Origin of the sequence: Serratia sp. YC16 (assembly GCF_009707615.1) — a bacterium.
In the GTDB taxonomy this organism is placed as follows: domain Bacteria; phylum Pseudomonadota; class Gammaproteobacteria; order Enterobacterales; family Enterobacteriaceae; genus Serratia; species Serratia surfactantfaciens.
The window spans coordinates 223,838-337,506 of sequence record NZ_WLYN01000002.1 but is presented as its reverse complement, the minus strand read 5'-3'; the positions used below and the strand labels follow the sequence as shown (position 1 = coordinate 337,506).

The following is a 113,669-nucleotide window of genomic DNA, read 5'->3' as shown; positions in this document are numbered from 1 at the left end:
CTCGATATACTGTGCGAGACGGCCAGCAATATCACTGCGCACCTGACTGACTGTCTTTCCTGCAACTTTCACTTTGCCAATATACGGATAGAAAATAGTCCCGTCCGAGTTGACCCAGTTACCGGTATCACTGGCACTGCGGTATTGCCCCGCTGGCGTTGTCAATTCTGGGTGATCCCATACGGTCACCATCAGCACATCGCCGACGCCAATACGGTATTCGTAATTTTGCAATTCACGTTCTAACGAAGAATTAGGCTGTGCAACCACTGGTTTCGACCGTAACTTCTCGATAAGGCCAGGCGTCAATGGGTAAATATTGACCAGCTTATCGAGATCAAAATCGCTATCTTGCTGTTTTACGACATCTTTACCACTAGTTGAAAGATGAGAGCCCGGCACGATAGTACAGCCGCTAACCACACTGATAGATACCAGAAGCGGTATCAGTTTCCATTGTTTTTTTGCCATCGAGTTATCATCACTTTCAAAGTAAAAAATGCATGTAATGCCAAGCCCCAGGCCAACCATGGCGCCTACCGCGGCACTTAGCGAAATGAGTTATCAATGCTCCCATGAGTACATCCTAAAATGCACGGTCATTGAGCAAGCGTTGAATTCAGATTTGTTAGACTTAAAGCCTAGGAGCATTATTGCATAGTTCTTAAATAAAAAGAGCAGCATAAGCACCGTCGTTTTTGCCTAAACATAGCAGAGGCTGGTCGGATATCGCTCCAGACCAACCATCATAAAGAAAATTGATAAACGCTACAGAGAGAGCTGCTCAGCCCACTCTCGGAAGGCCTTACCCTGCGTAGGATGGCGCAACCCGTAAGTCACGAATGCCCGCAAGTAGCCCATCTTCTCACCGCAGTTGAACGACTCGCCAACCAACTCAGTAGCCTCTACCATCTGATGCTTCAGCAATTCGGCAATCGCGTCCGTCAACTGAATGCGTCCCCAGGCACCCGGCTCGGTTTTTTCCAAAATGGGCCAGATAGCGGCTGACAGCACGTAGCGCCCAACGGCTGAATAGTTGGACTTCAGTTGAACACCGCTGTCCGGTTTTTCAATAATCGCGGTAATGGGTGAGGATTCACCTTGTCGCAATGCATTGTTCTGGCACTCCACAACGGAATAGTCGCGCAAAACATGCTCATCCACGGGTTGGATCAATATCTGACTCAAACCCGTCTCTTCGAAGCGGGAAATGAGGTGAGCCAGGTTATCTTTTTTCAGATCGGCTTTAGCATCGTCAAGCAACACATCCGGCAACAGCACCACGAAAGGAGAGTCTCCGATCAATGGTTTGGCACAAAGTACCGCATGACCCAGCCCTTTAGGTTGCCCTTGCCTAATATGCATCAACGTTACGCCTTTCGGCGTTATCGATTGGACTTCATCCAACAACTGGCGCTTAACGCGAGCCTCGAGCATCGCTTCCAATTCAAAGGACGTATCGAAATGGTTTTCTATTGCATTTTTAGATGAATGCGTAACCAGAATGATCTCTTTGATACCTGCCGCTACGCACTCATTAACAATGTATTGAATCAAAGGCTTATCGACGATCGGCAACATCTCTTTAGGAATCGCTTTGGTGGCCGGTAACATATGCATGCCAAGGCCAGCGACAGGAATGACAGCTTTCAACTTCGTCATGCTCGTCCTCTTCAATCTTGTGAACGTACTCAGCCACATGTTAGTCGTTATTTAAGGCCAGCTTCAACCATCGCGAGAAATCTTCACCTTCTGTGGCATGGCGTAGACCGTATTGCACAAAGGCCTTCATATAACCCAGTTTATCGCCGCAGTCGTGTGATTTGCCGCTCATATGGAAGGCTTCCACTATTTGCTCATCCATCAGCATGGCGATAGCGTCGGTCAACTGGATCTCATCGCCCGCGCCTGGAGGCGTCTTCTCGAGCAACGGCCAAATAGCGGCGGAAAGCACGTAGCGCCCCACAACCGCCAGGTTAGATGGCGCTTCCTCGCGTGCGGGTTTTTCCACCACTGCCGACATCGGCGCACTTTCGCCTGCAACCAGTGCTGCTCCCGCACAATCCACTACGCCATATTTTGACACATCCTGCTCTGGCACCGGTTCAACCATGATTTGGCTGCACCCTGTAGCCTCAAAGCGTTGGATCATTTTAGCCAGGTTTTCTTTACGAAGATCCGCGGTTGCATCATCCAACAACACATCTGGCAGCAAGACGACAAAAGGGGAATCCCCTACCATGGGTTTCGCGCACAATACCGCATGCCCGAGCCCTTTCGCTTGCCCCTGACGCACCTGCATCACGGTCACATCCGGCGGGCAAATGTTTTGCACTTCAGCCAGTAACTGACGTTTTACACGAGCTTCCAGCACAGCTTCCAACTCGAAAGAAGTGTCAAAATGGTTTTCAATCGCATTTTTCGAAGAGTGGGTGACCAGCACGATATCCTTAATGCCGGCGGCGACACACTCACCGACAATGTATTGGATAAGTGGCTTATCGACCACCGGCAACATTTCTTTAGGGATCGCCTTGGTGGCCGGCAACATACGAGTTCCTAAACCCGCCACTGGGATCACAGCTTTCAGTCTTTTCTGCATTTCCACTTCCACAAGCAATTAACTGATTTATATAGTATAAACAACGAATTTTAGGCAAAGTATGGCAGCGCAAACCATTCGGTCAGACACGCTACCGCCCTTGGCTTATAGCTGCCAAAACGCTGTTATGAAAATTCCTGTACGCAATCCAATGAACGCTAAGCACGCTTCTGTACATGACAAAGAGCGCGCATCACACGTTGGTATTTCGCAGCTTGAAGAACAACGAGAATCTATGCCCTTATAACCAAAAAACGCGAGTTATCTTCGCTTATATGGCTAAGATTCTTATACTATTGACTTGCTGATACAAGCCTTAGATACCCGTGGCTAGGTGTTTTCAGAATAAGACTACTAACGCGCTGGAGCCATGCAAATAATAGCATAAGAAACCTATTTCAATACGTTGATATTATTGATGTTTAAAGCGTGTGTTTTTTATGAACAGCCCAGTTAGCATTCTCATACAGCGTTTCCCCGTGATGCCAGATACACCTGAATGTGCTTTAAATTATTGGATGCTTTTTCTGCCGAAATAACCTGTTTTCATTCACTTCCTCGGATTAAAGTTGAATTTTGCCGCCTCAGCGCCCATCATTCCCCTGCGGCATAAGCCGTAGAACTTACAGGTGAAATTGGGCGTATGGAATGGATCGCTGATCCAACAATTTGGGCCGGCCTGGCCACCTTGGTCGTGCTGGAAATCGTTCTGGGTATAGACAACCTTGTCTTCATCGCCATTCTGGCGGATAAACTACCAAAACAACAAAGAGATAAGGCTCGAGTCGTCGGCCTGCTGCTGGCGTTGGTGATGCGTCTGGCGCTGCTCGCCTCCATCTCGTGGCTGGCGACGCTGACCAAACCGATGTTCATCGTTGCGGAGCACCCCTTCAGCGGCCGCGATCTGATCATGCTGGTCGGCGGGATATTCCTGCTGTTCAAAGCCACCATGGAGCTGAACGAGCGGCTGGAAGGCAAGGATGAAGAGCAGCACGGCACACGCAAAGGCGCGCGTTTCTGGCCGGTAGTGGCGCAGATCGTGGTGCTGGACGCCGTCTTCTCACTCGACTCGGTGATCACCGCGGTCGGCATGGTAGACCACCTGGCGGTGATGATGATCGCGGTCTGTATCGCCATCGGCCTGATGCTGCTGGCCAGCAAACCGTTGACGCGCTTCGTCAACGCTCACCCGACTATCGTCATCCTGTGCCTGAGCTTCCTGCTGATGATCGGCTTCAGCCTGGTGGCGGAGGGCTTCGGCTATCACATTCCGAAAGGCTACCTCTACGCGGCGATCGGCTTCTCGGTGATGATCGAAGCCTTGAACCAACTGGCGCAGTTCAACCGCCGCCGCTTCCTGTCAAAGGTGCGGCCGCTGCGCGAACGTACCGCCGAGGCGGTGTTGCGCATGCTGAGCGGTAAACATGAAGAAGCAGAAGTCGACAGCCATTCGGCCAACCTGCTGGCGGACAGCGATAGTGAAAACGGCGAGATCTTTAACCAGCAGGAGCGGCGCATGATCGAACGCGTGCTGGGCATGGCGCAGCGCACGGTCAGCAGCATCATGACCTCGCGTCATGACGTCGAATATCTTGAGCTGAACGATCCGCAGGAAAAGCTGACACAATTGCTGGAACGTAATCAACACACGCGTATCGTGGTGGTGGAAAGCAGCGCTAGCGACGAACCGCTGGGTGTGATCCACACCATCGACGTCCTCAAACAGCAGTTGGCGCAGGCACCGCTGGATCTGCGTGCGCTGATACGCCAACCGCTGATCTTCCCGGAACAGCTCACGCTGTTAAGCGCCCTGGAGCAATTCCGTCAGGCGCAGACGCACTTCGCTTTTGTGGTCGATGAGTTTGGCTCGGTCGAAGGTATCGTCACCCTGACGGACGTGATGGAAACCATTGCCGGAAACCTGCCGGAGGCCGGCGAAGAGGTGGACGCACGCCACGACATTCAGCAAAACGAAGACGGCAGCTGGATTGCCAACGGCTATATGCCGCTGGAGGATCTGGTGTTGTATCTGCCGATGCCGCTGGAAGAAAAGCGCGAATACCACACGCTGGCGGGGCTGCTGATGGAGCACAGCCAACGCGTGCCGCAAGAAGGCGAGCAAATCAAGATCGGTGACTACCAGTTCGAACCTTTGGAGGTCAACAGCCACCGCATCCTGAAAGTGAAGATCACCCCGCCTCCCCCACCGGAGGACTACGAGGTTTAACATTGAGGCCGGGCATTGCCCGGCCTTTCTTTACTGGGGAACCAGCAGCTCCGTCGCCACGATCACCACCACCAATCCGATAATCACCGGCACCGACGTGCGTTTTACCACATCGAACGGCGAGATTTTCGCCATGCCGGAAACCGCCACCACCACGCCGGAGACCGGCGACAGCGTGCGGCCGAGGTTAGACGCCTGCAGCATCGGGATCACCAGATAGGCCGGATTCACGCCCATCTGCGCCGCCAGTTTCGGAATCAGTTCGACAAACGCGTAAAACGGCGCATTGCCGGAGCCGGTGGTCATCGCCGCCAGCATGGTGATTACCACCAAGACCAGCATCATGATCAAACCACCGGTGCCGAACGACTGCGCCAGCCCGATCAATCCGCTGATAAAGCCAACGGTGCTCAACCCTTGCGCGAAGACGCCCGCAGCCACCAGCAGCATCACCACGCTGGCGAAAGCGTCCGCCATGCCGCGATAGGCCACTTCCAGGCCGCTGAATACCTGTTTGGCGCTGAAGCTGCGCAGAAACTCGATCGCTGCCGCCAACAGTATGCACCCTACCAGTACGGTTATGATGTGCAGCTCCGGACCCCACTTGCCGTCAAAGATCAACACACCGAGGATAGGCGTAAACGGCAATAGCGCGTAGAACCCCGGTGCATGGGTTTTGATCTCGCTGACGTCCATGATGTGATGCTGTTCATTGCCCTTTCTGTCGAGATAACGCTGCCAGAAAAAGTGCGCCACGGCCATGCAGACGATAGCGGCGATCGAGATCGGCAGCGTGGTTTTGAACGCGAAGTCCACCAGCGGCATCTCCGCCGCCTTGGCCGCCAACACCACGTCGCCGGAGGTTGGCGCCAGAATAATCGCCGCCGGCGAAGCGCAAATGGCTGCCGCCGCGCCACGGCTGATGCCGACGTTCACCATCAACGGGAACAGCGTCGCCATCAGCAATACGCCAAGGCCGGTGGCGGAAGAAACCGCCAGCGACATCAGGCAAGCGACAAAGTACGCCGCCACCATCAGCAGATAAGGCGAGTTGATCATCTGCAAAGGGCGCGAGGCCAGCTTGACGACCACGTCGTTGGCACCGATATGCGTCATGTAGGCGGCAAAGCCGCATAGCATCATGATCATCATGCCCAGATCGCCGCCGCGGCTCATCAGCAAGATCTTGACGTACTCGATCATGTCGGTCGCGCGCCAGCCGGTAGACGCAGCGCCGGACGGCAGCAGCGTTTTCCCCATCAGGGCGCTGATGCCGAGCAGCAGCAGCCCTCCCACCATCAAGACGCCGGTGGCGGAATACCCCTTGATGATGTAACGGCCCACGCCCGCCGCTACTAAGGCGCCAATAAGAAGCTCTATCATGTTTCCTCAACTCGTCATGTTTTCGCGCTCAGGCGCATAGTCATAGCAGAACAGGCCCTTACTTTGCACAAACTGAGCGCGGGTCTTCATGACCTTCATCAAGGTAACGGAGGGAAATATTCACGGGAAATGTCGATATTGATGCGGGCCACAAGACGGCCCGCATCAGGGATGATTAGAGTTTGTCGAGCAGCTTTTTCAGATCCTGGCCTTCGCGCGAATCCTTGTTCTTTTCAGCCCACTTGTTCAGCGCATCCTTGGCCCGATCCTGCAGCGTTTTACGCAGCACCTGATCGACCTGCAATTGATAATTCAGCTGTTGCCACGGCCCGTAGACCCGCAGCGGGATCGGCGTTTTTTGCAGCTGTTCGATCAGCTCGCCGCGCCCTTGCCAACCGCCGGTGACGCGCACGTTAAGCGCCATATCACACTGTTTGCCCGGCATATCGATGCTGCCGGTGCCGGTCAGCGCCAGCAAAGGCGAATCCGCCGTCAGGCCGCTGAGTTTGACCGTGCCCTGGTTCAGGGTAGCCTGCGCCGAAACGCTTTTGACTTCGGTATAGCGCTGATAGCTGTCTTGACCGCGCACGCTGTTGTCATTGCGCGCCACGGCCTGTTGGATCAGCTGCTGGATGTTCAAACCGTGCAGTTGCGCATCCTGCATCGCCAGCTGCGCCGTACCACGCCAGCGGTGCTCAAATGACTGTGAAGAGAGGCGATCGCCGATCAGATCCCCTTTCATGCTGAACTTGCCGGTCAGCATCTGCGGCATGTCGAAAGCTTTGAGCACCGTGCCCAGCTCAATCTGGTTCAGCGTCGGCTGCACGCTGATGACCGGTTTATTGCCGCGCGCATCCAGCGTTCCCGGCAAGGAGAAATCTCCGCCGGCCAATTGCCCGGCCAGCTTATGCAGCGTCAACAGACCGCGTTGGTTGTCCGCGGTAACGGCCAATTGGGTGACGTTCATGCCGCGATAGGTCAACTGCGCCGCTTGCAGGTTCAACTGCGCATTGAAATCGCGCAGCGCCTCTAAATTCTGCTGCCGATCGTCAACCTGGCTCGCGATCACCGGGGCGGCAGTCACGGCCGGTTGCTCGGCAGTATTGCTGCTGGATTGCCAGCCGGAAAGCGCGTCGAGATCGAGGTTAGCCGAATTGAGATTCACCACATAGCCCGGCACCGCCCCCAGCGTGGCGCTGATATCGCCGGCCAACTGGCTGTTGTTGGCGCTGACGTTCAGTTGGCTGACGGCAATCTGCGCCGGCGTCTGTTGATAGACTACCTGGGCATTGCCCTCGCCCTGAATGCCGCCGTTAAGAATGTCCGCCCCGGCCAGTTGATAATTGAACTGGGTCACTTTGGCGCCGATCTGGTGTGGGAACTGCTGCAGGTCGACATCGGCCGCCATGCTGAAGGTCAGGTCACGCTGGTCGCGGTTGACCCGGCTGGACAGTTCAAGCTGCGCCTGCCGTTTCGCCGTTTGCTGCAGGGTGAGATTGATGTCCCGAACATTGATTTGATCGTTGTCGGCGCGCTGCCAAATCAGCAGGCTGTCCACGACCCGCAAGTCATCGATATCAAACTTCCAGGCCGCATCTGCCGCGTCAGTGCCGCTGCCGGCCGGAGCTATCGGCGCATCCACCTGCGAATGTTCTTCACTGTCGGGCGTGAGGCGAATGACGGCGTTTTTCAGCATCACCTGTTTCACAAACAGCTGATGCGACAACAGAGGCAACAGTTTGACATCGAGGCGCATGTTTTCCGCACTGACCACCGGCGCCTTGGCGCCCGGCGCAGTCAGCGTCATGCGCCCGGCCAAAATGCTGAGCTGCGGCCAGATATGCCAACGCAGATCGCCTTCGAGCGTCAGCTGATAACCGCTTTTCTGCTCGACCTTCTTGACCATGTAACCGCGAAAATCATTCGGATTCACCAGCAGCACCAGTGCGGACATCCCCGCCACCACTACCACCAGTAAAATCGCCAATGTCGTCAGTAATCTTCTCATGCCACCCTCTTGTCAGCGCCACACCGACGGTGCATCCCGCGCCGTTAGTCCTTGTCGATTCGACTGGCTACTGCGCCCTGCTGATCGCGATATTTTGCGTCCTGGCGGCTGTTGTACGGCCGGGCCGCCGGGCCGGACAACGGCTCAAAACTCAAGGCGCCGATCAGCATCCCCGGCCGCAGCGCCAGCGGCAGCTTGCCGGAGTTGTAAAACTCCAGCACGATGCGCCCATGCCAGCCCGGGTCGATGCGGTGCGCGGTGACGTGCACCATCAATCCCAGACGCGCCAGGGAAGAACGACCGTCGAGCCAACCCACCAGATCGTCCGGCAGCGTCACGGATTCGAACGTCACCGCCAGGGCCAGCTCGCCGGGATGGAGGAAAAACGCCTCGCCTTCCGGCAGGACAATTTCGTCGCTCATCACGCGATCCAACGCAGCGCTGACTTCATCTTTCGGCCCGCTGAGATCGATAAAAGGCGCGGTATGGCCACTGAACACGCGGAACTGATTGCCCAAACGGACATCTACTGTGGCCCCGTTGATGCGTTCGAGCGGCGGACGCGGGGAAATCACCAGTTTCTCGCTATCCAGCCAGGCTTCTATATCGCGGTCGCACAGTCTCATGTGTTTCTTCTCCATCAAAACGCGTAACTAAACAAAAATTGCCACACAACGGGCGAAAGGTCTACGCCGGGCTGCAAATAGTTGGCCGTCGGCCGGAAATGCACATTTCCGGCCATTAAGCGGCATTATTCAAAGAATTGGCTGATTTTGGCTTTCAGAATATCGATCGCGATGCGGTTTTTGCCACCGCGCGGGACGATGATATCGGCGTATTGTTTGGAAGGTTCGATAAACTGCAGGAACATTGGGCGCACGGTCTTCTGGTATTGCGCCATCACCGAATCCATCGAGCGGCCGCGCTCGTTGACGTCGCGCTTCATACGGCGCATCAGGCAGATATCGAGCGGCGTGTCGACAAAGATCGAGAAGTTCATCTCCTGGCGCAAACGAATATCCGTCAGCAGCAAGATCCCTTCCAGAATGATCACTTTTTTAGGTTCCAGATGAACGGTTTCTTTCTTGCGCGTGTGTTCGGTGTAGCTGTACAGCGGCAGTTCGATCGCTTTGCCGGCCTTCAGCATCTGCAGATGCTGGAACAGCAGATTGTGATCCATGGCGCTCGGGTGGTCATAGTTGGTTTTGACCCGTTCTTCCATGGTCAGGTGAGTCTGGTCTTTATAGTAACTGTCTTCTGGAATAACGCCGATGTGCTCATCGCCGACCTGTTCGCGGAGTTCGCGGTACAACGTGCTGGCAATAAGGCTTTTTCCGGAGGCAGATGCGCCAGCTATACCAATAATGACGCACTGATGCGGATTGTCAGTCATAAAATTAAAGACCTGATTTCGTAATGTGAAGGGGGGAACTAAAACGCGACAATTATAGGGAGTCGTCGGGGTTTGCGCCACTGTATATTGCGCGACGACCGGCGAATTCGGGCTATCGCGTCTTATCGACAAGGTGGCATTTTAAGAATCTCACGGCTAGGGCAATGCCCGGCAACAGGTTAAACTCCAGCGCTGACTTCTGGACCCCGTAGTCTTTCATCGGAGAGTGATGTGCTGGATTGGTATTTTCTGACTTTTTTCGGCGACAGCATGCTGCTGTTGCCCTGCGCGCTGATTCTGTTTCTATTGCTGCTTACGTCTTCCGCCACCCGTGCGGCAGGCTGGCAGTGGGCGCTGATCTTCGGCTTCACCGGCGGGGTGGTCTGTCTGTCCAAACTGGCCTTTATGGGCTGGGGTATTGGTAACGCAAATTATGATTTCACCGGATTCAGCGGCCATTCGGCTCTCGCCGCCAGCATCTGGCCACCGCTGCTCTGGGCGTTGAGCGGCCGGTTTTCCCATCCGGTGCGCAGCCTTGCGCTATTGACCGGATGGATATTGCCTTTCGCTATCGGCGTGTCGCGGCTGGAAATTCGCGTGCACTCAGTATCCGAGGTGATCAGCGGGCTGATTTTAGGCTACCTGGCCAGCGCCCTGTTCCTGTGGTTGCAACGCGGCCAGGCTCGCCCACGCCTCTCCTGGCCCCACCTTGTCATCGCACTGGCCTTGCCGCTGGCGCTGGTGGGGCACCGGCAACCGGCTCCCACCCAGGGATTGCTGGAGCATATCGCCAAAACGCTGGCGCAGATCGAACGCCCTTATACCCGTGCGGATCTGCACAAGCCTACCCATACCCCATAAAAAAACCCGGCGCTTAAGCCGGGTTCTTTCATCATTATTCCAGGCCAATTACAGCGCGCGGAATGCAATCTCTGTCGGGATCGCCTCGCCCTGCCAGTACATCTGCGCGGCTACGCGGCCGGCGAGCTGGCGATACATCTCGGCGAATTCGCTGTCCGGGCGGCTGATCACCGTCGGCGTACCGCGATCCAGGTCTTCACGCAGCGAGATATGCAGCGGCATCTGACCCAGCAGACGACTATGGTATTTCTGCACCAGCTTCTCGGCGCCGCCGGTGCCGAAGATCGGCTCATGGTGGCCGCAGTTGCTGCAGATATGCACGCTCATGTTCTCGACAATGCCTAGCACCGGCACGTGCACTTTTTCGAACATCACTATGCCCTTGGCGGCATCCAGCAAGGCGATATCCTGCGGCGTGGTGACCACCAGCGCGCCGGTCACCGGAATGTTCTGCGACAGCGTCAGCTGGATGTCGCCGGTGCCCGGCGGCATGTCCAGCACCAGGTAATCCAGATCCGGCCACAGCGTATCCTGCAGCAGCTGCATCAGCGCCTTGCTGGCCATCGGACCGCGCCACACCATGGCGTTGTCGTCGGTCACCAGGTAACCGATGGAGTTGGTCGCCAGGCCGTGCGCCATGATTGGCGCCATGTGCTGACCGTCCGGTGAGGTCGGTCGCTCATGTTCGGTGCCCAGCATGTTCGGGATTGACGGGCCGTAAATGTCGGCGTCAAGGATACCGACCTTGGCGCCTTCGGCGGCCAGCGCCAGCGCCAGGTTGACGGCGGTGCTGGATTTCCCCACCCCGCCTTTGCCGGAGCTGACGGCGATGATGTTGCGCACGCCTTTGATCCCAGCCTGGCCGTTGGCGCGTTTCAGCGTCGTGATGTCGTGTTTCAACTTCCAGTCGATGGCGGCGGCGCCGGTCACGCGCAGCAGCTCAGGGCCGACGCTCGCCTGCAGCGCTTCAAAGCCGCTCTGCCAGGCAAACGGCATCGTCAGTTCGATATGCAGTACATCGTCCAATAATGCGCAGTGATGAATAGCCTTCAGCGCAGTCAGGTTGTTTTTCAACGTCGGGTGTTCAAAGGCGGCCAGTACACCGGTCACCAGGGCGCGCAGAACTTCGGGGTTGGTCTGCTCAGGGGATTTTGCGTTCATCCCGGCTCCTTGATTTTGAATGAGTCGCTTCCGGCTAAGCATATCAGAACTGCCCGGTAGCTGGCGCGTATAACCTGTAAGAAACCGCCCTAGCAGCGAAGGGCGCGATCGGTTAACATCGAAGGCCCTTTTATTCATTACAGAAAGCAAGTTCTCACTATGGCTCAAGTCGCGAAAAAATTATTGGTGACGTGCGCGCTACCGTACGCAAATGGTTCCATCCATCTCGGCCACATGCTCGAGCACATCCAGGCGGATATCTGGGTGCGTTACCAACGAATGCGCGGCCACGAAGTGCATTTCATCTGCGCGGACGACGCGCACGGCACGCCGATCATGCTGAAAGCGCAGCAACTGGGCGTCAAACCGGAAGAAATGATCGCGGAGATGAGCCAGGAGCACCAACAGGATTTCGCCGGCTTTGGCATCAGCTATGACAACTACCATTCGACCCATAGCGATGAAAACCGTGAGCTGTCCACCCTGATTTACAGCCGCCTGAAAGAAAACGGTTTTATCAAGAACCGCACCATTTCTCAGCTTTACGATCCGGAGAAAGGCATGTTCCTGCCGGACCGTTTCGTGAAAGGCACCTGTCCGAAATGCAAATCGCCGGATCAGTACGGCGACAACTGCGAAGTGTGCGGCGCCACCTACAGCCCGACGGAACTGATCGATCCGAAGTCCGTGGTTTCCGGCGCGACGCCGGTGATGCGCGACTCCGAACACTTCTTCTTCGATCTGCCGGCCTTCAGCGAAATGCTGCAGGCGTGGACGCGCTCCGGCGCGCTGCAAGAGCAGGTGGCGAACAAAATGCAGGAGTGGTTCGAATCCGGCCTGCAGCAGTGGGACATCTCCCGCGATGCGCCTTACTTCGGCTTTGAAATCCCGGATGCGCCAGGCAAATACTTCTACGTCTGGCTGGACGCGCCGATCGGTTATATGGGTTCCTTCAAGAACCTGTGCGACAAGCGCGGCGATCTGGACTTCGACGAATTCTGGCGTAAAGAGTCCACCACCGAGCTGTATCACTTTATCGGCAAGGACATCGTCTACTTCCACAGCCTGTTCTGGCCGGCGATGCTGGAAGGCAGCAACTTCCGCAAACCGACCAACCTGTTCGTGCACGGCTACGTGACGGTGAACGGCGCCAAGATGTCCAAGTCGCGCGGCACCTTCATCAAGGCCGGCACCTACCTGCAGCATCTGGACGCCGACTGCCTGCGCTATTACTACGCCGCCAAGCTCTCTTCACGCATTGATGACATCGATCTCAATCTGGAAGACTTCGTGCAGCGCGTGAACGCCGATATCGTCAACAAGGTGGTGAACCTGGCTTCACGCAACGCTGGCTTTATCAACAAGCGCTTCGGCGGCAAGCTGGCCGACAGCCTGGCCGATCCGGCGCTGTACCAGACCTTCGTCGACGCGGCGCAGAGCATCGCCGAAGCCTACGCCGGCCGCGAGTTCAGCCGCGCGATCCGCGAGATCATGGCGCTGGCCGATCTGGCCAACCGTTATGTGGATGAGCAGGCACCGTGGGTGGTGGCGAAGGAAGAAGGCCGCGACGCCGATCTGCAGGCCATCTGCTCGATGGGCATCAACCTGTTCCGCGTGTTGATGACTTACCTGAAGCCGGTGCTGCCTTCACTGACCGAACGCGCCGAAGCGTTCCTCAACGCCGAGCTGAGCTGGGACGCGATCCCGCAGCCGCTGCTGGGTCACCAGGTAAACGCATTCAAAGCGCTGTTCAACCGCATCGATCTGGACAAGGTCAGCGAGATGGTCAACGCCTCGAAGGAAGACATGGCCGCCGCCAAACCGGTGACCGGTCCATTGGCCGATGATCCGATACAGGAAACCATCACCTTCGACGATTTCGCCAAGGTCGACATGCGCATCGCGCTGATCAAGAGCGCCGACTTCGTCGAGGGCTCCGACAAGCTGCTGAAGCTGCAGCTGGATCTGGGCGGCGAATCGCGCCAGATCTTCTCCGGCATTCGCTCCGCTTACCCGGATCCGAAGGCGCTGGAAGGCCGTCTGACCATCATGGTCGCCAACCTGGCGCCGCGCAAAATGCGCTTCGGCGTGTCAGAAGGCATGGTGATGGCGGCGGGCCCTGGCGGGAAAGAGATCTTCCTGCTGAGCCCGGACAGCGGCGCGCAGCCTGGCATGCAGGTCAAGTAATCGCACTAACGCGCGGTTTCAAGGGTCGAGCTTGCTCGGCCCTTTTTTATTGCCCCAAACTCAGGGTTATAAGCATTAAGAAAAAGTCATAACCGCCCCGGTTCCCTCACCCGCCACATCTGGCTATGATGCTCCGACACAACAAATAGACGTCCAGACAGAAAGACTGCTATAACAGACCTTCACCGGAATCGTTTCCCTGCTTTTTTGGAGCCTATAATAATGAAAAACCTCAAGACTTCGCTGCTCGCCCTCAGTCTGCTGGCTGCCCTGCCGCTGCAGGCGGCGGAAAACGCCGCCGTACCCGCCGCCATCGCTCAGCATCAGGGGCCGGTGCGCATCGCGGTGATCCGCAACCTCGGATCCGACGACAACACCACGCAATTTTTGGCGGGTGCCATTCAGGAAGGGCGCAAGCTGGGCTTCAAGGTGGATACCTTCCTCAGCAACGGCGACGACGCGCGCTTCCAGGACTTCGTCAATCAGGCTATCAGCCAGAAATATGACGGCATCATTCTCTCGCAGGGGCGAGCCCCCTATTCCACCGACCTGGTCAAGCGCATCGCGGCGGCCGGCATCGCCGTCGCGGCTTTCGATACCGACGTCAGCGGCAGCGTTCCCGGCGTCACCGTCTCGCAGCAGGACGACGCTTCACTGGCCAATGCCTCCTTCGGCCAACTGGTGAAGGATTTCAACGGCCAGGCCAATATAGTCAAGCTGTGGGTGGCCGGCTTCCCGCCGATGGAGCGCCGTCAGGCCGCTTATCAGCAGTTGCTGAAACAGCATCCGGGCATTCATGAGCTGGAATCGATCGGCGCGGTCTCATCCGACGTACAGGGCGATACCGCCAACAAGGTGGGCGCGGTGCTGGCGAAATACCCGAAAGGCAAGATCGACGCCATCTGGGGCACGTGGGACGCCTTTACCCAAGGGGCTTACAAGGCGCTGAAAGAGAACGGCCGCACCGAAATCAAGCTGTACAGCATCGATATCTCCAATCAGGATTTACAGCTGATGCGTGAGGCCGGCAGCCCGTGGCAGGTCAGCGTGGCGGTGGATCCGAAGCTGATCGGCGCGGTCAACCTGCGCCTGGTGGCCAACAAGATCGCCGGGGAAAGCACGCCGGACAACTACCAGTTCAAAGCGACGGTCATTCCGCAAGCGCTGTTACTGGCGCAGCCGGGGCCGGTCAACGTCGCCGGCCTGGCGAAGATTATCCCCGGCTGGGGCAGCAGCAGCGATTTCGTTCAGCCGTGGTTCGCCACGCTGCAGGCAGAACACGGTAAATAATGCTGTTTTTCACGGGGCTGCCGACGCAGCCTCTGTTTTTCAACTAATTATCGGCCTCCCCCTTCCGTCCCCGCCAAAATGCGCTATGTTATTTGCATCGCCTAATAACTGTATGCATAAACAGGTTTCGAATGAAGGGATTCCCCTCGCAGATTAACGTGCTGCTGGCCAGTTCGCTGGTGTTGACCATCGGTCGCGGCGTCACGCTGCCGTTCATCACCATCTACCTTACCGAGCATTTCCACCTGTTGCCGAAGAGCGTGGGCGTGATCCTGGGCATCAGCCTCACCCTCGGCATCATCGCCAGCCTGTACGGCGGCTATCTGGTGGACAAATTCAGCAAAAATCGCCTGATCCTGCTGTCGATTTTATTGTTTGCGCTCAGCTTCTTCGCCATTCCCTGGATCCCGCGCCCCGGCGGCGTGATCGTGGTGCTGGCGATCCTGCACACCTGTTATTCGGTGCTGAGCATCACCATCAAGGCCTGCTTCGCCGACTGGTTGCCGGTCGAGCAGCGCATCAAGGCTTTCTCAATCAACTACACGCTGGTCAACGTCGGCTGGGCGATCGGCTCGGCGCTCGGCGTACTGGTGGCCGGCCTCAACCCGCTGCTGCCGTTTTACCTGTCGGGTGGGTTGGCGCTGGCGACGGTGGCGGCGCTGAGCCTGCGCTTGCGCGGGCGGGAACAGCACGCAGCCCCTATCGCCGCATCAGCCTCACTACCCAACTTCCGCCAGACGCTGACCATCTTGCGCAGCGATCGCCGGCTGATCTACTTCACCCTCGGCAGCACCCTGGGCGCCGTGGTGTTCGGACAGTTCACCGGCTATCTGTCGCAGTACCTGATCACCGTTTCCAGCGCCGAGTTCGCCTACAAAATCATCGGGCTGGTGATGATCGTCAACGCCAGCATCGTCATCGCCCTGCAATACCTGCTCAGTCGCGGCATGCGCCAGGAAAACATGCTGCGCTGGCTGGCGCTGGGCACGCTGTTTTTCATCGTCGGGCTACTCGGCTTTATGGTCGCCGGCGAGGCGGTCTGGCTGTGGCTGGCGGCGATGGCGGTGTTTACCCTCGGCGAAATCATCGTTATCCCGGTGGAATACATGTTCATCGACTTTATCGCGCCGCCGCACCTGAAAGGCAGCTACTATGGGGTACAGAACCTCAGCGCGCTGGGCGGCGCCATCAACCCGGTGCTGTGCGGGGTGCTGCTCAGCTACGCCGCGCCGCCGTTGATGTTCGTGATGCTGATCGTTGCCGCCCTGCTCAGCCTGCTGTTTTTCTTCCTCGGCCATCGGCTGGCGGAACAGGCGACGGCGGCTGAAGATGCACCTTAATCCGGCGCGCTACACTTAATCCAGGCTGTCAACCCAACGATCGTGCATGGCGGCCATAGCGAGAATTCATGGTGCGATCTGTGGCATGGCTCACAGTTTAATTGTATGATGAATGCATCAGTTAAACGGGAAAAGACAATGGCCAACGTGCTCACACTGTGCTGGAAATACCTCAGGGCCCTGCTCCTCATCTACCTTTGTCTGTTCGTCGGCAACGCGCTGGCGGCGCTGCTGCCGTTCGCCATTCCCGGCAGCATCCTCGGCATGCTGCTGCTGTTCGCCCTGCTTTCCACCCAGATCCTGCCGGCCAAGTGGGTTAAACCCGGCTGCCATTTACTGATCCGCTATATGGTGCTGCTGTTCGTGCCGATCGGCGTCGGGGTCATGAAATACTACGACCAGATCGTGGCGCACCTGGGCCCGCTGGTTATCTCTTGCCTCATCAGCACACTGATGGTGCTGGTGGTGGTCGGCTATACCTCACACTATTTCCACCGCGAGCGCCGCATCGTCGGTAAGCCCGACGATACGGAGGGCAATCCATGAACCATGAAATCTGGTGGTCGCTGCCGCTGACGCTGGCGGTCTATTTCGCCGCGCGCTGGCTGGCGCGCAAACTGAACATGCCACTGCTCAACCCGCTGCTGGTGTCCATGGCGGTGATCATCCCGCTGCTGCTGCTCACCGGCATCCCCTATGAGCGCTATTTTCAGGGCAGCAGGATCCTCAACGATCTGCTGCAGCCGGCGGTCGTCGCGCTGGCCTTCCCGCTGTATGAGCAGCTGCACCAAATTCGCGCGCGCTGGAAGTCGATTATCGCGGTGTGCTTCATCGGCAGCCTGACCGCCATGATCAGCGGCGGCGCCATCGCCCTGTGGCTGGGCGCTACGCCGGAAATCGCCGCTTCTATTCTGCCGAAATCGGTCACTACGCCAATCGCCATGGCCGTCGCGGACTCGCTCGGCGGTATTCCGGCGATCAGCGCGGTCTGCGTCATTTTCGTCGGCATCCTCGGCGCCGTGTTCGGCCATACGCTGTTCAACCTGTTGAAAATCACCACCCACTCGGCGCGCGGCCTGGCGATGGGCACCGCATCTCACGCGCTGGGCACCGCGCGCTGCGCGGAGATGGACTACCAGGAAGGCGCCTTCGGCTCGCTGGCGCTGGTGATCTGCGGCATCATCACCTCACTACTGGCGCCATTTCTGTTCCCGGTGCTGCTGCACCTGTTCGGTTAAACAGGATTAAACTTGCGATACATCTCGCATTTATGTATTTCATTGCATTTATTTCATCAATTAAGAGATATTTGTCACACTTTAATGTTACCGCGCTGCCTAGAATGTTATCCCGTTAACCTGTAGAGAGACCTTCTATGCATCCGCGTTTTCACACCGCTTTCAGCGCACTGCCCGCGACACTGCAATCCGCCCTGCAGCCCTATCTGGACGCGTCCGACTTTCCGGCGATGTTCACGGCCGAGCAAGCGGCGGCGATCCGCTCAGGCTGCGGACTGGACGATGACGCGCTGGCATTCGCTCTGCTGCCGCTGGCGGCGGCCTGCTCGTTAACCCCGATATCGCATTTCCACGTCGGCGCCATCGCGCGCGGGCAGAGCGGCAATCTCTATTTCGGCGCCAATATGGAGTTCAGCGGCGCGCCACTGCAGCAATCCGTGCATGCGGAACAGAGTGCGGTGACGCACGCCTGGCTGCGCGGCGAAAAAGCGCTGGCCTCGGTCACCGTCAACTACACGCCGTGCGGCCACTGCCGCCAGTTTATGAATGAGCTGAACAGCGGCGGCGAGCTGCAAATCCGCCTGCCGGGTCGCGCGCCGGCCACGCTGGCGGACTATCTGCCGGACGCCTTCGGCCCGAAAGATCTGGATGTCGCCTCACTGCTGATGGACGAGGTCGATCACGGCCATCAGCTGGCGTTGAACGATGCGCTGGCGCAAGCGGCGCTGGCGGCGGCCAACCGAAGCCACGCGCCATACAGCCGCGCCCATAGCGGCGTGGCGCTGGAAACGGCAGACGGCAACATCTACGCCGGCCGCTATGCGGAAAACGCCGCCTTCAACCCGAGCCTGCCGCCGCTGCAGGCCGCGCTGATCCTGCTGAACCTCTCCGGCGGCGACTGCCAGAACATCCGCCGCGCCGTGCTGGCCGAACCGCAGGACGCGATCATCAGCCAATGGGACGCCACCCGCGCCACCCTGGCGGCGCTGGGCTGCCAGAACGTCAGCCGCACCGCGTTCTAAGCGCACCACGGCGGAGCCATCCGGTTCCGCCGCTAACAGCCCCGCCCGCCAAATACAATGCCCCGACGCCGCCGTAGACACTTTATTTAGTTAAAAAATCATTTGATTGTCGATAATTACGCCAACCTGGTTCATCATCTGGCAACAAATGCTGTACATCTGCTCTTTATCTTTTAGGATCGTCGGCAATAAAGTTATCTGATACGTGAAGAGTAAAACTGATGGAACTAGAATACGAAAGCAAACGCCCGCTCTACATCCCTTACGCCGGCCCAATTCTGCTGGAATTTCCGCTGCTGAACAAAGGCAGCGCTTTCACCGAGGAAGAACGTAGCCACTTCAACCTGCACGGCCTGCTGCCAGAAGCGGTGGAAACCATCGAAGAACAGGTGGAACGCGCCTACCGCCAGTATCAGGATTTCAAGAACGATAACGATAAGCACATCTATCTGCGCAACATCCAGGACACCAACGAAACCCTGTTCTACCGCCTGCTGGACTCGCACCTGAGCGAGATGATGCCGATCATCTACACCCCGACCGTCGGCGAGGCCTGCGAACACTTCTCCGATATTTACCGCCGCGCGCGCGGGCTGTTCATCTCCTACCCGAACCGCGATCGCATCGATGACATGCTGCAAAACGCCACCAAGCAGAACGTCAAGGTGATCGTGGTCACCGACGGCGAGCGCATCCTCGGCCTGGGCGATCAGGGCATCGGCGGCATGGGGATTCCGATCGGCAAGCTGTCGCTGTACACCGCCTGCGGCGGCATCAGCCCGGCCTACACCCTGCCGGTGGTGCTGGACGTCGGCACCAACAATCCGCAGCGCCTCAACGATCCGCTGTACATGGGCTGGCGCCATCCGCGCATCTCCGGCGAGGAGTACCACGCCTTTGTCGAAGAGTTTATTCAGGCGGTCAAACGCCGCTGGCCGAACGTGCTGCTGCAGTTCGAAGACTTCGCGCAGAACAACGCCACCCCGTTGCTGAACCGCTACCGCGACGAGATCTGCTGCTTCAACGATGACATTCAGGGCACCGCTGCGGTCACCCTCGGCAGCCTGATCGCCGCCAGCCGCGCCGCCGGCAGCCAGCTGCGCGATCAAACCGTCACCTTCCTCGGCGCCGGTTCCGCCGGCTGCGGCATCGCCGAGCAGATCATCGCGCAGATGAAGTCCGAAGGGTTGAGCGAAGACGAAGCGCGCGCCCGCGTGTTCATGGTCGACCGTTTCGGCCTGCTGACCGACAAGCTGCCGAACCTGCTCGATTTCCAGAGCAAGCTGGTGCAGAAGAGCGACAATCTCGCCGGCTGGGAAACCGCCAGCGACGCCATTTCGCTGCTGGACGTCGTGCGCAACGCCAAGCCGACCATTCTGATCGGCGTGTCCGGTCAGCCGGGGCTGTTTACCGAAGAGCTGATCCGCGAGATGCATAAGCACTGCGAACGCCCTATCGTGATGCCGCTGTCCAACCCGACCTCACGCGTGGAAGCCCGTCCGGAAGACATCATCAACTGGACCGACGGCGCCGCCCTGGTGGCAACCGGCAGTCCTTTCGCCCCGGTGAGCTATAAAGACCAGCTGTTCCCGATCGCCCAGTGCAACAACTCCTACATCTTCCCGGGCATCGGCCTCGGCGTGCTGGCCTCCGGCGCCACCCGCGTCACCGATTCCATGCTGATGGCCGCCAGCCGCGCGCTGGCGGACTGCTCGCCGCTGGCTACCGACGGCCACGGTGCGCTACTGCCGAATATCGACGATATTCAGGGCGTGTCGAAGTGCATCGCCATGGAAGTGGGCAAAGCCGCGCAGCTGCAGGGCGTGGCGATCGTCACCTCCGAAGACGCGCTGTCGAAAGCCATCGAGCACAACTTCTGGCGGCCGCAGTACCGCAGCTACAAGCGCACCTCGTTCTGATCGGCGCGCTGAAATGACCCAGCCCGGCTCCGCCGGGCTTTTTTGTGCGGTAAAACCGCCGAAAAATGCGGCGGAGCGCGTGCTTCAGGCGGTTCGCGTCTTGCGTCGCCCGGTCAGGTAAAGTAGCCTTGATCCATCTTTTTCAGCCCGGCGCGCGTAAGGCAACAACATGTGGAAACGCCTGATAATCAGCCTGTTCATCATCATTGCGGTGTTGATGGGCTCGGCTATTGCGCTCGATCGCTGGATCAGCTGGAAAACCGCGCCTTACGTCTACGACGAACTGCAGGAATTGCCGCACCGCCAGGTTGGCGTGGTGCTCGGCACCGCCAAGTATTACCGCACCGGGGTGATCAACCAGTATTACCGTTACCGCATTCAGGGGGCGATCAACGCCTATAACAGCGGCAAGGTGAAATACCTGCTGCTGAGCGGTGACAACGCCCAGCAAAGCTATAACGAACCGATGACCATGCGGCGCGATCTGATCGCCGCCGGCGTAGCGCCGAGCGATATCGTGCTGGACTATGCCGGCTTCCGCACCCTGGATTCCATCGTGCGCACCCGCAAGGTGTTCGACACCAACGACTTCATCATCATCACCCAACGCTTCCACTGCGAGCGGGCGCTGTTTATCGCCCTGCACATGGGGATTCAAGCGCAGTGCTACGCGGTGCCGTCGCCGAAAGACATGATGACGGTGCGCGCTCGCGAGATCTTCGCCCGCCTGGGCGCACTGACCGATCTGTACATCCTCAAGCGCGAGCCGCGCTTCCTCGGCCCGTTGATCCCGATCTCCGCCATGCATACAGTGCCGGAAGACGCCCAGGGGTATCCCGCCGTCTCACCGGAACAGTTGGTGGAGCTGGAACACAAGCTGAAAGAAGAGAAGCAGAAAGCTAAACAGCCCTGACGCGCAATGCCCAACAAGAAAGGCCGGCAATATGCCGGCCTTGTTGTCTGCGAAGCCAAACAGCTACTTCTTCTTGGCGTATTTCAACGAATCCAGCGCCACGGCGAAGATGATGATGCTGCCCTTGATGATGTACTGCCAGTACGGGTTGATGCCGATATAGGTCAAACCGTAGTTGATGACGGTGAAGATGATCACCCCGGTCACCACACCCCACACCGTACCCACACCGCCGGCGAACGAGACGCCGCCCACCACGCAGGCGGCGATGGCGTCCAGCTCGTACATAAAACCGAGGTTATTGGTGGCGCTACCGATGCGCCCCGCTTCCAGCAGGCCGCCAAAGGCGTAAAACACGCCGGACAGCGCATAGATCATGATCAGGTTCAACGGCACGTTGACGCCGGACACCTTGGCCGCTTCAGGGTTGCCGCCGATGGCGAAGATGTTCTTGCCAAAGCGGGTCTTGGTCCACAGGATCCAGACGAATATGATGGCTATTAGCGCATAGAAGGTAATGTACGACAGCTTGAAGTCACCGAAGCGCAAAAAGCCCTGGGCAAAGGTGGAGAACTTCGGATCGAAGCCGGCGACCGGCGAAGCGCCGACCGAGTCGTAATACAGCGAGTTGATGCCGTAGACGATGATCATGGTGCCCAAGGTGGTGATAAACGGCGTCACGTTGAGATAGGCGATAATCAAGCCGTTGACCAGGCCGATCACCGCGCCGACCGCACACACCAGCAGAATAACCAGGGGAATCGACCAGGTTTCCATGTGCGGAAACACTTTGTTGACGTTATCCATCGATTGCAGCAGCGTCGCAGCCACCACCGCTGCCAGCCCCACCTGGCGCCCGGCGGACAGGTCGGTGCCCTGAGTGACGATCAGCCCCGCCACGCCCAGCGCAATGATGATGCGCACCGAAGACTGCGTCAGGATGTTGCTCAGGTTCATCAGGCTGAGGAAGGTGGGGTCCTGAATGATGATGATGGCCAACAGCACCAGCAACACCACGTAAATGCCGCCTTCCTTGAAATAGGTAAATAAGGTTTTTTTATTTAGCGCGTTCATAATTCCGATCCTTAAAGGTGCAGGGAGGCGAGACGTAAGATTTCATTTTGCGAGGTCTGTTTGGTGTTAACGATGCCCGCAACCTGACCATTGCTCATCACCAAAATGCGGTCGGTGATCCCCAACAGCTCCGGCATTTCGGACGAGACGATAATGATCCCCTTGCCCTTCTTCGCCAGCTCGGTCATCAACTGATAGATCTCGAACTTGGCGCCCACGTCGATGCCGCGCGTCGGTTCATCCAGCATCAGGATCTCCGGCTGCGTCAGCAGCCAACGGCCGATGATCACCTTCTGCTGGTTGCCGCCGGACAGCGAACCGATATGGGTGTGATGCCCCGGCGTTTTCACCCGCATGGCGTCGATCACCCACTGGGTGTCGCTCTTCATTCGCGCGTTGTCCAGCAGGCCGAGCTTGTTCTTATAATTGCGGATATTGGAGATCAGCGAGTTGAAGCCCACGTCGAGATAAGCGTAAATCCCGGTGGAACGCCGCTCTTCGGTCACCAACGCAAAGCCGTGGTTGATCGCTTCGTTGGCGCTGTGGTTGTCGATCGCCTTGCCGTGCAGCTTGATAGTGCCCGCCACCTTTTCGCGAATGCCGAACAGCGTCTCGACAATATCGGTGCGCTTGGCGCCCACCAGCCCGGCGATGCCGAGGATCTCGCCCTGATGCAGATCGAAGGAAACGTCGCGGATCGAGGGCTGGCGCAGCGAAGTCAGGTTCTTCACCTCGAGGATCACTTCACCCGGCGTGTTCTGCCTGTCGGGGAAACGCTGGCTCAGCGAGCGGCCGACCATCATGGCGATGATCTTGTCCATATCCAGCCCTTCCAGCGGCTGGGTGGCGATCCACTGGCCATCGCGCAGCACCGTTATCTCGTCGCACAGCTGGAAGATCTCCTCCATCTTGTGCGAGATATAGACAATGCCGCAGCCGCGCTCTTTCAGCTTGCGGATAATGGTGAACAGGTGATTGACCTCTTTCTCCGTCAACGAGGAGGTCGGTTCATCCATGATGACGATCTTGGCGTCGTAGGAGAACGCCTTGGCGATCTCGATCATCTGCATCTGCGACACCGACAGATTGCCCACCTTCTCGCGCGGGTTGATGTCGATATCCAGCTCGTCGAAGATCGCCTGGGTGTCTTTGAGCATTTTATCCTGATCGACAAACAGACCTTTGATCGGGTAGCGACCCAGCCACATGTTGTCCATCACGGTGCGTTGCAGTACCAGGTTCAGCTCCTGGTGCACCATGGAAACGCCGTGTTCCAGCGCCTCCTTCGAGCTCTTGAAATCGATTTCCCGGCCCTGAAACACGATGCTGCCGCTGTCTTTCTTGTAAATGCCGAACAGGCATTTCAGCAACGTCGATTTCCCCGCCCCGTTCTCCCCCATCAGGGCGTGAATCGAGTGCGGACGGACGCGTAAATTGACATTATCCAAGGCTTTGACGCCGGGAAACGACTTACAGATATCCGTCATTTCCAGCAAAAATTCGCGTGAACTATCGGCCATAAATACACCTGGCTTAACGATTTGCAGTCGTAAACATCCCCGCCGGCGGTATCCCTGGTGTTGGCGCCGCAGGCGGGGTCTTAGCGGGATCTCAGCGCTTATTTAACAAACTGAGACAGGTTGTCTTTATCTACGCCGACGTAAGGAATACGCACGACTTTATTTTCGATTTTATATTGGGTGCCTTCGGTGACCGGTTTGCCCGCCGCCAGGTTCTTCGCCAGCTCGAAAGTGGCTTTCGCCTGGTTATCGGCGTCGTTCAACACCGTGCCCGCCATCGCGCCGGATTTCACCAACGCCAACGCTTCAGGCAGCGCATCGACGCCAAACACCGGAATGCTGGTCTTGTTATGCGCTTTCAGCGCTTCCACCGCGCCCATCGCCATGGCGTCGTTGTTGGCGATCACCACTTCAATCTTGTTGGCGTTCGGGCCGGAGAGCCAGGCATCCATCTTGTCTTTCGCCTGTGCGGTGTCCCACATCGCGGTATCCATCTGCAGCTGTTGGGTCTTGATGCCCTTCTCGTTCAGCGTTTTCACCACGTAGGTGGTGCGCGCCTCGGCATCCGGGTGGCCCGGCTCGCCCTTCAGCAACACGTACTGGATCTGGCCGTCTTTGTTCAGATCCCAGGCCGGGTTGGCTTTCCAGTGCTTGGCGATCAGCTCGCCCTGGATCACGCCGGATTCTTTGGAGTCGGTGCCGACGTAATACGCCTTGTCGTAGCTGTCCAGCGCCTTGCGGGAAGGTTCTTTGTTGTAGAACACCACCGGGATATCGTTTGCGCGCGCCTTATCGATAACCACCGGCGCCGCGGCCGGGTCGACCAGGTTGATCGCCAGCGCTTTCACGCCCTTGGCCAACAGCACGTCAATCTGGTCGTTCTGTTTGGACTGGTCGTTCTGCGAGTCATTCATCAGCAGGGTGACGTCCGGCGAGGCCTTGGCGTCTTTTTCGATCGCTTTGCGCACCACCGACATGAAGTTGTCGTCGTATTTGTAAATCGTGACGCCAATACGGGTATCAGCATGGGCTGCGGCGCCAAACATCATGGCTGCGGCCAGGCCGGCCAGGGTGAAAACCTTCTTATTCATTGTCAGTCTCCGGTTCTGTGTAGGGTATTACTCGTCTTTGAGCCAATGGTCACCGGCAGTGCGCACACCCCAGGCCAGGCGATTTCCACTCAACACCTGTCGTCCGTGGATCTTGTTATTTCCGAGAAATGCTGCGTCAGCGCGAGATAAAGGTTACAGCGGCAAGGGCCTTTGCGCCGGAAAACGCCTAGAGCATAGACGGCGTGATGTTAATAATCTGTGAATTTTCTCACAGATTGAAAACGGTTACACAAGACTAAATCGTCAGAGAGTGACCGTCGCCTCACTTTGCCAGGGAGCGACGGAATGGCGGCGCACCAGCGTCGGCATGAACAGATGCTCGGCCTGCGGCTCTGCCAGGCCAGCTGCGCCCTGCAATGCCAGCTCGGTCGCCAGCGTGGCCATCGAGACGATCGGGTAGCGCACCGTGGTAAGTTTGGGGCTGGTGTACCGCGCGATGGGGATGTCGTCGAAGCCGATCAGCGAGAAATGCTGCGGCACAGTGATACCGTTTTCTTTCAGTACCGCCATGGCACCGGCGGCCATGGCGTCGTTGTAGGCGAACACCGCGCTTAGCTGTAAGTTGCGCCCCAGCAGCTCCACCATCGCCGCCTCGCCGCCCTGCAGATCCGGCGAACCGTAGGCGCGCCAGCTGTCGGGCGTCGCCAGCCCGGCGGCGGCCATCGCCTGTGCGTAGCCCTGCTGACGCAGCGGCCCGTCCTCGATCGGGTGGTTGGAACCCAGATAGCCGATGCGCCGATGGCCCTGCGACAGCAACAGGCGCAGTGCCATCTCGGCGCCGCAGACGTTATCCAGCCCGACGCAGCGCGATTCATAGCCGGAAACGATGCGGTTGATCAGCACCATGCCCGGCACCTGCTCCAGAAAACCGATCAGCTCGGCATCGCTCAGGGCTTTGGCATGGACAATCAGGGCGTTACAACGCTGGCGGATCAGCACTTCGATCGCATGGCGCTCTTTGTCCGCCTGATGATAGCTGTTGCCGATCAGCAGATATTTGTGGTGTTTCTGCGCCACCGTGTCTACCGCTTTCACCAGCGCACCGAAGAACGGATCGGACACGTCCATCACTACCACGCCCAGGGTATCGCTGCTTTGGGTCGCCAACGCCTGTGCATTGGCGTTGGGGCGGTAGCCCAACTCCGCCACCGCCTGCAGCACCAGCTCGCGCGTCTCCTTGCTGGTCAACGCGCTATGATTGAGTACCCGGGAGACGGTCGCGACAGAGACCCCGGCGCGTTTCGCCACGTCGCGAATGGTGATCGGATGAACTGGAGGCATGCAGGATCCTGAAATCGGGGTAGTGGCCGGTGGCGCTATCCTACCCCGATTGGCCCGCTGTTCTGCGTGAATTACGTCACAGGAAAGAAAACGTTTACATACATTTTTTTAACCTGCCGGCGGGCGCTCACTTCGGCGCTTTGGTTTCCGCTTCGCCGGCGGCCATCTGCGTCAGCTTGCGCCACAGCCACTCCATCGGTCCCTGGGTGAAATAACGCAGCCACAGTGCGGAAAACGCCAGATTGATCAACCAGACCAGCGGTACAAACGCCAACAGCTGCAGCCGGTCGAACCGCTCATAGAGACCGAAGCGATAAAACAGCGTGGTGCAGATCAGCGTTTGCAACAGGTAGTTGCTCAGCGCCATGCGCCCCACCTGGCTCAGCCAGTGGGCGATGCGCAGGCGCGACAGCGCGGGCCAGAAGCCATAGCACAATGCCAGATAGCCCATCGCCTGCAGCGGCGCGCCCAGCTCGCGCGGCACCTGCAGCAGGAAACCGCTCCAGCGATAGTCCCAATGCACCTGCCATTGCAGCGCCACCGCCGGCAGCTGGATCAGCACCGAGAGCGGCAGCAGCCACGCCGCCTGCCGCAGATAATAGCCGGAGGAGTAGCTGCCGCGCAGCCAGCCGCTGCGCATCAGCCCGGCGCCGAACAGCATCAGCCCCGCCAGCTCCCAGCCATACTGCGCGCCGATGGCCAACAGGCTGGAAGAGAGCAGATCGGCGCGGCTGCGCCAGGCTTCGAAACCGCCCTGCAGCTTCCAGAACTTCTCGTACTGTAACTCCGCCACGCCAGGCAGCCAGAAGCCGCCCGGTTCGCCGTGCGAAACAAACCCGAGCAGCAGCAGTACCGCCACGCCGATCAGATACAGCACCACGCCGGTTTTCAGCAGTTGAAAGGTTTCTTTGGCATCGCGGATCAGGCGCCAGCACACCAGGCCGATCAGCCCGTAGGCCAGCAGAATGTCGCCGTCCCACAACAAGATCGCGTGCGCGAGGCCAAACAGCACCAGCCACGACAGCCGCGCGCGGATCCAGCTTTTGCCTCGTCGCAACAGCATTTGCAGCCCGGCGCCGAACAGCAGCGCGAACATCGCCAGGAATTTGGCCTGGGCGAAGAGATCGAGCAGCGCCCAGGTCCAGGCGTCGCGTGATGACGGCATACCCAGATAAGCCGGGTTGAGGTAGGCGGCCTTCGGCAAACCGAAGGCGCTGATGTTCAGCAATAAAATGCCGAGGATGGCGATGCCGCGCACGCAGTCCAGCGTGGCGATGCGCGGCAGAGGATGACTGTTCATTTTTTATCGCTGTCTTCCGCTCATGAAAAAGGCGCCCGCAGGCGCCTGTTGTCGTCTTGCGGGTCGCCCCGCAACGCCATCACCCCTGGTGATGACGCACCGCGCGCAGGAACTCCTGGCGGGTGTTCTGGCTGGACTTGAACAGCCCCCCCAACGAGGTGGTGGTGGTGGCGCTGGTCGCGTCGCGGATGCCGCGCGCCTTGACACAATAATGGACCGCATCGATCGATACCGCCACGTTATTGGTGCCGAGCAGAGTTTGCAGCGCCACCAGGATCTGCTGGGTCAGGCGCTCTTGCACCTGCGGACGCTGGGAGAAGAACTGCACGATGCGGTTGATCTTCGACAGACCGATCACCGAGTCTTTCGGGATATAGGCCACGGTGGCCTTGCCGTCGATGGTCACGAAGTGGTGTTCACAGGTGCTGGTCAGCGTGATATCGCGCACCGTCACCATCTCATCCACCTTCATCTTGTTTTCGATGACGGTAATTTTCGGGAAGTTGGCGTAGTCCAGGCCGGAGAAGATCTCGTCGACATACATTTTGGCGATGCGATGCGGCGTTTCCGCCAGGCTATCGTCGGACAGATCGAGATTCAGCAGCTGCATGATTTCGGTCATGTGCTCTTTGATGCGGCGTTTGCGCGTTTCGCGATCCAGCACTTCCCCGCGCAGCGGGGTCTCCAGACCACGCTCTTCCAGCGCCGCATGCACCAGCGCGGCTTCTTTACTTAATGATGTCATGTACTTGTTCTCCTGCGGACGGAACCCGCCGGCGGCCAGGCATGGCGTGCGGCCGACGGATTGCTTGCTCTCGTGACGGCAGAGTTTTCGTGATGGATAACGTGAACCCGGTCAAGATTTTGCCCCCACTGTAGATGAGAGCGCGGCGATTATCCAGTGATTGTGCGTCATCCGCAGGTGAAATATTCGCATTTAGCACAATCAGGCCGGCTGCGGGATTCCACGTTTTTTGTATGGATTTTAATCACCGCGGAGCCGCTTTTTGCACCAATCGCCGCGCTGGCGTATTGACCACCAATACGCCGGCCGCCAACAGCGCCGCCACCGCCACGTACAACGCCGGCTCCAGCCGATGGGTCAAAGCGGTCGACAGCGCCGACAGCATCGGCCCTACCAGCTGGCCGATCGCATAGCCGGTAGTCAGCAACCCGGCCATGTAGCGCGCATGGCGCGGCGCCAGCTCCCGGCCGTGCTGAAGAGCGAGCTGCACCACGCAGAGAAAACCGCCGCCGGTCAACAACGCCCCGAGCGCCAGACCGGCCACGCCCGGCACCACTTCGGCGCTCAGCACGCCCAGCGCCTGCACCCACAGCGTGATCGCCAATCGGGTCTGGGTGGTCAGGCGGTGGCGGGTCAGAATACCGATGACGATCCCCAGCACCGCCGCGCCGCCGAATACCGGCCAGACGAACTGCGCGAACAGGCTGCCGGGAAAACGCGCCGCCGCCATCTGCGACAAGAACGTCGCCGGCAGGATGTAGCCGAAGCCGGCCAGGCTGTAACTCCACACCAAACGTTTGAGCGCCGGCGTCAACAGCAGCGGCTCCAGGGCTGCGTTCGGGCGGTGCAACTCGCCGGCCCGCGGCAGATAGGCGCTAATCGCTCCTATCAATACCAGCGCCAGCACGCCATACGCCAGCCAGGCCTGTGCCGCCGTCAGCCCCAGCGTGTTGATGCCCACCGCCAGCATGCCGCTGAGGAAGATACCGGCGCCCGGCCCGGCGAACACCGCCGCGCTCAGCGCCGGCCTACCGTAGTGCGCCAACCGCTCGTTGGTCCAGGCCGCCACCAGTACCATCGCCCAGCCGCTGGCCCAACCGATGACGAAGCGCAGCGCACCGTGCGTCCACGCATCCTGCGCCAGCGCCGACAGCAGCGTCAGCACTACCGCGCCCCACACGCCGAGCCACAGGCGCCGTTCGACGTGGCGCGTGGCGCGCATCGCATCATAGGCGCCGCACAGGTAGCCCAAATAGTTGATCGCCGCCACCAGCCCGGCGCCGGTCAGGCTGAACTGGTGTTCAGCGATCATCAGCGGCACCTGAGGGGTGAAAGCGAAGCGGCCGATGCCCATCGCGACGATCAGCGCGACAAAACCACTCAAGGCAATGCGTAAAGCCATATCGATATCCAAAAGGTTAAAAGAAGGTTGCCAGTATCATGCCGCAGTATTAAACTCACAAAAACTGAATAATAGTTATCAAGTTCATCACGAAAAGAGAATGAAATGGATCTGACCCAGCTTCGCATGTTCTGCTGCGTGGCGGAAACCGGCTCGGTCGCCCGCGCCGCCGAGCAGCTGCACCGCGTGCCGTCGAATCTGACCACCCGGCTGCGCCAGCTCGAGCAGGAGCTCGGCGCCGATCTGTTTATCCGTGAAAAGCAGCGTCTGCGCCTGTCGCCGATGGGCCATAACTTTCTGTGTTACGCCAACCGGATTCTGGCGCTGAGCGACGAGGCGATGAGCATCACCCACGCCGGCGAACCGGCGGGCAACTTCGCCCTCGGTTCGATGGAAAGCACCGCCGCCACCCGCCTGCCCTCGCTGTTGGCGGCTTATCACCAGCGCTTCTCGCAGGTTTCACTGTCGCTGACCACCGGCACCTCCGGCGAAATCGCCGATCGGGTGCGCGCCGGCACGTTGGCGGCCGCCCTGGTCGACGGCCCGGTGCCTTATGACGAGTTGAACGGCTGTATCGCCTATCCTGAACATATGGTGGTGATCTCCTGTCTCGATCATGCGCCGATCCACAGCGCCAAAGACGCCAATGGCGAAACGCTGTTCGCCTTTCGCGCCAGCTGCTCCTACCGCCTGCGGCTGGAAGCCTGGTTCAAAAACGAAGGGGTGCGGCCGGGGCAGGTCATGGAGATCCAGTCCTATCACGCGATGCTGGCCTGCGTCGCCAGCGGCGCCGGGTTGGCGATGATCCCGCACTCGGTGCTCAGCCTGCTGCCGGGCCATGAGCGGGTGCGGGTTCACGCCCTCCCGCCGGAAGTGGCCGACACCGCCACCTGGCTGCTGTGGCGCCGCGACGCGTTCGGGCCGAACGTGCGCGCACTGAAAGAATTGATTATTGAACAGACGGAAACCGCCGCTGTTGATGAAAGCACCCCCGACGATTTATCAGACGTTAACAATATCGCCTGATTTAAAAAGAAAACCACTGAGGAGACTATGATGGAGATGATCAAAACCCGCGCCGCCGTTGCCTGGGGCCCGAACCAGCCGCTGAAGATTGAGGAAGTCGATCTGATGCCACCGCAAAAAGGCGAAGTGTTGGTGCGGATCGTCGCTACCGGCGTCTGCCATACCGACGCCTACACCCTGTCCGGCAAAGATCCGGAGGGCGTGTTCCCGGCGATCCTCGGCCATGAGGGCGGCGGCGTGGTGGAAGCGGTCGGTGAAGGCGTCACCAGCGTGGCGGTCGGCGACCACGTAATCCCGCTCTACACCCCGGAATGCGGCGAGTGCAAATTCTGTAAATCCGGCAAGACCAACCTGTGCCAGGCGATCCGCGCCACTCAGGGCAAAGGGCTGATGCCGGACGGCACCACCCGCTTCTTCAAGGACGGCAAGCCGATCTTCCACTACATGGGCACGTCCACCTTCTCCGAGTACACCGTGGTGCCGGAGATTTCACTGGCGAAAATCAACAAGGAAGCGCCGCTGGAAGAAGTGTGCCTGCTGGGCTGCGGCGTGACCACCGGCATGGGCGCGGTGATCAACACCGCCAAGGTGCAGCCGGGCGATACCGTGGCGATCTTCGGCCTGGGCGGTATCGGCCTGTCGGCGATCATCGGCGCGCAGATGGCCGGCGCAGGCCGCATCATCGGCATCGATCTCAACACCAGCAAATTCGATCTGGCGCGCAAACTGGGCGCCACCGATCTGATCAACCCGAAAGATTACGACAAGCCGATTCAGGACGTGATCGTCGAGCTGACCGACGGCGGGGTCGATTTCTCCTTCGAGTGCATCGGCAACGTTAACGTGATGCGCTCCGCGCTGGAATGCTGCCACAAGGGCTGGGGCGAGTCGGTGATCATCGGCGTCGCAGGCGCCGGTGAAGAGATCGCCACCCGTCCGTTCCAGCTGGTGACCGGCCGCGTCTGGCGCGGTTCGGCATTCGGCGGCGTCAAGGGCCGTTCGCAGCTGCCGGGCATCGTCGAGCGTTATCTGAACGGCGAGTTCGCGCTGAACGACTTTATCACCCACACCATGGGGCTGGAGCAGATCAACGAAGCGTTCGATTTGATGCACGAAGGCAAATCGATCCGCACCGTTATCCACTTCGACCAATAAAGCCAGGAGGCAGAGATGACGTTGTCATTGGAACTTCTCGAAGAGCACCGCATGTTCGGCGGCTGGCAACAGCGTTATCGCCACGCGGCGCAGAGCCTGAATTGCAACATGACATTCAGCATCTACCTGCCGCCGCCGCGCGATGATAACCCGCCGCCGGTACTGTACTGGCTGTCGGGGCTGACCTGCAACGACGAGAACTTCACGTTGAAAGCCGGCGCGCAACGTATCGCCGCCGAGCTGGGTCTGGTGCTGGTGATGCCGGACACCAGCCCGCGCGGCGACGAGGTGCCGAACGACGAAGGCTACGATCTGGGCCAGGGCGCCGGGTTCTACCTGAACGCCACCCAGGCGCCGTGGGATCGTCACTTCCGCATGTACGATTACGTCAGCGCCGAACTGCCGGCGCTGATCGCACAGCACTTCAGCGTCAGCGATCGTCAATCTATCTTCGGTCACTCGATGGGGGGCCACGGCGCGCTGATGATGGCGTTTCGCAATCCGCAGCGCTTCCGCTCGGTGTCGGCGTTCGCGCCGATCGTCAACCCGTGCCAGGTGCCGTGGGGCCGCAAGGCGTTCACCGCCTATCTGGGCAGCGACGAAAGCCAATGGCTGCAGTACGACAGCTGCCATCTGCTGGCCAGCGGCGCGGAGAAAATGCCGGTGCTTATCGACCAGGGCGACGACGACCAGTTCCTTGCCGATCAGCTGCAGCCGGCGCGGTTGGCCGAACTGGCGCGTCAGCGCGACTGGCCGCTGACGCTGCGCATTCAGCCGGGGTACGATCACAGCTACTTCACCATCGCCACCTTCGTGGAAGATCACCTGCGCTTCCACGCCGAGCACCTGTTCCGCTGATAAAAAATCCGGGCGGTTAAACCGCCCGGATTTCTTCAAATACCGTCAAGAAGAAAGTCGATGGCGGCTTTTATCCTGGTCCGATACTGGGAAACATCACAAAACTCGGCCCCCAAAGCCCGAACCGGGATGCTGGCCATTTCATATGTCATCACGGCGTACTCGTTGTCATCAATCAATCTGATCAACGGGATCAAGCGCTCCGGTCGTGCACTCCCCGGGTATTTTTCAACGGGCAACAAAGGGATCACAACCCGACGATTTAATTGCCCAATGATATCGCTCGTCACATCAAGCAGCAGGGGATAAACCGCGCTGTTCCCCCTATTCGCATACACCGTAAATTGCATCGCTAAAACGTCCTGTATTCGTCGCTAAAGCAACCATGCTCATCATTAAATCGGTTAAGCGCTTCAAGCGCCTCTCGGTTTTCTTCCTGCCATTTTATCCTCTCATGCTGACGCAACTCAGCATCTAAAGCAGCAGTTAGCGTCGCACTGAGATTAATCCCCGCCTCACGCGCACGGCTCAACAAACTGCGTTCCAGCGTCATGGTCACACTTTGCGTCGTTCGTTGTTTTACTGGCATCGGCACCTCTCTCACTCATTTTCGTGCAAACAACACGGTTTATTGAACGATAGTAGCATTGAGACGACATTTGAGCCCGTTCAAATATGCGCCATACGTTAAAGCATCATCCCTTCAGCTTCGGATCGAGCGCGTCGCGCAATCCGTCGCCCAACAGGTTGAACGCCAGCACGGTGATGAATATCGCCAGGCTGGGGAAGATCGCCACGTGCGGCGCGATCACCATATCGGCGCGCGCCTCGTTGAGCATCGCCCCCCACTCCGGCGTCGGCGGCTGGGCGCCCAGGCCCAGAAACGACAGGCTGGCGGCGGTGATGATCGAGGTGCCGATGCGCAGGGTGAAATAGACTACGATCGACGACAACGTGCCCGGCAGAATGTGCCGCAGAATGATGGTCCAGTCCGAAGCGCCGATGCTGCGCGCCGACTCGATATAGGTCAGGTGCTTCAGCACCAGCGTGTTGCCGCGCACCAGGCGAGCAAAGGCCGGAATGCTGAAGATCGCCACCGCGACAATCACGTTGGCCATGCCGCTGCCCATGATCGCCACCACGCCGATCGCCAGCAGAATGCCGGGAAACGCGAACAGCACGTCGCACACGCGCATGGTGAGGCGATCCCACCAGCCCTCATAGTAGCCGGCCAGCAGCCCCAGCAAGGTGCCGCTCGCCCCGCCCGCCAGCACTGAGAACACCCCGGCCGCCAGCGAAATGCGCGTGCCCATGAGGATGCGGCTGAAGATATCACGCCCGAGGGAATCCACACCCAGCCAGTGCATCAGCGAAGGCCCTTCGTTCAGCCGGTCGTAATCGAAATAGTTTTCCGCATCGAACGGCGCCAGATAAGGCGCCAGCAGCGCCGCTGCGATCAGCAGCAGCACCAACAGACCGGCGACCAGCGCCGCCCGCTGGCGGCGAAAACGCCGCCAAAACTCGCCCCACGGCGTGCGCACCGCGTTGGGCTCGATAAGCGGCATCGCCTTCAGTGCGGCGTTGCGCCGCCAATGCTTAATCATGCCGCATCCTCATTGGTAACGAATCGCCGGGTTGATCGCCGCGTACAGCATATCCACCAGCAGGTTGATCAGGATGAACTCCAGCGAGAACAGCAGCACCTCAGCCTGGATCACCGGGTAATCGCGCATCTCCACCGAGTCCACCAGCAACCGCCCCAGCCCCGGCCAGTTGAATACCTTCTCCACCACGATCGAACCGCCGAGCAGGAAGCCGAACTGTAGCCCCATCATGGTCACCACCGGGATCATCGCGTTGCGCAGGCCGTGTTTCATCACCACCACGCTTTCCCGCACGCCCTTGGCGCGCGCGGTGCGCATGTAGTCCTCCTGCAACACCTCGACGAACGAAGCGCGGGTGAAGCGCGCCATCACCGCCGCCACCGCCGCCCCCAGGGTGATCGACGGCAGAATGTAGTGCCGCCAGCTGTCGGCACCCACCGTCGGCAGCCACCCCAGCTCGACCGAGAACACCTGCATCAACAGCATGCCGAGCGCAAAGGCCGGGAACGAGATCCCCGACACCGCCAGCGTCATGCCGAGACGATCCGGCCAGCGGTTGCGCCACACCGCAGACACCACGCCGATCGCCAGACCGAACGCCACCGCCCACAGCATGCTGGCCACGGTCAGCCAGAAGGTCGGCATAAAGCGCGAAGCGATCTCTTCGCTCACCGGCCGTTTGGACACCATCGAGATGCCGAAGTCGCCCCGCAGCGCGTTGACGAAGAAGTGCGCGAACTGCTGCGGCAGCGGCTTATCCAGCCCCAGATCCTTGCGCACCAGTTGCACCACCGCCTCGTCGGCCTCCGGCCCCGCCGCCAGCCGCGCCGGATCGCCCGGCAACAGATGGACGAACAGAAACACCAGCACCGCCACGATCAGCAGCGTCGGGATCAGGCCCAGCAGTCGTTTCAGAAAATAATTGAGCATCTCATTCCTTCCCCCGCCCGCAGCCGCGTGGCCACGGGCGGGGATGGGCGCCTTATTTCAGATCGGCGTTATCAAAGTTGAACGAGGTATCCGGCATCACGTAGAAACCGCTCAGCTGTTTGCTGTTGGCCGACAACAGACGTTCGGTCGCCAGGAAGATCCAGGGCGCGTCGGCCCAGATGCGATCCTGCGCGTCCTGGTACAGTTTCTGTTTCTCGGCGCGATCGGTGGTCGCTAGCGCGTCGGTCAGATCCTTGTCCACCTGCGGGTTGCTGTAGAACGCGGTGTTGAACTGCTTCGGCGGTGCCGCCTGAGTGGAGAACAGCGGCGACAGCGCCCAATCCGCTTCCCCGGTCGAGGCCGACCAGCCGGTATAGAACATCCGCACGCCGGTGTCTTTCACCCCGACGCTTTCCACTTGCGCCGCGCGCTGCCCGGCGTCCATCGCCGTCACCGTCACTTTCACCCCCACCTGCGCCAGCTGCTGCTGAGTGAACTGCAGCACCTTCTGCGCGGTGCTGTGGTTGTGGGACGACCACAGCGTGGTGGTGAAACCGTTCGGATAGCCGGCCTCTTTGAGCAGCTCGCGCGCCTTGGCCGGATCGTACGGCCACGGCTTATAGCGGGCGGCGAAGTCGATCGCCGGCGGCACCGGCCCTTCCGCCGGCACCGCGTAGCCGGCGAACGCCACCTTGATCAGCGCGTCCTTGTTGATGGCGTAGTTCAGCGCCTGGCGCACCTTCGGGTTATCGAACGGCTTCTGGGTGACGTTCATGCTGATGTAGCGCTGCAGGATCGACGGCGCGGCTACCACGTCCAGCTTGGCGTTGCCTTCCAGCACCTTGGCCTGCTCGTAAGGGATCGGGAAGGCGAAGGTCGCCTCGCCGGTCTGCAACATCGCCGCGCGGGTGTTGTTATCCACCACCGGGCGCCAGGTGATGCTGTCGAGCTTCGGCAGCCCCGGTTGCCAGTAGCCATCGAACTTCTTCACCTTGACGAAATCGGTCTGGTTCCAGGTTTCGAACTGGTACGGCCCGGTGCCGACCGGGTGGAAACCGATCTCCTTGCCGTATTGCTTCAGCGCCGCCGGCGAGATGATCGCCGCAGCCGGGTGCGCCAGATTGTTGACGAACGCCGAGAACGGCGCCTTCAGCACGATTTTCACCGTATTGGCGTCCACCGCCTCGGTTTTGTCGATCATCTTGAACAGGTTGTAGCGCTTGAGATGGCTGTCCGGGTTGCTGGCGCGGTCGAGGTTAACCTTCACCGCCTCGGCGTTGAACGCGGTGCCGTCGTGGAATTTAATGCCCTGGCGCAGTTTGACGGTGTAGGTCAGGCCGTCTTTGCTGACCTCATAGCTGTCCGCCAGCACGTTCACCAGCTTCATGTCCTTGTCGAAGCCGAACAGCCCCTGATAGAAAGACTTGGCCACCGCCTGCGACAACGTGTCGTTAGCGTCGTAAGGATCGAGGGTGGTGAAGTTGGACGCCACGGCGATCACCGCGTCCTTGGCCGCCCAAACCGGGCCAGTTCCCGCCGCCAGCAGTACGGCGGCCAACAGCGCATTGCGTTTGAATGTGTGCTTCATGTCGCTTGTCTCTCCTGAGGTCTTTAATAAGCACCGGCGATCGGGTGGCGGGCGACAAAGTGCCCGGCGCCAACCTGCACCAGCGGTGCGGTAACGGGTTCATCACCCAGCGCGCGTACCGGGCTGGGGATCTCATCGACCGGCAACGGCTGCCGTTTGTGGGCGTGAGCGGGATCGGCCACCGGCACCGCCGCCATCAGCTTGCGGGTGTAGGGATGCTGCGGGTTGTCAAACACCGCCTGCCGCGGGCCGATCTCGACAATTTGCCCGAGGTACATCACCGCCACCCGGTGGCTGATGCGCTCCACCACCGCCATGTCGTGTGAAATGAACAGAAAAGCGATGCCGAACTCGCGCTGCAGATCGAGCAACAGATTGACGATTTGCGCCTGAATCGACACGTCCAGCGCCGAGACCGCCTCGTCGGCGATCACCACTTTCGGGTTCAGCGCCAGCGCGCGTGCGATGCAGATGCGCTGGCGTTGGCCACCGGAAAACTCGTGCGGGTAGCGGCGCGCATGCTCCGGCAGCAGGCCGACGCGTTCCAGCAGCCAGGCCACGCGCCGCTCCGCCTCCCGGCCGCGCATCACGTTGTGCACCAGCAGCGGCTCCATGATGGAGAAACCAACCGTCAGGCGCGGATCGAGCGAGGCGTAGGGATCCTGAAAGATGAACTGAATATCGCGCCGCAGGTGCTGCAGCGCCGGCTCCTTCAATTGATCGATTCGCCGCCCGGCGAAGGTGATGGTGCCGCTCTGGCTGTCCACCAGCTTCAGCAAAGAGCGCCCGGTGGTGGACTTGCCGCAGCCGGACTCGCCCACCAGTCCCAGCGTCTCGCCGGGGTAAAGATCGAAACTGACGTTTTCCACCGCGTGTACCCGGCGAGTAACCCGATTGAACAACCCGCCGCGCAGATCAAAACGCGTGACCAGATGCTCCACCTGCAGGATCGGCGCGGCACTCGGCGGCACGGTATCCTGCGGCGCTTCATCGCCCTCGTCACCCGGCAGCGGAAACTTCGCCGGCAGCGGGCGATCGGCCATCGCCCCCAGCTTCGGCACCGCCGCCAGCAGCGCCCGCGTGTAGTCCTGCTGCGGCGCGGCGAACAGCTCACGCACCCGATTTTGCTCCACCTGCTCACCGCGGCGCATCACCAGCACCCGGTCGGCGATCTCGGCCACCACGCCCATATCGTGAGTAATGAAGATCACCCCCATCTGCATCTCCCGTTGCAGCACGCGGATCAGCTGCAGGATCTGCGCCTGAATGGTGACGTCGAGGGCGGTGGTGGGTTCATCGGCGATCAGCAGCGCCGGCTTGCAGGAGAGCGCCATGGCGATCATCACCCGCTGGCGCATGCCGCCGGAAAGCTGATGCGGGTAGCGCCCCAGCACCTCTTTGGCCTCCGGAATACGCACCAGATCGAGCATGCGCAGCGCCTCCTGGCGCGCGCTGCGGTGATCCATCCCCTGATGCAGGCGCAGCGATTCAGCGATCTGCTCGCCGACCGGAAACACCGGGTTGAGCGAGGTCATCGGCTCCTGGAAGATCATCGCCATGTCGGCGCCGCGCACCCTGCGCAGCGTGCTCTGCGAGGCACGCGCCAGATCGAGCAGCGCGCCGTCACGGCGGCGCAGCGTCATGGCGCCGCTGACGATGCGCCCGCCGCCCTGCTCCACCAACCGCATCAGCCCCAGCGAAGTGACCGATTTGCCGGAGCCGGACTCACCGACGATCGCCAGCGTCTCGCTGCGATCGAGATCGAATGACAGGCTGCGCACCGCTTCCACGGCGCCTTCCGATTGAGGAAAACTGATGTTCAGATCGCGCACCGACAGCACACGCTGCGGCGGCAATGACAGCCCGCCGCCGCCGGCGGGCTGGAATGAAACGTCGGTCATGCACCCTCCCGGTGAACGATTAGCGATAAATCCCGACGGACGGCGCATCGCCGACATAGCCAAAACCGCGGTACATCCCCTCGCTGTTGAACGGCAGCGCGATATTGCCGTGGCGATCGACGGCGATCATGCCGCCGCTGCCGCCGAGCGCCGGCAGTTTCTCCATCACCACCCGATCGCTGGCCTCTTGCAAACTGAGGCCGGCGTATTCGATCAGGGCGGAGACGTCATAGGCCGCCACGCCGCGCATGAAGATTTCGCCGGTGCCGGTGCTGGAAACCGCCACCGTGGCATTGTTGGCATAACAGCCGGCGCCGATGATCGGCGTGTCGCCCACCCGGCCGGCCTGTTTGTTGGTCATGCCGCCGGTGGAGGTGGCAGCGGCGAGGTTGCCCAGCGCATCCAGCGCCACTGCGCCGACCGTGCCAAATTTGCGATCGGGATCGAGCGGATCGCCGGCCTGCGCCGCGCCGTCGTGATCGAGCCATACCCGGCCCTGCTCCGCCTGGGCGCGGTGCAGCTGATTAAAGCGTTCCTGAGTGAAGAAGAAATCGGGGGGAACCATTTCCAGGCCGTGGGCGGCGGCGAACTTCTCGGCGCCTTCGGCGGCAAACAGCACGTGTTCGCTATTTTCCAGCACCGCGCGCGCCGCCAGCACCGGGTTGCGAATGCGGCCGACGCCGGCGACGGCGCCAGCATCGCAGGTGCGGCCGTCCATCACGCAGGCATCCAGCTCGTGGGTGCCTTGATGGGTAAACACCGACCCTTTGCCGGCGTTGAACAGCGGGCATTCCTCCAGCAGCCGCACCGCTTCGGTCACCGCGTCCAGCGCGCTGCCGCCCTGCGCCAATATCGCCTGCCCGGCGGCCACGATCTCGGACAACGCCTGAATATACTGCCGTTCCTTTTCCGCACTCAGCGCCGCCCGGGTAATTGCGCCCGCGCCGCCATGAATGGCAATCACTGGTTTGCTCATTTGCCTGACACCCTGTGTTAATCCCGCCGTTGCACAGCGAAAAAGCTGAGCGCGGTATCATTATTATTCAGTCTTTTTCGACTCTATTTGGTCCGACAGTGGAAGTACAGCATAACGTCCACGCCCCGCTTTTAGCGTAGCGCGCTTAGACCGTTTCGCACCTTGAAATAGCTTATTGGAATAAAAACAGCGAGTTATGAAAATCGAAAAACCGCTGACAGCGCGGTTGGGATTAATGGTAATCCCGCATGCGGAAATAGGGGCGTAGCGTAATGAAATAAACGTTCGCGCTGAATAATCATTATTTCGACGCCCGGCCTGCTATTTTTTCCCCGGCCGGGCGCAGATGATCCGACGATTAAAAACCCGAGCCTGGCTGCTGCAAAAAGGCCTCTTCTTCCGGCGTGCTGGTGCGCCCCAATATCGCATTGCGATGCGGGTAGCGGCCGAAGCGATCGATAATCGCCTTATGCCGCAGCTCGAACTCCAGCTGGTCGCCGTTATTGAGCTCGGTATATAACACCAGCGCCTGTTGGTGAATCAGCGGCGATTCCGAATGCATGAACGGCAGATAGAGGAAACCTCGCTGCTCGCGGCTCAGCCGTTCGCACTCGCCGCTGCGGATCGCTTCCTGCGCCAGGACCAGCGCCATGCCGTCGCAGGCGAACGACTGCGGCGTGCCGCGGAACAGGTTGCGGCTGAACTGATCGAGCACGATCACCTCCGCCAAGCGTCCCTCGATGGTGTCGCGCCAGTGCGCCAGCTCCCCCGCCGCCGCCGCCCGCCAGATTTCGCCGAAGCGGCTGTGCAGCAGACGATCGAAGTCGTCGTCCTTTTTGAACCACATGATGGGTTCTATCTCGTCGAACCAGAACTCGATAACCTGTTTATGCATCATGATTCTCCTCTGTTTTCCCCAGTTTATACCCGAACGCCCTCACGACGCAGTGCGAAAGATGGCGGGCATAATCCGTTCTCCCCCCCGGCGTTCTCTGCCATAATAGCCGCACTTTGTCGCTCTTTGAGCGCACCCTGATTACGGAGTTCCCCTTATGGATCATTGCCATACTTCCGATCTCATCTCCCTGGAGCAAGCGCTGGAAAAAATGCTCGGGCAGATCGCCCCGCTGCAGCAAACCGAATCCGTCGCCCTGACCGCCGCCGCCGGCCGCATCACCGCCGCGCCGGTAGTCTCGCCGCTCGACGTGCCGCCGTTCGCCAACTCGGCGATGGACGGCTATGCGGTGCGCCTTGCCGATTTACAGGCTGGCGTGCCGCTGCCGGTCGCCGGTAAGGCCTTCGCCGGTGCGCCGTTCAACGGCGAGTGGCCAGCCAACAGCTGCGTGCGCATCATGACCGGGGCGCCGATCCCGGCCGGCGCGGAGGCGGTAGTCATGCAGGAACAGGCCGAAGTGAGCGACCAGGGCGTGCGTTTTAGTACACCGGCAGAAGCCGGCCAGAATATCCGTCTGGCGGGCGAAGACATTCGCCGGGGCGCGAGCGTGTTGCCGGCCGGCGTGAAGCTGGGCGCCGCGCAGCTGCCGCTGTTGGCTTCGCTCGGGGTCGCTGAAGTGCAGGTGATGCGTAAGCTGAAGGTTGCGGTGTTCTCCACCGGCGACGAGCTGCAGCCGGTCGGCCAGCCGCTGCAGGCGGGCCAGATCTACGACACCAACCGCTTCGCGGTGCGCCTGATGCTGGAACAGCTGGGCTGTGAAGTGCTCGATCTCGGCATTATTCGCGACGATCGCGACGCGCTGCGCGCCGCCTTTACACAGGCGGACAGCCAGGCCGACGTGGTGATCAGCAGCGGCGGCGTCTCGGTCGGCGAAGCCGACTACACCAAACAGATGCTCGACGAACTGGGCCAGGTCAGCTTCTGGAAGCTGGCGATCAAACCCGGCAAACCGTTCGCCTTCGGCAAACTGGGCCACGCCTGGTTCTGCGGCCTGCCGGGCAACCCGGTTTCCGCCGCCCTGACCTTCTACCAGCTGGTGCAACCGCTGCTGGCGAAACTGGCCGGCCACAGCGACTGGCGCCTGCCGCCGCGCCTGCGCGCGCGGGCGCTGACACCGCTGAAGAAATCGCCGGGCCGCCTCGACTTCCAGCGCGGCGTGTTCAGCAGCAACGCCGCCGGCGAGCTGGAGGTGAGCACCACCGGCCACCAGGGCTCGCACGTGTTCAGCTCCTACAGCCAGGGCAACTGTTTCATCGTGCTGGAGCGCGAACGCGGTTCAGTGGCGGCGGGTGAAACGGTGGAGATCGAGCCGTTCAACGCCCTGTTGAGGAGCTGAACATGCTGCCGGAACTGACCGACGCCGAAGCGCTGCGCTACAACCGCCAGATCGTGCTGCGCGGCTTTGACTTCGACGGCCAGGAGAAACTGAAGGCCGCCCGCGTGCTGATCGCCGGGCTGGGCGGGCTGGGCTGCGCCGCCGCGCCTTACCTGGCGGCGGCCGGCGTCGGCCATCTGGTGCTGGTGGATTTCGACACTGTCTCACTCTCCAACCTGCAGCGCCAGATCCTGCACCGCGACGATCGCATCGGCATGAGCAAGGTCGCCTCGGCCAGGCAGGAACTGAGCGCCATCAACCCGCATATCCGCATCGACGCGATCGACGGCCGTTTGGAAGATGACGCGGTCGCGGCAGAGATCGCCGCCTGCGATCTGGTGCTGGACTGCACCGACAACGTGGCGGCGCGCGATGCGCTGAACCGTCTGTGCCACGCGCAGCGCAAGCCGCTGGTTTCCGGCGCGGCGATCCGTATGGAGGGCCAGCTCAGCGTATTCACCTATCAGCCAGGCGAACCCTGCTACCGCTGCCTGAGCCGATTGTTCGGCGACAGCGCCCTCACCTGCGTTGAAGCGGGCGTGATGGCGCCACTGGTCGGCACTATCGGCACTCTGCAGGCGATGGAAGCCATCAAGCTGCTGGCCGACTATGGTCAGCCGCTGCGCGGCAAACTGTTGATGTTCGATGCGATGAGCATGCAGTTCCGCGAGATGAAACTGCCAAAGGATCCGCACTGCGAAGTGTGCGGCGGGAAATGACGGATAAAAAAAGGGCGGGATAATTCCCGCCCTGATGCGTTGCCGTGAGGATTACACGATACCCTGGCTGCGCAGATAGTCTTCGTAGTTGCCGGTAAAGTCGATCACCTTGTTCGGGGTGATTTCCAGAATTCGCGTCGCCAGCGAGCTGACGAACTCACGGTCGTGGGAGACGAAGATCAGCGTGCCTTCGTACATCTCCAGCGCCATGTTCAGCGATTCGATGGATTCCATATCCAGGTGGTTGGTCGGTTCGTCCATCACCAGAATATTCGGGCGCTGCATCATCAGCTTGCCGAACAGCATGCGGCCCTTCTCACCACCGGACAACACCTTCACTTTCTTCTTGATGTCGTCCTGGCTGAACAGCAGACGGCCCAGCACGCTGCGCACCGCCTGCTCGTCGTCTTTTTCCTGCTTCCACTGGCTCATCCAGTCGAACACGCTCAGGGTGTCGTCGAACTCGTATTCGTGATCCTGCGCGTAGTAACCGATACGGGCATTTTCCGACCACTTCACGCTGCCACTGTCCGGCTGTGCGTCGCCCACCAGCGTTTTCAGCAGGGTGGTTTTACCGATGCCGTTGGCGCCCAGCACCGCGACCTTCTCACCCACTTCCACCATCAGGTTCAGCTTGTTGAACAGCGGACCTTCATCGAAGCCCTTGGTGAGCGCTTCCACTTCCAGCGCGTTACGGAACAGCTTCTTGTCCTGCTCGAAACGGATGAACGGGTTCTGACGGCTGGAGGCTTTCACCTCTTCCAGCTGGATCTTGTCGATCTGGCGGGCACGTGAGGTGGCCTGCTTGGATTTGGAGGCGTTGGCGCTGAAGCGGCTGACAAACGATTGCAGCTCATTGATCTGCGCCTTCTTCTTGGCGTTGTCCGCCAGCAGACGCTCACGCGCCTGAGTGGCGGCGGTCATGTATTCGTCGTAGTTGCCCGGATAAACGCGCAGTTCGCCGTAGTCCAGATCCGCCATGTGGGTGCAGACCATGTTCAGGAAGTGACGGTCGTGCGAAATGATGATCATGGTGCTGTTGCGCTCATTGAGCACGTTTTCCAGCCAGCGAATGGTGTCGATGTCCAGGTTGTTGGTCGGTTCGTCGAGCAGCAGGATTTCCGGATCGGAGAACAGCGCCTGCGCCAGCAGCACGCGCAGTTTCCAGCCTGGCGCAATTTCGCTCATCGGACCGTAGTGTTGTTCCACCGGGATGCCGACGCCGAGCAGCAGTTCGCCGGCACGCGCTTCGGCGCTGTAGCCGTCCATTTCGCCGTAGGCCACTTCCAGATCGGCCACTTTATAGCCGTCTTCTTCGCTCATCTCCGCCAAGGCGTAGATGCGGTCGCGCTCTTCCTTCACCGCCCACAGTTCGGTGTGGCCCATGATCACGGTGTCCAGCACGCTGTACTGCTCGAAGGCGAACTGGTCCTGACGCAGTTTACCCAGGCGCTCGTTCGGATCGAGGAACACGTTGCCGCCGCTCGGTGCCAGATCGCCGCCGAGGATTTTCATAAAGGTGGACTTGCCGCAGCCGTTGGCGCCGATCAGGCCGTAACGGTTGCCGCCGCCGAATTTGACAGAGATGTTTTCAAACAGCGGCTTACTGCCGAACTGCATGGTGATGTTGTTAGTGCTTAACACAGCGCTCGCTCTTTATACATAGGGAATGTGATTTGGCGCGCATTATGCCACAACGGGGTGCAGAGATCGCGGGAAGTTTCGGTGACATTTTGAGCGGTTGCGGGCACATCCGCCCGCAGGCGGTTTAACGGAAAATACCCAGGCGAAACGCCCCAACGAGCGCACCGCCTGATTAGCAAGAATATTTGTGAGTGGCATGGCCGCTCAACGCAGCTGCTGCTCCAGCCACGCGCGCATATCCGCCACCACCCGCGTCATCTCGCTGTCGCCGTTCTCGCGCCGCATCACATGGTCCAATGCCGAATAATTCCGGTAGGTGATATTCGTTTTGCCTGCGGCCCGCAGCTCGGCGATCATTTTCCCGACCGCCCCCGGCGAAACGGCACGATCCTGGCCGCCTTGCACGATCAGCACCGGCGTCTTGATGCTGCGCAGGGTGGCGAGCTGATCGATGCTCAGCATGCCATGCCACCAGCCATAGCCATGATCGCTGGCGTTCAGGGTGAACGGCGGCGCCGCCAGCACCTGCTGTAAAAATGCGTTCAGCCCGGCTTTCTCTTCCGCCGGCGCGCCGGCGGCGCTGTGGCGCACGTCGTCGATGAACCATCGTCCGCCGCCGCTGAACGCCAGGGTGGCGTCAATCCGGCCCGAGGAGGCCGTCACCAGATTGGCGATCACCGCCCCTTCGCTGCCCCCCAGCACCGCAACCTGTCGATAGCCGTTTTGCTTAATCACCGTCTGGAGCACCTGGGTGACATCGCTCACCCGCTGCTGCGGCGTGTCGCGCTGCACGAAAGCGTCCGGACAATCCCGCCGCGGCACGTCTTCGCTGTACGGCAACCGGTCGTCGATGCCGTATTTCTCCACCGTCAGCAGGTCTGCGGCCGGTAACACCTGCCGCATTGGCGCGACCAGACGAATATGCCGCACGCTGTTGCAATCCGAGCCTTGCAGGATCACCAGCAGCGCCGGCGACGTCTCCCCAGGCACGGCGGCATCCAGATAGTAACGAATGCTCGATTTGTCTTCCCGCGGCAGCGTCAGCGCCGCAGATTGCGCCATCGCCAGCCCGCTCCACAGCGCCAATACGCTCAGCATGCCTGTCGCCACTCTCATCACGTGCTCCTCTTCCCTGTTGCGTTCGGTTAATTCGTCTTTTCTGGTCTACGCTTCATGCCAACCACTCTGCTGACAGGGAAGCCCTACCATGCCACACCTCTATAACACCGCGCTGTTGATCGGCGCGGCGCTGAGCGCCATCGCCGCCCTGCTGCATATTTGGGTGATCGCCGCCGGGCCGCGCGGCTATCGGCTGTGCGGCGCCGGCGATCGCTTCATTAAGGCGGCGGAAGCCGGTAAAAAGTTCCCGGCCGTCGTCACCGCCGGTATCGCGCTGGTGCTGTTTATTTGGGCTCTGTACGCACTGTCCGGCGCCGGGCTGATCGCGCCGCTGCCGCTGCTGCGGCCCGCGCTGTTTATCATCACCTTTATCTACCTGCTGCGCGGCGTCGCCGGCCCCTTCGCCCTGCGCGATACCGGCCGCAGCCAACGCTTCATCGTCGTCAGCTCGCTGATTTGCCTCGGTTTCGGGCTGGTGCATCTGCTCGGGATGACGCAGCGCTGGAGTGCGTTGGCGTAACGCCCTGTTGCTGCACTACGGCGATAAACGCCTGCGCGGCGGCGCTGCGGTAAGCGCCTTTGCGCTGCAGCAACACCGCCTGCCGGGCCGGCATGGCGTTGGCCAGCACCACCTTTTTCAACTGCCGGTTCTCGCGCGCAATGGCGGCCGGCAGCAGCGTGGCGAGCTGCCCGCGCCGCACGATCTCAAGGATGGCGCCCAGCGCATTGGCCTCCACCGCCACCTGCGGCCGAAAACCGAGCTGCGTGCAGTAGCGATCGATAAACTGCCGCGTGGCGAAGTCGCCGCTCAGCAAGGCCAGCGGCAGATGTTGCCACTCCGCCAGTGCCAGCGGCCGACGCCGCGCCGCCAGGGGATGATCGGTGCCGACCATCAGCTCCAGCGTCTCGCTGAACAACGGCGTGGCTTCCACCTCCACCGACTGCGCCATCTCAAAAGCGATGCCCAGATCCAGTCGATCCTGCGCCAGCAACGTTTCGATCCGCTCTTGCGCCATTTCCTCAATGCTCAACGTGACTCCCGGATAGCGACGGTAGAACGCATCGATCGCCGGCCCCACCAGATAGGCGGTGAACGTCGGGGTCATCGCCAGCCGCAAATGGCCCCGCTCCAGCGTCGCCACGTCATGGATCGCCCGCGCGCCGGCGTCCAAATCCTGCAGCGCCAGCCGAGCATAGCGCATCCAGGCCTCACCGGCGTCGGTCAGTTGCACCCTTCTGCCGCTGCGATCGAACAGCGGCGCCCCCAGCGCCTCCTCCAGCTGCTTGATCTGCTGCGACAGCGTCGGTTGCGAGACGTGCAGCGCTTCAGCGGCGCGGGTGAAATTGCCCTGTTCGGCAACGGCCAGAAAATATCGAATGTGTCGCAGCAGCATAGCGCCCCAGCTATTAGCAATACCTATAGATATCATTATAAATGGGTCTTAGACCCTATAGCCAGAAGCGTTCATCATGCCGTCATCGCATAACGACACCCCAGGGAGAAAAAGATGAAAGAGGTGATTGAGGGCTTTCTGAAGTTCCAGCGCGAAGCCTTTGTTGAACGCACGGCGCTGTTTCAGCGGCTGGCGACCCGCCAAAACCCGCGCACCCTGTTTATCTCGTGTTCCGACAGCCGTCTGGTGCCGGAGCTGGTCACCCAGCGCGAGCCGGGCGATCTGTTCGTGATCCGCAACGCCGGCAACATCGTGCCTTCCTTCGGCCCCGAACCCGGTGGGGTCTCCGCCTCGGTCGAGTACGCGGTCGCCGCGCTGGGCGTGGAGGATATCGTGATCTGCGGCCATTCCGACTGCGGCGCGATGACCGCCATCGCCACCTGCCAGTGTCTGGATCACCTGCCGACGGTCGCCGGCTGGCTGCGCTACGCCGATTCGGCCAGGGCGGTCAATCAGGCTTATCCGCACGCCACCGATGAGGCGCGGGTCATGTCGATGGTGCGCGAGAACGTCATCGCCCAGCTCAACAACATCAAAACGCACCCTTCCGTCGCCCTGGCGCTGGAGCAGGGCCGCCTGAAGCTGCACGGCTGGGTCTATGACATCGCCAGCGGCGCTATCGAGGCGCTGGACGGTGAAACCCGCCGCTTCGTGCCGCTCGCCACCCATCCCGAGGTGACCGCCACGCCGGCGATCGCCCGTTTTTAAGCCAACAAGGAGCCAATATGACACACTCTCTGCATAACGCCGCCCCGCGCGAAGCGCTTACCGACACCATCATGGCCGCCAAAATCCGCCAGAACCTGACGTTCGAAGCGCTGACCGAAGGCACCGGCCTCAGTCTGGCATTCGTCACCGCCGCGCTGCTCGGGCAGCATGCGCTGCCGGAACCGGCGGCGCGCGCGGTAGCGGCCAAGCTGGGGCTGGACGAAGAGGCGGTGCAGCTGCTGCAAACCATCCCGCTGCGCGGCAGCATCCCCGGCGGCGTGCCGACCGATCCGACCATTTATCGCTTCTATGAAATGCTGCAGGTTTACGGCTCCACGCTGAAAGCGTTGGTGCACGAGCAGTTTGGCGACGGCATCATCAGCGCCATCAACTTCAAGCTGGATATCAAGAAGGTCGCCGATCCGGACGGCGGCGAACGCGCGGTGATCACCCTGGACGGCAAATACCTGCCGACCAAGCCTTTCTAATGGGCTTTTCGCCGGCGGCCCGCGTCGCCGGCGGATTGACAGCCAATCGGTCATTGGCTACAGTAACCGCGCTGAAACGCCGCCCTGGCGTTTTTCACTGCCCGAGGCCTGTATGTTGGAGATTGTAACCACCCGATAGTCGCTTCCTTGCCGTATGGCGAGGGACTCTGACGTATCCGACGCGCGTTTGCGCGGGGATGCGCGTATCTGGGGTTATTACAGGATCTCCCAACATGAACATTTCCAAAGCGGAACAACGCGTGCTGCACGTGTTGGCCAAAGGCGGCTATATCGCCTTCACCCGCAGCGACGCCGGTCACGTCACCCGCGTCGAATGCTACACCCGCGAAGGGCTCGGCCTGGCCGACTGCTCGCTGGCCATTTTCACCAAGCTCAAAACCAAACGCCTGATCCTCTCTCGCCAGGGGCGCCCTTATCGCGTCACCGTCGCCGGGCTCAAGGCCGTGCGCGCGCAGCTGGATAACCGTTAATCATCGATACCGGTCGGGCAGGCTGCCCGGCCGGCACCCCCTTATCCGTATAAGGAAAAGACTATGAGCATCATTTTACGCCACGAAACGCCGGCCGACGTCAGCGCCATCACCACCCTGACCGCCGCCGCGTTCCTGCACGCCGAACACAGCAGCCACACCGAGCAGTTTATCGTCAACGCGCTGCGCGCTGCGGGCGCGCTCACCCTGTCGCTGATCGCCGAACAACATGGCACACCGATCGGGCACGCCGCCCTCTCTCCGGTCGTGCTCAGCAACGGCGCCGCCGATTGGTACGGGCTGGCGCCGGTATCGGTACTGCCGGCTTACCAAGGCCAGGGGATCGGCAGCCGCCTGATCCGCCAACTGCTGGCCGAGCTGCAAGCAGAGCGCGCCGCAGGCTGCGTAGTACTGGGCGATCCGAACTATTACGGCCGTTTCGGCTTCCAGGCGCAGACCGCCCTGACCCTGCCGGGCGTACCGCAAGAGTACTTCCGCGCCGTCGCCTTCCAGGGTGGGCTGCCGCGTGCTGAAGTCGCTTTCCACGCCGCGTTTAACGCCGAAGCCTAACCCTGTTACCGGCGCCATTACGGCGCCGGTTTTCAGTCCTGTTCACCATAGCGTACCACCGTCATTCCTTCCTCTTCCGTCGGAGGAACGAAGTACTGCGCCAGGTGCTCAAACTCCGCTTCGCTCAGGGTAAACGGATGCTCGCCGCGCGCATTCCTCAACGCTATGCGGCTCAGGCACTGCACATGGCTGACGTCGAGATAGTGCAGGCAGTGCGCGACGCCGGCCTCCTCCGCCAGAGCTTTGGCCCAGCGCCGCCGGTCCGGCGTATTCATCGGGAAATCGAGCGCCACCGACCAGCCGCCGCGCAGCAGTTGAACGATGTGCCCGCCCAGCGCCCGCCGCAATCGGGCGGAACAGCGCGCATAGTCTTGCAGGGTGGTCATCTCCTGTTCATACAGCGTCGCCAGCCACGCATCTTCAACCAGCAGCAACGTTTGCGGCTGCTGCGCCAAACGTTGCGCCAGCGTCGATTTGCCCGCGCCGGCCTTGCCGCACATCAGGTGTAAAACTGCAGGGTGGGTTTTCATAATGTTCTCCGGTCTTTGCCGGAAGGGGATAAAAAAACCGCCTTGCCGGCGGGTTTTTTATTTGCGACAGACGCGCTATCCCACCCTTCGGAGAAAGGTGATAATAATTTGCGCGAATAGGCGGTAAGATTTGCTCATGTCTAATGAATATGGCAATCCAATACCGTTGTCAATCCGGCGTTCTCAGCCCACATTCACGCACAAACTCGGTGAACAACCTCACCTTCCGCTGCAAATGCCGGCGCGTCGGATACACCGCAAACACCTGGTGCGTTTCGGCGGCCATTGCGGGGAACAGCGGCACCAACCGACCGGCGGCGATCTCGGGATCGGCCACGAACGACGGCAGTGAACCGATCCCCAACCCCGCCACCAGCATATCGCGTAACATCAGGCTGTTGTTGGCGGTGAAGCGCGGCGTTAACGCCACGCTCAGGCTGTCGCTGCCGGCGCTAAACTGCCATTGTCCCGGCCTTTCCGCCAAAGAATACGCCAGGCAACTGTGCCGCTGCAGTTCCTCCGGCGCCTGTGGCACACCGTGCTGCGCCAGATAACCGGGCGCGGCGCAAATCCGTTGCTGTATCTCCCCCAGCGCCTGCGCGCTGAGCGATGAATCCGGCAACCGCCGACGAATGCGCAGTGAGATATCGAAACCGGCCGCCACCACGTCCAACACGCGATCATCCAGCGTCAGTTCTACCTGCAATTGCGGGTAACGCTGCATAAACAGTGGCAACAGCGGCGATAGCACCGTCAGGCCAAACGAGAGCGGCGCATTAACCCGCAGCATGCCGGAAACCTGCTGCGTGCTGGCCGCCACCGTCTGTTCCAGCGCGTCGAATTCGCCGAGCAGCCGGCAGGCTTCCTGGTAATAGAGCTGGCCGGCTTCGGTCAGACTCATGCTGCGAGTGGTGCGCACGATTAACAGCGTACCCAATCGATTTTCCAGCTGCTTAATCTGCTTGCTCAACGCCGCCGGCGTGATCGCCAGATCCTCCGCCGCCTTATAGAAACTGTTGCGTTCGACCACGCGGCGAAAGGCGCGCATCGTCAGTAGCACATCCATATTATGTCCTACGGGTTAATTATAAATTCAATAAACCACAGATTATTAACCCCATCAACATCAGTAGACTTTATCCAACCGCTTCCCTGAGTGGTAAGTGAACTTAATTTACTGATAATCGTGGAGTTAATAATGAAAAAGACCCTATTCGCCCTGATGTTCGGCCTGAGCGCCGCCACCGCCCCCGTCGTCGCGCTGGCGCAATCCCCTGTCGCCGACAGCCGTCAGGCGGGTTATGTGCAACCGCTGACCGCCGACAACAGCCTGTTGCTGCTGGTCGATCTGCAGGACATGTTCGGCATGACCGTTTCTTCTATCGATCAAACCAACCTGGTGAATAACGCCGCCGGTATCGCCAAGGCCGCCAAGGTATTCAATGTGCCGACCATTCTGGCATCGGCCAACGCCAAAAGCTTCGCCGGACCGGTATTCCAGCAGGTGACGCAGGCGCGCCCAGACCTGCAGGTGTACGATCGCACCGCCATCAATGTCTGGCAGGACCGGCGCGTGGCGGATCTGATCAAGCAATCCGGCCGCAAGAAAATCATCATCGGCGGGCTATGGACCGCCAGCTGCGTGATGCTGCCGGCGCTGTCCGCCCTGGGCGAGGGTTATGAGGTTTATATCCTGTCGGACGTCACCGGCGATATTACGCCAGACACGCAAAACAACGCCATGCAGCGCTTGGTGCAAGCGGGCGCTACCCCCATCAATTGGGTGGCGCTGATGCTGGAATGGCAGCAAGACTGGAGCCGCAAGGCCACGGCGGGAGGCGTATTGCAGATCGCCCGCGACCACGGCGCCGCCTGGGGAATGGGCGCCAGCTACGCCGGAGCGATGAAGGTGGGCAGCGAGGCGAAATAAGCGGATGAAAGCCCGCCGGCGGCGGGCTTTTACTCAGGTGCGGTGATAGCAACGGCTGTCCTGTGGTACCTGCTCACGCTGGTCCAGCCCGTAATCCCGCACCACCTCCGCCACCCGCAGCCGATACTGCGCCAACACCTCGCCACGGCCGCGCGCCTGCGCCGCTCGGTGCTGTTCGAGATTGCGCCACTGCTGCACCGCCGCCTCGTCGCGCCAGAAAGAGAGCGACAGCAGGCGCGCAGGATCCGCCAGGCTTTGGAAGCGCTCGATGGAGATGAATCCGTCGATCTGCGCCAGCAGCGGCTTCAGCTCCGCCGCCAGCGCCAGGTAGGTATCGCGCTGCCCGTCGGCGGCCTGCAGTTCAAAAATCACGGCAATCATCCTCGTCTCCTCTCAACGGTAAAACTCCGGCACGCGCGCATTCAGCGAACGGCGCCACTGCACCGATTTCAACGCCCGCTCATCAATATCCAACGAACACAGATGCGCAACGCCGCAGCGCGCGATAATCCTCGCCCAACGTTCGCCCGGGCAGCGGTGCGCCCCCGCGCCGAAGGCCAGTCCGCCGTCGGCACCGAGCAGCAGCAAGACGGTCTCCCCCACGCGCAGCGTGCAACCGCCAAGCTGCGTCTCGCGCAAGACGAAACGGCGCGTGTTTTGGATCGGCGGCGTTAGCGCCCGTATCCGATCCAGCGCAATGTCCACTTCACCGTTCTGCCGAGCCAGCCAATACGCCTGTCCGATCCAGCCCGCCGTCGCCTCACAGGCCTGAAACAGCAGGCCGAGCGCATTGGCCAACTCAAGCCGGGCATCGCCAATCTCCCGCTCCAAAGCCTTGCGCAGCACGCCATGCTCCGCCATCAGTTGGGCGCTGAGCCGCTGCGCTGCCGCTATACCCCGCGCCAGCTGCGGCGGTGTGCTGCCGGGTGCGATACAGCGGACGAAGTCCAGACCGTCGTCGATCAGGCATGGCCATTGCGCCCTGGGCACACCCAACAATGCGCCGAGGCTGCAGAGTGGCAATCCGTAGTTAAAGCGAGTGATCGCCGCCGCATCGGGCACCTTTGGCGCTAACCACTCAGCGCATTGTGCAGCGGTTTGCCGAACCAGGGCATCCGAACAGACGGCCAGCGCCCGCTGCAGCGCCGCTTTAAGCGCGTGGTGCTGTTCGCCGTCGCGCATCCGCACCAGCCCGGCGAACAGCGGCGCCATCGGCGTCTCCAGCAAGGCCACCGGCACCGGCTCATCGGCCGGCCGAACGCCGAGATCGGCATTGAGCAACGCTTCCCTCACTAGCTGCGGCGCCGCGGCCACCCAACATTGCCATGCGCTATCCCAGCTCAGGGGCGGCAGAGCGCGATAATGGGCCTGCGGCTCGGCGGCGAGCGCGGCGGCATAAGGACACACGGACATGGTTTTCTCCCTCGTAACCAGATGGCGATAACCACAGGCTAACGATGGACGCGCCGTCATACTTCGTCTAACCTCGAAGTATGCATAACATCGAGATAGAAGATCGTTTAGCGGCGCTCAGCGCCGCCATCGCCGACCGCACCCGGGCGCGTATGCTGTGCCTGTTGATGGACGGGCGCGCCTACACCGCCACCGAGCTCAGCGCGGCGGTCGAGGTTGCTCCCTCCACCGCCAGCGCGCATCTGGCGAAACTGCTGGAGCAGCGGCTTATCGCCTGCCTCAAACAGGGACGTTACCGCTATTTTCGGCTGGCCGCGCAACCGGTGGCCGCCGCGCTGGAAGGCCTGATGGCACTGACGGGCGTGCCGCGCCCGTCGGTGAAGAGCAGCACGCCGACCTCGCTGCAATATGCCCGCACCTGCTACGACCATATGGCGGGCGAGGTAGCGGTGAAGCTGCACGATCGGCTGCATGCGCTGAACTGGTTGAGTGGCGAGGAAGACTACCGCTTAAGCGACGCCGGTCAGGTCGCGCTGGCGCGGCTGGGCGTCGATTGTTCCCCTGCCCCCACCCGCCGCCGTTTCGCCTGCGGTTGCCTGGACTGGAGCGAACGCCGCGTCCACCTCGGCGGCGCGCTTGGCGCTGCGCTGCTGAACGCCTTTATCAAACGCGGTTGGATGCTGCGCCAACTCGACAGCCGCGAGCTGCAGCTGACCGACGCCGGTAAAAAAGCGCTGGCCGCACATTTTGAACTCACGCTGTAGCTCAGCGTCGGGGTAGTTTTACTGCAATACTCAAGGGGTACGCTTAAACGATCCCGCCAACCCGAGGAGTTTCCATGCTCGATTCCACCCAATTCCCGATCGTCAAACGCTGGCCGGCTCAGCATCCGGAACGGCTGCAGCTCTACTCTCTGCCGACGCCGAACGGCGTCAAAGTGTCCATCATGCTCGAAGAGATCGGCCTGCCCTATGAAGCGCACCTGATCGACATCGGCAACAACGAAACCTGGACGCCGGAATTCCTGGCGCTGAACCCGAACGGCAAGATCCCGGCGATCATCGATCCCGACGGCCCCGATGGCCGGCCGCTGCCGCTGTTCGAATCCGGCGCTATTCTGCTCTACCTGGCGGAAAAGAGCGGCCGCTTTCTGCCGCAGGATCCGGCACAGCGTTACGAAACCATTCAGTGGGTATTCTTCCAGATGGCGGCGGTCGGCCCGATGTTCGGCCAGCTCGGTTTCTTCCACAAATTCGCCGGGCGCGAATATGAAGACAAGCGGCCGCTGGAGCGTTACAAAAATGAATCGAAACGCCTGCTCGGCGTGTTGGAAACGCGCCTTGAAGGCCGCGACTGGATCATGGGGGCGGACTACAGCATCGCCGATATCTCGCTGCTGGGCTGGGTGCGCAATCTGATCGGCTTCTATGAGGCGCGCGAGCTGGTAGAGTTCGACCGCTTCCCACGCGTCGCGCAGTGGCTGGAGCGCGGTCTGGCTCGGCCGGCGGTGCAGCGCGGGCTCGCGATCCCGGCGCGCGCAGCCTGAATGCCAAACGGGATGACCGTCGGGTCGTCCCATTTTCGCTGTCATAAAATTGTCATCCCTCTGCTCTACTCTCCTTACGTAACAATTTGATGTTATTTACATTGTTGTATTACGACAAGGAGCTTACCCCATGCAACCTGCTGTATCCCTGATCGCCGGCGCCGTGCTGTCCGCCCTGCTCTGTTCCTCCGCCCTCGCGGCGGAAACCTCGGCCAATGCCGATGGCCTGACCGAGCGCGCCGCGCGCGGCAACCTCGTCGAACCGGGCGGCGCCCGTCGTCTGGCCGGCGATCAGACCGCCGCGCTGAAGGCGTCGTTGTCGGACAAACCGGCGAAAAACGTGATCCTGCTGATCGGCGACGGCATGGGGGATTCCGAGATCACCGCCGCGCGCAACTACGCTGAAGGCGCGGGCGGTTACTTCAAGGGCATCGACGCCCTGCAGCTGACCGGGCAATACACGCATTACTCGCTGGACAAGAAAACCCACAAGCCGGATTACGTGACCGACTCCGCCGCCTCGGCCACCGCCTGGGCCACCGGGGTGAAAACCTATAACGGCGCGCTCGGCGTAGACGTGAACGGCAAAGACCAGCCGACGCTGCTGGAGATCGCCAAGGCGGCCGGCAAGGCCACCGGCAACGTCTCCACCGCCGAACTGCAGGACGCCACGCCGGCGGCGCTGGTGTCGCACGTCACCTCGCGCAAATGCTATGGCCCGGAGGAAACCAGCGAGAAATGCGCCGCTAACGCGCTGGAAAACGGCGGCCGCGGCTCCATCACCGAACAGCTGCTGAAAACCCGCGCCGACGTCACACTGGGGGGCGGTGCGAAATCCTTCAACCAGTTGGCGAAAAGCGGCGAATGGCAGGGGAAATCGCTGAAAGACCAGGCGGCGGCGCAGGGCTATCAGTGGGTCAGCAACGCGGATGAACTGCAGGCCGTCACCCTGGCCAACCAGCAAAAACCGCTGCTGGGCCTGTTCGCCGACGGCAACATGCCGGTGCGCTGGCTGGGGCCGAAAGCCAGCTACCACGGCAACCTCGACAAACCGGCGGTAACCTGCGAAAACAACCCGGCGCGCACCGCCGCCACGCCAACGCTGGCGGCGATGACCGAAAAAGCGATCGCGCTGCTGAAAGACAACCCGAACGGCTTCTTCCTGCAGGTAGAGGGCGCGTCGATCGATAAGCAGGATCACGCCGCCAACCCATGCGGGCAGATTGGCGAAACCGTCGATTTGGATGAAGCGGTGCAAAAAGCGCTGGCCTTCGCCCGCGCCGACGGCAACACGCTGGTGATCGTCACCGCCGACCACGCGCATTCCAGCCAGATCGTCACCGCCGACGCCAAAGCGCCGGGCCTGACCCAGACGCTGACCACCAAAGACGGCGCGCCGATGACCCTGAGTTACGGCAACTCGGAAGAGGAGTCGCAGGGGCACACCGGCACCCAGCTGCGCGTTGCGGCCTATGGCCCGCACGCCGCCAACGTGGTGGGCCTGACCGATCAGACCGATCTGTTCTTCACCATGCGCGATGCGATGGGCATCAAGTAACCGCCTTGTGAATCCTGGCCGCCCGCAATGGCGGCCATTTATTATTGGTTACCGATGCGTATTTGCAATTTAACCGCAATTATTGTGTGATAACGAAATAACGTTTAATTGCGCGACAATTAACCCTTGGAAATAACGCGGTTATATAGCCCTTCTCCCCTCGCTGTTTATTCCTGCGACAACAACCGGCCGTTTTTTGCTTATATTCATTTTTTTTAGTTACAAAAGTAGTTTTTAACATTCTCGCAAACAATAATACCCCGCCAGTAACGTGAACCGATCAATTTGCATCCGGACGGCCTGCAATAGTTCACTTTTCGTTAAAAACCCTATTAACAAAAAGGCATTATCGCTGCCTATCGGCTCACGCCGGGCGGTCGGCTTCATTATTTTCCAGGGTAACTCCCGCTAAATTCTTTCACCTGCAATGAGTAGAATTTACACACAAGAGATTTAATTCAATGAGAAAATTACTCGTCCTGATTTTCAGTCTCAGCCTGTTTAGCGTTACGCAGCAGGCGGCGGCTGAAGAGAAGAATAAAACCGTCGACGTGGTGTTGATCGGCGGCGGCATCATGAGCGCCACCTTGGGTACCTATCTGCATGAGCTGGAGCCGACCTGGACCATCGACATGTACGAGCGCATGAACGGCGTGGCGGAAGAGAGCTCCAACGGCTGGAACAACGCCGGTACCGGCCACTCCGCCTTCAGCGAAATGAACTACACGCCGGAAAAAGCCGATGGCACCATCGACATCAGCAAGGCGGTGAAGGTCAACGAGTCTTTCGAAATCTCCCGTCAGTTCTGGTCTTATCAGGTGAAAAACGATGTCCTGAAAGATCCGAAATCCTTCATTAACAGCGTGCCGCACATGAGCTTCGTGTGGGGCGACGACAACGTCAACTTCCTGCGTAAACGCTACGCGGCGCTGCAGCACAGCACCCTGTTCCGCGGCATGGAATACTCCGAAGATCCTGCGCAAATCAAGCAGTGGGCACCGCTGGTGATGAACGGCCGCGATCCGGCGCAGAAAATCGCCGCCACCCGCATGCCGCTGGGTACCGACGTCAACTTCGGCGTGATCACCCACCAGCTGGTTGACGCGCTGAGCACCAGCGACAAGTTCAAGCTGAACCTGAGCCACGAAGTGCGCGACATCAAGCGCAACGCCGACCAGACCTGGAGCGTGACCGTTGCCGATCTGAACCGCGACGGTAAAGAAACCACCGTTAACGCCAAGTTCGTGTTCATCGGCGCAGGCGGCGCATCCCTGACCCTGCTGCAGAAATCCGGCATCCCTGAAGCCGACGGCTACGGCGGTTTCCCGGTCGGCGGCCAGTTCCTGGTCACCACCAATCCGGAGATCGCCAACCAGCACCTGGCCAAAGTGTACGGCCTGGCCAGCGTAGGTTCGCCGCCGATGTCCGTGCCGCACCTGGATACCCGCATGCTGGACGGCAAGCGCGTGCTGCTGTTCGGGCCGTTCGCCACCTTCTCCAGCAAGTTCCTGAAGAACGGCTCGCTGTTCGATCTGCTGCACTCGCTGAGCACCTCGAACCTGATGCCGATGACCCACGTCGGTCTGGATAACTTCGATCTGGTGAAATACCTGGTCGGCCAGCTGATGATGAACGACGACGATCGCTTCGCCGCGCTGAAAGAGTACTTCCCGGACGCCAAGCAGGAAGACTGGAAGCTGTGGACCGCAGGCCAACGCGTGCAGATCATCAAGAAAGACGCGGATAAAGGCGGCGTGCTGCAGTTCGGCACCGAAGTCGTCAGCTCCGAAGACGGCAGCATCGCCGCTCTGCTGGGCGCTTCGCCGGGCGCTTCCACCGCTGCACCGATCATGCTGCATCTGATGGAAACCGTGTTCAAAGACAAAGTGGCGACGCCGGAATGGCAGAGCAAGCTGAAAGAGATCATCCCGTCTTACGGCCACAAGCTGAACGGCGATATCGAGATGACCAACAAGATCCGCGGCTACACCAGCAGCGTGCTGGGTCTGAACTACATTGAAGTGAAACCGGAAACCAACTGATTTCCCATCATTTCTTGCTGAAAAGGCCGCTTTATGCGGCCTTTTTTCTATACCCCTGCCGCTCAAAGAGCATTTTTGGCCACCTTTTTACCCCCGCTTCACCCTTGCGTAACGGCGTGCTCGCGCCTATTATCAAAGTATATTCTTGGATAATTAAGCTAAGTCACTGTGACCTGAATGTCGTTTTTGCGGGAGAACTAAAACCATGGATCGCGTCAATATCATTCACGATTTACTAGACTGGATTGAAACTCATCTGGATCAACCGCTGCTGCTGGACAACGTCGCAGCCAAGTCGGGCTACTCCAAATGGCACCTGCAGCGCATGTTCCGCAGCACCACCGGCCATGCACTCGGCAGCTATATCCGCGAGCGGCGTCTTTCGCAGGCGGCGCAGGCGCTGCGTTCCAGCCCACGCCCGATCCTGGATATCGCCCTGCAATACCACTTCGATTCTCAGCCTTCGTTCTCACGCGCCTTCAAGAAACAGTTCGGCAAAACCCCGGCAGTGTACCGCCGCACCACCCGCTGGGACGTCGCGGAATGGCCGGCGCAGCCGGTAGAGGCGGAGGCCGAACAGCGCCATGATGCCCCTACGCTGCCTCGTTGGTATGCGGGCAAGCCGCCGGAAGGCGTCTGCACCAGTTGGATGGGGCTGCGTTAATCGGCACGCTGCAAAGTACAAAAAAAGGGTTCAGTTCGCGAAGAACTGAACCCTTTTTTATCGAAGAGACACCGGATTATTTGAAGGTGACGTCGACGTTGGCGGTGGCGTTGAACACCCCGGTCTTCGGCGTATTGGTCAACCACTTCAGGTTCGCGATAAAGGTCTCTTTCACTTCGTTCTGCTTATCCTGCAGCACACCGCCGAAATCCACGTTAGTTTGCAGAGGGATCGGTTTTTTACTGGTGTCGCGCTGCTGCGTCAGGAAGATTGCCACGCCCGGTTGGGTGGTCGGCAGGATCTGCGTGTTGTCTGACGGATCGGCATTGGTACTGCTAAAACTGGCTTGCAGAGACTGGCCGGCGCACTCGCCGCCGCTCAAGCTGGCCTTGATGTCGAACGGCACCTGTTTGGCGATAGTGCCGGTTTTGGCGCTGGAAGTCGTCAGCACGCCGAAATCGACGCTGGCGCCGTTGTTGGCCAATACGGTGATCTGCGGGTTGCACTGAATCACGCGGATCTTGTCCAACCCTTTGATATAGGCGTTAAAGTTGCTGTCTTTGGTGGCGTTCAGCCCCAACTCACCATCGATCTGGAACAGCGACGCGCGCGCCAATGGCGGGAAGTTACCCGCCGGCGGTTTCACCCCGGTGGCTTTGATATACACCGAATAGGTGGCAGTCACCGCCTGAGGATCGGCTTTTCTTCTGTTACTACCCGGTTTGGTACCCGGCCCCAAATCAGGGCCCGTCGGCCGGTTGGAGCTTTGCTTCAGGTTGATCGCGTCATAATCACGCCCGTTGATCGATACCCCAATCTCCAGCGACTTATCCAGTGCACCGAACGAGTTCTGCGGGTTCCAATAGATGTAAGCGTTCTCTCCGCGCGGGTAGTTATCCGTATCCCAACAGGTAAAGGTCGAGGTAAAGTTCTGCGAACGCCAAATCAGGTTGCCTTTGACGAAGTCGCTGGCGGCCAGCACGATCGGGCGGCCGACATCGATATCCTGCGTTACGCTGCCAACCGGGTTTTTTGAACCCGTCGAGTTGCCGAAGCGGCACTGCATCGCCGCCGCCTGTTGCGCCATCGCCAACCCCGCCAGCCCCACCACCGACAGAAGTGTGTTACGTGCTAATTTGCTCAAGTTCATGGTGTACCTTACAGTTTTTGGCATTGCAGGGTCAGTTCCTGATATCCCATGGCCGCTTGTTTGTCGCCCACGTCCGCCGGAATCGGCAGTACGCATTGCTGATCGGCTTTCGGACCCCATTTGATCGTCAGTTTCTCACCCGCTTTCACGCCGGAAACATAGGTTGCGCCTTCCAGGCCCACGGTGCCGCTGTTGCGGCCGGACTCGTTGAACACTCCGGCGCCGATGGCCGGATAACCGTTGTCACCCAGACGAGCGTGAATCAGCAGGCTGACGCCCTTGAAGGTATCGAAGCTCACCTTCACCACCGACTTCTCGGTCGGCACCACTTGCTTACTGGCCACCGGCACATCCAGGCCCGGCCCGAAATCTTCGGTGCGCAGCGCTACATAGTTGTAGCGGTACGGGTTGGCCGACGGCACAACCGCATAACCGAAGCGATCGATGGTCACGCCCGGCTGGTTTTCCAGACGCACGCCTTTGGCGTCTTTCGCTTCCACCAGCAAGATGGTGTTCTGCAACGGCTGCGTCAGGGTCGCGCCGCCGGAGTGCACCAGCAGGCCGCCGGAGACGCCCAGCCCTTCCTGGCGGTATTTCGAGCTGTAGGCATAGCTACCGTCGATGTTACCGATGCTGCTGCTGTAGCCCAGGTTCAGGTTGCTGCTCTGACCGGAGGACTGCGTATGCCCGGTGGAAACTGAGTAGTTCATGCGACGGTCGTCCAGCATGGTGCCGCTGATGCCGGTCGAGTAGCTGTCGCCGCTCTGTTTGCTGTGCGCCGCGCTGAAGTTGGCGGTGGTCGAGTTGTTGCTCTGGCCCCAATCCAGCGGAATCGACATAGTGAAGTTCACGCTGCGATCGGAATAGCCGTACTGGCCGCGCGTATCCTGCAGATAAACCCCGTAGGAAATACGCTTGAAGCCGTCATTGTAACCCAGTTGAATCGTGCGATCGTTGCCGGACACGCCCCAGTAGTTCTGGTGGCTCACGTTGGCGTACAGGCTGGCGCCCGCCCACAGCTGCTGGCTGAGCGACAGCTCGACGCGTTCACGCTTGTTGCCGTAGCGCGCGGTGTATCGGGTACGTTTCTGGTTGTTGCTCCAGGAAGGCTGGCCCGGCTGCAGATCGTTCGGATCCCAGTAATCGTTGGCATAAATGCCGTTGCGCCAGCTGTTGCGCTCCTGGACCGCATCGCTCAGATCGTAGTAACCGGAAGTCGCATAGCGATAACCCGCCAACTGGAAGTTGGTGCCCATCTGGTTGAGCGACTTGGAGTACAGGAAACGGAAGCTCTGCCCCTGCTTGCGATCGCCATTCGCCAGCTCGGTATCAGAGATAGAACCGTCCACGGAGATGGCCCCCCATGATCCCAGGCTCTTACCGATACCCACGGCAGCAGAACGGTAGTGCTCGGCGATGATGGCGCCGCCGAACGGCGTCAGGCCATAGTTCATGCCGTATGCCGCAGTACCCTGAATCAGTTTCGGCTGATAGCCGCCGTTACCGTTGTGGTATTTACCGGCGGTCAGCTGGAAGTTCCAAATGCCTTCGCGCAGCATGTTGGCCACGGAAGAGTAGGCGACGCTGAACGTTTTGTGCGAACCGTCGGCCTCGTTCACGGTGACCTGCAGGTCACCGTTGTTAGTATGCGGATAGACGTCGTGGATCTCAAAAGGACCCGGCGCGACGTTGGTACTATAGATGACGTAACCGTTCTGACGGATCTCGACGCGGGCGTTGGTCGCCGCCACGCCGCGCACCACCGGCGCATAACCGCGCAGGCTGTCCGGCAGCATGTCGTCAACGCTGGAGAGTTGCACCCCGCGGAACTGGAAGCTGTTGAACACGCTGTTGTTGGTGCTCGCCTGGCCCATCACCAAACGGCTGCGCCAAGGCACGATATCGGTCTCGGCCCAGGAGGAGACGTTGGTCCAGTTGCTGCTACTGCCACTCTGCTTGTCCCAAGTGGAGTTGTTGCGCAGGCGCCATCTGCCCAGGTTGAGGCCGCTGTTCAGCGCGAGGAACATGTACTCGCTGTCGTCGGCGTCATCTCGGCGATAGCTGTTCTTGTTGTAGTTGAAGTTATAGTTGGCGAACAGCGCGTTGATGCCTTCATCGTACATGCTTGGCGGGATCGCCCCGATCGCGCTCAGATCCATCATGGTCTGAGGCACGGAAATGTTGATCTGCTGCACCGCCGCGTCATAGCTGACGGTGGCGTCTTTAATCAACTCAGACACATCAACACAGCTGCCGGCCTGCAGCGTTTCCGGCAGTTTGATGCCGTAGTTGCGCAGGTCTTCAACTTTCAGGCAGGGTTGAGACGCGGTCTGGCCTTTAACCTGACGAAAAGTAACATCCTTATGATCGACCTGGGTCAGGTTGACGTAGATGTCGAATGGGTAAACGCCCGGTTGCAAAGCATCGCCCTGGGCGACCGCTTCCGCGTTGCTCAGGTTTTCATCGCCGTGAATAAACGACATGTTAAACTCTGCCAGCGCCGCTTCACTCCATAACATCGGCGCACTGGCAGCAATGATTGCAATTCGGATCAGCTGTGTCAGCCGCGTCGTTCCGCCTGCTACTCTTCGTTGATTTGCCATTCCCTGTCTCTCTTATTGTACTGGAACGTCCTTGACTTCCGTTCTACCGCCAAAATCGTTGATATAACTGAAAGCAATCTTGTTGCCGACGCTGACGCCCGCCGGGATGTTGATCGATAAGCGATCTTTCGGGCTCACCATGTTGGCGTCCACATCCACGGTCTTGCCTGCGCTGTTTTTCAAGTGCAGCGCCCCAAAGGTAATATGCAGCGGCCCATCGTTAACCACTTGCAGACGTGAACCTTCACGCTGCCAACGCAAGTTTTGCACTTGCTCGTCCAGCGTCGTTTTCAACGCCACCGGCCGGTAAAAAAGTTTGATTCGGGTACGCACCGCAACCTGAAGCACGTTTTCTTGCTTCGGCGCCGGTGGAATTTCCTGCACGTTAATCCACAGCAGGGTTTCTTTATCCTGAGGTAAGCCATTACCGGAATAGATAAAGCGCAGAACTGCAGTTTTAGCAGCGTCCAATTTCAGAATCGGTGGAACGACAACGACAGGCAGATTTTTCGGCACTTGGTTTCTGTCACCGGTGTCCAGCCAGGTCTGCACCATATAAGCTTCTGAAGCATCGTTATGAATCGGCAGAGAGGCGGATTTGTCATCGCCTTTATAGATCACGCGAGTGGCATCTACCTGGATACCGGCGTAGCTGTTAAAGGCGCCCAGCATCAGCAGAGCAGCAAAGAACTTTTTCATCGGTTTCCTCTACGGGCCATCCTTGGCCGTGTGTGTCCTGAAAGACGATTATTTGTATTCGATAGTGAACGGGCTGGTAGCGTTAGCCAGACCTGCAGTTACGTTGCTATCGAATGAACGGTAACGAGCCTGCAGGTTGAAGGTCGCTTTACCGTCAGCAGCGATGGTGACTTTCGCTACGTCGTCGTTGATGTTGGAACCGTCGCCGATAGCGAATGGCTTGCCATTGTTATCGGTGATTTCGATACCCACGCCGGTAGCTGCTGCGCCAGTGCCGCCAACGTTGCTTACGGACAGCAGGTCTGGGTTGCCAGCAACGGTGTTACCGTCGAAGCGCAGGCTGTAATCGCCGGCATCACATTTTTCCAGAGAGATCTGGAAAGCTTTAGAAGCGGATTTAGAACCCACGGTTGGGAAAGCAGAAGTTGGGTAAGTACCCAGGTAAACTTCTTTATTCTGAGTATCGCTAGTTACCTGGCAGGTAGACTGTTTGATTTCACCGGTGAATTTAACAGTGCCGTTTGCTGCCATTGCGTTGGAAGCAGTTGCAGACAATACCAGGGCAGCCAAAGGCAATAATACTTTTTTCATTTCCAGCTCCATAGAACAATAAAATAATCGATTCAGTGGCGGGCTTATATATATATTGCCGCCACTGAGCATACACTCAGCGATAGCACTCCCTTGCTGAAAAGGAGCGTTGCCTCGATGAACTCATTGCCGGACGAAATATAGACTAAGCATATTCTTAATGTTAAATCGTTTAAAACATTCATAAGGCCCCTCTTGATAGGAATAAACTATCGGCGAATACCTATCGATCGATGTTGACGATTCATACGAATAGGAATAATCTGTGTTTGGGAAAGCTGCAGAGTTCAAGATTTTGCGATAAGGCCTGAAAATCAGAACATTATCCCGAATATTTACATTTAGTAACAGATTGCGACGTTTGGACTTTGGCACGAATTACGCGTTAAATGGTCTGTCGACACGCTTCGGCCATTCTGGCGCTTTAAATAAGAAATTTACCAATAACCCCGGAGTAACTTTCTTTTTTATTATTTAAAATCAACAAGTTAAATATCAATCCAAGGATTGGGAAATGAGCGGTTCTTTCAGAGAGAAAAATAACGGCATTAATTATGTTTTTCAGCCAATGTTCGCAAAATCGGGACAATTGCTGGCCGTTGAATGTCTGTCTCGCTTTACGTTTAATAGCGAATATGCCCATTTTTCTCCTGAACAGTTCTTTCGCCACGCCGACAGCGCCACCCGGATTGCGATTTTGATGGATCAGATCAATCTGATCGATAAATACAAACACTGGTTTCATGAAAACCAAGTGATAGCCACTTTGAATGTTGACGATTATTCCCTGCAATCGCTGGCGAATAGTCACTTTGCCGAAAGAATTAATGCTATGCGCTGTATTCATTTCGAGATCAGCGAGAATTCAACCCGGCTGGTGAAAGATCGCGTACACGGCGATCCGTCATTGAATAGTTATTCATTTTGGCTCGATGATTTTGGTTCTGGCTATGCGGGTTTTTCCGCGTTGTACAACAGTCAGTTCCGCTTCGTTAAGCTCGATCGTTTTCTGCTTTGGGACTTTATGAAAAAGTCCGGCGGCGAGGGCTTGATGCGCGCGTTGCTGCGCTTCTTTTACCTTAATCATTACAAGGTAATTATCGAAGGAGTTGAAACTCCCGAACACAAGAAATGGCTGGATGAAATGCCATATTACGCACTGCAGGGAAAGCTGTGGAAGGAATCCAGCATCAAGGATTTGAACTCGCTTCTTACAGCTGAATACTTTTAACTCGGTATTGGTGTTTGCCCTATGTCTAAAAACAACGTTCTTGTGATTAGTGAGTGTAAGTACAGCTATGTTGGCCTGTCGGTGCTGCTGAAGAAACATTACGGCGCCTACGATATCCGCCTGTTTTCCGATTTCATGCACGGCGGCGCCAAAGCAGAGAAGATCACCAAGCACGACATTGCGCTGATTTTCACCTCGCAAAATCTGGAACAGAGCGTCAACGTGATAGAAAGCCTGGTGTCCCTGCACCAGCAGTACAACAGCAAGACGCGCCTGCTGGTGTTCTATGACGACGAACGCGTGGTGAAACTGCTGTCGATCCTGGGGATTTCCGTCGAGTTGGTCTCCACCCGCATTCCGCTTTATTCGCTGCAGGAAAAAATCCAGCGGCTGCTGGAAAGCACAGAACCGGGCGGCATCAAGGTGCAGAAAACCCGCGAGCTCAGCCCGGCGGAAAGCGACGTGATCTTCAATCTGCTGCGCGGCGACAGCCTGCTGCACATTGCGGAAAAGCGCGGTACGCACCCGAAAACCATCTTTTCGCAGAAATACAGCGCGATGAAAAAGCTGCGGCTGCGCAGCATGAGCACCATCTTCGTCGCCGGCAAATAACCTGCCCTGGCTTGTTGCGCGGTGCGCCGCGCGGCAACCCGCCCCCTCGCCGCGTTAAATTAATGTAACAACCGGCGACAAAGCAGCAACAGACACACAACATCCTCTCCTGTTGGCTACGATTTGCACACGGACTATCCGTGAGTCATGTCGTGTGGATTAAAATAAACATCAGGAGATGTTATGAAGTCGTCCTTATTCAGCCGCTATACCTGCTTTGTGCTGAGCATCTTGCTCACCCTGGTTTTCTTGATCATGATGCACAACCATCCGTGGTTCTGGCTGCCGGCCCTGGCCTGCGGCTGTCTGATGGTGCTGGGTATCTACGATCTCACGCAACAGCGCCACGCCATCTGCCGCAACTACCCGATCATCGGCCGCCTGCGTTTCTTCTTTGAATTCATCCGCCCGGAGCTGCGCCAGTATTTCCTTGAACAGGATAATGAAGAGATCCCGTTTTCGCGCACCCAGCGCACGCTGGTGTATCGCCGGGCGAAAAACGAGATGGGCGACAAGCCGTTCGGCACCCTGCTGGATGTGTACCAAACCGGCTATGAGTGCATCGGTCACTCCATGCGGCCGGTGGAAGCCGCCGACCCGACCAGCTTCCGCATCACTATCGGCGGCGCCGACTGCCGCCAGCCCTATTCCGCGTCAATCTTCAACATTTCGGCGATGAGCTTCGGCGCGCTCTCCGCCAACGCCATTCGCGCGCTCAATCTCGGCGCGGCCAAGGGCAACTTCTACCACGACACCGGCGAGGGCAGCATCAGCCGCTATCACCGCGAAAACAACGGCGATCTGGTGTGGGAACTGGGCAGCGGTTATTTCGGCTGCCGCACCGCCGACGGTCATTTCGATCCGCGCCGCTTTGCTGAACAGGCGCAAAGCCCGCAGGTGAAAATGATTGAAATCAAGCTCAGCCAGGGCGCCAAGCCAGGCCACGGCGGCATTCTGCCGGCGAAAAAGGTGGATGCGGAAATCGCCGCCACCCGCGGCGTGCCGCAAGGCGTCGATTGCATCTCGCCGGCCTCGCACAGCGCCTTCACCACCCCGCTGGAAATGATGCAGTTCATCCAGCAGCTGCGCGAGCTGTCTGACGGCAAGCCGGTCGGTTTCAAGCTGTGCATCGGCCACCCGTGGGAGTTCGTCGCCATCGTCAAGGCGATGCTGCACACCCGTATCCTGCCGGACTTCATCGTGGTGGACGGCAAGGAAGGCGGCACCGGAGCCGCGCCGCTCGAGCTTTCCAACTATATGGGCATGCCGCTGCGCGAAGGGCTGCTGTTCGTGCATAACACGCTGGTGGGTTGCGGCCTGCGCGACCAAATCAAGGTAGGCGCCAGCGGCAAGATCATCAGCGCCTTCGACATCGCCAGCGTGCTGGTGCTCGGCGCCGACTGGGTGAACTCGGCGCGCGGCTTTATGTTCGCCGTCGGCTGCATCCAGTCGCAAAGCTGCCACACCAACCACTGCCCGACCGGCGTAGCGACGCAAGATCCGCTGCGGCAAAAGGCGCTGGTGGTGCCGAACAAGTCGGAACGCGTCTATCACTTCCATCAAAATACGGTGAAAGCGCTGGCGGACATGCTGGCGGCGGCCGGCGTCAGCCGCCCGGAGCAGCTGACCTCGCACCATATGCTGCGCCGTATCACGCCGACCGAGATCAAGGTATACGCCGATATCTATTACTATCTGGAGCCGGGCGCGCTGTTGCAGCCGGAGATCAAAAGCGAGTTCTACGCCCGCATGTGGCGCATGGCGACGCCCACCAGTTTCGATCAGGCGATCTCGCTGCCGGCGGCATGATGGGATAAGGGATAAAAAAGAGAGTTGCCCCCTCGCCTTGGGGAAGAGCATATGGAGAGGGGTTGCTTGCTACGGCGGCCCTCCCCCTCAACGGCGAGAGGGCGTGTCGGTTACAGCTTGCGCACCGGCGCATCGCCGGCGACGTAATAGTCGGCGGTACTGCGCGGCAGCGGCGCGCGCTGGCGAATGCGATCGGCTAACTTCTCGGCGATCATAATGGTGGTGGCGTTCAGGTTACCGGTGATGATCAGCGGCATAATCGACGCATCCACCACCCGCAATCCTTCCATGCCGTGCACCCGGCCCTGGCCGTCGACCACTGCCATCTCATCCTCGCCCATTTTGCACGAACAGGACGGGTGGAAAGCGGTTTCGGCGTGCTCGCGCACGAAGGCGTCCAGCTGCTCGTCGGTCTGCACCTCCGGCCCCGGGCTTATTTCGCGGCCGCGGTATTCGTCCAGGGCAGGCTGCGCCATGATCTCGCGCGTGATGCGAATGGCGTCGCGGAACTCCTGCCAATCCTGCTCGGTCGCCATGTAGTTGAACAGAATGCTCGGGTGTTGACGCGGATCTTTCGACTTCACCTGCACCCGGCCGCGGCTCGGCGAACGCATCGAGCCGACGTGCGCCTGGAAACCGTGCTCTTTCACCGCGTTGCTGCCGTTGTAGTTAATCGCCACCGGCAGGAAGTGATACTGAATGTTCGGCCAGGCGAACTCTTCGCGGCTGCGGATGAAGCCGCCGGCCTCGAACTGGTTGCTGGCGCCGATGCCGGTGCCGTTGAACAGCCACTCCGCGCCGATCTTAGGCTGGTTGAACCATTGCAGCGCCGGGTACAGCGACACCGGTTTCTTACAGGCGTACTGCAGATACATCTCCAGGTGATCCTGCAGGTTTTCCCCCACGCCCGGCAGATCGTGCACCACCTTGATATCCAGACTGTTCAGCAGCGCCGCCGGGCCGACGCCCGAACGCTGCAGGATCTGCGGCGAGGCGATGGCACCGGCGCACAGCAGCACTTCGCGCCGTGCTGTGGCGTGAGTCAGCTGATTGCTGTCGCCCTGCAAATACTTGACGCCCACCGCACGCTTGCCGTCGAACACGATATGGTCGGTCAGCGCATGGGTAACGATTTTCAGGTTCGGCCGCGAACGCGCCTGATCCAGATAACCGCGAGCGGTGCTGGCGCGGCGGCCTTTCGGCGTCACGGTGCGATCCATCGGGCCGAAGCCTTCCTGCTGGTAACCGTTCAGATCGTCGGTACGCGGATAGCCCGCCTGCACGCCGGCTTCCACCATCGCGTGGAACAGTTCGTTGTTGCCGGCTTTCGGCGTGGTGACGCTCACCGGGCCCTCGCCGCCGTGGTAATCGTTCGGGCCGATATCGCGCGTTTCCGCCTTGCGGAAATACGGCAGGCAGTCCAGATAGGTCCAATCTTCCAGGCCAGGCGCCTTGGCCCAGTTGTCAAAGTCCATCGCGTTGCCGCGAATGTAACACATGCCGTTGATCAGGGACGAACCGCCCAGCCCTTTGCCGCGGCCGCATTCCATCCGGCGATTGTTCATGTGCGGCTCAGGGTCGGTTTCATACGCCCAGTTGTAGCGGCGACCCTGCAGCGGAAACGCCAGCGCGGCCGGCATCTGGGTACGGAAATCCATCCGGTAATCCGGGCCGCCGGCTTCCAGCAGCAGGACGCTGACGTCGGCGTCTTCGGTCAATCGGGTGGCTAACACGTTGCCGGCGGAACCGGCACCGATAATGATGTAGTCAAATTCCATTCATTATCTCCTTACTTTATAGGCCTGCATGAGACGAAAACGCGAAGCGCGGATCCACAACAGGCGGTGTATTTGGCTCTCTGGGGATTGTCGGCCGCAGCCAACGCGGCTGCGGCTCGAAAGACGACGGGAAGATCAGAATACCGAGGCGTAATCGCCCAGCTCAACCTGCACCGATTTGATCTGGGTGTAGTGCTCCAGCGTGGTCAGACCGTTCTCGCGGCCGACGCCGGACTGCTTGTAACCGCCGACCGGCATTTCCGCCGCCGACTCGCCCCAGGTGTTGATCCAGCAAATGCCGGCTTCCAGCTGATGGATCACGCGGTGCGCGCGAGCCAGATCGTTGGTCACCACGCCCGCGGCCAGGCCGAAGGTGGTGTCGTTGGCGCGGCGCACCACTTCCTCTTCGTTCTGGTAACTGAGGATGCTCATCACCGGCCCGAAGATCTCCTCGCGCACGATTTCCATGTCGTCGCGGCAGTCGCTGAACACCGTCGGCGCCACGTAAGCGCCCTTGCCGAACTCGCCGTGGGTGACGCGTTCGCCGCCGCACAGCAGGCGCGCGCCGCTGTTTTTACCGCTCTCGATAAAGCGCAGCACCGACTCCATGTGCGCGAAGCTGACCAGCGGCCCGAAGTTGGTCTGCGGATCGGTCGGATCGCCGAGGCGAATGCGCTTCACGCGCTCGAGGATCTTCGCCTCAAACTGCGCCTGCAGCGCCGCCGGCACGAAGACGCGGGTGCCGTTGGTGCACACCTGGCCGGAGCTGTAGAAGTTGGCCATCATGGCGATATCGGCGGCGCGATCCAGATCGGCGTCGTCGAAAATAATCAGCGGCGACTTGCCGCCCAACTCCATGGTGACTTCCTTCAGCGTCGACCCCGACGCGTTGGCCATCACCTTCTTGCCGGTTTTCACCCCGCCGGTGAAGGACACTTTGGCGATGCCCGGATGGTCGGTCAGGTACTGCCCCACCTCCGCGCCGCTGCCAGTCACCACGTTGAAAACGCCGTCCGGCAGGCCGGCTTCGGTGTAAATTTCCGCCAGCTTCAGCGCCGTCAGCGACGTGACTTCGCTCGGTTTGAAGATCATCGCGTTGCCCGCCGCCAGCGCCGGCGCAGACTTCCACAGCGCGATTTGAATCGGGTAGTTCCAGGCGCCGATGCCGGCCACCACGCCCAACGGTTCGCGGCGAGTGTAAACGAACGAGGTATCGCGCAGCGGGATCTGTTCGCCTTCGATGGCCGGGATCAGGCCGGCGTAGTACTCCAGCACGTCGGCGCCGGTGACGATGTCCACTGCGGTGGTTTCCGACATCGCTTTGCCGGTATCCAGCGTTTCCAGCGCCGCCAGCTCATCGTTGCGCTCGCGCAGAATATCCACCGCGCGACGCAGGATGCGCGAACGCGCCATCGCCGTCATCGCCGCCCACACTTTCTGCCCGCTGGCCGCGCTGGCCACCGCACGATCGACGTCTTCAGCGCCGGCGGACTGGACTTCGGCCAGTACTTCGCCATTCGCCGGGTTAATGGCGTTGAAGGTTTTTCCAGCGGTGCTGTCTACATAGGCGCCATGAATATAGAGCTTCTGCAAGCCAAAACGGGACATAGGATCTCCTTGGGTTATCCTCCAGGCGGCGTTTGCCCCCGGAGTTGGAACGTGATGTATTCGGTCGTGAGCGCCAACGCCTGCGCCTGATTGAACGCCGAACCGCGCAGCGCGCTGCGCAGCCACAGTCCGTCGATCAGCGCCGCCAGCCCCTTGGCCGCCAGGCGTGCCTGCGGCTGCGGCATGACGCGGCGAAACTCGGCGCACAGGTTGGAATAGAGCCGGCGGCCGTTCACCTGTTGCAGCCGATTGAGCTGCGGCTGATGCAAACTGCTGGCCCAAAAGGCCAGCCAGGTCTTCATCGCCGCGCTGTTGATCTGGCTGTCGTCGAAGTTGCCGGCGACAATCGCCTGCAGCCGCGCCGCCGGGCTGTGGTCGGTCAGCGCCTGCAAGCGCAGCTTCACCGCCTCGCCCAGATGGCTGATCAGGTAGCGCATCGTGGCTTCCAGCAGGCCGTTCTTATCCTTGAAATAATGGCTGATGATGCCGTTGGAAACGCCGGCCCGCCGCGCGATCTGCGCAATGGTGGCGTCATGCATTCCCACTTCGTTTACCGCGGCGAGCGTGGCATCAATCAACTGCTGCCTTCTGATTGGCTGCATTCCTACCTTTGGCATATTTCGACTCTCACAAAACCGACTTCGGCCTTATCTCAGCGGGCAAATTTCACTGCCGTTTCGCCCGTGATTCAGGTCATCATGCGGACTATTAAACTTTTTTTTGATTGAACGTTCAATAAAAATTGCATATATTTTATTGCCGCCTGGTTAAAAATTTGTACTATCTGGTTGTGGAACTGGCTGATTTTTGTGAGGTAATTAACGAATCTGACCAAAATCAGTGGCTGTAAGCGGTTCCCGCCGCGAAGCGCTCCGGCGCTTCAGCAACAGGCGAAAGCGGCATCACTCAGGCCATCCCCGTGGGGATGGCCGCCGCCTTCATTCGCCCGTTTTCCGGCGGCGCCAACGCGCCCCAGAATGCGGAGCGGCACGATTTTACTCAGTTCAGAGGATGACGATGACAACACGCGAAACCTCCTCCAAACCGCAGCAGGACCGCCTCAACCCTGTGGTTTTCTTCACCTCGGCGGGGCTGATCCTGGCCTTCTCGCTGATGACCATCTTTTTCACCGACTTCTCCGGGCAGTGGATCACCCGCACGCTGAATTGGGTGTCGACCACCTTCGGTTGGTACTACCTGCTGGCGGCGACGCTGTACATCGTGTTCGTGGTGTTTATCGCCGCCTCGCGCTTCGGTTCGATCAAGCTCGGGCCGGAACAGTCCAAACCGGAGTTCAGCCTGATGAGCTGGGCGGCGATGCTGTTCGCCGCCGGCATCGGCATCGATCTGATGTTCTTCTCGGTCGCCGAGCCGGTGACCCAGTACATGATGCCGCCGGAAGGCGACGCGCAAACGCTGGAGGCGGCGCGCCAGGCGATGGTCTGGACGCTGTTCCACTACGGCCTGACCGGCTGGTCGATGTATGCGCTGATGGGCATCGCCCTCGGCTACTTCAGCTATCGCTACAATCTTCCGCTGACCATCCGTTCGGCGCTGTACCCGATCTTCGGTAAACGCATCAACGGCCCGATCGGCCACAGCGTGGACATCGCCGCGGTGCTCGGCACCATCTTCGGCATCGCCACCACGCTGGGTATCGGCGTGGTGCAACTCAACTACGGCCTCAAGGTGCTGTTCGAGATCCCGGAAAACCTGACGGTACAGGGCTCGCTGATCCTGCTGTCGGTGATCATGGCCACCATCTCGGTCACTTCGGGCGTCAACAAGGGCATCCGCATCTTGTCCGAGCTGAACGTGCTGCTGGCGCTGGGCCTGATCCTGTTCGTGCTGTTCTTCGGCGACACCGAGTTCCTGCTCAACGCGCTGGTGCTTAACGTCGGCGATTACGTCAACCGCTTTATGGGCATGACGCTCAACAGCTTCGCCTTCGATCGGCCGGTGGAGTGGATGAACAACTGGACGCTGTTCTTCTGGGCCTGGTGGGTGGCGTGGTCGCCGTTCGTCGGCCTGTTCCTGGCGCGCATCTCGCGTGGGCGCACCATTCGCCAGTTCGTGGTCGGCACGCTGATTATTCCGTTCGTGTTCACCCTGCTGTGGCTGTCTATCTTCGGCAACAGCGCGCTGTATCAGATCATTCACGGCAACGCCGAATTCGCGCAGGAAGTGATGCAGTTCCCGGAGCGCGGCGTCTACAGCCTGCTGGCGCAATATCCCGGCTTCACCTTCAGCGCCTCGGTGGCCACCATCACCGGCCTGCTGTTCTACGTCACCTCGGCGGACTCCGGCTCGCTGGTGTTGGGCAACTTCACTTCGCGGCTGGCCGACATCAATAATGATGCGCCGAACTGGCTGCGGATTTTCTGGTCGGTAGCCATCGGCCTGCTGACCATCGGCATGCTGATGACCGACGGCGTGCCGGCGCTGCAGAAAACCACGGTGATCATGGGCCTGCCGTTCAGTTTCGTGATCTTCTTCGTGATGGCCGGGCTGTATAAATCGCTGCGGGTGGAAGACTACCGCAAGGCCAGCGCGCTCAGCACCCTGGCGCCGGTGCCGGTCTCCAGCCACGACGTGCTCAACTGGAAACAGCGCCTGTCGCGGGTGATGAACTACCCGGGTACTCAGTACACGCAAAAAATGCTGGATAAGGTCTGCCGCCCGGCGATGCAGGACGTGGCGCGCGAGCTGGCGCTGCGCGGCGCGAAGGTGGAGTTCAGCGAAGTGCCGCCGACCGAAGACGAACGCCTGAATCACCTGGAGCTGCTGGTGCACCTGGGCGAAGAACAGAACTTCATCTATCAGATCTGGCCGATGCGTTACTCGGTGCCGGGCTTCACCTACCGCGCCCGTTCCGGCAAGTCGCACTACTACCGGCTGGAGACCTTCCTGATGGAGGGCACCCAGGGCAACGACCTGATGGACTACAGCAAGGAACAGGTGATTGGCGATATCCTCGACCAGTACGAGAAGCACCTGAACTTCTTGCACATTCATCGCGAAGCGCCGGGGGGCACCCTGACCTTCCCGGATATGTGATAACCGGCGATGGAGAGAGGGCGTAGCCAGGCTACGCCCTTTTTTATGCCTGCTCGGCCGGCAAATCGGCTTTCAGCAGCACCAGGGAGCCGGCCAGCAACACCAGATCCTTGATTAAAAAACTGGTGGCCCCAGCCATGGCCGGGAAACCACCGGCGGAAGGCTCCCAGGCGCCCGGCGTGGAAAAGATCAGCGTCAGCGTAGTCAGGTAAGTCACCGTCGAACCGATCGCCCCCAGCAGGCCCAGACGCCGCGACCAGAATCCCGCCAGCAGCAATAAACCGAAGCTCCATTCGGCGACGCCCAGCGCATAGCTGGCGCCGCGAATGCCAAACGCCTGATGCATCCAGCTCAGCAGCGGGCTGTTGCCGATCAGCGGCACCAGCCCCTGCGCCTCGTAATCAAACCACTTGGCGTAGCCGAAAGCGGCGAAGATCACCACCAGCGCCGCGCGCATAAAGATAACGTCCCCGTTCGAGCGCTGAAAGCGCCGCAGCCATGTCGCCTGCATCATCCCCTCTCCTTATGTTGTCCGCGGCCGCAGCGGAACGCCCGCTTCCGGCCGCGGATCGCGGCGGCTTAATGCCCCATCGCGTCCTTTTTCATCTCGTCTTTCTTCATGCCGTCTTTGGCCATACCGTCTTTCGCCATGCCATCCTTTTTCATGGCGTCTTTGGCCATCTTGTCTTTCTTCATGCACTCCTTGCCCATGCAATCTTTCTTCATGCCGTCTTTCGCCATGCCGTCGTGCGACATCTGGCTCATGCCGTCCTTTTTCATCGCGTCTTTGCTCATGCTGTCCGCGGCGTTGGCGCCGGCCACACCCAGCATCAACGCGCTGCACATCATCATTGCGAATAACTTTTTCATGGTATTTCCTTCCGTCATGTCAAAGGCACCGGAGTGCCGGAGAATGGCCGGCGGCCGCCTCAGCTGCCGCCAAACCAGTTGTAACCCTGGTCTTCCCAGTAACCGCCCGGGAAGCGGTTGGTGACCTCGATCACCTGAATGTGTTTCGGATTCTTGTAGCCCAGCTTGGTCGGCATGCGCAGCTTCATCGGGTAGCCATACTTGCGCGGCAAGATCTGGCCGTCATAGGTCAGCGCGATAATCGTCTGCGGATGCAGCGCGGTGGCCATGTCGATGCTGGTGTAGTAGTCGTCGGCGCATTTGAAGCTGACGTAGCGAGCGCTCAGATCCGCGCCGATCGCCTTGAGAAAGGTGGCGAACGGCACGCCGCCCCACTTGCCGATGGCGCTCCAGCCCTCGACGCAGATATGCCGCGTCACCTGGCTCACCTGCGCCATTTGGTGCAGCTGCGGCAGGCTCCAGGCGCGCTTGTCCCGCACCAGCCCGGCCACCTCCAGCCGATAGTCGTCGCCGTTGATATCCGGCGCCTCCTCCTCGGCGTAAAAGGCGTTGAACGGGAACGGCCGGGTGATCATCGATTCCGGGTAGACCGGCGCCAGACGCTCGCCGTTGAACAACCAGCCCTGCACCCGATCGTTGAGACGCGAAATGCGGCTCAGCGCCTGTTCGACATTGGCGTTGTCGCTGAGATCGCAGCCGGTGAGCATGGCGATGCCGCCCAGCGTCAGGCCATTGCGCAGAAAGCGGCGGCGAGACGACGCGGTCAACAAGCGCTGCGCTTCTTTGACGATCGCCTGTCCCTCGCCGATCGTCATGATCGTTTTATCCTTTTCCATCGTGAACTCCTTAACGTCCGCGCAGCATGGCCAGCAGCGTACGGGGCACCAGTGCCACCATCACCAGGTGAATCGCCACGAAGGCCACCAGCGCCGACATGGCGAAAAAGTGGATATAGCGCGCCGCTTCATAGCCGCCGAGCAGCGTGCGCAGCAGGGGAAACTGCACCGACTTCCACAACACCAATCCGGACAACGCGCTCAGCACGCCGATGACCATCACCGACAAATAGGCCACGCGCTGCACCATGTTGTAGTGGCGCAAGTCGGCGTGCTGCAGCCGGCCGCGCAGCGCCGCGCCGAAATCGGCGAGAAACTGCCTCGGGCTGAGCGGCCAATATTTGCGTTTGAAACGCCCGCTGGCCAGGTTGATCAGCAGGTAGCACAACCCGTTGACGCCGAACAGCCACATGCCGGCGAAGTGCCACTGCAACGCGCCGCCCAGCCAGCCGCCAAGCGTCAGCTCGTTGAGAAAGCTGAAGTTGAACAGCGGCGAAGCGTTGTAGATGCGCCAGCCGCTGGTCACCATGATCAGCATCGCCAGCGCATTGAGCCAATGCGTCAACCGCAGCCACAGCGGATGCACGGTCTGGCGTGGTTCCGGGGTGAGAGTGAGATTCATGGCGATTCCTGCCGACTAATGATGCGATGAACCGAGTATTCCCCGGATTTGTTCCCCAAGACCTCACGCAAAGTTAAATAAAATGTGATAACTCCACCGGTGGGGGTTGTGTAGACTTCAGAGAGAATCGGGCAATCAGCGGTAATGAGAATGGAAAAGCCAAAACGCATTTTGATCGTCGAGGACGATGGCGACATCGCCGAACTGCTGCAGCTGCATTTGCGTGACGAGGGTTACGCCATCAGCCACGCCGCCGACGGCAATCAGGGCATGGCGATGCTGGAACAGGGCGGCTGGGACGCTTTGATCCTCGATCTGATGCTGCCGGGCGTAGACGGATTGGAGATTTGCCGCCGGGCGCGCACCATGACGCGCTACACGCCGATCATCATCACCAGCGCGCGCTCCAGCGAGGTGCATCGCGTGCTGGGGCTGGAGCTGGGCGCCGACGACTATCTGGCCAAACCCTTTTCCATGCTGGAGCTGGTGGCGCGGGTCAAGGCGCTGTTTCGCCGCCAGGAGGCGATGAGCCGCAACCTGCGCATGGACGCCGGCGTGCTCAGCTTCAACGATCTGACCATCGACCCTATCGCCCGCGAGGTGCGCCTGCAGCAGCAGCCGATCGAACTGACGCCGCGCGAATTCGACCTGCTGTATTTTTTCGCCCGCCATCCGGGCCAGGTGTTCTCCCGCCTCAGCCTGTTGAATCAGGTCTGGGGCTATCAGCACGAAGGGTATGAGCACACCGTCAACACCCATATCAACCGGCTGCGCATCAAGATCGAGCGCAACCCGGCGGAACCCGAGCGCATCCTCACGGTGTGGGGCATGGGCTATAAATTCGCGGCCACGCCGCAAGAGTGAGCCATGAAAAACCTTACGTTAGCGCCACGCCTTACGCTGATCTTCGCACTGCTGATCGTCATCGGCTGCGCCTTTTCCGGCTGGATGCAGGTGCGCAGCAGCACCCAATACAGTCAGGCGGTGATCCAACGCCTGTCCGGCAGCCTGGCGCAGCACATCGCCGACAGCAACCCGCTGCTGGGGGCGAACGGCCCGGATCCGCAGGCGGTGCACACCCTGTTCGATCAGCTGATGGCGGTGAATCCCAGCGTTGAGGTATACCTGCTCGACAAGCAAGGGGCGATTATCGGCAATGCCGCGCCGGCCGGGCACCTGAAACGGCAGCGGGTCGCGCTGCCGCCGCTGCAGGCGCTGCTCGATGGCGCGCAGATGCCGGTGTATGGCGACGATCCACGCAGCGCGGACGGGCGCAAGGTGTTCAGCGTCGCGCCGCTGAAGGTCGACGGCCGAATCGAAGGCTATCTGTATGTGGTCTTGCTCGGGGAAGACTATACCGCGCTGGCCAGCAACGCCCAGTTCAACTCGGCGGTCAGGATGGCGCTGTGGACCTCCGGGGTGATGGTGCTGTTCAGCCTGCTGGCCGGCGGTTTCGCTTTCTACTGGGTCACGCGCCCCATCCGTCGCCTGACCCGGCAGGTCAATGCGCTGGACAACGGCGGCATTGAGGCGGTGCAGGCCTACGCGGCGCAGCCGGCGACGCCGGCCGGGCGTGACGAGGTCAGCCAGCTGCAACAGGCCTTCCACCGCATGGCGCAGCGCCTTGCCGAACAGTGGCAAACGCTGGCGCAGCAGGATCGGCTGCGGCGTGAATTCATCGCCAACGTCTCGCACGATCTGCGCACCCCGCTCACCTCGCTGCACGGTTATCTGGAAACGCTGTCGGTCAAGGCCGCCACCCTGAGCGAAGCCGATCGGCGGCGCTATCTGGAGATCGCGCTGGCGCAGAGCCGCAAGGTGGGCAAGCTGGCGCAGGAGCTGTTTGAGCTGGCGCGGTTGGAATACGGCGTGGTGAAACCGCAGAAAGAACCCTTCTCCCTCAGCGAACTGCTGCAGGACGTATTCCAGAAATTCGAGCTGGCGGCGGAGGCGCGTAACCAGCGGCTGCACGCCGACATCGCTCCCGGCATTCCGCCGGTGTTCGCCGATCTCAGCATGATTGAGCGGGTGCTGACCAACCTGCTGGACAACGCCATTCGCCATACGCCGCCCGGCGGCGATATCGGCGTGCGGCTGTGGCGGCAGGAAGACCAGGTGATGGTGCAGGTCAGCGACAGCGGCCCCGGCATTCCGCAGGCGTTGCGCGCCGATCTGTTTGTACGCCCGTCGATCATCAGCGGCGCCCGGCGCCCTGCCGGCGGGCTGGGGTTGATGATCGTGCGGCGCATTCTGCAGCTGCACGACAGCGACATTCAGCTGATCGAACAAGCGCCAAACGGTGCCTGCTTCCGCTTCGCCATTCCGCCGCGTTAATCGAGGCAGCTGCGGTCTACGCTGATAAATTTGTCGTTATAGATAATGAATTTCTGTCCCTTCAGCCGAATACCGGGATGGGTCAGCGTATCGCCGGGTCGCAGGTATTCGGTGACGCCCTCTTCATCCGTGCTGTTGCAGCCCGGTTTGAGCAGGAACTTGAAGTAGGTGTTGCCGGTGTTGGTGAGCGTGCCGCGTTGCGCATCGAGCCGATAGGCAAAGTTTATCTGACGCGGGCGCACCACCAGTATGGTGTCCATCACCACGATCGGCTCCAGGTTGACGCCGGCGCCCTGACGCGGCCCCGGCTCGAACAATCGGGTCGGCACTTCGCGAAATGAGACCCGGTAATAACGCTCGCGATTATCCTGCGGCCCGTGATAGAAAAACTTGTAGTACTCCGCCTGCCCGGCCTGCAGCGTCAGCTGACGTGGGGCGAACAGCAGTTCGCCATCCACCGGCCGGCTGCGCGCCTCGCGCTCTCCCGGCCGATCGATGGCGCGAATGCTCACCTGATACAGGCGCGCGCTGCGGTTGTTATTCAACACTCGCTTGGCGGTGAATGAACGGTCCTGATCCATGGCGAACGTCAGGGTGCCGACATTGATCGCGGCGACGGTAAAGGGAAAAGACAGACACAGCAATCCTATCAGCACCCGTTTCACACGCTGTCCTCAATTAATGTTGCGCCAGGTGGCTTCGACATGAATTTCACCGGCGGCGCTGACGTCGCCGTACCAACCGTTGCCGTCGACGGTTCTCAGCGAGATCGGATTATTCATCGGAATGCTGAACGTCACGCGGGTCTTGTTCAGCACCCCCACTTCGCCGGAAATATCATTCCACGGGGTGCTGCTCCAGAGCGCGTTGGTCATGTCGTGCCATTGGCCATCGCAGCCGGCGGCGAAGCTCTGCTGGCCGTTGGTGCTGGTGGTGATGCCGAGGGTAGCGGGGAACGGCACCCGGGTACTGTTATCCGCAGAGGAAAAAAGACAATAGTTCACCCCGTTGATCGCCTGAGTAGGCCCGGTCGCCATCACCCTCACCTGATCGGCGGCGGTTTTGCCGCTGGTGGTCACGAAATAGCCGAACTCCAGCGCCGGTTCCGCCGGGCCGACATACCCTTCACGGTGTGGGCTGTTGTCGTAGTCATCGGAAATAATGCTGATGCTGAAATCGCGCGGTTTGATAATCAGCTGGTTTGAGGTGGAAAACTCATACCACCCCGACTCCGGCGAAGTGGTGTTCTGAAAGCGGAAATTGATCAGATCGCGGGTGCCGCTGTCGGATATCCCCAGCGCGACCATCTGCTTGAAGAAATTGCTGGAGAAGAACACATAGACCGCGTTGCTGCTCTTCAGCTCGTTAAAGGTATAGTAGCTGCCGGTGCCCGAGGTATTTTTCCAGGTGTTGCCGTTCAGACTGAACTGCAGATCGGCGGCATTCACCGCTGAAGACAGCGCCGCATGATTAATCGCCGGAAAAATATGAATCGAGGTATTGCTGACGCTGCCGTCGGTCTGCAAATCGTAGCTGACCATTTTGCACATGATGCCTGAGCGGGCGCCGATGGTCTGGTTCTTGCAATCGGCATTGCCCTCGCCGATGATCGGCACCCCATCGCTGTTGACGAACACTTCCGAGACGGCGTTGGTGTTGATAAAACGCAGGTGCGCCGCCTTGCTGTGCGTGACGGTGCGCTTGTACCAGCTGCCGCTGGCCTGATCCCGACAGCGGCCGCCGGCTGAGGCGTCGTACGCCACTGACGTTTGGCAGCCGTTGATCTGCATGCTGAAAGCTTCGCCCGCCGCCATCTGTTTCAGATACTGATAGAAACTCGGCGACATCATGCCGTGCATCCATTTTGCACCGCCGGTCGTGACCACCGCGCCGTAAAACCCCTTTTCGTCGGTGGCCTGCGGCAGGATCAAACTGGTATCCATATTACAGCCGGCATACCAGTTGATGCAGCGCAAACCGAGGAACGGATTCTTGATCGGCGCATTTTCCAGCCACATGTCATAACGCCAGTTGGCATTCAACCCGGTGTTGTAGCCATTATCCACATACCCCAGGCTTTGCTGATAGATAGTGCCTGAACCGCCGTATTTCAGCCCGGTCCATTTATTGGCGCCGGTCATGCGCGGATCCAGCCCGCCGGCGGGCGTGACGAAAAAGTTGTCGTCGGCGTTGTTTTCCACGAAGACAAATTTCATGACCGCCGCATCCGGCCAGTTGGTCTGGCTGACCGCCGCCTGCAGCGCAGGGGCCATCAGCACCAGCAATAACAACAGCGCAACGTTAGCTCTCATGGTCAAACTCCCCGGATGAAACATTGCCCGCATAGGTTTTCAGCCCGGTGCAGATCACGTCGCCGACCCACACTGCGCCTTGCGCCTTGCTCAGATCCAAATCCACTTCGCATGTCTGATTGCCGCTGTGGGTAAAATCGATAACCGGGAATTTCTTGTCGACATCCATGATAAATTCGCCTTTCTCATCGGTGCGGGTGCGGCCGATATGGTTCTTGATATAGGCGTTGGCCAGCAGCGTGCCGTCCTCCGCCTTGATGCGGCCGAATACCGTCACCATCTGTTTGATCTCCGGCGAGATCACCGCCACGTTGCCCGGATACAAAGTGAGCTTGCTCTTGCGTTTGGTCACGATGTCGAAACTCTCCGCCGAGTTTTTGTTGTTCATCAACTCAACGTCGTACTGGCCGTAAGGCGACAACGGCAGGTAGTTCTTATTGCCGCTCAGTTTCACCATCCGGCCGTCAACCCGTGCGGTCAGCAGACCGTCATTTTCGATGCCGGTGTTGAAGATGATCCCGGCGTTGCCTTCGTTGCGGCCGCTGATGGCGATATCACGCCCTTGCCAGCCTACGCTGCCGCTCGCGGTCAGGCTGCTGTTGACGTAGCCGTCGGCGGAGCTGCTGACGTTGAGCGTGCCGGTGGAATATTTGGTGTCGAAGCGCGCATAGCCGCCGCCGTTGAAGCTATTGTCGCCGCGGGTATCACCGGAAATCGCCCGCGACAGGTTGGCGCCCAGGGTGCGAATCGGCCCGTCCTTGATGTCCTTGCGCGCCGCCAGGTTGGCGGTGGTGTAGCCGTTCTGGTTGGAGACGCCCGCGCTGAGCCAGTTGCCCATCGGCAGTGAAAAATCGAGCGCGATGTATTTGCCGGTATTGGCGTTGCTGCTGCCGTTGTTGTAGCGCTGCACGCCCGCACGCACGCCCAGCGTGCCGAAACGGCCGGTAAAGATATTCTGGTAATAGTCGGCGTTGTAATAGTGGCTGTCGTTCTTTTTATCGTCGTTGTAGCTGACGCTCAGGGTGCCCAGCGGAGACCACAGCGCCCCCAGATTGAGGCTGCCGCCAACGGCGCGGTTATAGGCGTCATTTTGCAACAGACGATCGCCAATCTGCGTTTTCTCCTGGTTGACCCACAGGCTGCTGAAACCGCCGGGCAACGCGGCGCTGACGCTGTTGATCAGGCTCCAGGAGCGATCGGAGGCCGCCATATTTTGCAGGTTGAACTGAATCGACTCGGTCACCGGCAGGCTGATACGGCTCTCGCCGACGGCGTTGCCGTCAAACGAGTACCCCGACAGCGCCCAATTCAGCGTTTGCAGATTGCCGGTCGCCGAAGCGCCAAGCAAATAAGAATCCTTTGCCGGGCGGTGGCGTTCCCGCTCGCCACGCCAGTCGTCCATGCGCAGCATCCCGCCCCAGAATTGCCAGGCCAGCGGCGCATTGACGCCGCGGTTGGGGCTGAACAGTTTATTCACTCGCTGCATGCGTTTATCCACGACTTTGCCGTTGACCACCACCTCCACTTCGACGTCATAAATGCCGTAGGGCAGGCTGCCGGTGTCCACTTCATGGTTGCCCATGGCGAAGTTCTGCACGCTGAGCAGCCGTCCGTCGCGCGACAGATGCACTTCGCCGGCCGATGGGAAAAACACCACGATCGGCGTCAACGATTGGGTGTTATCGAATACCGTCGAATTGGCGCGGTTACCGTATGACAGACCATAAATCTTGCTCGAGTTGAGCGTCGTGACCGGCCCCAGCGACTGCAGGTTCCAACTGTCCAGCATGCCGGCGGCGAAACGGCGGCCGGCGAAATCGCGCTCGTACATCGCTTTGTACAGCGTGGCGTTTTCATCGCCGCTGCCGATGCCGTAGATTGAACCGTTCAACTCCACGTGGTGTTCACGCAGCGCAGTGACGCTGTTGAGCGATAAATAGCTGGAGGTATTGCCTTCACTGGCGCGGGCGCGGTTGTCGTAGACCCCCAGGTTATAATCCAGCGTGCTGCTCACGGCATCTACGCTGGACGCGCCGATATCGCTGGAGCGGCTGCGCAGTACCGTTCCCAAGGCGGATTCCTTGACCACCAGCTGCAGGTTGAGCTGCCGGAAATCCAGCGCCAGCCAGGCGTCGTCCGCGACCCGGATATGCTGCCGGCGATCGAATGGCGCATCCTGCAAAGCCTGCAGCTGAGCGGCAATCGCCGCCGTCAGCCGGGCGCCGTCGTCGTTATCCTCCAGCGTCACCCGACGAATCTTTAGGCTGTCCTGATCCAGGTAGAGAAAGGCGTGGCCGATGCGGCTGTCATCTTTGACGCCATCGCTCTTTTCATAATGCAGCAACAACGGAATGCTCATCCCCTCGCGCAACGCCAGGCTGAAGGTTTGCGGGATCAGCACGCCGTTAATCTGCGTCAAGCCGGCCGCCATCGCCATACGGCCAGGCAACAGCGTCGGGAGCGCCAGCACACCGGCAGCCAAAAGCGTTTTCAACAGCACAGCGTTCACATGCCACTCCTTGCGTGATTGTTTTGCATCCATCGTGGATAACGCGCGCATTACTTCACCGGGATAAACTGTTCGCCGTGCCACAGCGCGACACGCCCTTTTTTATCGTTGACGTCAACCTTGCTGAAGGCGCGATCCTTCCCCGGCATCACGAAATAGTTTTCCTTGCAGTCGCTGCCGTCCTGCTTGTTCCTGCAATTGCCGTAGGCCACCACTTTGAACGTGGCATTGCCGGTGTTTTTGATCCGCCCATTGGCGAACTGATAGGCGAAGCGATCCTGCCGGGGCGCCACCACCAAAATGGTGCCGATGCGCGCCGACGTGGTGGCCACGGCATTGCGCCGAGCCGAATTTTGCCCCGCCTCGCTCAGCGCCTGATCAAACCAGATGATGCGGTAATAGCGCTCCTGCGCGTCGTTCGGCCCTTTGTAGTAAAAGCGGATCACATCGCTGGCGTTGGCCGGCAAGATCAGGCTGGCGGGCGACAGCAGCATTTCATCCCGGCTGCTCATCGGGATCACCGTACCGGAGGCCAGGGGGCTGGAAATGCGTTCGATGCTGACGTTGACCAGCCGGCCGCTGTCGGTGGTGTTTTTGATTTCCTTACTCAGACGCGCGCTGTCGCCCGGCATGAAGGAGCTGATCTCACCCACATCGAGAGCCAAAGCCGGCTGCAGCAGCATTAACATCAGGGTGACGGCGAGAGAAAAGCGTGTCATTGCGGTATTCCACTGGCGTTGATGGGCGATAAATAGCAGGAGGTCTCCCCCCTGCCAGATGCAGATCGTTCGGGGATTAGGAAGTCCAGGTCGCGTTGAATTCGACGCTGACATCGCCGCTCCAGATACCTTCCGGCAGCGTGCTGAAATCCGTGACGGCGGTGGTGCCGTTTGACGTCGCGCCGATGATGCTGAAGGTGAACTGATCCTGCGCGCTGGTGCGGCCGGCCTGGTTGTAGGCGTTGGACAAGGCGCTCAGATTGCCGCCCAAAATACCGGCGGTGGTGTCGATCAGGGTGGTTTCAGACGTTTTCCCGACCACCGCACCGTTATAGTTCACCCCGACTTCCAAAGTAGAACCGGAAGTATCCAGCTGAGTCAGCGTATTGGAGACCAGTTTTGAGGTCAGTTTGAAAGCGGTTGCCGTGGTATCGCCTTCCACGGTGACGTCAAACAGGCCTTTCTGGCTGTTGAAACCCTTAATGCCTTCTGCATAGTTGAAGGCCAGGCTGCCAATCGGCGTCACGACCAGTTTGCTGGTGGTGTCTTTCTTGGCGGTTGCAGACCAGGTTGCCAGCGCCTGAGCGGTAACGTCGGCGGCTTGTGCAGTGCTGACCGCTGCAAAGGCGGAAACGATCGCCAGAGCCAGTGTCATTTTCTTCATGGTGTAACTCCCTTCAATGTTGAATATGTTTTCTTTCTTTCGTCCATTCTCAGCCAGCCGTTTGCATCACTGCGTTTAGCCAGTCTGCTTGACGCCACAAGAATATCCCCAGTCGATCAAAAAAGAATCATTAACTATTAAAGTTCAAATATTTAGATTTAAATTCCATAATTAATGTTTTATCTCCCCGTAAATCACATTAAAAAGCGGGTTAAGCATTTGATGAAAGCACAATCACATTGTGGTTTAACCCCATCAGGCGGCGATTATTTAGCCATTTGGCAGCCCTGTCCCTCACTCCCATACCCGCGCAGAATTTCAGCGCCGGCGTTATTCGTTGGGAGGGAAGATTGATGAGATTCACACAGGGGGGGCAGCAGCCAATCAAGATCGGCCGCCGTAGAGAAAAGGAGGCTTTTCGCCACGTTTCAGGAAGGGTATCGGGTTCTCAAGGTAAGAATTAGCCGCATAAAGCCGGCCTGATTGAGACCCAACTTTCGCATAATATTCAGTTTATGGGAGCTTATGGTTTTGTAACTTCGCCGGGTCACATTGGCGATGCTTCTTGGAGAAGCACCGGCAGCCATCATGGCTAAAACGCGCCATTCGCTGTCAGATAATGCGGTGGCCGAATGCGTCAACCGGGCGCGAATATGTGGGGAAAGATAGCCGGAGAACTCACCGGCAGCCGCAATGGCGTCACTCAGACAATGCAAAGGATCATCCTTTGCCACGATAGCTATGCGCGCATCCGTCGCCAACAACGCTAATATGCCGGGGTGTTCTACAGCGGTGAAAATCACCAGGGGAATTTCCGGCCAGACATTTTTTGCCGTCAGAACGAACCGTAATACATCATACAAATATTCGCTATGATGATATAACTCCATAATTAGCGCATGAGGCTTTCCCTCTTTCAATGCCCTCTCCAGCGCCGTCAAAGTATCGATAAAATACCTGTCGCTTGATCGGGTAACGAGAAATGCTTTCATTCCTCTTCTCACTAAAAAGCTGGGTTCAAAGAATAGCAACGCATCACCGAAATCGGCTTTAACCATACATAATCACCATAATTAGGTAGTAAGCGGTAGAAAAAAGGAAATACCTCTCGATAAACGCCACACGGCGACTCGCCAAATGAAATCAAACGTTCTATTTCAACGCTGTAATATTTTTGTCATATTCGTCGCCCTTTCAATCGCGTTGAGCAATGGCTTCAATGGTCAATTAATAAACTCGGCATTGTCGCTTTCCAAACCGGAACAGATCTCCATCTTATGTTCACGCAAGATCTTGCAGCGCAGCAGGAATAAACGGGAGATGCCGGAAATGTAAGCCCTGACCTGATTGCTGCGCACTACCAGCAAAAACTCATCGCCGCTGCATTCTCCCGTTTGGTGCGCGGCGTAAGCCAGAATGTCCCGATTCAGGCTGGCGCTGACCGAGCTTGAGGCATCAGGCAGCGACATGAACACCTTACAATTGCCCGACTTTCCCAGGTAGCTCTCCTGCCGGGCCCCCGAACCGCTGAAATAGGTCGTCATCGCAATAGCCATGAAAAGCCCCCCCAGAACCAACGCGCTGAGCATCAGCCACCAGCGGCGGGAATAACCAGGTTGAGAGGCGGCCCCATTGATGACGGTTTCGGGCGGCGGATTTACCGCCGCTTCAGGCGCAGATCCCGGCAACATCGCGGCAGGCTCTGCGTCGTTAATATCTTCCGCGTCTTCATAAGACTCGATGGTAATCTCATCACGCAACATAAAACCCACTTTAGGGACCGTAACAATGACCTCATCCTCAACGCCAAGATTTTTAATCACCCGCCGCAATTTGCTGACGCATTGATTAAGATTATTATTGCTGGAAACCATGCCGTAATCGTCCCAGACCTTCTTGAATATCAGTTCACGCCCTACGGCTTCGCCATGGTGGGCAATCAACAGCAGCAGCAACCGTTTGGAAGGACTGGATATGGATATGGGATCGTCAGAAAAATCTGTTGGACTAAGGGTTCTGGTGTCTGCGTCAAAGAGAATATGGTCATTAAATCTATATTTCATTTTATTCACATGTTTTCACTATAGCGATCATTTATAGTTTGGCGTCAAATGTTAATGAAATATTAAATAAATATTTAATCAGGTAATTCGCGAAAATACCCAAGTACAGGCAAGAAAAACCACTCAATTAACGCCACGAAATACGCTTTTTCACCTCACCATCGTTTATATAGGATTTTTCTTGCAAACCATAACCAAAGGTTAACCAATCACCACATCCATTGATATATTGACGCGCCAAAAACCATAAAGTTAGTTTTTTGTATCGCAAATTATCAATTTTAAGGAAAATCATCTCAAAAAAAGACCGCCGAACTAAATTTTAATAAAAAAATAATAACAAGTGAATGTTGAGCATAATCACATACTGCAGGCCACCCGCATTAGCCTGATGAATTGACGCGCTCGTCACGACGTAAATGTTAAAATTTAGGTTCAGCCAGGGTTGATGGCAAATAATAATGAAAGGGAAAACTTACGAATATCGGCAATGCCTGTCCGCCATATTATTAGCGACGCGAGCCTGAGACACCGTTGTTTGGATTCGTCGCGCGCCGTTGGCCGCTGACGCCCCAACTCGGCCTGGGCGGCTTCCGGTTCATCCGGCGGTGGTGGCTGGCGGCGTGATTTCTCTGGCATACTGAACGCCGTTGTTTTTCATCGCCTTTCACCCCGTGCAGGAGCAGCAACATGACCGTAATCAACACCGCGCCGACGCTTGTCACCGAACGCCTGAGGCTGGACGCGCACACGCTGGACGACTTCGACTCGCTGGCCGCGCTGTGGGCCGATCCGCAGGTCGTGCGCTATATCGGCGGCACGCCGCGCGACCGGGAAGACTCCTGGGGACGTCTGATGCGCTACGTCGGCCACTGGGCATTGTTAGGCTACGGATATTGGGCGGTGCGCGATAAGCAGAGCGGCGAGTACCTCGGCAGCATCGGCTTCTCCAACTTCCTGCGCGACATCGCCCCGGCGCTCGACGCGCCGGAGATGGGCTGGACGCTGGTGACCTCGGCGCACGGCAAAGGCTACGCCACCGAGGCGCTGCGGGCGGCGCTGGCCTGGGGTAAAACGCACCTGCCGGGGGAGAAAACCGTCTGCATCATCTCGCCTGACAACCAGGCTTCGCTGGCGCTGGCGAGAAAGGTCGGCTTCAGCGAAAGCCACCGCAGCGAGTACCATCAAAGCCCGATCGTGGTGATGCATTGTCCGCTTTGAATGCCTAAGCGCGTTGTACCGCCAGCGCCGTCTGCACGAAGTTATCCCGCAGCGCATCGGCGCGCTGCGGATCCCAGGCGATACCGACCTGCCACTCCGTTTCCTCGCCGCTCAGCGCTAAAATATCGATGCCGGCCGGCGCGATATGCGTGATGCTGTGCGGCAGCAGCGCGACGCCGACGCCGGCGGCGACCAACGCCAGCAGCGTCTGGATATCGCCTGCTTGCTGTACCACGTTCGGCGTCAGGCGGTGAGCGGCGATAAACCGCAGCGACTGATCGCTCAATCCGCGCCCGCGTTTAGGGGTCAACTGCAACAGCGGCAGCTGATTGAAACGCGCCATCAGATCGTCGGCTCGCAGCGCCAGCGCGCCCGGCGCGGCCAGCACCAACCGGTCACAGAGCAACGCCACGCCGCACAGCGGCGTATTGACCGGCAAGCGCACGAATCCCGCCTGCAACTCCCCCTGCAGCAGCAGCTGATACTGCCGCTCCGACGGCATGTCCTCCAGGCCGATGGCCACCTCGGGAAAGCGTTGGCGGAAAGCGGCCACCAGCTGCGGCGCCAGATGAAAGCTGGAGAGGCCAAACCCCAGCGCCAGCCGCCCCGCCTCTCCTGACGCCACCTTTCGCGCGCGCCGCTGAAACTGCTGGTACTGCTCCACCAGCGCCTGCGCCTCCGGGTAAAGCCGCTGCCCGCCGGCGGTGAGCACCGCCCCCTGCCGGCCACGCTCGAACAACCGAACGTCGAGCTGGGTTTCCAGCGCCTGAATTTGCTTGCTCAGCGCCGGTTGGCTGATGCACAGCTGGCTCGCCGCCTGGCGATAGTTGCCCTGTTCGGCCAGCGCCACCAGGGCGCGTAGTTGTTTTATATCCATTCCATCAAGTTATCGAATAGGGAATTTAATTGATTATACAGTAATCAATCTGCCTGCTGTAATCAACGCAGACCCCAACCGGAGAGAGACCATGACCCCTTCATTACGCGCCGCCACGGTGCAATTCCAGCATCGCGCCAACGATAAGAATTACAACCTGTCGATCATCGAGCGCTTTATCGCCCAGGCGGCCGAGCAGCAGATACAGCTGCTGGCCTTCCCGGAAATGTGCATCACCGGCTATTGGCACGTGCGCCATCTGTCCGACGCCGAAGTGCGGGCGCTGGCGGAACCGATGGCGAGCAGCCCTTCGCTGGCGCGCATTCGCCCGCTGGCGGAGCGTTACAACATGGCGATTGGCGTCGGACTGATCGAGCTGGGCGACGACGGCCGCTGTTACAACGCCTACGCCGTTTGCCTGCCGGACGGCGAACTGCACGTGCACCGCAAGCTGCACGCCTTCGAGCACCCGGCCATCGCCAGCGGCGACCGCTATACGGTGTTCGATACGCCCTGGGGCGTGCGCGTGGGCGTGTTGATCTGCTGGGACAATAATCTGGTGGAGAATGTGCGCGCAACGGCGCTGCTGGGAGCGGAGGTGCTGATCGCCCCGCACCAGACCGGTGGCACCCACTCGCGTAGCCCGCACGGCATGAAGCCGATCCCGCAGGCGCTGTGGCAGCGGCGCGCGGAAGATCCGCAGGCGATCGAAGCCGCTTTTCGCGGCGAACACGGCCGCGGCTGGCTGATGCGCTGGCTACCGGCGCGCGCTCACGACAATGGCGTGTTTTTGCTGTTCAGCAACGGCGTGGGCCGCGATGATGATGAGATACGCACCGGCAACGCCATGATCCTCGATCCTTACGGCCGCATCGTGGCAGAGACCTGGGCGGCGGAAGACCGGATGGTCAGCGCAGAACTCGATCTGACATTGATCCCGCTCAGCACCGGTCGCCGCTGGATTTACGGACGACGCCCCGAGCTGTATGGATTATTGACCGAGCCGCAGGGCTACGAGCGCGATGCCCGCAGCGCACGGTTCTCGACGCAACCGACGGAGCGCGGCGGCAAGTAACAGATAAAAAAAATCCGCCCGGAGGCGGATTTTTTATCGAGTGCGGCAAAACTTGCCGCAGGTTCATGCCCGCAGGCACGAACACACTTAGAAGCGGTAGCCTACGCCAACGTTCCAGGTGCCAACGTCAACGCTGCGAATGCGGTTCTGCTCGTAACCAACATCCAGGGCAACGTTCTCGATTGGGTTGAACTGCAGACCGGCACCGTAGGTGAAGCCGTAGTCAGCGGTGTCGTGACGAGAAGTGCCGTTCTGAGCGTTGGTAGTGAATTTACCGTAACCCAGGCCAACCAGACCGTAGATGCTCGCCCAGTCATTGATGCGGTATGCTGGACCGGCAGAGATAGAGTTGTACTGAGCTTTGTTGTAGAAACCGTCCTGAGAACCGTCCTTTTCCAGGTGGGTAAAGGAACCGATTACGCCCAGTGGGTTGTTGTCGAACTCGTAACGGTATTTCAGGTTGAAACCGTCGGCCTTGTTAGCAACGCCTTGGAAATCACCCTGCGCATAGCCAGCGGATACGGTGCTCTGACCAGCGAATGCGGTACCTGCGCTAACTGCTAATACGCAAGCTGCTACTGCGGAAAGACATGCAATTTTTTTCATAACCACCTCAAACGCGTTTTATTATTAAGTACATCCATTTGTTCATGCTTTGAAAATATAACAAAAATTAGCGTGAAACTCTGCCTTGAAATGAGTGTCTAATGCTTTATATCGTGTAACAGAAGATTTCAAGAACAGTGTATCCTCTTCTTTTCGCTCTATTTTCGGCCGTATTCTACGGCTTTCTGTGACAAAAATCACCTATTTAATATCCAGATAATTCTTAAGAAAAAGCGCACTTTTTGACCAAATTCGCCACATCTCATCCGAGGATCGGCGGATTTCACCGCGATACGCGCTTTTCTCAGACAGATTTTCGTCATTTCATTTACACTGCTCACATCCCCGTTTCGACCGTTTTCTCAAGGCTGAGGAACGGCGCATAAAAGGCCCGTTAAGGATGTCGTTATCTACTTCCGGCAGAGCGCCCTCCGCGCTGCTGCCTATCTGTTTATTAATCATCGCCATGGTGTCGATCCAGAGCGGCGCCTCGTTGGCCAAAAGCCTGTTCCCGATCGTGGGCGCGGAAGGCATCACCACGCTGCGTCTTTTCCTCGGCACCCTGATTTTGTTCATTATCTTCCGCCCGTGGCGCATGCGCATCACCGCCGGCAGCCGCTTGCCGCTGCTGATCTACGGCCTGTCGCTCGGCGCGATGAACTACTTGTTCTATCTGTCGTTGCGCACGGTGCCGCTCGGCATCGCCGTGGCGCTGGAGTTCACCGGCCCGCTGGCGGTGGCCATGTTTTCGTCGCGGCGACCGATCGACTTCCTGTGGGTGGCACTGGCGATCGCCGGGCTGTGGTTCCTGCTGCCGCTCGGCCACGGCGTGGCCGGGATCGATCCGTTCGGCGCCGCCTGCGCGCTCGGGGCCGGCGCCTGCTGGGCGGTCTATATTATCTTCGGTCAGAAGGCCGGCGGCGATCACGGCCCCGGCACGGTGGCGCTCGGCTCGCTGATCGCCGCGCTGGTGTTCTGCCCGATCGGCGCGTGGCAAACCGGCGCCGCACTGTTCAACATCGATATTCTGCCGGTGGCGCTGGCGGTGGCGGTTCTCTCCACCGCGCTGCCTTACTCGCTGGAGATTATCGCCCTGCCCAAAATCCCGGCGCGCACCTTCGGCACCCTGATGAGCCTGGAACCGGCGATGGCGGCGCTGTCCGGCATGCTGTTCCTCGGCGAACACCTGAGTGGCGTGCAATGGCTGGCGCTGGCGGCCATCATCGCCGCCTCCATGGGCTCCACCCTGACCATCCGTCCCAAACCACGCCTCGAAAGCCTTTCCTGAGCGCCTGCTCGCCTGCATACCGCAACGCCGGGAATGCAGGCGGGTTAACTGTTTTCCGCGAGACAAGCCGGCATACTTCCTCTTGGCCTGCACGCAGGCTATTTGGACTTTCGCTCACATGGAGAATAACAGTGATTCACAACAGCCTGTTCAACCCCCGCTTCGGCCGTGGACTCGCGCCGGCGCTGGTTTCAACCCTGACCGAGTTGCGCCGATGCGACCTGCCCGAACTGGCACCGGGACGACACCCGATCGACGGCGACAGCATCTTTATGGACGTGATGACTCTGACCACGGTAGCGGCGGCGGAGAAACAGGCCGAAATGCAGCAGGAGTACATTACTCTGCACCTGCTGATCAGCGGCGAAGAGCGCATCGAATACGGTCTGGCGGGCGACGGACATCGCGAACATCCCCACGCGGAAAACGGCGACCTGCTACTGCTGGACATCAAACGCCACCCGCAAACGCTGCATATGACACACGGCATGTTCGCGATTTTTTTCCAGATGGAGCCATACAAAGCCGGCTGCTTGTGGCAGCAGCCGCAGCAAATTAAGAAAGCGGTGGTGAAAATCCATCACCGACTGCTGCTGTGAGCCTGCCTCAGCGCCCGTAGAAAATCGGCGGTCTGGCGGGGTGAACGCAAGCGCACAAAACGGTGCCCGACATCGTCTCGGGCCATCTCCGCCAGGTATTTTCGCCGGTTTTTGGCATAGGTGCGGATCGTCCAGAGCACAATCGACTCGCGGCTGAAAAAAGAGCGGCGGAAGCTCTCCCGATTGCCGGTGCCCGGCCACAGCTCGCTTTTGCTGGCCGCACGCCGGCACGCGCGGCGCACGGCTTGCCACAGCGTGCGGCAGAAACCGTAGTCCAGCCACAGGATATAGTCGACCTCGCGCCACTTGATTGGCTGCGAACGGCTGTAGTTGCCATCCAGCACCCAACCCTCCCCCGCTTCAGCCAGCGTCTGCTCAACCCGCGCCAGAAACGCGTCATCGGGCGTTCCCTGCCACTCGGGCCGCCAATAGAGCCTGTCCATCTCGATATAGGGAACGCCAAGCCGTTCCGCAAGTTGGCGCGCCAGGGTGCTTTTACCGCTGCCGCTGGTGCCGACGACGTTAATTTTCATCACTCGCCAATATAAAGAATGGGGATAATCTCCCTACTGTAACGGCATCAATGGCGGCTATCAATCTGAATCGGCTTAAATTTAACACCACGATAACAAGACGGATATTCCCCTGAGATCAGTGTGCTCAATGCAAATAAGATAACCCAGAAAAACCGTCACCTGGGTAAATAATAATTACGGCACAGCAAAAATAAAATAACAATAAAATTCAATGCATTAATAAAAAACAAAAGCCGAGTTAAAATATTTACACCAGGCTATTCCTATTTGTGTAATAGCCATTTTCGTACGGCAAAAATAAATCCTCCTGCTATAATGGATCCCGTAACGAAATAGGACAACGACTAATCAAGAGGATATCTGATATGAGTACCGCTAAACTGGTGAAAACGAAATCTTCTGATCTGCTGTATACCCGTAACGATCTGGACGAAAAAATCAAACTGGCCGCCATTAAGGCGCTGAACCATCAGGTCGTGCAATTCATCGATCTCTCGTTGATCACCAAACAGGCGCATTGGAACATGCGCGGCGCAAACTTCATCGCGGTTCATGAAATGCTGGACGGCTTCCGCACCGCCATCATCGAGCACCAGGACACCTTCGCCGAGCGCGTAGTGCAACTGGGCGGCGTGGCGCTGGGCACGGTCCAGGTCGTTAACGATCGGACGCCGCTGAAAAGCTACCCGACCAATATCCACAGCGTGCAAGAGCACCTGAAAGCGCTGGCCGATCGCTATGGCGCGGTAGCGAACGACATCCGTAAAGCCATTACCGAAGTGGAAGACGAAGACACCGCCGATATGTTCACCGCCGCCTCACGCGATCTGGACAAGTTCCTGTGGTTCATCGAATCCAACATCGAATAACGCCATAAGGCGTTACAGACCGCCTCTCATCGCGGGAAAAACAGGCTGGGCTCTTGCCCGGCCTGTTTTCTTTTACACGACCGTTGCATTGTACAAAAAACGCCCCATATTAACCCTAAGGTAACCTGGTAAGGAGGTCATGATGGCTAACGGTTGGGCGGCGGACGGCGCCGTACAAGATCAGATCGACTCCACCGTCGACGATGCGGTGCAGCGCGCGCGTGGTGCGCTTGGGCACGGCGAAAGCGAACGCTATTGTCAGGAATGTGGGGAAGCGATCCCCGAAGCGCGCCGCAAGGCGCTAGCCGGCGTCCGTTTTTGCCTGGCCTGCCAGGCCGAGCAGGACAAAAAACACGCGGCCAACGGCCTGTACAACCGGCGCGGCAGCAAAGACAGCCAGTTGCGCTAGCATTATCTGCTCCCCTTTTCCCCCTCTCGCGGCCCCGCTTGCACCGTCAGTGCTTCATGAAAGTTAGAGTTAGTTATCAATATTGAAGCAAAAAGGTTAAAGATCGGTTGTTTCACAGCCAAAATTTGGTTAATGATAGCCCCGTGCACCAAGATAATTCTTACGCACCATTTCGGTGCCTCATTGTGGTGCATAACCATAACAATTCGCCTGACTGGCACAACATCACGCAATAACTCTTTGTTTTTATAGTAGTTGAAAACATGGCACGATTTTTTCATGGCACCAACTGCAATATAAAAAATGGGTAATCCGCAACCTGTACAGGAATTCCTCTCATGAAGTCGATTTTTAAAGTCTCCCTGGCCGCACTCTCTCTGGCCTTTGCCGTAAGTTCCCACGCAGCAGACAAACTGGTGGTCGCCACCGACACCGCTTTCGTTCCTTTTGAGTTCAAGCAAGGCGACAAATACGTCGGCTTCGACATCGATCTGTGGGCCGCCGTCGCCAAAGAGCTGAAGCTGGACTACACCCTGAAGCCAATGGACTTCGGCGGCATCATTCCGGCGCTGCAGACCAAAAACGTCGATCTGGCGTTGGCCGGGATCACCATCACCGATGAACGCAAGAAAGCCATCGACTTCTCCGACGGCTACTACAAAAGCGGCCTGCTGGTGATGGTCAATGCCGACAACAACAGCGTGAAGAGCATCGACGATCTCAACGGTAAAGTGGTGGCGGTGAAGAGCGGCACCGGCTCGGTGGACTACGCCAAGCAGCACATCAAAACCAAGGACCTGCGTCAGTTCCCTAACATCGACAACGCCTACATGGAGCTGGGCACCAAGCGCGCCGATGCGGTGCTGCACGACACGCCAAACATCCTATACTTCATTAAGACGGCCGGCGCCGGCAAGTTCAAAACCGTAGGCGATTCGCTGGAAGCACAGCAGTATGGCATCGCCTTCCCTAAAGGCAGCGACGCGCTGCGCGAGAAGGTGAACGGCGCGCTGAAAACCCTGCGCGAGAACGGCACCTATAACGAGATCTACAAGAAGTGGTTCGGCACCGAACCTAAGTAAGCTGTGAATTTCGCAAGTTATTAACTTAAGCACAGGGGGTCGCTTAACCCCCTGCGCTTTGTTGTATCTGATGCCCACGTTTGGGATCACCGGGAGAAATATCATGCAGTTCGACTGGAGCGCCATCTGGCCCGCCATTCCTATCTTGTTAGAGGGCGCCAAAATGACCCTGTGGATTTCGGTCCTCGGTCTGATTGGCGGCCTGATCATCGGCCTCGTCGCCGGCTTTGCCCGCACCTACGGCGGTTGGATCGCCAACCACATCGCGTTGGTGTTTATCGAAGTGATCCGCGGCACGCCGATCGTGGTGCAGGTGATGTTCATCTACTTCGCCCTGCCTATGGCATTTAGCGACTTGCGCATCGACCCGTTCACTGCGGCGGTGGTGACCATCATGATCAACTCCGGCGCCTACATCGCGGAAATCACCCGCGGCGCGGTGCTGTCGATTCATAACGGTTTCCGCGAAGCCGGCCTGGCGCTCGGCCTGTCGCGCCGCGAAACCATCCGCTATGTCATTATGCCGCTGGCGCTGCGCCGCATGCTGCCGCCGCTGGGCAACCAGTGGATCATCAGCATCAAAGACACCTCGCTGTTCATCGTGATCGGCGTGGCGGAGCTGACCCGTCAGGGTCAAGAAATTATTGCCGGTAACTTCCGCGCGCTGGAAATCTGGAGCGCCGTGGCGGTTATCTATCTGATTATTACCCTGGTGCTGAGCTTCGTGCTGCGTCGTCTGGAAAGAAGGATGAAAATCCTGTGATTGAATTTAAAAACGTCTCCAAGCATTTTGGCCAAACCCAGGTGCTGCACAACATCGATTTGAAGATCGACAAAGGCGAAGTGGTGGTGATCATCGGGCCGTCCGGCTCCGGCAAATCCACCCTGCTGCGCTGCATCAACAAGCTGGAAGAGGTCACCAGCGGCGATCTGATCGTCGACGGCCTGAAAGCCAACGATCCGAAAGTGGACGACCGGCTGATCCGCCAGGAAGCCGGCATGGTGTTCCAGCAGTTCTACCTGTTCCCGCACCTGACGGCGCTGGAAAACGTCGCCTTCGGCCCGATTCGCGTGCGTGGCGCGAAGAAGTCCGATGCGGAAAAACTGGCGCGCGAGCTGCTGGCCAAGGTCGGTCTGGCGGAACGCGCGCATCACTACCCGTCCGAACTGTCGGGCGGCCAGCAGCAGCGTGTGGCGATCGCGCGCGCGCTGGCGGTGAAGCCGAAAATGATGCTGTTCGACGAGCCGACCTCCGCGCTCGATCCGGAGCTGCGCCACGAAGTGCTGAAGGTGATGCAGGATCTGGCCGAGGAAGGCATGACGATGGTTATCGTCACCCACGAAGTCGGCTTTGCCGAAAAAGTGGCGTCGCGCCTGATCTTTATCGACAAGGGCCGGATTGCCGAAGACGGCAACCCGCACGATCTTATCAACCATCCGCCGAGCCCGCGCCTGCGGGAGTTCCTGCAACACGTATCCTGATCCCGGCGGATTAATGGCGGGCGCGCCGCGCGCCCGCCGCTTTCATTCCGCACGCTCTCCCACGCATCATCGCGCTTCCTTTCCTACTATATTCATTGTTTTCATCGTATTGCTCTGACATCCGCCGATCACAGAACGCCAAAGAGAGGAACAATGCCGCCAAACGCATACTCCCGACGAGGTTCTCATCTGCGAGAACATCTGCTTTTCCTGCTGCTGTCGCTGACCCTGAGCGTCTTCGCGCCACCGGCCCTGGCACAAAATGCGCCGCCCGCCCCCGCCGACAAGAGCGAGCAGCAGAAGGCCGCCTATGCCGCGCTGGCCGATCTGCTGCAAGACGACCAGGCGCGCGCGGCCCTCATCAACCATCTGAAACAGGCCGCCGGTGACGCCCCCGCCGCCGCGCCGGCCGCCCAGGAGGCATCGACGCCGGCCACGCTGAGCGACAGCTTGAACTCGCTGGCGCAGGAAGGCATCGGCACCTTTAACCAGAAGCTCGGCGCGCTGCAAAAGCTGATCGATTCCGGCCCGAAGCGCGTTTTCAATCCCGCCGGCTTTTTCCGCGCGCTGGGCTACTTTCTGCTGACAGTGGCGGTCACCTTTGCCCTGTTCCATCTGATCCGGCGGCTGATCGCGCCGCTGTACAAACGCATGGGCAGTTGGGGACACAACGCGCGGCTGCAGCGCGGCCCATGGTATAAGCGCCCCGCCGCCATTCTCGGCGCTTTCGCCATCGATCTGCTGGTGCTGCTGCTGGCGCTGGCGGCGGGCAACCTGTTCGCCCGCCACGTCCACGCCGACAGCGCCACCATTTTGCGGCTGCAGACCCTGTTTCTCAGCGCTTTCGCGGTGATTGAATTCTTCAAGGCGGTGCTGCGACTGATTTTCGCCCCCGGCTTCGACTATCTGCGCCCCTTTCCTTTCAGCGACCAGAGCGCGCGCTACTGGAACACCCGCCTCGCCTGGCTCAGCGGCCTGATCGGCTATGGCCTGATGGTGGTGGTGCCGGTGGTGGCGGTGCAGATCAGCTACCCGGCCGCCGCCGCCGTCAACCTGGTGGTGATGCTGGCGCTGACGCTGTATGCCATCTGGCTAATCCTGCATAACCGCAAGCCGATACAGCAACAGATCAATCTGCTGGCCGAGCGGTCGATGGCGTTTTTCAGCGTGATCCTGCGCGGCCTGGGGCATATCTGGCACCTGCTGGCGATCGCCTATTTTCTGGTGTTGTTCGTGCTGTCGCAGTTCGACATCGGCAACAGCCTGCGCTTTATGATGAGCGCCACGGTGAAAAGCCTGCTGGTAATCGGCGTCGGCGCCCTGCTGTCCGGCATGCTGACCCGCTGGATTTTTCGCCGCATTTCGCTGCCGAGCGACGTCAATCTGCGCTACCCGATGCTCGAGCGGCGCATCAATTCCTATATCCCCAACGGGCTGAAGATACTGCGGGTGATGGTAGTGCTGGCGGTGACGCTGTTCCTGCTCGACGCCTGGCACCTGATCAACCTGTACCAGTGGGCGGGCAGCGAAAATGGCCAGCGGGCGCTCGGCGGGCTGGTGCATATCCTGCTGATCCTGCTGATCGCCGTGTTCAGCTGGACGCTGATGGCCAGCATGATCGAGCATCGCCTGGCGCTGGAGCTGAGCAACGGCGTGCGGCCGAGCGCGCGCGAACGCACGCTGTTGACGCTGTTTCGCAACGTGCTGGCTATCGTTATCAGCACCATCACCGTGATGATCGTGCTGTCGCAGGTAGGGCTCAATATCGCGCCGCTGCTGGCGGGCGCCGGCGCGCTGGGGCTGGCCATCAGCTTCGGTGCCCAGACGCTGGTGAAAGACGTGATCACCGGCGTGTTCATCCAGTTCGAAAACGGCATGAACACCGGCGAATACGTCACTGTCAGCGGCATCACCGGCACCGTGGAGCGCATGACCATCCGTTCGATCGGCCTGCGCGACGACTACGGCGTCTATCACATCGTGCCGTACTCGTCGATCGCCACGCTGGCCAACTATGCCCGTGAGTTCGGGGTATACCGCGCCAACTACACCGTCAGCCGCGACGAGGACATCGATCGGGTCAACGAGGTGTTGCATCAGGCCATCGCGGCGCTGAAGCAGGATGAACAGGTGAAGCATTTCCTGATTGGCGAGCCGGTCTTCAACGGCGTGGTGGCGCTGGGCGATCGCTCGTTCACCACCCGCGTGACGGTGCGCACGCAGGCGCTGAAACAGTGGGTGGTGCAATACGCCCTCGATCGGCTGGTGAAAATCCATTTCGATCGGGCCGGCATCGGCATGCCGCAACAGGCGATGCAGATCTCTCGCGCGCCGCAGCCGCATGAAGAACAGACACCGCCCGCGGCTCCCGGCGGTTAGCGCCCTCTGCCGCAGGGCTGGGCGGCCAGGAAGGCCGCCACGTCCTGCCGGTAGGCATCGTATTGCACCGAGCGCGGGGCAAACAGGCCAACCGCGTTGATCAGCCACGGATGGCGGGCGAACAGCGGCTTGACCATCACGTGATCGGCCTCGTCGATGCGCGTCACCGTCAGCAGCGAGGCGGGGATCCTCTGCCGGTACACCCGCTCGGTTTCGTCCGCGTCCACGTTGACGTCACGGCCGCCCAGAATCAGGTGCACCGGCGTGTTGAAATACCCCAGTCCCGCCGTCGCGTCGCTGGCCATGTTGGCACGAATAAAGCGCCAGCGGTCGGCGCTCAATGGGGCGCCGCCGTCATGGTCACGGCGGTACTGCGCGTAGCCGTCCGGCTGTTCGAGCAGCGTTTGGATATGGCGCCAGTGCGCCTCGCGCGCCTGGATCAGCGCCTCATCATCCCCTGCCGCCGCCATCGCCGCCCGGGTGTTATAACGCCCCTGCCGCAGCCAGTTGATCGCCGGCGAGAGCGCAAGCGTGAAAGCAATGTCAGGCCGCAAGCGCGCCACCTCCGGCATCACCCAACCCGCCTGGCTGGCGCCCCACAGCCCCACGCAGCGCGCATCGAAACGCCCGTCCCGCCGGGCCCAATCGATGATATCGGCGGTTTCCCGCGCGCGATCCGCCATGGTCTGATGCAGCCAGTTGCCGCCGGAGCCGCCAACGCCCGGCTTATCGAAGGATAAAACCGCGTAGCCCTGCTGCGCCATCGTCTCCCAAATGGCGTAGTAACCTTCGTCGCGGCTGGCGTTGGCCGGCCCATCACCGTGCACGAACACCACGACGCCGGGTTTGACTGGCGCATGCTGCGGCAGCACCAGCGTGCCGGTCAACCGATTGCCGCCGGCGGTCACCGTCACAGGCTCGGTGACGAAGCGAAAATCATTGACGTAAATTATCCAGCCAAGCACCGCCAGGAGCAGCGCCACGATGAACAGCCCTATTTTTCGCACCTCGCCTCCCCGCAGCGTCTCTCCATCAATACCCAGTCGGCCTGGCCGAACAGCAGGCCCAGCGAAGCGTAGTGCTCTTCACGCCGCACCTGAAAACCGCAGCGCTGATACAAACGCTGCGCATCGACGTTGCGCCGGCTGACGTGCAAACTCAGACGCCGGCCCGCGCCCGGTCCGGCGGCATAGTCGTTCATCCACTGCAGCAGTCGCTTGCCTACCCCTTTACCGCGCTGACTCTCCGCCACCGCCAGGTAAGAGAGATACAGCTCATCGGCCGCCGGAGTATGCTGCAATACCGCAATTTGCAGATACATGCGCCAAACGTTCAGCCAACCGTAGCGGCGGCATAGCCGCCAAATCGGCAATGCGCGCGGGCGCGGCCCGGCGTCGCCCTCTGCCGCGGCCGCATTGAGGGCAAAGGCCGCCACCACCTGCTCATCCTGTTTCACCACGAAGCTGCGCTCCCGGCTGCCGCTTTGCTTCCAGCTCCACAACCGATAAAACAGACGCCACTGCCGGCGGGCGCTCAAACGGCGCGCACGCTGGAACTTGTCGCAGAACGCGGCGTAGATCAACGCCGCCGTTTGCAGGCGGTCAGCGTCGCGATACGGCTCAATGTGCAGCATATCAACCTCGACTAAGGATGCCGGTAGAGCAGCTGTTCCAACAGCCGCACCGGCGTGGTCTCCTCCGGGGAAGGCGACGCAAAGATCGCCTGCCGCCAGGCCTGACTTTCGATCACATCCAGCACCAGTTGCGCGAGCGCTAACGGCGCGACCGCCGGTGCGATCTCGCCGGTTTGCTGAGCCTCGGCGATCGTCGTCGCCAGCGCCTCAATCAGCTGCCGCTGGTTGGCGCTGAACGGCTCGGCCAACGCCGGGTTGCGCCCCACTTCGGCCACGATCTCAGCCGACAGCTGTACATTGCCGGGGGCGGAGACAAAGGCGTGATAGGCGGTAAAAAAGGCCGACAGCGCCTGTTTCGGCCGTTTTCTGTCCCCCTGCAATCCGGCGGCGAGTTCGGTGAATACGTCGTTCTCAAGCAGCGCAATTTCGCCGATCAGCGCTTCCTTGCCGGTAAAGTGGTTATAGAGGTTGCCGACGCTGACGCCCGCCGCCTGTGCGATATCCCGCATGCTGGTCTGGTGAAATCCCTTATCGGTAAAGCTGTGCAGCGCGGCGTCGACAATCTTTTCTCGGTTTCCCATCGGCAGCTCCGAAACGGTGAAAGGGGCGCCTGGCGCCACAAATGAATATAAATTAATGAACGAACGTTCGTTCACTTTTAAGCATAGCATAGGATGGCAACGTTGAACCGCAGCTCAACGGCGCAGAGATCGGAGGGAGGGGACAAATGCCGCCCCGTTTTCAGGGGCGGCGTCCGGCAAACTCAGTGCAGCGCGTCGCCCTGCTTCACCGAAGTAAACGCCTGCATCAGCTTCACGACGTCATGCATGCCGATGTTGACCTGGTTAATCACTTCTCCGGCGTCATGGGTCAATGCCACACCGCCGCCGGCCTGTTCCACGCAGGTCGCCATGCCGGCGATCGCCGCCGCCACGCCTTGCTGGATAGACTTGGTCATGCGTTCGATCTCGGTCGCCGCCTTGCGCGATTGTTCCGCCAGCGTGCGTACCTCGTTGGCCACCACCGCAAAGCCGCGCCCGTGCTCACCGGCGTGGGCGGCTTCGATGGAGGCGTTAATCGCCAGCAGGTTGGTTTGGGCGGCAATTTTACGAATGGCTTCGACGATGGTGCCAATCTGCTGAGAGCATTGGCCCAGTTCGGTGATCACCGCCGACGTTTCACGCGCCGCCGCTTCAACCTGCTGCATGCCCTGCACCGCCTGCTGCACGATCGCCGCGCCCTGCGCCGCCTGCCGATCGGTATCGAGCGACAGGTGATGGGCGCTGCGCACCATTTCTTCTTCATGCTGCTGCTGTTGCATCAGCCGAGTGATGTCCTGAGCAATCTTCACCACCTTCACCACCTGACCTTCGTTGTCGAGGATCGGGTTATAGCTGGCCTCCAGCCATACTCGCTCACCGCGCCGATTGATGCGTTCAAAACGCCCGGTGATAAACTCGCCGCGAGCCAGACGCTGCCAGTGCCGCCGATAGTCGTCGGAAGCGACGAACTCCGGCAGGCACAGCACCGCATGCGACTGCCCACGCGCCTCGTCCAGCCGATAACCCATCAGCGCCAGCATATTGTCGTTGGCGCTGACAATGGTGCCCTGCGGCGTAAAAGAGATCATCGCCATCGATCGATTCAGCGCCGCCAGCAGGCTGCGATGTTCCTGCGCCTGGGTCACTCGCTCGGTCACTTCGCTGGCGATCTTGACGATTTCCACCACCTTACCCTGTTTATTCAGTACCGGCGCGTAAGTGCCCTGCAGCCATACCGCCTCGCCGTTTTTCGCGATGCGCTTTATGGTGTCCGTGATGGGTTGCCCCTGATTCAGCGTCTCCCAATGTTTGCGATACAGCGGGCTGGCGACATAGTTCGGATCGCAGAAAATACGGTGATGCTGGCCTATCACGTCATCACGCTGAAATCCCAGCGTGCTGAGAAAAAGATCGTTGGCGCGCAATACCCTGCCCTCTGGCGAGAATACGATCATTGGCACGGCGTGTTCTATCGCGCTCAGTTCGGCGCCGGTGTGGGTAGTTAACTGACTGAATCGTAACAGCATAAGGTGTAGTCCTTGTGGCAGATGATGGCGCTTTTCTTATTTTCCTGGCCACATGCCGCGCCCACACGCAGACGTGCCATTGCGGAAGGAGCGGGCAACGCCGATCCTTCTGGTTATTGCTATTAACCGGATTAAATTTATTTATTCAGTAAAGTAATTATTCGATTTTAAATAAACCAACAGACTAAGATTTTTATTATTAAACTCGTATTGAGAATAACGTAAGCCATGAAAATTGAAAGGTAAAATGCGGATTTTTGTCGGCGCCGACAGGATAGCCGGCGCCGGAAGGATTAACGCCAGCGTTCGGCCGCCCAGGCGGCCTGTTGCTCGGCGTCATGGAAGGTCCAGGCGACGAAGCGGCTGATCTTCTGCCCTTGCGCCATCTCGATGGTGCGCACCTCGGCCGCGCCCGCCACCTTCAGCGCATGGTAGATGGCCGGCAGCGTAGTGTTCTTTGAGATAAGCGAGGTGAACCACAGGCAGTTGTTGGCCTTGCCGACGCTCTCTTCCACCATCTTGCGCACAAAGGCCTCTTCGCCGCCTTCGCACCACAGCTCGTTGTTCTTGCCGCCGAAGTTTTGTACCGGCTTGTCGGCCACTTCCCCTTTGCCCAACTTATGCAGCTTGCGGCGGGTGCTGGCGCGCGCTTCCTGTTCAGAGGCATGGAACGGCGGGTTGCACAGGGTGGCGTCGAATTTCTCGGCCGCGCCGATAATGCCGGTAAAAATAAGCTCCGGCTGTTTCTGCAGCCGCAGACGCACGCTGTTGCGCAGCGTCGGGTTCATCTCGACGATCATTTTGGCCGAGTTGAGCGACACCGGATCGATTTCGGATCCGGTGAAACGCCAACCGTATTCGCGCAGGCCGACGATCGGGTAGATGCAGTTGGCGCCGACGCCGACGTCGAGGATCGCCACGCCCTTGCCGCGTGGGATCTCACCGCCGTTGCTGGTCGCCAACAGGTCCGCCAGGTGATGCAGATAGTCGGCACGGCCGGGGATCGGCGGGCACAGGTAATCAGCCGGAATATCCCAGTGTTCGATGCCGTAAAAGTGTTGCAGCAACGCACGGTTGAGCATTTTCACCGCCGCCGGATCGGCGAAGTCCACCGAGACATCGCCCCAGGCGTTCGGTTTTACGAACGGCGCCAGCGCCGGGCAGCTGGCGATCAGCGCCGGGAAGTCGTAGCGCGAACGATGACGGTTGCGCGGATGCAGGCCGCTTTTCTGCTGCGGGAAGGTTTTCTTTTTTTCCACCGTGACGGGCTCTCTTGAAGGTATTTCCGGCACGTAAGATAACACATCCGGCCCGCAATGGCGCAGCGGCGGGAAACCCGGCACAATGAAAGCTTCATCGATTGCCACAGGGTCCCCCATGAGCCGTGAATCTCGTTATTATTATGAACCCGCCGCCGGCCACGGCCTACCGCACGATCCGCTGAACGCTATCGTCGGCCCGCGTCCGATCGGCTGGATATCTTCCCGCAGCGCCGCCGGCCAGCGCAATCTGGCGCCCTACAGCTTTTTCAACTGCTTCAACTACCGTCCGCCGATCATCGGTTTCGCCAGCACCGGCTGGAAAGACAGCGTAGCGAATATCGTGGAAACCGGCGAGTTCGTCTGGAACCTGGCGACGCGCCCGCTGGCGGAAGCGATGAACAACAGTGCCATCAACCTGCCGCGCGGCGAGGACGAATTCGCCTTCGCCGGCGTTACGCCGCTGCCCGGGCGGCGGGTCAAAGCCGAACGCGTGGCGGAAAGCCCGGTGAACTTCGAATGCCGGTTGACCCAGTGCATTCAGCTGCAAACCGCCGATGGCGCACAGGTGGAAACCTGGCTGGTGTTGGGCGAAGTGGTGGCGGTGCATCTCGACCCGGCGCTGCTGGACGAACACGGCGTGTATCAGACCGCCGCCGCCGAACCTATCCTGCGCGCCGGCGGCCCGACCGCCTACTACGGCATTTCGGAACAGCACCGGTTCGACCTGACGCGCCCGATGCGCTGATCGTCTCCCCCGTTTATGCAGAAGATGAACGGGGGAATTAACAATCAAAAAATCTGAATAAAACCGTCAACACTCTCCGATTTCATCCCGCCTGTCACTGCGCAATAATCTTCCCATCGAAAGGCAAACCCCTTTCTCCCTAATTCACTTTGACAGGAATGACCAACATGAAAACCATCAAAACTTTTGCTGCCGCTATCGCCCTGGCTACCGTTTCTTTCACCACTTTCGCCGCTGAACACCTCAGCGCCCAGGATGCCGCCCAATTCGAAAAAGCCGGCGTGATCGTCGCCAGCGGCGCGACCGACCTGAGCAGCCTGACATCTCAGCTGGCCGCCAAAGCCGATGCCGCAGGCGCCAAGGCTTTCACCATCACCTCTACCAGCGGCAATAACCTGATGCACGCGACCGCGGTTATCTACAAATAATCCTTGCTCCAGTCGTCAGAAAGCCCGTCGGATATGACTCCGGCGGGCTTTTTTTATGTTCGCGTGCGTCGGCGCTGAATGGGTACGACAGCGCGCTCCTGGCCGTCCACGCTATCGGCAACCCACGCGCAAACGAGCCGGGTCATGTTGCCGAAAACCGGCATAAACCCTGTATTCAATGGGGTTTGCAGGGTGGCTTGAGCACACATTTTTTACCTAGCCATTGCTGGACTAACGGGAAAGGATGATTAATCATGTTACGCAGACTACAGATGCAGAGAGCGTTGTATGCAACATATCATTGAAGGTTTCCTCAGTTTCCAGAAAGAGATTTTCCCGCAGCGTAAGGAACTGTTTCGCAGCCTTGCCTCCAGCCAGAATCCTAAAGCGCTTTTCATCTCCTGTTCTGACAGCCGTCTGGTGCCCGAGCTGGTGACCCAGCAAGAACCGGGGCAACTTTTCGTTATCCGCAACGCAGGCAACATCGTCCCTTCCTTTGGCCCGGAGCCGGGCGGGGTATCCGCGACCATCGAGTATGCCGTTGTGGCGCTGGGCGTGACTGATATCGTTATCTGCGGCCACTCAAACTGTGGCGCCATGAAAGCCATCGCTTCCTGTCAGTGCCTCGATCCGATGCCGGCCGTGGCCCACTGGCTGCACTATGCCGATGCGGCAAAAGCGGTGGTCGAGAAGAAAACCTGGAATAGCGAAACAGACAAAGTTAACGCTATGGTTGAAGAGAACGTTATAGCTCAGCTAAATAATATCAAAACCCATCCTTCTGTGGCTGTGGGTCTGCGCAACAGCGGGCTGCGCCTGCACGGCTGGGTCTATGACATCGAAAGCGGCGAAATTCGCACGCTGGATAGAAACACCAAGAGCTTCGTGTCTCTGGCGGATAATCCCGACGTCTATTTCGAATAACATAGCGTCCGGTTTAGCCATTAAATAAAATCCACGCCGCGGCGTGGATTTTATTATCCGCCTTAAGCCAGGCGCGCCTCTATCGCCGCAGCGAAGTCGCGGCACATTCGTTCGTCACCGTCGGCGTTATCCGCCAATACCGTCTCGCCGTCCACCACCCGAATATGCGCCTGCAAATCGAAATCCGCCGGCGGCTGCGGGCGCTCGGCGGCGGCGGCCATCGTCTGCTGCGCTTCCCGCCACGCCTGCGCTACCGTCTGATTGCAGGCCTGCGCCAGAGAGTCCGGGTTGAACCCTTCGCCGGTCAGGCTGCGCAGCGTGTCGTCATGGCTGACGCTGTTGCCCGGCAACCAATAGTGCCGCGCCAGATCCGGGCCGATGGCCGGATTGTCCGTCAGGTAACCGTCGCGCTGCAGGAAGAACTGGCGGGTTTGTTCCACCGCCATCATCGCCAACAGATAGCCCTGGTAAGAACAAGCTGACTCCAGCGACAGCAGATGCGGGATCGCCAGCGTCGGGCGCGGGCTACCGCTGATGCCGAGGATTTTTTGCTCGATCTCGCGCGCCAGCGCGGTGATGGCTTCCGGCGTGCGCTGCGCGTCATCCCATTGATACAGCGCCCATTCGAAGTACGGCACCAACAGAATATGGCGTTCATTGAACGCGCGCATCGGCTGACGCGCCGCAATGCCGGCCTCGATCAACGCATCGGGCACCGCTTCGCCGGCGGCGTTTTTCGCATAGCGTTTCAGCCAGTCGGCGTCGTCGAGCAGGCTGTCGCAGAACATCGACTGGGTTTCGGCATAGGCCATCGAGGTCGGCGGGAACTCCTGCGAGAAGCACGGCGCGTTCTGGCGAATATTGGCGAAGTGCGCCGCATGGCCGCCCTCGTGGAACAGGGTGTTGAGCCCGTAGGCACCGCTGCCTACCTGCCCCGGCTGCGCCAGGCTGGTGAAGTTGATGCGCGCCGGCACCCATTCCCCCTGGCGCACAAACGGCGGCACCGGGCCGTGCATAAAGCCATTCTCATACTTGCCTTTGCGCACCAGCAGATCGAGGTTCATCTCCGCGCCGCCAAAACCGATGTGCAGGCGTTTGAAGCTGTCGACCCAACGTTCCAACGAACGGGAAAACGGGAAATAAGGATCCAGTTGGCGGGTGACGTCGCCGGCGCTGGCGAAGCGCACGTTCCACGGTTCCAGCGCCTGGCTGCCCTTCTCGGCCGCCAGCTGCTGCAGGCTGCGCGCGTTGGCCTCGCGGGTTTCCCGCTCGAAGCGATCCAGAATGGCGAACAGCTGTTCCGGCGTCATACGCTCGGTTTTGTTCACCTTGTAGTCGAAATAGTTGCGATAGCCCATCTGGCGCGCAAAGCGGTTGCGCAGGCCAATCAGCTCCGGCAAGCCGTTATGCAGCAGCCATTGCTCCAGATCGCGCAGCGCCTGCTGCGAGCTGCGGCGATACTCTTCATTCGGGTTGGTCGCCTGATTGGTCAGCAGCTCGCCGAGCGAAGCCGCCACGCGCTGGCCGTCGGCGTTCAGATGGGTGACCTGATAGCCCTTGCGGCGCGAGTAGAGATCGGACTCGGCGTGGATGATCTGATCCAACAGCGCCTGCGCCTGCGGATCTTCAATGGCGTTGCAATCGAAAAAGCGCAGCCAACCCTGCAGGCCGTGGATCAGCGCATCGCGCTGCGCCTCCTGCGGCAACGCCTCCAACCCGGCCAGCAGAGTACGGATCTCCCCGAGCCGGCGCGGTTCGGCGATAAAGCGCTTATAGGCGCTTTCGGCGGCGGAAAAGCGCGCCGAGACGTCTTCGCCGCCGGTGCCCATGTAGTTTTGCCAGAACAGCTCTTCTTTGGCACGGTGAACGTCGAGGTAATCCTGGTTCAATTGATTGAAGTAATCGAGAGCCTGTTGCATAACCGTCCTTCTCAGCCGATGAGGAAATATCCCAGTATAGTCTCGCCTAGGCCTGATGCAGGCGCCGCAGCCCCTGCTCCAGCGTCTCGCTTTCGCCGGTGGCCACCAGACAACAGGCGATCTGCCGCTGAATGGCCAGCGGGATCGCCACCTCGCCGGCCAGGCAGCGCTCGGTCCAGCGCGCGGTGGTTTCCGCGTCTTTCGCCGCCGGCAAGAGCGGCGTTTCATCCTGCAAGGTGCGTTCCAGCAAGATGCGCTGTTCGCCGCCGACGATATGGTGAATTTGCGGGCAGCGCAGCGGGTTGGCGTAAGCTTCGCCTTCCGTGCCGTGCATCAGCAGCCCGCGGGCGCCGATCTGGCGGAAAAACGACGCCACCCGGCCGACATACTCCGGGTGTGAAACGCTGGCGAGGCGCAGCGCATCCTGTTCGCCGAACGGCGTCGCCAGCTTGGCCAACGTATGGGCGCTGTTGCGCACCCCCATGCGCCAACGCAACCCAAGCTGCCGCGCCAGCGGCGCCGACAGCGTGGAAACCGGCATGAATACCGCCTCGCCGCTATCGAGACGCCGCTGGGCGTGATCGGCCTGTTCTGACCACGGCAGCCCAAGCGCGCGGAAAATCTCGGCGCTGGTCACGCGGGTGCTGTCGTCCAGCACGCCGTGCACCACCACCGGCAGGCCCACCTTCGCGAGCAGCAGCGCCAGCAACGGCGTCAGATTGGCCTGCTTACGCGCGCCGTTGTAGCTCGGCAACACCACCGGCAATGGCCGCCCCTGCGGCGCCTGCAGCGGCAGCACCTGCTGCTGCATCGCCTGGTAGAAGCCCAGCATCTCCTCTTCGGCTTCGCCCTTGATGCGCAGCGCGATCAGAATGCCGCCCAGCTCCAGCTCGGGGACCTCCCCGGCCAGCATCGCCTGATACAGCTGAAAAGCGGTCTGCCGGTCCAGGTCGCGCGCATGGTTTTTGCCGCGGCCTATTTCTTTGATAATTTTGGTGTAATCCATCCGAAGGTTCCCTCAGCTCACTCTTCGGTTAGCATACCCTATCCGCGCCGCCGCTCAACCTCCGCCGCCAGCCGCCGCTGCGCTTCATCGCCGTCGCGCAGCCCGGCGATCACCCCGTCGGCATCGTCGGCGCTGCGGTTTTGGCTCATCTTCCATTTGCCTTCGCGCCGGGTGACGGCGATCTCAATACCGACGATGCCTTTAAGTTGTGCGGCGATGTAGTTGGCCGGCGCATCGTCGAGCCGCCAGGGTTCAGGACGCCGCCCTTCCTGCTGCGCGGTCAGATCGATCAGTTGCCGGCGCAGCCAGGCCGGGTCGTCCGTCACCGTCGGCACGCCATACAGCTGCACGACGCTGTAGTTCCAGGTCGGCACCACCTTGCCGCTCTGGCGCTTGCTCGGGTACCAGCCGGGCGACACATAGCCCTCCACGCCCTGAAAGATCACCAGACATTCGGCCACCTGTTGCAACCGCCGCCAGTGTTCGTTGGCGCGCGACAGGTGCCCCCGCAGCCGGAGCTGCCCTTGCTCGACATCGGCCACAAACGGCAGCGGATCGGCCGTCAATCCCTGTTCGCCGTGGCTGACCAGCAGCCCGAGCGGATGGGCGCGCACCAGCGCCAGTTGGGTATCAAGATCGTCTTCGCGAAATGCGGCGGGTTGAAACATCAGTGTGGCTCCTTATCGCTCTCTCATGATGACGACAGTAAAGCACCCGCCGGCGGCCTACTTAAGATCCGCTTTCCGGCTATTTCGATTGATCCGGTTTAATAACAGCAGGGCGACGCCCATCGCCAACAGATTAAACACCATGGCGCCAGCGAACGCCTGGGCATAGCGCTCCGCCGCGCCGCTCGCCAACAGCGGCACGAAGCCGACGCCGCTGACCACGATGCCCAGCGCCCCCCCCACCTGCTGCACGGTGGCAACCAGACCCGCCGCCATGCCCGCCTGCCGCTCCTGCGCCAAACCGAGCACCAGATTCAGCAGCGGCGTCATGCTCAGCGCCTGGCCGAATCCCAGTACCACCAACCCCGGCAGCAACCGCAGGGGATGCGCCAGCACCGCCCCCCACAGCGCCTGCGCCATCAATAGTGCCAACCCGACGGCGTAAATCGCCACGCCCGCGCTTAGCACATCGTTACCCCAACGCAGCGCCAGCCGGGGCGCCAGCATCGAGGCCAGCATAAAAGCCGCGCTGGCCGGAGCGAACAGGCTGCCCGCCTGAAAAGGCGTCAGCCCCGCCCCCGCCTGCAGCAGCAGCGCGAAGCACAAGAAAAACGAGGAGGCGGTGGCATAAATCGCCAACACCACCGCCATGCCCGGTGCGAAGCCCGCTTGGCGGAACAGCGCCGGATCGAGCACCGCATCGCCACCGCGCTTTGCCAGGCGGCGTTCCCAACGCAGGAAACCCCACAGCGTCAGCAGCGCCAATGCCAGCATCGGCGCGATCCACCACGGCCAACCGCGCGCCGGCCCTTCCAGCAATGGCAGCAGCAACAGCGACAGGCCGGCCGCCGCCAGCAGCAGGCCAACGCCGTCTAACCGCTGCGCCTGCGCCACCCGCGATTCGGGAATGCGGCGCGTCGCCCACAGCGCCAGCGCGCCGATCGGCAGATTGATCAGGAAGATCATGCGCCAGCCGCTGCCGAACAGATTGGCCTCGATAATGAAACCCCCGAGGATCTGGCCGAAGATCGCCGCCAATCCCAGCGTCATCCCCAGCCAGGCGAAAGCGCGCCGCCGCTGTTGCGGCTGATACAGCACCCGCATCAGGGCGTAGATCTGCGGGAACAGCAGCGCCGCCGCCGCGCCTTGCAGAACACGGGCGGCGATCAGCAGGCTGAGCGACCCCGCCAGCCCGCACAACAGGGAACTCAGCGTGAATCCCAGCATGCCGAGGCTGAACAGACGCCGACGCCCGAAGCGATCCCCCAGGCGTCCTCCGGCGATCAGCAGTACCCCAAACGCCAGCTCATAACCGGCGACGATCAAACCGATAGCGGCGAAATCGGCGGCGAACTGTTGCTGGATCACCGGCGCCGCCACATTGACCACAAACAGATCGAACACCGTGACAAAACCGCCCAACAGCAGTACCGGCAGGCCGGGCAATCCCCGCCGTTCACCAGATAATGAATGTTCCATACCACCTCCAGAGATTATGATGGCCGCAGTATGGAACAGGGTTTAAACTGTTACTATATAGCCAGTTATACTATTACTAACAACAACAGGACGGCCGCCATGCCCCCACGCACCCTCGAACGCACCCGCCACGAACTGGCGGATTTTCTGCGTCAAAAACGAGAACAGCTGTCGCCGCAGGCGGTCGGTTTGCCGAGCGGCAGCCGCCGCCGCACGCCGGGATTGCGGCGTGAGGAGGTCGCGGCGCTGGCCGGCGTCGGCCTCACCTGGTACACCTGGCTGGAGCAAGGCAGGGAAATCAATGCCTCGGTGGCGTTTTTGGAAAATCTGGCGCGGGTGCTGCAGCTCGATGCCGCCGGCCGCTACCACCTGTTCTTATTGGCGCATCAGCGGCCACCGGTGCCGGTCGGACATCAGTGGTGCCAGGTTTCGCCGTTGGTGCGGCGGCTGTTGGACGATCTGGCGCTGCGGCCGGCCTACGTCATGAACCTCAGTTGGGACATCATCGCCTGGAACCCGGCGGCGCAGCGGCTGTTCGCCATCGACGAGCGCCCGACGCAAGAGCGCAACATGTTGTGGATGCTGTTTGCCGATCCGCAGCTCAATGCGCGCCTGCTGGAGTGGCGGGCGCAGGCGCCGCAGATCCTGGCCAGTTTCCGGCGCGACTATGCCCGTGCGCCGGAGGATGAGGTGATGCGTCAACGGGTGCAGGCGCTGGAGCGGGTATCACCGCAGTTCCGCCAGCTCTGGCGGCAGCATGACATTCACGGGCGTTGCCAGGGCCGGCGCAGCTTCACCCTCCCGGAAATCGGCCCGGTCACCTTTGACCATGCCTCTTTCATCGTCGACGAAGAGAATCACCTGCGGCTGGTGATGTACAGCGCGCTGCCGGACGAACCGGCCAGCGCGGCGTTTGAAGCGCTGCTGCGCAAGGGTTAACGACGACTGTCGAAAATGAGTTTGCAGGCCAGCCCGGCGAATACCCCGCTCAGCAGGTAGTTCGGCCAGCGGGCGCTGAAACGGCGGCCGGCAAAGCGGCTTTTCATGCCGCTGACCGCCAGGATCACCCCGCCATTAATCAGCAAGCCCACCAGATTCAACACCGTCGCCAGCGCCAGCATCTGCACCACCACCGAGCCGGCGCGCGGATCGATAAACTGCGGGAACAGCGCCAGCACGAACAGCGCCATTTTCGGGTTGAGGATGTTGGTGAACAATCCCTGACGGAAAATGCGCGCCGTCGGCACCGCCTGCAACCCGGAAGAAGCCTGCAGACTGCTGCCGGATCGCAGCGTTTTCCACGCCAGATAGAGCAGATAGGCGGCACCCAGCATTCTCACCGCGTCGTAGGCCAGCGGCACGGCGACGAACAGTTGCGACAACCCCAGCGCCGCCGCCAGCGCGTGGCAGTACGTGCCGAGCTGGATGCCCGCCAGCGAAGCGAAACCGGCGCGCCGCCCCTGGCTGACGCTGCGCGAAGCGATCAGCAGCATATCCGGGCCGGGGGTGAGCGCCAGCGCCACGCAGGCGCCGGAAAACAACAGCAGCGTTGCGGCATCAATCATGAATCACCTGATAAGAAAACGGACGGGAATGGAGCATTCATCATAGCGGCGCCGACATGGCTTGTCAGCGCCGCTCGCGTCAGATCACCCACAAATCCAGGTACTCGTTGACCGGCATCTGCGCCAGCCGCTGCCGATCCAGCGACACCTCGAGAATGCGCTGCTGCTGCAGAGCCGGGAACTGGCGCGCCAGGTTGATTTTGAACTTCTCGATCAGCAGCGGGATGCCCTCTTCGCGCCGCCGCGCATGGCCGATGGGG

Annotated in this window: 108 protein-coding genes (2 of these 108 running past the window's edge); 46 read left to right on the top strand and 62 right to left on the bottom strand. The window is 59.8% G+C overall.

All coding sequences use genetic code 11. The features are described from left to right. From GKN89_RS09055 to galU, 3 genes are all read right to left on the bottom strand, one after another. A protein-coding gene (locus tag GKN89_RS09055; protein ID WP_025159972.1) for a polysaccharide export protein crosses the window boundary here: on the bottom strand, positions 1-471 show its beginning. The gene continues 666 nt to the left of window position 1, outside the view; only the first 471 of its 1,137 coding nucleotides appear in the window; the start codon lies at positions 469-471; the stop codon falls past the left edge of the window. A gap of 297 nt (positions 472-768) precedes the next feature. Then, complete coding sequence (locus GKN89_RS09050; RefSeq protein WP_019454402.1) at positions 769-1,662, bottom strand: sugar phosphate nucleotidyltransferase; 894 nt, start codon at positions 1,660-1,662, stop codon at positions 769-771. A gap of 40 nt (positions 1,663-1,702) precedes the next feature. Next, positions 1,703-2,602 (bottom strand): UTP--glucose-1-phosphate uridylyltransferase GalU, encoded by a 900-nt coding sequence (galU, locus tag GKN89_RS09045; RefSeq protein WP_154746819.1) that lies wholly within the window; start codon positions 2,600-2,602, stop codon positions 1,703-1,705. A gap of 643 nt (positions 2,603-3,245) precedes the next feature. Between galU and GKN89_RS09040 the strand changes: the two genes are divergently transcribed. Next, entirely contained in the window at positions 3,246-4,829 is a 1,584-nt protein-coding gene (locus GKN89_RS09040) for a TerC family protein (RefSeq protein WP_019454404.1), read from the top strand. 30 nt (positions 4,830-4,859) lie between these two features. Here the strand turns inward: GKN89_RS09040 and dcuC are convergent, their stop codons facing one another. The 4 genes from dcuC to udk all read right to left on the bottom strand — a co-directional run bounded on the left by dcuC (position 4,860) and on the right by udk (position 9,613). After that, positions 4,860-6,212: an anaerobic C4-dicarboxylate transporter DcuC gene (gene dcuC / locus GKN89_RS09035; protein WP_154746818.1), complete on the bottom strand. Its 1,353-nt coding sequence runs from the start codon at positions 6,210-6,212 to the stop codon at positions 4,860-4,862. A 175-nt stretch (positions 6,213-6,387) separates the two neighbouring features. After that, on the bottom strand, positions 6,388-8,220 hold the full coding sequence (asmA, locus tag GKN89_RS09030) for an outer membrane assembly protein AsmA (protein ID WP_154746817.1): 1,833 nt from the start codon (positions 8,218-8,220) through the stop codon (positions 6,388-6,390). Positions 8,221-8,264: 44 nt separating this feature from the next. After that, complete coding sequence (gene dcd / locus GKN89_RS09025) at positions 8,265-8,846, bottom strand: dCTP deaminase (RefSeq protein WP_019454407.1); 582 nt, start codon at positions 8,844-8,846, stop codon at positions 8,265-8,267. Between the two features lie 125 nt (positions 8,847-8,971). Next, positions 8,972-9,613: a uridine kinase gene (gene udk, locus GKN89_RS09020; protein WP_004938922.1), complete on the bottom strand. Its 642-nt coding sequence runs from the start codon at positions 9,611-9,613 to the stop codon at positions 8,972-8,974. A 231-nt stretch (positions 9,614-9,844) separates the two neighbouring features. Here udk and GKN89_RS09015 point away from each other — a divergent pair, with 231 nt between their 5' ends. Then, positions 9,845-10,474 carry a phosphatase PAP2 family protein gene (locus GKN89_RS09015; RefSeq protein WP_370520185.1) on the top strand — a complete coding sequence of 210 codons (630 nt, stop codon included), beginning with the start codon at positions 9,845-9,847 and terminating at the stop codon, positions 10,472-10,474. 48 nt (positions 10,475-10,522) lie between these two features. Here GKN89_RS09015 and apbC read toward each other — a convergent pair whose 3' ends face one another. Continuing rightward, on the bottom strand, positions 10,523-11,635 hold the full coding sequence (apbC, locus tag GKN89_RS09010; RefSeq protein WP_019454410.1) for an iron-sulfur cluster carrier protein ApbC: 1,113 nt from the start codon (positions 11,633-11,635) through the stop codon (positions 10,523-10,525). Between the two features lie 159 nt (positions 11,636-11,794). Between apbC and metG the strand changes: the two genes are divergently transcribed. The 8 genes from metG to sanA all read left to right on the top strand — a co-directional run bounded on the left by metG (position 11,795) and on the right by sanA (position 21,544). Beyond that, positions 11,795-13,822 (top strand): methionine--tRNA ligase, encoded by a 2,028-nt coding sequence (gene metG / locus GKN89_RS09005; RefSeq protein WP_025159975.1) that lies wholly within the window; start codon positions 11,795-11,797, stop codon positions 13,820-13,822. Positions 13,823-14,044: 222 nt separating this feature from the next. Then, the gene (locus tag GKN89_RS09000) at positions 14,045-15,112 is read left to right on the top strand and encodes a sugar ABC transporter substrate-binding protein (protein ID WP_154746816.1); all 1,068 of its coding nucleotides are present in this window, start codon (positions 14,045-14,047) and stop codon (positions 15,110-15,112) included. 131 nt (positions 15,113-15,243) lie between these two features. Then, a complete protein-coding gene (locus tag GKN89_RS08995; protein ID WP_154746815.1) occupies positions 15,244-16,452 on the top strand; it encodes an MFS transporter in 1,209 nt (402 codons plus the stop codon). 138 nt (positions 16,453-16,590) lie between these two features. After that, positions 16,591-16,998, top strand: a complete 408-nt coding sequence (locus tag GKN89_RS08990) for a CidA/LrgA family protein (RefSeq protein WP_019454414.1) — start codon at positions 16,591-16,593, stop codon at positions 16,996-16,998. After that, complete coding sequence (locus GKN89_RS08985) at positions 16,995-17,690, top strand: CidB/LrgB family autolysis modulator (RefSeq protein ID WP_154746814.1); 696 nt, start codon at positions 16,995-16,997, stop codon at positions 17,688-17,690. Before GKN89_RS08990 ends, GKN89_RS08985 begins: the two co-directional genes overlap by 4 nt. A gap of 137 nt (positions 17,691-17,827) precedes the next feature. Then, a complete protein-coding gene (cdd, locus tag GKN89_RS08980; RefSeq protein WP_019454416.1) occupies positions 17,828-18,712 on the top strand; it encodes a cytidine deaminase in 885 nt (294 codons plus the stop codon). 221 nt (positions 18,713-18,933) lie between these two features. Beyond that, on the top strand, positions 18,934-20,631 hold the full coding sequence (locus GKN89_RS08975; protein ID WP_063919060.1) for an NAD-dependent malic enzyme: 1,698 nt from the start codon (positions 18,934-18,936) through the stop codon (positions 20,629-20,631). Between the two features lie 169 nt (positions 20,632-20,800). Then, positions 20,801-21,544 (top strand): outer membrane permeability protein SanA, encoded by a 744-nt coding sequence (gene sanA / locus GKN89_RS08970; RefSeq protein WP_004938948.1) that lies wholly within the window; start codon positions 20,801-20,803, stop codon positions 21,542-21,544. A gap of 63 nt (positions 21,545-21,607) precedes the next feature. Here sanA and mglC read toward each other — a convergent pair whose 3' ends face one another. From mglC to GKN89_RS08935, 7 genes are all read right to left on the bottom strand, one after another. Then, on the bottom strand, positions 21,608-22,618 hold the full coding sequence (gene mglC / locus GKN89_RS08965) for a galactose/methyl galactoside ABC transporter permease MglC (RefSeq protein WP_004938953.1): 1,011 nt from the start codon (positions 22,616-22,618) through the stop codon (positions 21,608-21,610). Between the two features lie 11 nt (positions 22,619-22,629). After that, on the bottom strand, positions 22,630-24,138 hold the full coding sequence (mglA, locus tag GKN89_RS08960; RefSeq protein WP_019454418.1) for a galactose/methyl galactoside ABC transporter ATP-binding protein MglA: 1,509 nt from the start codon (positions 24,136-24,138) through the stop codon (positions 22,630-22,632). 98 nt (positions 24,139-24,236) lie between these two features. Next, complete coding sequence (gene mglB / locus GKN89_RS08955) at positions 24,237-25,229, bottom strand: galactose/glucose ABC transporter substrate-binding protein MglB (protein ID WP_154746813.1); 993 nt, start codon at positions 25,227-25,229, stop codon at positions 24,237-24,239. A gap of 264 nt (positions 25,230-25,493) precedes the next feature. After that, positions 25,494-26,531: an HTH-type transcriptional regulator GalS gene (gene galS / locus GKN89_RS08950; RefSeq protein ID WP_063919059.1), complete on the bottom strand. Its 1,038-nt coding sequence runs from the start codon at positions 26,529-26,531 to the stop codon at positions 25,494-25,496. Between the two features lie 127 nt (positions 26,532-26,658). Next, positions 26,659-27,831, bottom strand: a complete 1,173-nt coding sequence (gene yeiB / locus GKN89_RS08945; protein WP_019454421.1) for a DUF418 domain-containing protein YeiB — start codon at positions 27,829-27,831, stop codon at positions 26,659-26,661. A gap of 79 nt (positions 27,832-27,910) precedes the next feature. Beyond that, positions 27,911-28,576: a GTP cyclohydrolase I FolE gene (gene folE, locus GKN89_RS08940; RefSeq protein ID WP_004938969.1), complete on the bottom strand. Its 666-nt coding sequence runs from the start codon at positions 28,574-28,576 to the stop codon at positions 27,911-27,913. A 244-nt stretch (positions 28,577-28,820) separates the two neighbouring features. Then, positions 28,821-29,978: a YbfB/YjiJ family MFS transporter gene (locus GKN89_RS08935; protein WP_063919593.1), complete on the bottom strand. Its 1,158-nt coding sequence runs from the start codon at positions 29,976-29,978 to the stop codon at positions 28,821-28,823. A 105-nt stretch (positions 29,979-30,083) separates the two neighbouring features. On the opposite strand from GKN89_RS08935, the gene GKN89_RS08930 reads away from it, so the two are divergent. The 3 genes from GKN89_RS08930 to fghA are packed head-to-tail and all read left to right on the top strand — an operon-like array spanning position 30,084 to position 33,017. Continuing rightward, complete coding sequence (locus GKN89_RS08930) at positions 30,084-31,004, top strand: LysR family transcriptional regulator (protein ID WP_154746812.1); 921 nt, start codon at positions 30,084-30,086, stop codon at positions 31,002-31,004. Between the two features lie 30 nt (positions 31,005-31,034). After that, positions 31,035-32,159, top strand: a complete 1,125-nt coding sequence (locus GKN89_RS08925; protein WP_063919057.1) for an S-(hydroxymethyl)glutathione dehydrogenase/class III alcohol dehydrogenase — start codon at positions 31,035-31,037, stop codon at positions 32,157-32,159. Positions 32,160-32,174: 15 nt separating this feature from the next. Further along, entirely contained in the window at positions 32,175-33,017 is an 843-nt protein-coding gene (fghA, locus tag GKN89_RS08920; RefSeq protein ID WP_019454425.1) for an S-formylglutathione hydrolase, read from the top strand. A gap of 35 nt (positions 33,018-33,052) precedes the next feature. Here the strand turns inward: fghA and GKN89_RS08915 are convergent, their stop codons facing one another. The 8 genes from GKN89_RS08915 to GKN89_RS08880 form a co-directional block, all read right to left on the bottom strand. Then, positions 33,053-33,367 (bottom strand): CcdB family protein, encoded by a 315-nt coding sequence (locus GKN89_RS08915; protein WP_154746811.1) that lies wholly within the window; start codon positions 33,365-33,367, stop codon positions 33,053-33,055. Between the two features lie 2 nt (positions 33,368-33,369). Further along, a complete protein-coding gene (locus GKN89_RS08910; RefSeq protein WP_029988820.1) occupies positions 33,370-33,606 on the bottom strand; it encodes a type II toxin-antitoxin system CcdA family antitoxin in 237 nt (78 codons plus the stop codon). Between the two features lie 106 nt (positions 33,607-33,712). Beyond that, positions 33,713-34,621: a glutathione ABC transporter permease GsiD gene (gsiD, locus tag GKN89_RS08905; RefSeq protein ID WP_154746810.1), complete on the bottom strand. Its 909-nt coding sequence runs from the start codon at positions 34,619-34,621 to the stop codon at positions 33,713-33,715. A gap of 9 nt (positions 34,622-34,630) precedes the next feature. Then, entirely contained in the window at positions 34,631-35,551 is a 921-nt protein-coding gene (gene gsiC / locus GKN89_RS08900; protein WP_025302141.1) for a glutathione ABC transporter permease GsiC, read from the bottom strand. 52 nt (positions 35,552-35,603) lie between these two features. After that, positions 35,604-37,139 carry a glutathione ABC transporter substrate-binding protein GsiB gene (gsiB, locus tag GKN89_RS08895; RefSeq protein ID WP_019454430.1) on the bottom strand — a complete coding sequence of 512 codons (1,536 nt, stop codon included), beginning with the start codon at positions 37,137-37,139 and terminating at the stop codon, positions 35,604-35,606. Positions 37,140-37,162: 23 nt separating this feature from the next. Further along, a complete protein-coding gene (locus GKN89_RS08890) occupies positions 37,163-39,040 on the bottom strand; it encodes a dipeptide ABC transporter ATP-binding protein (RefSeq protein WP_154746809.1) in 1,878 nt (625 codons plus the stop codon). A gap of 19 nt (positions 39,041-39,059) precedes the next feature. Further along, positions 39,060-40,016 (bottom strand): isoaspartyl peptidase/L-asparaginase family protein, encoded by a 957-nt coding sequence (locus tag GKN89_RS08885; RefSeq protein ID WP_154746808.1) that lies wholly within the window; start codon positions 40,014-40,016, stop codon positions 39,060-39,062. 358 nt (positions 40,017-40,374) lie between these two features. Then, the gene (locus tag GKN89_RS08880) at positions 40,375-40,911 is read right to left on the bottom strand and encodes a DUF924 family protein (protein WP_016928462.1); all 537 of its coding nucleotides are present in this window, start codon (positions 40,909-40,911) and stop codon (positions 40,375-40,377) included. 157 nt (positions 40,912-41,068) lie between these two features. Here GKN89_RS08880 and moeA point away from each other — a divergent pair, with 157 nt between their 5' ends. After that, on the top strand, positions 41,069-42,307 hold the full coding sequence (moeA, locus tag GKN89_RS08875) for a molybdopterin molybdotransferase MoeA (protein WP_154746807.1): 1,239 nt from the start codon (positions 41,069-41,071) through the stop codon (positions 42,305-42,307). 2 nt (positions 42,308-42,309) lie between these two features. Beyond that, on the top strand, positions 42,310-43,065 hold the full coding sequence (gene moeB, locus GKN89_RS08870; protein WP_063919052.1) for a molybdopterin-synthase adenylyltransferase MoeB: 756 nt from the start codon (positions 42,310-42,312) through the stop codon (positions 43,063-43,065). 51 nt (positions 43,066-43,116) lie between these two features. On the opposite strand, the gene GKN89_RS08865 is transcribed toward moeB, so the two are convergent. Continuing rightward, positions 43,117-44,709 carry an ABC-F family ATPase gene (locus GKN89_RS08865; RefSeq protein WP_370520184.1) on the bottom strand — a complete coding sequence of 531 codons (1,593 nt, stop codon included), beginning with the start codon at positions 44,707-44,709 and terminating at the stop codon, positions 43,117-43,119. 204 nt (positions 44,710-44,913) lie between these two features. Then, a complete protein-coding gene (locus GKN89_RS08860; protein WP_154746806.1) occupies positions 44,914-45,825 on the bottom strand; it encodes a S9 family peptidase in 912 nt (303 codons plus the stop codon). A 91-nt stretch (positions 45,826-45,916) separates the two neighbouring features. Between GKN89_RS08860 and GKN89_RS08855 the strand changes: the two genes are divergently transcribed. Continuing rightward, positions 45,917-46,348, top strand: coding sequence for a hypothetical protein (locus tag GKN89_RS08855; protein WP_019454439.1), 432 nt, complete (start codon positions 45,917-45,919; stop codon positions 46,346-46,348). On the opposite strand, the gene cynR is transcribed toward GKN89_RS08855, so the two are convergent. Next, complete coding sequence (cynR, locus tag GKN89_RS08850) at positions 46,272-47,222, bottom strand: transcriptional regulator CynR (protein ID WP_154746805.1); 951 nt, start codon at positions 47,220-47,222, stop codon at positions 46,272-46,274. The genes GKN89_RS08855 and cynR overlap by 77 nt on opposite strands. A gap of 114 nt (positions 47,223-47,336) precedes the next feature. Here cynR and GKN89_RS08845 point away from each other — a divergent pair, with 114 nt between their 5' ends. The 4 genes from GKN89_RS08845 (at position 47,337) to GKN89_RS08830 (ending at position 49,539) form a co-directional block, all read left to right on the top strand. Then, entirely contained in the window at positions 47,337-47,990 is a 654-nt protein-coding gene (locus GKN89_RS08845; RefSeq protein WP_063919049.1) for a carbonic anhydrase, read from the top strand. A 17-nt stretch (positions 47,991-48,007) separates the two neighbouring features. Beyond that, positions 48,008-48,478, top strand: coding sequence for a cyanase (cynS, locus tag GKN89_RS08840; RefSeq protein ID WP_154746804.1), 471 nt, complete (start codon positions 48,008-48,010; stop codon positions 48,476-48,478). A gap of 233 nt (positions 48,479-48,711) precedes the next feature. Continuing rightward, positions 48,712-48,969: a YjhX family toxin gene (locus GKN89_RS08835; protein WP_019454443.1), complete on the top strand. Its 258-nt coding sequence runs from the start codon at positions 48,712-48,714 to the stop codon at positions 48,967-48,969. 63 nt (positions 48,970-49,032) lie between these two features. After that, entirely contained in the window at positions 49,033-49,539 is a 507-nt protein-coding gene (locus tag GKN89_RS08830) for a GNAT family N-acetyltransferase (protein WP_063919047.1), read from the top strand. A 32-nt stretch (positions 49,540-49,571) separates the two neighbouring features. Here GKN89_RS08830 and GKN89_RS08825 read toward each other — a convergent pair whose 3' ends face one another. Together GKN89_RS08825 and GKN89_RS08820 are read right to left on the bottom strand one after the other, a co-directional pair. Then, on the bottom strand, positions 49,572-50,069 hold the full coding sequence (locus GKN89_RS08825) for an ATP-binding protein (RefSeq protein WP_154746803.1): 498 nt from the start codon (positions 50,067-50,069) through the stop codon (positions 49,572-49,574). 169 nt (positions 50,070-50,238) lie between these two features. Next, positions 50,239-51,135: a LysR family transcriptional regulator gene (locus GKN89_RS08820; protein WP_154746802.1), complete on the bottom strand. Its 897-nt coding sequence runs from the start codon at positions 51,133-51,135 to the stop codon at positions 50,239-50,241. A gap of 132 nt (positions 51,136-51,267) precedes the next feature. On the opposite strand from GKN89_RS08820, the gene GKN89_RS08815 reads away from it, so the two are divergent. Further along, complete coding sequence (locus GKN89_RS08815) at positions 51,268-51,999, top strand: isochorismatase family protein (RefSeq protein WP_084799113.1); 732 nt, start codon at positions 51,268-51,270, stop codon at positions 51,997-51,999. Positions 52,000-52,032: 33 nt separating this feature from the next. On the opposite strand, the gene GKN89_RS08810 is transcribed toward GKN89_RS08815, so the two are convergent. After that, positions 52,033-52,380 (bottom strand): antibiotic biosynthesis monooxygenase, encoded by a 348-nt coding sequence (locus GKN89_RS08810; protein WP_154746801.1) that lies wholly within the window; start codon positions 52,378-52,380, stop codon positions 52,033-52,035. Between the two features lie 12 nt (positions 52,381-52,392). Then, positions 52,393-53,412 (bottom strand): cytochrome P450, encoded by a 1,020-nt coding sequence (locus GKN89_RS08805; RefSeq protein ID WP_154746800.1) that lies wholly within the window; start codon positions 53,410-53,412, stop codon positions 52,393-52,395. Between the two features lie 80 nt (positions 53,413-53,492). Between GKN89_RS08805 and GKN89_RS08800 the strand changes: the two genes are divergently transcribed. The 5 genes from GKN89_RS08800 to GKN89_RS08780 all read left to right on the top strand — a co-directional run bounded on the left by GKN89_RS08800 (position 53,493) and on the right by GKN89_RS08780 (position 59,222). After that, on the top strand, positions 53,493-54,176 hold the full coding sequence (locus GKN89_RS08800; RefSeq protein WP_154746799.1) for a helix-turn-helix transcriptional regulator: 684 nt from the start codon (positions 53,493-53,495) through the stop codon (positions 54,174-54,176). 74 nt (positions 54,177-54,250) lie between these two features. Beyond that, complete coding sequence (locus GKN89_RS08795) at positions 54,251-54,958, top strand: glutathione S-transferase N-terminal domain-containing protein (protein WP_019454451.1); 708 nt, start codon at positions 54,251-54,253, stop codon at positions 54,956-54,958. Positions 54,959-55,088: 130 nt separating this feature from the next. Beyond that, on the top strand, positions 55,089-56,516 hold the full coding sequence (gene phoA, locus GKN89_RS08790) for an alkaline phosphatase (protein ID WP_154746798.1): 1,428 nt from the start codon (positions 55,089-55,091) through the stop codon (positions 56,514-56,516). 461 nt (positions 56,517-56,977) lie between these two features. Next, the gene (locus GKN89_RS08785; protein WP_063919041.1) at positions 56,978-58,558 is read left to right on the top strand and encodes a malate:quinone oxidoreductase; all 1,581 of its coding nucleotides are present in this window, start codon (positions 56,978-56,980) and stop codon (positions 58,556-58,558) included. A 205-nt stretch (positions 58,559-58,763) separates the two neighbouring features. Next, positions 58,764-59,222, top strand: coding sequence for a helix-turn-helix domain-containing protein (locus GKN89_RS08780; RefSeq protein WP_154746797.1), 459 nt, complete (start codon positions 58,764-58,766; stop codon positions 59,220-59,222). A 76-nt stretch (positions 59,223-59,298) separates the two neighbouring features. Here GKN89_RS08780 and GKN89_RS08775 read toward each other — a convergent pair whose 3' ends face one another. The 4 genes from GKN89_RS08775 to GKN89_RS08760 are packed head-to-tail and all read right to left on the bottom strand — an operon-like array spanning position 59,299 to position 64,265. Next, a complete protein-coding gene (locus GKN89_RS08775; RefSeq protein WP_370520183.1) occupies positions 59,299-60,366 on the bottom strand; it encodes a fimbrial protein in 1,068 nt (355 codons plus the stop codon). A gap of 14 nt (positions 60,367-60,380) precedes the next feature. Next, a complete protein-coding gene (locus tag GKN89_RS08770) occupies positions 60,381-62,975 on the bottom strand; it encodes a fimbria/pilus outer membrane usher protein (RefSeq protein ID WP_154746796.1) in 2,595 nt (864 codons plus the stop codon). Positions 62,976-62,987: 12 nt separating this feature from the next. Then, positions 62,988-63,674, bottom strand: a complete 687-nt coding sequence (locus GKN89_RS08765) for a molecular chaperone (protein ID WP_063919038.1) — start codon at positions 63,672-63,674, stop codon at positions 62,988-62,990. A gap of 48 nt (positions 63,675-63,722) precedes the next feature. After that, positions 63,723-64,265 (bottom strand): fimbrial protein, encoded by a 543-nt coding sequence (locus tag GKN89_RS08760; protein ID WP_033647475.1) that lies wholly within the window; start codon positions 64,263-64,265, stop codon positions 63,723-63,725. 514 nt (positions 64,266-64,779) lie between these two features. Between GKN89_RS08760 and GKN89_RS08755 the strand changes: the two genes are divergently transcribed. From GKN89_RS08755 to GKN89_RS08745, 3 genes are all read left to right on the top strand, one after another. Further along, complete coding sequence (locus GKN89_RS08755; protein WP_019454458.1) at positions 64,780-65,496, top strand: EAL domain-containing protein; 717 nt, start codon at positions 64,780-64,782, stop codon at positions 65,494-65,496. 21 nt (positions 65,497-65,517) lie between these two features. Then, positions 65,518-66,108, top strand: coding sequence for a LuxR family transcriptional regulator (locus GKN89_RS08750; protein WP_025159982.1), 591 nt, complete (start codon positions 65,518-65,520; stop codon positions 66,106-66,108). Between the two features lie 183 nt (positions 66,109-66,291). Beyond that, positions 66,292-67,917, top strand: a complete 1,626-nt coding sequence (locus tag GKN89_RS08745) for an FMN-binding glutamate synthase family protein (protein WP_154746795.1) — start codon at positions 66,292-66,294, stop codon at positions 67,915-67,917. Positions 67,918-68,027: 110 nt separating this feature from the next. Here the strand turns inward: GKN89_RS08745 and betA are convergent, their stop codons facing one another. The 3 genes from betA to betI form a co-directional block, all read right to left on the bottom strand. Continuing rightward, positions 68,028-69,695 (bottom strand): choline dehydrogenase, encoded by a 1,668-nt coding sequence (gene betA, locus GKN89_RS08740; RefSeq protein WP_154746794.1) that lies wholly within the window; start codon positions 69,693-69,695, stop codon positions 68,028-68,030. Positions 69,696-69,830: 135 nt separating this feature from the next. After that, positions 69,831-71,303, bottom strand: a complete 1,473-nt coding sequence (gene betB / locus GKN89_RS08735) for a betaine-aldehyde dehydrogenase (protein WP_019454462.1) — start codon at positions 71,301-71,303, stop codon at positions 69,831-69,833. 14 nt (positions 71,304-71,317) lie between these two features. Next, positions 71,318-71,920 (bottom strand): transcriptional regulator BetI, encoded by a 603-nt coding sequence (gene betI / locus GKN89_RS08730; protein WP_025159983.1) that lies wholly within the window; start codon positions 71,918-71,920, stop codon positions 71,318-71,320. A gap of 400 nt (positions 71,921-72,320) precedes the next feature. Between betI and GKN89_RS08725 the strand changes: the two genes are divergently transcribed. Further along, positions 72,321-74,360 (top strand): choline transporter, encoded by a 2,040-nt coding sequence (locus GKN89_RS08725; protein WP_154746793.1) that lies wholly within the window; start codon positions 72,321-72,323, stop codon positions 74,358-74,360. Between the two features lie 43 nt (positions 74,361-74,403). On the opposite strand, the gene GKN89_RS08720 is transcribed toward GKN89_RS08725, so the two are convergent. The 4 genes from GKN89_RS08720 to GKN89_RS08705 form a co-directional block, all read right to left on the bottom strand. Then, entirely contained in the window at positions 74,404-74,874 is a 471-nt protein-coding gene (locus GKN89_RS08720; RefSeq protein ID WP_019454465.1) for a YkgB family protein, read from the bottom strand. A gap of 65 nt (positions 74,875-74,939) precedes the next feature. Then, complete coding sequence (locus GKN89_RS08715; RefSeq protein WP_019454466.1) at positions 74,940-75,230, bottom strand: pentapeptide MXKDX repeat protein; 291 nt, start codon at positions 75,228-75,230, stop codon at positions 74,940-74,942. 59 nt (positions 75,231-75,289) lie between these two features. After that, the gene (locus GKN89_RS08710) at positions 75,290-76,066 is read right to left on the bottom strand and encodes a molybdopterin-dependent oxidoreductase (protein WP_019454467.1); all 777 of its coding nucleotides are present in this window, start codon (positions 76,064-76,066) and stop codon (positions 75,290-75,292) included. 10 nt (positions 76,067-76,076) lie between these two features. After that, on the bottom strand, positions 76,077-76,688 hold the full coding sequence (locus GKN89_RS08705; protein WP_154746792.1) for a cytochrome b/b6 domain-containing protein: 612 nt from the start codon (positions 76,686-76,688) through the stop codon (positions 76,077-76,079). Between the two features lie 150 nt (positions 76,689-76,838). Between GKN89_RS08705 and GKN89_RS08700 the strand changes: the two genes are divergently transcribed. Both GKN89_RS08700 and GKN89_RS08695 read left to right on the top strand, forming a co-directional pair. Beyond that, positions 76,839-77,552 (top strand): response regulator transcription factor, encoded by a 714-nt coding sequence (locus tag GKN89_RS08700; RefSeq protein ID WP_019454469.1) that lies wholly within the window; start codon positions 76,839-76,841, stop codon positions 77,550-77,552. A 3-nt stretch (positions 77,553-77,555) separates the two neighbouring features. Continuing rightward, the gene (locus GKN89_RS08695) at positions 77,556-79,022 is read left to right on the top strand and encodes a HAMP domain-containing sensor histidine kinase (protein WP_019454470.1); all 1,467 of its coding nucleotides are present in this window, start codon (positions 77,556-77,558) and stop codon (positions 79,020-79,022) included. On the opposite strand, the gene GKN89_RS08690 is transcribed toward GKN89_RS08695, so the two are convergent. The 7 genes from GKN89_RS08690 to GKN89_RS08660 all read right to left on the bottom strand — a co-directional run bounded on the left by GKN89_RS08690 (position 79,019) and on the right by GKN89_RS08660 (position 87,289). Continuing rightward, a complete protein-coding gene (locus tag GKN89_RS08690; protein WP_370520182.1) occupies positions 79,019-79,687 on the bottom strand; it encodes a fimbria/pilus periplasmic chaperone in 669 nt (222 codons plus the stop codon). The two genes, GKN89_RS08695 and GKN89_RS08690, sit on opposite strands and share 4 nt — an antisense overlap. 9 nt (positions 79,688-79,696) lie before the next feature. Continuing rightward, a complete protein-coding gene (locus tag GKN89_RS08685; RefSeq protein ID WP_154746791.1) occupies positions 79,697-81,334 on the bottom strand; it encodes a hypothetical protein in 1,638 nt (545 codons plus the stop codon). Next, positions 81,324-83,876 carry a CS1-pili formation C-terminal domain-containing protein gene (locus GKN89_RS08680; protein WP_154747053.1) on the bottom strand — a complete coding sequence of 851 codons (2,553 nt, stop codon included), beginning with the start codon at positions 83,874-83,876 and terminating at the stop codon, positions 81,324-81,326. The genes GKN89_RS08685 and GKN89_RS08680 overlap by 11 nt, the downstream gene beginning before the upstream one ends. A 17-nt stretch (positions 83,877-83,893) precedes the next feature. After that, complete coding sequence (locus GKN89_RS08675; RefSeq protein WP_154746790.1) at positions 83,894-84,562, bottom strand: hypothetical protein; 669 nt, start codon at positions 84,560-84,562, stop codon at positions 83,894-83,896. A gap of 76 nt (positions 84,563-84,638) precedes the next feature. Beyond that, positions 84,639-85,226 (bottom strand): common pilus major fimbrillin subunit EcpA, encoded by a 588-nt coding sequence (locus tag GKN89_RS08670; RefSeq protein ID WP_154746789.1) that lies wholly within the window; start codon positions 85,224-85,226, stop codon positions 84,639-84,641. 428 nt (positions 85,227-85,654) lie between these two features. Further along, on the bottom strand, positions 85,655-86,284 hold the full coding sequence (locus GKN89_RS08665; RefSeq protein WP_019454475.1) for a LuxR C-terminal-related transcriptional regulator: 630 nt from the start codon (positions 86,282-86,284) through the stop codon (positions 85,655-85,657). Positions 86,285-86,449: 165 nt separating this feature from the next. Further along, on the bottom strand, positions 86,450-87,289 hold the full coding sequence (locus GKN89_RS08660; RefSeq protein WP_154747051.1) for a winged helix-turn-helix domain-containing protein: 840 nt from the start codon (positions 87,287-87,289) through the stop codon (positions 86,450-86,452). Between the two features lie 690 nt (positions 87,290-87,979). Between GKN89_RS08660 and GKN89_RS08655 the strand changes: the two genes are divergently transcribed. Then, entirely contained in the window at positions 87,980-88,510 is a 531-nt protein-coding gene (locus GKN89_RS08655) for a GNAT family N-acetyltransferase (protein WP_154746788.1), read from the top strand. 4 nt (positions 88,511-88,514) lie between these two features. On the opposite strand, the gene GKN89_RS08650 is transcribed toward GKN89_RS08655, so the two are convergent. Beyond that, positions 88,515-89,387 (bottom strand): LysR family transcriptional regulator, encoded by an 873-nt coding sequence (locus GKN89_RS08650; RefSeq protein ID WP_019454478.1) that lies wholly within the window; start codon positions 89,385-89,387, stop codon positions 88,515-88,517. Positions 89,388-89,478: 91 nt separating this feature from the next. On the opposite strand from GKN89_RS08650, the gene GKN89_RS08645 reads away from it, so the two are divergent. Further along, positions 89,479-90,462, top strand: coding sequence for a nitrilase family protein (locus GKN89_RS08645; protein WP_019454479.1), 984 nt, complete (start codon positions 89,479-89,481; stop codon positions 90,460-90,462). An 87-nt stretch (positions 90,463-90,549) separates the two neighbouring features. Here GKN89_RS08645 and ompX read toward each other — a convergent pair whose 3' ends face one another. Beyond that, entirely contained in the window at positions 90,550-91,068 is a 519-nt protein-coding gene (ompX, locus tag GKN89_RS08640; protein WP_019454480.1) for an outer membrane protein OmpX, read from the bottom strand. A 400-nt stretch (positions 91,069-91,468) separates the two neighbouring features. On the opposite strand from ompX, the gene rhtA reads away from it, so the two are divergent. Then, positions 91,469-92,356, top strand: a complete 888-nt coding sequence (gene rhtA / locus GKN89_RS08635) for a threonine/homoserine exporter RhtA (RefSeq protein ID WP_019454481.1) — start codon at positions 91,469-91,471, stop codon at positions 92,354-92,356. A gap of 131 nt (positions 92,357-92,487) precedes the next feature. Further along, on the top strand, positions 92,488-92,955 hold the full coding sequence (locus GKN89_RS08630) for a YhcH/YjgK/YiaL family protein (RefSeq protein ID WP_063919023.1): 468 nt from the start codon (positions 92,488-92,490) through the stop codon (positions 92,953-92,955). Here GKN89_RS08630 and GKN89_RS08625 read toward each other — a convergent pair. Beyond that, positions 92,937-93,488 (bottom strand): shikimate kinase, encoded by a 552-nt coding sequence (locus GKN89_RS08625; RefSeq protein ID WP_154746787.1) that lies wholly within the window; start codon positions 93,486-93,488, stop codon positions 92,937-92,939. The two genes, GKN89_RS08630 and GKN89_RS08625, sit on opposite strands and share 19 nt — an antisense overlap. A gap of 368 nt (positions 93,489-93,856) precedes the next feature. On the opposite strand from GKN89_RS08625, the gene dps reads away from it, so the two are divergent. The 6 genes from dps to ybiO all read left to right on the top strand — a co-directional run bounded on the left by dps (position 93,857) and on the right by ybiO (position 99,712). After that, positions 93,857-94,360, top strand: a complete 504-nt coding sequence (gene dps / locus GKN89_RS08620; RefSeq protein ID WP_016928514.1) for a DNA starvation/stationary phase protection protein Dps — start codon at positions 93,857-93,859, stop codon at positions 94,358-94,360. 142 nt (positions 94,361-94,502) lie between these two features. Continuing rightward, the gene (locus GKN89_RS08615; protein ID WP_019454484.1) at positions 94,503-94,769 is read left to right on the top strand and encodes a DksA/TraR family C4-type zinc finger protein; all 267 of its coding nucleotides are present in this window, start codon (positions 94,503-94,505) and stop codon (positions 94,767-94,769) included. A 338-nt stretch (positions 94,770-95,107) separates the two neighbouring features. Further along, positions 95,108-95,851, top strand: coding sequence for a glutamine ABC transporter substrate-binding protein GlnH (gene glnH / locus GKN89_RS08610; RefSeq protein ID WP_019454486.1), 744 nt, complete (start codon positions 95,108-95,110; stop codon positions 95,849-95,851). A gap of 103 nt (positions 95,852-95,954) precedes the next feature. Then, on the top strand, positions 95,955-96,614 hold the full coding sequence (gene glnP / locus GKN89_RS08605; protein ID WP_019454487.1) for a glutamine ABC transporter permease GlnP: 660 nt from the start codon (positions 95,955-95,957) through the stop codon (positions 96,612-96,614). After that, positions 96,611-97,333, top strand: a complete 723-nt coding sequence (gene glnQ, locus GKN89_RS08600) for a glutamine ABC transporter ATP-binding protein GlnQ (protein ID WP_025159986.1) — start codon at positions 96,611-96,613, stop codon at positions 97,331-97,333. The genes glnP and glnQ overlap by 4 nt, the downstream gene beginning before the upstream one ends. Before the next feature lie 153 nt (positions 97,334-97,486). Beyond that, positions 97,487-99,712, top strand: a complete 2,226-nt coding sequence (gene ybiO, locus GKN89_RS08595; protein WP_154746785.1) for a mechanosensitive channel protein — start codon at positions 97,487-97,489, stop codon at positions 99,710-99,712. Here the strand turns inward: ybiO and GKN89_RS08590 are convergent. The 5 genes from GKN89_RS08590 to rlmF all read right to left on the bottom strand — a co-directional run bounded on the left by GKN89_RS08590 (position 99,709) and on the right by rlmF (position 104,672). After that, positions 99,709-100,719 (bottom strand): alpha/beta hydrolase family protein, encoded by a 1,011-nt coding sequence (locus GKN89_RS08590; RefSeq protein WP_370520181.1) that lies wholly within the window; start codon positions 100,717-100,719, stop codon positions 99,709-99,711. The two genes, ybiO and GKN89_RS08590, sit on opposite strands and share 4 nt — an antisense overlap. Continuing rightward, the gene (locus GKN89_RS08585) at positions 100,707-101,345 is read right to left on the bottom strand and encodes a GNAT family N-acetyltransferase (protein ID WP_154746783.1); all 639 of its coding nucleotides are present in this window, start codon (positions 101,343-101,345) and stop codon (positions 100,707-100,709) included. Before GKN89_RS08585 ends, GKN89_RS08590 begins: the two co-directional genes overlap by 13 nt. Before the next feature lie 11 nt (positions 101,346-101,356). Further along, the gene (locus tag GKN89_RS08580) at positions 101,357-101,926 is read right to left on the bottom strand and encodes a TetR/AcrR family transcriptional regulator (protein ID WP_019454624.1); all 570 of its coding nucleotides are present in this window, start codon (positions 101,924-101,926) and stop codon (positions 101,357-101,359) included. A 182-nt stretch (positions 101,927-102,108) separates the two neighbouring features. Next, on the bottom strand, positions 102,109-103,413 hold the full coding sequence (locus GKN89_RS08575; RefSeq protein ID WP_154746782.1) for a PAS domain-containing methyl-accepting chemotaxis protein: 1,305 nt from the start codon (positions 103,411-103,413) through the stop codon (positions 102,109-102,111). A 293-nt stretch (positions 103,414-103,706) separates the two neighbouring features. Next, on the bottom strand, positions 103,707-104,672 hold the full coding sequence (gene rlmF, locus GKN89_RS08570) for a 23S rRNA (adenine(1618)-N(6))-methyltransferase RlmF (protein WP_019454626.1): 966 nt from the start codon (positions 104,670-104,672) through the stop codon (positions 103,707-103,709). 118 nt (positions 104,673-104,790) lie between these two features. Between rlmF and GKN89_RS08565 the strand changes: the two genes are divergently transcribed. The 3 genes from GKN89_RS08565 (at position 104,791) to GKN89_RS08555 (ending at position 106,772) form a co-directional block, all read left to right on the top strand. After that, a complete protein-coding gene (locus GKN89_RS08565; RefSeq protein WP_019454627.1) occupies positions 104,791-105,420 on the top strand; it encodes a flavin reductase family protein in 630 nt (209 codons plus the stop codon). A gap of 167 nt (positions 105,421-105,587) precedes the next feature. Further along, positions 105,588-105,848 (top strand): YdgH/BhsA/McbA-like domain containing protein, encoded by a 261-nt coding sequence (locus tag GKN89_RS08560; protein WP_025159991.1) that lies wholly within the window; start codon positions 105,588-105,590, stop codon positions 105,846-105,848. Positions 105,849-106,136: 288 nt separating this feature from the next. Further along, positions 106,137-106,772, top strand: coding sequence for a carbonic anhydrase (locus tag GKN89_RS08555; RefSeq protein ID WP_004939270.1), 636 nt, complete (start codon positions 106,137-106,139; stop codon positions 106,770-106,772). A 62-nt stretch (positions 106,773-106,834) separates the two neighbouring features. Here GKN89_RS08555 and GKN89_RS08550 read toward each other — a convergent pair whose 3' ends face one another. The 4 genes from GKN89_RS08550 to GKN89_RS08535 are packed head-to-tail and all read right to left on the bottom strand — an operon-like array spanning position 106,835 to position 111,844. Next, positions 106,835-108,691, bottom strand: a complete 1,857-nt coding sequence (locus GKN89_RS08550; RefSeq protein WP_154746781.1) for a M3 family metallopeptidase — start codon at positions 108,689-108,691, stop codon at positions 106,835-106,837. Between the two features lie 46 nt (positions 108,692-108,737). Further along, positions 108,738-109,697, bottom strand: coding sequence for a DNA-binding protein YbiB (ybiB, locus tag GKN89_RS08545; RefSeq protein ID WP_154746780.1), 960 nt, complete (start codon positions 109,695-109,697; stop codon positions 108,738-108,740). A gap of 38 nt (positions 109,698-109,735) precedes the next feature. Further along, the gene (locus GKN89_RS08540; protein ID WP_019454631.1) at positions 109,736-110,365 is read right to left on the bottom strand and encodes an FMN-binding negative transcriptional regulator; all 630 of its coding nucleotides are present in this window, start codon (positions 110,363-110,365) and stop codon (positions 109,736-109,738) included. Between the two features lie 57 nt (positions 110,366-110,422). Next, positions 110,423-111,844, bottom strand: coding sequence for an MFS transporter (locus GKN89_RS08535; protein WP_154746779.1), 1,422 nt, complete (start codon positions 111,842-111,844; stop codon positions 110,423-110,425). A 99-nt stretch (positions 111,845-111,943) separates the two neighbouring features. On the opposite strand from GKN89_RS08535, the gene GKN89_RS08530 reads away from it, so the two are divergent. Next, a complete protein-coding gene (locus GKN89_RS08530; RefSeq protein ID WP_154746778.1) occupies positions 111,944-112,783 on the top strand; it encodes a helix-turn-helix transcriptional regulator in 840 nt (279 codons plus the stop codon). Here the strand turns inward: GKN89_RS08530 and GKN89_RS08525 are convergent. After that, positions 112,780-113,409, bottom strand: a complete 630-nt coding sequence (locus tag GKN89_RS08525; protein ID WP_019454632.1) for a LysE family translocator — start codon at positions 113,407-113,409, stop codon at positions 112,780-112,782. The genes GKN89_RS08530 and GKN89_RS08525 overlap by 4 nt on opposite strands. Positions 113,410-113,488: 79 nt before the next feature. Beyond that, on the bottom strand, positions 113,489-113,669 hold the final stretch of the coding sequence (locus GKN89_RS08520) for a bifunctional 2-methylcitrate dehydratase/aconitate hydratase (RefSeq protein WP_154747048.1). 1,271 nt of this gene lie beyond the right edge of the window; only the last 181 of its 1,452 coding nucleotides appear in the window; the start codon falls outside the window, past its right edge; it ends in the stop codon at positions 113,489-113,491.

Excerpts from the sequence above, each read along its gene's own strand:
- GKN89_RS08855 (WP_019454439.1), top strand. The coding sequence starts at position 45,917 with ATGCCACACCTCTATAACACCGCGCTGTTGATCGGCGCGGCGCTGAGC.
- GKN89_RS08765 (WP_063919038.1), bottom strand. The coding sequence starts at position 63,674 with ATGAAAAAGTTCTTTGCTGCTCTGCTGATGCTGGGCGCCTTTAACAGC.
- betB (WP_019454462.1), bottom strand. The coding sequence starts at position 71,303 with ATGTCCCGTTTTGGCTTGCAGAAGCTCTATATTCATGGCGCCTATGTA.
- GKN89_RS08935 (WP_063919593.1), bottom strand. The coding sequence starts at position 29,978 with ATGGCTTTACGCATTGCCTTGAGTGGTTTTGTCGCGCTGATCGTCGCG.
- GKN89_RS08890 (WP_154746809.1), bottom strand. The coding sequence starts at position 39,040 with ATGACCGACGTTTCATTCCAGCCCGCCGGCGGCGGCGGGCTGTCATTG.
- GKN89_RS08525 (WP_019454632.1), bottom strand. The coding sequence starts at position 113,409 with ATGATTGATGCCGCAACGCTGCTGTTGTTTTCCGGCGCCTGCGTGGCG.
- GKN89_RS08805 (WP_154746800.1), bottom strand. The coding sequence starts at position 53,412 with ATGTCCGTGTGTCCTTATGCCGCCGCGCTCGCCGCCGAGCCGCAGGCC.
- GKN89_RS08785 (WP_063919041.1), top strand. The coding sequence starts at position 56,978 with ATGAGAAAATTACTCGTCCTGATTTTCAGTCTCAGCCTGTTTAGCGTT.
- GKN89_RS08660 (WP_154747051.1), bottom strand. The coding sequence starts at position 87,289 with ATGAAATATAGATTTAATGACCATATTCTCTTTGACGCAGACACCAGA.
- phoA (WP_154746798.1), top strand. The coding sequence starts at position 55,089 with ATGCAACCTGCTGTATCCCTGATCGCCGGCGCCGTGCTGTCCGCCCTG.
- GKN89_RS08700 (WP_019454469.1), top strand. The coding sequence starts at position 76,839 with ATGGAAAAGCCAAAACGCATTTTGATCGTCGAGGACGATGGCGACATC.
- betA (WP_154746794.1), bottom strand. The coding sequence starts at position 69,695 with ATGGAATTTGACTACATCATTATCGGTGCCGGTTCCGCCGGCAACGTG.
- GKN89_RS08835 (WP_019454443.1), top strand. The coding sequence starts at position 48,712 with ATGAACATTTCCAAAGCGGAACAACGCGTGCTGCACGTGTTGGCCAAA.
- mglB (WP_154746813.1), bottom strand. The coding sequence starts at position 25,229 with ATGAATAAGAAGGTTTTCACCCTGGCCGGCCTGGCCGCAGCCATGATG.
- GKN89_RS09000 (WP_154746816.1), top strand. The coding sequence starts at position 14,045 with ATGAAAAACCTCAAGACTTCGCTGCTCGCCCTCAGTCTGCTGGCTGCC.
- galS (WP_063919059.1), bottom strand. The coding sequence starts at position 26,531 with ATGCCTCCAGTTCATCCGATCACCATTCGCGACGTGGCGAAACGCGCC.
- GKN89_RS08560 (WP_025159991.1), top strand. The coding sequence starts at position 105,588 with ATGAAAACCATCAAAACTTTTGCTGCCGCTATCGCCCTGGCTACCGTT.
- gsiD (WP_154746810.1), bottom strand. The coding sequence starts at position 34,621 with ATGATTAAGCATTGGCGGCGCAACGCCGCACTGAAGGCGATGCCGCTT.
- ybiO (WP_154746785.1), top strand. The coding sequence starts at position 97,487 with ATGCCGCCAAACGCATACTCCCGACGAGGTTCTCATCTGCGAGAACAT.
- GKN89_RS08670 (WP_154746789.1), bottom strand. The coding sequence starts at position 85,226 with ATGAAGAAAATGACACTGGCTCTGGCGATCGTTTCCGCCTTTGCAGCG.
- GKN89_RS08760 (WP_033647475.1), bottom strand. The coding sequence starts at position 64,265 with ATGAAAAAAGTATTATTGCCTTTGGCTGCCCTGGTATTGTCTGCAACT.
- GKN89_RS08975 (WP_063919060.1), top strand. The coding sequence starts at position 18,934 with ATGGAACTAGAATACGAAAGCAAACGCCCGCTCTACATCCCTTACGCC.
- glnH (WP_019454486.1), top strand. The coding sequence starts at position 95,108 with ATGAAGTCGATTTTTAAAGTCTCCCTGGCCGCACTCTCTCTGGCCTTT.
- GKN89_RS08565 (WP_019454627.1), top strand. The coding sequence starts at position 104,791 with ATGAGCCGTGAATCTCGTTATTATTATGAACCCGCCGCCGGCCACGGC.
- GKN89_RS08530 (WP_154746778.1), top strand. The coding sequence starts at position 111,944 with ATGCCCCCACGCACCCTCGAACGCACCCGCCACGAACTGGCGGATTTT.
- rhtA (WP_019454481.1), top strand. The coding sequence starts at position 91,469 with ATGTCGTTATCTACTTCCGGCAGAGCGCCCTCCGCGCTGCTGCCTATC.
- GKN89_RS08930 (WP_154746812.1), top strand. The coding sequence starts at position 30,084 with ATGGATCTGACCCAGCTTCGCATGTTCTGCTGCGTGGCGGAAACCGGC.
- GKN89_RS08555 (WP_004939270.1), top strand. The coding sequence starts at position 106,137 with ATGCAACATATCATTGAAGGTTTCCTCAGTTTCCAGAAAGAGATTTTC.
- GKN89_RS08675 (WP_154746790.1), bottom strand. The coding sequence starts at position 84,562 with ATGACACGCTTTTCTCTCGCCGTCACCCTGATGTTAATGCTGCTGCAG.
- GKN89_RS09040 (WP_019454404.1), top strand. The coding sequence starts at position 3,246 with ATGGAATGGATCGCTGATCCAACAATTTGGGCCGGCCTGGCCACCTTG.
- GKN89_RS08795 (WP_019454451.1), top strand. The coding sequence starts at position 54,251 with ATGCTCGATTCCACCCAATTCCCGATCGTCAAACGCTGGCCGGCTCAG.
- GKN89_RS08550 (WP_154746781.1), bottom strand. The coding sequence starts at position 108,691 with ATGCAACAGGCTCTCGATTACTTCAATCAATTGAACCAGGATTACCTC.
- GKN89_RS08710 (WP_019454467.1), bottom strand. The coding sequence starts at position 76,066 with ATGGAAAAGGATAAAACGATCATGACGATCGGCGAGGGACAGGCGATC.
- GKN89_RS08985 (WP_154746814.1), top strand. The coding sequence starts at position 16,995 with ATGAACCATGAAATCTGGTGGTCGCTGCCGCTGACGCTGGCGGTCTAT.
- GKN89_RS08995 (WP_154746815.1), top strand. The coding sequence starts at position 15,244 with ATGAAGGGATTCCCCTCGCAGATTAACGTGCTGCTGGCCAGTTCGCTG.
- GKN89_RS08645 (WP_019454479.1), top strand. The coding sequence starts at position 89,479 with ATGACCCCTTCATTACGCGCCGCCACGGTGCAATTCCAGCATCGCGCC.
- GKN89_RS08680 (WP_154747053.1), bottom strand. The coding sequence starts at position 83,876 with ATGGATGCAAAACAATCACGCAAGGAGTGGCATGTGAACGCTGTGCTG.
- GKN89_RS08685 (WP_154746791.1), bottom strand. The coding sequence starts at position 81,334 with ATGAGAGCTAACGTTGCGCTGTTGTTATTGCTGGTGCTGATGGCCCCT.
- cdd (WP_019454416.1), top strand. The coding sequence starts at position 17,828 with ATGCATCCGCGTTTTCACACCGCTTTCAGCGCACTGCCCGCGACACTG.
- GKN89_RS08990 (WP_019454414.1), top strand. The coding sequence starts at position 16,591 with ATGGCCAACGTGCTCACACTGTGCTGGAAATACCTCAGGGCCCTGCTC.
- GKN89_RS08800 (WP_154746799.1), top strand. The coding sequence starts at position 53,493 with ATGCATAACATCGAGATAGAAGATCGTTTAGCGGCGCTCAGCGCCGCC.
- GKN89_RS08720 (WP_019454465.1), bottom strand. The coding sequence starts at position 74,874 with ATGATGCAGGCGACATGGCTGCGGCGCTTTCAGCGCTCGAACGGGGAC.
- gsiC (WP_025302141.1), bottom strand. The coding sequence starts at position 35,551 with ATGCTCAATTATTTTCTGAAACGACTGCTGGGCCTGATCCCGACGCTG.
- GKN89_RS08830 (WP_063919047.1), top strand. The coding sequence starts at position 49,033 with ATGAGCATCATTTTACGCCACGAAACGCCGGCCGACGTCAGCGCCATC.
- GKN89_RS08615 (WP_019454484.1), top strand. The coding sequence starts at position 94,503 with ATGGCTAACGGTTGGGCGGCGGACGGCGCCGTACAAGATCAGATCGAC.
- mglA (WP_019454418.1), bottom strand. The coding sequence starts at position 24,138 with ATGGCCGATAGTTCACGCGAATTTTTGCTGGAAATGACGGATATCTGT.
- dcd (WP_019454407.1), bottom strand. The coding sequence starts at position 8,846 with ATGAGACTGTGCGACCGCGATATAGAAGCCTGGCTGGATAGCGAGAAA.
- yeiB (WP_019454421.1), bottom strand. The coding sequence starts at position 27,831 with ATGAACAGTCATCCTCTGCCGCGCATCGCCACGCTGGACTGCGTGCGC.
- moeA (WP_154746807.1), top strand. The coding sequence starts at position 41,069 with ATGGATCATTGCCATACTTCCGATCTCATCTCCCTGGAGCAAGCGCTG.
- metG (WP_025159975.1), top strand. The coding sequence starts at position 11,795 with ATGGCTCAAGTCGCGAAAAAATTATTGGTGACGTGCGCGCTACCGTAC.
- GKN89_RS08780 (WP_154746797.1), top strand. The coding sequence starts at position 58,764 with ATGGATCGCGTCAATATCATTCACGATTTACTAGACTGGATTGAAACT.
- GKN89_RS08655 (WP_154746788.1), top strand. The coding sequence starts at position 87,980 with ATGACCGTAATCAACACCGCGCCGACGCTTGTCACCGAACGCCTGAGG.
- gsiB (WP_019454430.1), bottom strand. The coding sequence starts at position 37,139 with ATGAAGCACACATTCAAACGCAATGCGCTGTTGGCCGCCGTACTGCTG.
- folE (WP_004938969.1), bottom strand. The coding sequence starts at position 28,576 with ATGACATCATTAAGTAAAGAAGCCGCGCTGGTGCATGCGGCGCTGGAA.
- GKN89_RS08750 (WP_025159982.1), top strand. The coding sequence starts at position 65,518 with ATGTCTAAAAACAACGTTCTTGTGATTAGTGAGTGTAAGTACAGCTAT.
- moeB (WP_063919052.1), top strand. The coding sequence starts at position 42,310 with ATGCTGCCGGAACTGACCGACGCCGAAGCGCTGCGCTACAACCGCCAG.
- GKN89_RS08580 (WP_019454624.1), bottom strand. The coding sequence starts at position 101,926 with ATGGGAAACCGAGAAAAGATTGTCGACGCCGCGCTGCACAGCTTTACC.
- asmA (WP_154746817.1), bottom strand. The coding sequence starts at position 8,220 with ATGAGAAGATTACTGACGACATTGGCGATTTTACTGGTGGTAGTGGTG.
- GKN89_RS08575 (WP_154746782.1), bottom strand. The coding sequence starts at position 103,413 with ATGCTGTTACGATTCAGTCAGTTAACTACCCACACCGGCGCCGAACTG.
- dps (WP_016928514.1), top strand. The coding sequence starts at position 93,857 with ATGAGTACCGCTAAACTGGTGAAAACGAAATCTTCTGATCTGCTGTAT.
- GKN89_RS08535 (WP_154746779.1), bottom strand. The coding sequence starts at position 111,844 with ATGGAACATTCATTATCTGGTGAACGGCGGGGATTGCCCGGCCTGCCG.
- udk (WP_004938922.1), bottom strand. The coding sequence starts at position 9,613 with ATGACTGACAATCCGCATCAGTGCGTCATTATTGGTATAGCTGGCGCA.
- GKN89_RS08695 (WP_019454470.1), top strand. The coding sequence starts at position 77,556 with ATGAAAAACCTTACGTTAGCGCCACGCCTTACGCTGATCTTCGCACTG.
- GKN89_RS08625 (WP_154746787.1), bottom strand. The coding sequence starts at position 93,488 with ATGAAAATTAACGTCGTCGGCACCAGCGGCAGCGGTAAAAGCACCCTG.
- GKN89_RS08585 (WP_154746783.1), bottom strand. The coding sequence starts at position 101,345 with ATGCTGCACATTGAGCCGTATCGCGACGCTGACCGCCTGCAAACGGCG.
- GKN89_RS08910 (WP_029988820.1), bottom strand. The coding sequence starts at position 33,606 with ATGCCAGTAAAACAACGAACGACGCAAAGTGTGACCATGACGCTGGAA.
- GKN89_RS08845 (WP_063919049.1), top strand. The coding sequence starts at position 47,337 with ATGAAAGAGGTGATTGAGGGCTTTCTGAAGTTCCAGCGCGAAGCCTTT.
- betI (WP_025159983.1), bottom strand. The coding sequence starts at position 71,920 with ATGCCAAAGGTAGGAATGCAGCCAATCAGAAGGCAGCAGTTGATTGAT.
- GKN89_RS08925 (WP_063919057.1), top strand. The coding sequence starts at position 31,035 with ATGGAGATGATCAAAACCCGCGCCGCCGTTGCCTGGGGCCCGAACCAG.
- fghA (WP_019454425.1), top strand. The coding sequence starts at position 32,175 with ATGACGTTGTCATTGGAACTTCTCGAAGAGCACCGCATGTTCGGCGGC.
- sanA (WP_004938948.1), top strand. The coding sequence starts at position 20,801 with ATGTGGAAACGCCTGATAATCAGCCTGTTCATCATCATTGCGGTGTTG.
- cynR (WP_154746805.1), bottom strand. The coding sequence starts at position 47,222 with ATGCTGCTGCGACACATTCGATATTTTCTGGCCGTTGCCGAACAGGGC.
- GKN89_RS08860 (WP_154746806.1), bottom strand. The coding sequence starts at position 45,825 with ATGAGAGTGGCGACAGGCATGCTGAGCGTATTGGCGCTGTGGAGCGGG.
- galU (WP_154746819.1), bottom strand. The coding sequence starts at position 2,602 with ATGCAGAAAAGACTGAAAGCTGTGATCCCAGTGGCGGGTTTAGGAACT.
- GKN89_RS08725 (WP_154746793.1), top strand. The coding sequence starts at position 72,321 with ATGACAACACGCGAAACCTCCTCCAAACCGCAGCAGGACCGCCTCAAC.
- mglC (WP_004938953.1), bottom strand. The coding sequence starts at position 22,618 with ATGAACGCGCTAAATAAAAAAACCTTATTTACCTATTTCAAGGAAGGC.
- GKN89_RS08770 (WP_154746796.1), bottom strand. The coding sequence starts at position 62,975 with ATGGCAAATCAACGAAGAGTAGCAGGCGGAACGACGCGGCTGACACAG.
- GKN89_RS08705 (WP_154746792.1), bottom strand. The coding sequence starts at position 76,688 with ATGAATCTCACTCTCACCCCGGAACCACGCCAGACCGTGCATCCGCTG.
- GKN89_RS08815 (WP_084799113.1), top strand. The coding sequence starts at position 51,268 with ATGAAAAAGACCCTATTCGCCCTGATGTTCGGCCTGAGCGCCGCCACC.
- GKN89_RS08715 (WP_019454466.1), bottom strand. The coding sequence starts at position 75,230 with ATGAAAAAGTTATTCGCAATGATGATGTGCAGCGCGTTGATGCTGGGT.
- ybiB (WP_154746780.1), bottom strand. The coding sequence starts at position 109,697 with ATGGATTACACCAAAATTATCAAAGAAATAGGCCGCGGCAAAAACCAT.
- GKN89_RS08810 (WP_154746801.1), bottom strand. The coding sequence starts at position 52,380 with ATGATTGCCGTGATTTTTGAACTGCAGGCCGCCGACGGGCAGCGCGAT.
- GKN89_RS09050 (WP_019454402.1), bottom strand. The coding sequence starts at position 1,662 with ATGACGAAGTTGAAAGCTGTCATTCCTGTCGCTGGCCTTGGCATGCAT.
- cynS (WP_154746804.1), top strand. The coding sequence starts at position 48,008 with ATGACACACTCTCTGCATAACGCCGCCCCGCGCGAAGCGCTTACCGAC.
- ompX (WP_019454480.1), bottom strand. The coding sequence starts at position 91,068 with ATGAAAAAAATTGCATGTCTTTCCGCAGTAGCAGCTTGCGTATTAGCA.
- GKN89_RS08650 (WP_019454478.1), bottom strand. The coding sequence starts at position 89,387 with ATGGATATAAAACAACTACGCGCCCTGGTGGCGCTGGCCGAACAGGGC.
- apbC (WP_019454410.1), bottom strand. The coding sequence starts at position 11,635 with ATGAACGCAAAATCCCCTGAGCAGACCAACCCCGAAGTTCTGCGCGCC.
- GKN89_RS08820 (WP_154746802.1), bottom strand. The coding sequence starts at position 51,135 with ATGGATGTGCTACTGACGATGCGCGCCTTTCGCCGCGTGGTCGAACGC.
- GKN89_RS08745 (WP_154746795.1), top strand. The coding sequence starts at position 66,292 with ATGAAGTCGTCCTTATTCAGCCGCTATACCTGCTTTGTGCTGAGCATC.
- GKN89_RS08665 (WP_019454475.1), bottom strand. The coding sequence starts at position 86,284 with ATGGTTAAAGCCGATTTCGGTGATGCGTTGCTATTCTTTGAACCCAGC.
- GKN89_RS08825 (WP_154746803.1), bottom strand. The coding sequence starts at position 50,069 with ATGAAAACCCACCCTGCAGTTTTACACCTGATGTGCGGCAAGGCCGGC.
- dcuC (WP_154746818.1), bottom strand. The coding sequence starts at position 6,212 with ATGATAGAGCTTCTTATTGGCGCCTTAGTAGCGGCGGGCGTGGGCCGT.
- GKN89_RS08885 (WP_154746808.1), bottom strand. The coding sequence starts at position 40,016 with ATGAGCAAACCAGTGATTGCCATTCATGGCGGCGCGGGCGCAATTACC.
- glnP (WP_019454487.1), top strand. The coding sequence starts at position 95,955 with ATGCAGTTCGACTGGAGCGCCATCTGGCCCGCCATTCCTATCTTGTTA.
- GKN89_RS08880 (WP_016928462.1), bottom strand. The coding sequence starts at position 40,911 with ATGCATAAACAGGTTATCGAGTTCTGGTTCGACGAGATAGAACCCATC.
- GKN89_RS08755 (WP_019454458.1), top strand. The coding sequence starts at position 64,780 with ATGAGCGGTTCTTTCAGAGAGAAAAATAACGGCATTAATTATGTTTTT.
- GKN89_RS08915 (WP_154746811.1), bottom strand. The coding sequence starts at position 33,367 with ATGCAATTTACGGTGTATGCGAATAGGGGGAACAGCGCGGTTTATCCC.
- GKN89_RS08540 (WP_019454631.1), bottom strand. The coding sequence starts at position 110,365 with ATGTTTCAACCCGCCGCATTTCGCGAAGACGATCTTGATACCCAACTG.